This window comes from Dactylosporangium darangshiense (assembly GCF_039537565.1).
GTDB classification, from domain to species: domain Bacteria; phylum Actinomycetota; class Actinomycetes; order Mycobacteriales; family Micromonosporaceae; genus Dactylosporangium; species Dactylosporangium darangshiense.
This window is the reverse complement of sequence record NZ_BAABAT010000002.1, coordinates 454,412-565,437: the sequence shown is the minus strand read 5'-3', so window position 1 is coordinate 565,437 and position 111,026 is coordinate 454,412. Positions and strand designations below refer to the sequence as shown.

The following is a 111,026-nucleotide window of genomic DNA, read 5'->3' as shown; positions in this document are numbered from 1 at the left end:
CCGTCGAGCTTCGCGGCCACCAGCTCGACCGCACGGCGGCCGATCTCCTCGGCCGGGATGCCGACGGACGTCAGCCGCGGCTTGGAGCGCTCGGCCAGGTCGTCGGGGCCGATGGCGACCACCGAGACGTCGCCGGGGACCTGCCGGCCCAGCGCCGCGAAGGCGTCCAGCAGCAGCGGTACCGCGGGCTCGTTGTGCACGACCACGCCGGTCAGGCCCGGGTGGCGCGCCAGCAGCTGCTCGACGGTGGCCTGCACCGCCTCCGGCGACGGCTCGCACGGCACGGTCGAGCCGGTCAGGCCGCGCCGGCGCAGCGCCTCGTCGAAGCCGGCGGCGGTGCGGCGGGCGAAGCCCAGCTCCCGCTCGTACACCTCCGGCGGCGAGCCGACGAGCGCGATCTCCCGGTGGCCGAGGTCGGCGAGGTGGTCCACGCAGGCCGCGCCGGCCGCCGCGAAGTCCAGGTCGATGCAGGTCAGGCCGGAGCCGTCGGCCGGGAAGCCGATGAGCACCGACGGGCGGCCGAGGGTGCGCAGCCGGGGCAGGCGCGGGTCGTGCTCCTCGATGTCCATGACGATGAGGCCGTCGGCCAGGGAGCTGGCCGCCACCCGCTCCAGGCCCTTCTCCCCCTCGTCCTGGGTCAGCAGCAGCACGTCGTGGTCGAAGCGGCGGGCCGCGGTCACCACCGAGATCACGAACTGCATCAGGATCGGCACGTAGAGGCCGGTGTACAGCGGCATGATCAGCGCGATGACGTTGGAGCGGTTGCTTGCCAGGGCGCGGGCGCCGGCGTGCGGGTGGTAGCCGAGCACCTCGATAGCCGCGAGGACCCGCTGCCGGGTCTCCTCCGAGATCGTTCGCTTGCCGCTCAGGACATACGAGACGGTGCTCGGGGACACCCCCGCCTGCTTCGCCACGTCACCGATCGTCGCCATGGCGGACACGGTAGCCGGTCGCGTGCGCGCAACGCGGCCCGGGCGCGCCGCAAGATCGCCGGGCCGGGCGCGGATTTGCCGGCGTTTGGGCAGAGTACGCCGGGTCTCGGGAGTTCGGCGCGGTCATGCCCGATTCGCGAACGTTCCACCAGCCTGACCACCGCAGAATCGCTCCCGCACGACCGCTCCTCAGTGGCGGTAGTGCTCGCGGTGGTGGTCGTGGTCGTGGTCGTCGTGGTCGGAGCGGAACGCGCGGGCGAGCAGGGCGGCGATCGCCACCCCGACGACGGCGATGCCGACCTGGACGCCGATGACCAGCCAGTCGTACTGGTGCCCGCTCACCACCAGGTGCTTGCTGCTGTGCAGGTCCCACCGGTCGGCGGCCCACGTGCCGGCGACCGCCGCGCCCATGCCGATGAGCACGGTCAGGATCAGCCCGATCGGCTGCCGGCCGGGCAGGATGATCCGGGCCACGACGCCGATGACGGCCCCGAAGATGATCGCGGCCACGTAGTCCTGGATGTGCATCGGGTGCCTCCTGAAACCGGGGGTTGCCTCAAGCAGCATTGTTCCCCGCCCGCGCAAGCCCGCAACGTCAACTTGCGCCGACGTACGCCGCCAGGTGCTCGCCGGTCAACGTGGAGCGGGCGGCGACGAGGTCGGCGGGCGTGCCCTCGAAGACGATCGTGCCGCCGTCGTGTCCGGCTCCCGGGCCCAGGTCGATGATCCAGTCCGCGTGCGCCATCACCGACTGGTGGTGCTCGATGACGATGACCGACTTGCCGGCGTCGACGAGCCGGTCGAGCAGGCCCAGCAGCTGCTCCACGTCGGCCAGGTGCAGCCCGGCGGTGGGCTCGTCGAGCACGTAGATGCCGCCCTTGTCGGCCATGTGGGTGGCGAGCTTGAGCCGCTGGCGCTCGCCCCCGGACAGCGTCGTCAGCGGCTGGCCGATGCCGAGGTAGCCGAGGCCGACGTCGGCGAGCCGCCCGAGGATGGCGTGCGCGGCGGGCAGGCGGGCCTCGCCGGCGCCGAAGAACGCCTCCGCCTCGGTCACCGGCATGGCGAGGACCTCGCTGATGTCCTGCCCGCCGAGCTTGTACTGCAGGACCGAGGCCTCGAAGCGCTTGCCGTCGCACTCCTCGCACACGGACGCGACGCCCGCCATCATCGCCAGGTCGGTGTAGACGACCCCGGCGCCGTTGCAGGTGGGGCAGGCGCCCTCCGAGTTGGCGGAGAACAGGGCCGGCTTCACGCCGTTGGCCTTGGCGAAGGCCTTGCGGATCGGCTCGAGCAGCCCGGTGTAGGTGGCCGGGTTGCTGCGCCGGGAGCCGCGGATGGCGCCCTGGCCCACCGAGACCACGCCGGCGCCGGCCGGGATCGACCCGTGCAGCAGGGAGCTCTTGCCGGAGCCCGCGACGCCGGTGACGGCGACGAGCACGCCGAGCGGGATGTCGACGTCGACGTCGCGCAGGTTGTGCGTGCTCGCGCCGCGGATCGGCAGCTTCCCGGTGGGCCTGCGGACCGTGTCCTTGAGCGCGAACCGGTCGCCGAGGTGCCGGCCGGTGACCGTGTCGCCGCCGCGCAGCTGCTGCACGGTGCCCTCGAAGCAGACCTGCCCGCCCGCGGTGCCCGCGCCGGGGCCGAGGTCCACGACGTGGTCGGCGATCGCGATCGTCTCCGGCTTGTGCTCGATCACCAGCACGGTGTTGCCCTTGTCGCGCAGCTGCAGCAGCAGGTCGTTCATGCGCGCGATGTCGTGCGGGTGCAGGCCGATGGTGGGCTCGTCGAAGACGTACGTCACGTCGGTGAGCGACGAGCCGAGGTGGCGCACCAGCTTGACCCGCTGCGCCTCGCCGCCGGACAGGGTGCTCGCGGGCCGCTCGAGGGAGAGGTAGCCCAGGCCGATCTCCACGAACGAGCCCAGGGCGTGGCGCAGCCCCTCCAGCAGCGGCGCGACCGACGGCTCGTCGAGGCCGCGGACCCACTCCGCGAGGTCGCTGATCTGCATGGCGCACGCGTCGGCGATGTTCAGGCCCGCGATCCTCGAGGACCGGGCGGCCTCGGCCAGCCGCGTGCCGGCGCACTCGGGGCAGGTCGTGAAGGTGACGGCCCGCTCGACGAAGGCGCGCACGTGCGGCTGCATCGCGTCGACGTCCTTGGACAGCATGGTCTTCTGGATCTTCGGGATCAGCCCCTCGTACGTCAGGTTGATCCCGTCGACCTTGATCTTCGTCGGCTCCTTGTGCAGCAGGTCGTGCAGCTCGCGCTTGGTGAACTTCTTGATCGGCTTGTCCGCGTCGAAGAAGCCGCAGCCGAGGAAGATCCGGCCGTACCAGCCGTCCATGCTGTACCCGGGGATCGTCAGCGCGCCCTCGCTCAGCGACTTGCTCTCGTCGTAGAGCTGCGTCAGGTCCAGGTCGGTGACCGAGCCCCGGCCCTCGCAGCGCGGGCACATCCCGCCGAGGCGGCTGAACGTCTTCTTCTCGGCGACGGCGTTGCCGCGCTCGACGGTGAGGGAGCCGGCGCCGCGGACGGTGGGCACGTTGAAGGAGAAGGCGTTCGGCCCGCCGATGTGCGGCTTGCCGAGCCGGCTGAAGAGGATCCGCAGCATGGCCATGACGTCCGTGGCGGTGCCGACGGTCGAGCGCGGGTCGGTGCCGAGGCGCTGCTGGTCGACGACGATCGCGGTCGTGAGCCCCTCGAGGCGGTCGACCTCGGGCCGCGACAGGGTCGGCATGAAGCCCTGCACGAAGGCGCTGTACGTCTCGTTGATCATCCGCTGCGACTCGGCGGCGATCGTGCCGAACACCAGCGAGCTCTTGCCCGAGCCGGACACGCCGGTGAACACCGTGAGCCGGCGCTTGGGGATCTCGACGCTGACATCCTTGAGGTTGTTCTCGCGCGCGCCGTGCACGCGGATCATGTCGTGGGTGTCGGCCGGGTGCGCCTTGCTCATCGATTCTCCTGATCGTCGGCGGGGGGTAGCGGCGGCCGGAGTGTCCGTGCCCCGGCCGCCCGTCGCTCACACTGTGCTTACTGCGGGTCCTCGACCAGGCCGAGCACGTTACCGTCCGGATCGACGACCGTGGCCACCAGGCGGCCGCCGCCGACGTTGCGCGCGCTGTCCTTGACCGTCCCGCCCGCGGCGGTGACCTCGGCGATCTTCGCCTCGATGTCGGTGACGTGCCAATGCGCCACCGGGCTGGTCATGCCCTGCGGCCCGCCGCCGGGGACCAGGCCGATCTGCTGGCCCGCGACCTCGTAGCCGACGTAGTACTCGCTGTCGGTGGTCGGCTCCTGGCCGAGCAGGGCCGTGTACACCGCCTTCGCCTTCTCCAGGTCCGTCACCGGGTGCAGGATCGTCTGGACGCCCAGAACCTCGCTCATTGGTCACTCCTCGTATTCGTATCCGTATCATCTCGGGCCCGGCATTCACGCTAGCGGCGCCCGCGGGCGGGTGCTTCTCGAATCCTGATCGGTCCGCTCACCCGCGTCGCCCTTCCACCCGGGGCCCGGCGGCCGCGTACGGTACAAAAGCAACCACGCAGACCGTCAGGGGGATCAGTCATGCAGCAACGCAGCTTCGACGTCGTCGTGGTCGGGGCGGGGCCGGGCGGCGAGGTGGCGGCCGGCCGGCTCGCCGAGGCCGGGCTGGACGTGGCCGTCGTCGAGGACCGAAAGGTCGGCGGCGAGTGCTCGTTCTTCGCGTGCATCCCGTCGAAGGCGCTGCTGCGCCCCGGCGAGCTGCTCGCCGAGGCGCGGCGGGTGCCGGGCGCGACGGAGGCGATCAGCGGGCCGCTGGACGCGGCGGCGGTGCTGCGCCGCCGCGACGAGCTCATCAACAACCTCGACGACAGCTCCCAGGTGCCGTGGCTGGAGGAGCGCGGCATCGCCCTGTTCCGCGGCCGGGGCCGCCTCGACGGGGAGAAGCGGGTCGTCGTCGGCGACGACGTCCTCGAGGCGCGCCGGGCGGTGATCCTGGCCGGGGGCACGGCGCCCGCGCTGCCGCCGATCGAGGGCCTCGCCGCGTCCTCGCCGTGGACCAACCGCGAGGCGACGACCGCCAAGCAGCTGCCGGAGCGCCTCGTCGTGCTCGGCGGCGGGGTCGTCGGCTCGGAGCTCAGCCAGGCGTACGGGTCGCTGGGCACCCGGGTCATCCTCATCGAGGGCGAGCGGCGGCTGCTGCCCCGCGAGGAGGAGTTCGCCTGCGAGCAGGTGACGGCGTCGCTGACCGAGCTCGGCGTGGACATCCGGACCGCACAGAAGGCCACGTCGGTACACCGGGAGGGCGACACCGTCGTCGTCACGCTCGGCGACGGCTCCACCGCCGTCGGCGACGAGCTGCTGGTGGCGACCGGCCGGGTGCCGGAGACGCACGAGCTGGGCCTGGAGACCGTCGGCATCCCCGCCGGCGGCTACATCAAGGTCGACGAGAACACGCGGGTGCCGGGCAAGGACTGGCTGTACGTGATCGGCGACCTCAACGGCCGGGCGCTGTTCACGCACATGGCGAAGTACCAGGCCGCGCTCGCCTCGGGCCACATCCTCGGCCGCCCGATGGCCGCCACCCATCTCGCCGACGGCACCGGCGCCCCGCGGGTCATCTTCACCGACCCGCAGGTGGCCGCGGTCGGGCACACCACGGCGACGGCCGCCGCGGCCGGCATCACCGTGCGGGTCATCGACCTGCCGACGTCGGGCAACGCCGGCGGCTCGTACTACGGCAGCGGCGCCCGCGGCACCAGCCGCTTCCTCATCGACGAGGAGCGCCAGGTGATCGTCGGCGCCACCATCACCGGCTCGGAGGTCGCCGACTTCCTGCACGCCGCGACGATCGCCGTGGTGGGCGAGGTGCCCCTGGGCCGCCTGCGCCACGCGATCCCGGCGTTCCCGACGCGCAGCGAGATCTGGCTGTACCTCTTCAACGAGCTGGGCCTGTAACCAGGTGACCTCGCGCCGGGGCCGGGGTGAACCGGGGACCTTCCCCGGGGCGGGGACACCCCGGGGCGCGATCGTTGGCGCGTGGACATGAAACTCGAGGTAGTGGTGCTGCCCGTCGCCGACGTCGACCGGGCCAAGAGCTTCTACGCCGGGCTCGGCTTCCGGCTCGACGCCGACTTCGTCGCCCCCGACGGGCTGCGGGTGATCCAGCTCACCCCGCCCGGGTCGGAGTGCTCGATCATCTTCGGCGAGCGGCTCACCACGGCGGCGCCGGGCTCGCTGCAGGGGCTGCACCTCACCGTGTACGACATCGAGAAGGCCCGGGCCGACCTGGTCGCCCGCGGCACGGACGTGAGCGAGCCGTTCCACGACGCCGGCGGCGTGTTCCACCACGCGGGCACCGAGGGGCGGGTCGCCGGGCCGCATCCGGAGCGGCTCGACTACGGCTCGTTCGCCTCCTTCAGCGACCCCGACGGCAACGGCTGGGTGCTGCAGGAGATCAAGGTCCGGGCGCCGGGCCGGTGAGCGACCTCGTCTTCACCTCGGCGGCCGACCTGGCGAAGGCGCTGCGCCGCGCCGCCGAGGCGCACGGGCGGCACGAGAAGACCCTCGGGCACTACGACGAGGGCTGGCCGGAGTGGTACGCCGAGTTCATGATGCGCGACCGGCCGGGCGAACCCGCCGCCCAGTGACAGGCACCCGGGGGCGCGTGGTGGCGTGCTCCCCGGGCTACGCTGCCCCGATGGGCATGGACGATCTTGACCTCGCGATCGCCGCGGCCCGGGCCGGCGCGGCCGTCGTGCGCGCGCGGTTCGGCGCCGACCTCGACCGCGTCGACAAGGGCGGCGGGGACTTCGCCACCGCCGCGGACCTCGAGGCCGAGCGGGCGATCCTCGGCCTGCTGCGCGAGCACCGGCCCGGCGACGCCGTCACCGGCGAGGAGAGCGGCGCGAGCGGCCCGGCCGGCGCCGGGCGCACCTGGCTGGTCGACCCGCTGTGCGGAACCCTGAACTTCGCCGCCGGCACGATGATCGTGGCCGTGAACGTCGCCCTGCGCGACGGCGACCGGGTCACCGCCGCCGCCGTCGCCGACCCGTTCGCCGACGCGGTGTACAGCACCGGCGGCCCCCTCGCCCCCTCGGCCGCCACCACCCTCGTCGACCTCAACCTCGACCCGCCGCTGCCCAACGCCCCGGCGTTCCTGGCCGCCCGGCTGCTCGCCGAGCCCGGGTTCGCGGCCCGGTTCCGCCCGCGGGTCGCCACCAGCACCCTCGCCCTGGCCTGGGTCGCCGCCGGCCGCCGCGCCGCCTATGTCACCGACGGCGACCTGCGCGGCAGCGTCCACTTCGCCGCCGGCATCGCCCTGTGCGAGGCCGCCGGCTGCGTGGTGACCAACCTGCGCGGCGGGCCCGTGCACACCGGTGCCGGCGGGCTCGTCGCCGCCGCCGACGCGGCCACCCACGAGGCCCTGCTCGCCCTGGTCGCCCTCCAGTTCGACCGTTGAGTGAGCCGCCGGCTCCCGCGGGTCGGTACCGTATCGACGTGGAAACCTGGGAGGTCCGCCGCGCCGACGGCGAGCCGGCCGCGGGCAGCGCCTTCGACGACCGCGTCGCCGCGCTCGCGCACGCCCTGCGGCTGCGCGTGGAGACGGGCGCCGACCATCGCGTCGACGGCCCCGGCGAGCCGGCCTGCGCCACCAACCGCGACCTCTACCGGCGACTCGTCGCCGAGGGCGTGCGCATCCGCGGCTCCGGCCGGGACCTGGCCGCGTTCCTGCGCGGCTGGCGGCTGGCCGGGCGCGCCTTCGACGGCCGGGAGTGGCTGGAGGCCGACGAGGTCGCGGCCATGATCGTCGCGGCCGGCACCCTCGACCCCGGCGCGGACGACCCGGCGTGGCGGTCGGCGCAGTACGAGTACGTCGAGGAGCCGGCCACGTTCGCCGAGTGGGAGGCGATCGTGCTGTCGCAGCTGGCCGACCTCGCCGACTTCGCCGAGCAGGGCCCGCTCGACCCGATGGCGTCCTTCGGCACCGACGCGCCGCGGCCCGAGGGCTGCCGGCGGGCCACGATGCGGCGCTGGTACAACTTCGACCCGCGCACCTACCTCGAGTGCGGCGTCGCCGGCACCCTCGGGGGCTGGGACGAGGAGGACGGCCTGCGGATCCCGGTCCCCGGGCCGTACACGCTGCTGCGCCCCGAGCCCGAGCCCGGCCACCACCCCGTCGGCGTGCTCGGCTGGGACGTGCTGGCCGAGCTGGCCCGCTGCGGCCAGGAGTATGAGTGAGCGTCGCGGTCATCGGCCCGGCCGGCGCCCGGGCCGCACAGCCGGCGCCGTAACCAGCACGAGCACACCCCGGCCCGCGGCCGCGAACCGCGTGCCTTCACACCGCATCTGCACGAGACCTACCCGAGACCTACCCGATCGGCAGGGGCTCGTCGGTCACCGCCTCGATGTCGGCCGATGCGGTCATCAACAGCCGGTGGCCGAGGTCGGACAAGGCGCGGGCGGCGGCCAGCTCGTCGCCGATCTCCGGGATGTCCTCGTCGGCCGGGTTCAGGTGCGCGTCGCCGATGCCGGTGACGATCGTGTCGTCCTCGGTGTTCAGGCGCGCCTCCACGTGGGTCTGGCCGTTGTGCTCGCCGATCTCGATATCCACGCTCCAGTGCTTGGTCACCGTCATGACCGGCTCCTCCTTAACTCTCCGATCGCACTACTCTCCGATCGCAGTCAGATGGCCTGGGAGACCTTCAGGTCCTCCAGCGCCTCGGCGAGGTCGCGCCGCGAGGCCTCGGCGAGCTCGCCGAGGTCGGTCACGCCGGGCACGCGCGACACGCCCGGGCCGATCGCGGCGAGCATCTCCGCAGCGGCATGCGCCACGCGCCCCGCATGGGCCAGCGTGCGCTCGTCCCCGGCGAGCATCAGCTTGATCTCGCCGGCGAGGCACGCCAGCGTCGCCTCGTCGGTGGTCGGCGGCAGGCGATCGGCCAGCAGCGGCGGGAAGCGCCCGTCGGTGCGCAGCCCGTCCAGCGCGAAGACCACGGTGCGCTGGTCGCCGAAGCGGTCCAGCAGGCCGACGAGCTGCAGGATGCGCACCACCAGGCGCGGCCGTCCCGGGTACTGGTCCAGCCAGGCGATGAGCCCCTCGTCGCCGCCGGCGTGCTCCATGATCCGGGCCAGGGCACCGGCGATCGGCGTCGGCGGCGGCCCTGGCTGGCCGATCAGCCACGCGACCTGCCCGGCCAGGGCCGCCTGCCCGCCGGAGTCCAGGCGACCGGCCAGGTGCTCCTCCATCGCGCCGAGGTCGAGGCCGCTCGTGCGGTGCTCTTCCCCCCGGGTCAACCTCCTCATCGCGAGTCGCTACCCGCGCGCCGCCGCCGCAAACGGCCGCGCGTCGCGCGGGTGGCGGCGCAGACCTCAGGTGGCCGGGGCGGGAGCGGCGGCGCGCGCCGCACGGGCGCCGGCCAGGGCGACGGCGACGACATTGGTGCCGACGACGATCGCGATGCCGAGCCACACGTGCGCGGACGGCACCTGGCCGAGGATGGCCGCGCCGGCGAGCGCGGCGAAGACCGGATGGACGCTCTGCAGCAGGCCGAAGAACTGCGGCGGCACGCGGCGCAAGGCGATGAGGTCGGCGGCGTAGGGCACCACGGAGCTCAGCACCCCGGCGCCGACCGCCCATCCGATCGCGGCGGCGCCGAACCCGCCCCGGGCCACCATGACGGCGGCGACCGGCAGGTACATCGCGGCCGACACCGCCGTGGCCGCGGCCGGGGCCTGCAGGCCGGGCAGCCGCGCCCCGAGCAGCCGGTTGAGCAGGATGTACGCCGCCCAGCACACCGCCGCCAGCAGCCCGAGCCCCACGCCGGCGAAGTCGCTGCTCGGCCCGGGCAGCACCAGCACGTAGACGCCGGCACCGGCGACGACGGCGCAGGCCAGGTCGCCGCCGGTGCGGGAGCCGGCAAGGGCGACGGCGAGCGGGCCGAGGAACTCCAGCGTCACCGCGAGGCCGAGTCCGACGCGATCGACGGCGGTGTACAGGCTGAGGTTCATGGTGGCGAAGACCAGCCCCAGCAGCAGGGTCGGCCACCACTGCCCCCACGTGAAGCGGCGCAGGTTGGGCCGGGCCACCGGCAGCAGCACCGCCGCGGCGACGAACTGCCGCACGGCGACGACGCCGACCGGCCCGATGTCGGGAAACGCCCGCGCGCCGAGCGCGGCGCCCGCCTGGTTGCCCGCGGCGGCGGCGACCATCGTCGCCAGCGCCCCGCCCGTATCGAGATTCGGCCTGTTCACGAGGGCCAGTGTGGCGACGTCGAGGGGTCCCTGAGAAATACGCGGGGCGCGCTATTCATACGCTGGACGCATGGATCCGGAGGTGCGTCAGCTGCGCGCGTTCGTCGCCGTCGTCGACGCCGGCACGTTCACCGACGCGGCCACGGCGCTCGGGCTGTCGCAGGCGGCCGTGTCGCGCGCGGTCGCCGGGCTCGAGGCGGCGCTGGGCGTGCGGCTGCTGCACCGCACGACCCGGCAGGTGCGGCTCACCGCGGCCGGCACGCAGGCCGTCGCCCGGGCCCGCGCCGTGCTCGACGAGGTGGCGCACCTGCGCCGGGCGGTCGAGCGCTCGCGCACCGAGCTGCGCATCGGGTACGCGTGGGCGGCGATGGGCAAGCACACCCGCCGGCTGCAGCGGGCCTGGGCCGCCCGCCACCCCGGCCTGCCGCTGGTGTTCGTGTACTCCAACACGCCGGCCGCCGGCCTGGCCGACGGCAGCGCCGACGTGGCCGTGATCCGCCGCGCGCTGGACGACCCGCGCTTCGACACGGCCCTCGTCGGCGTGGAGTCCCGGCACGCGGCCGTGTCGACCGACAACGCCCTGGCGCGGCGGCGTTCGGTGCGGCTGGACGACCTCGTGCGGTACACGATGGCCATCGACGATCGCACGGGCACCACCACGATGGACCTGTGGCCGCCCGGTGGCGGCCCGGCGACCGTGCGCGCGACGCGCGGCGTCGACGAGTGGCTCACGCTCATCGCCGCCGGTCAGGCCGTCGGGCTCACCTCGGAGGCGACCGCGAACCAGAACCCGCGGCCGGGGGTGGCGTACCGCCGGGTCCGCGACGCCCCGCCGATCCACGTCTGGCTGGCGTGGTGGCGCGACGACCCGCCCGCCGGCCTCGACGACCTCGTCGGCCTGACACGCGCGGCGTACGGCCAGGGGCCGTCGGTAGACTCGCCGGCATGAGTCTGCCGCACCGGCTGGCGATCCTGCGCGCTATGCAGCGTGAGGCCGAGGTCGGGGAACAGACCCTGGCCCCGAACAGCTACCTCGTGCTCGTGGCGCCGGACGATCACCCCGGCCTGCTCCCGTTCGCCGAGTCGCTGGCCCTGGCGCACGCCGGCTGGCTCGACGAGCAGGGCTGGCAGGTGCGCGACAAGGTCGTCGTCGACATGCAGCCGGACGAGGACGTGCCGCCCGGCGAGGTCCGCGTCGTCGCCGACGTGCGCCGGGCGCGGACCCGCCGCGGCGAGGAGGCCGGGCGCGGCATCGGGCTCGTCGTCGGCGACGGGCGGCGGTACTCGCTGCAGGCCGGCACCACCGTCATCGGCCGCGGCCGCCAGGCGGACCTGCGGCTGCGCGACGAGGGGGTGTCCCGGCGGCACGCGAGCCTGCAGTACGACGGGCGCGCGCTGACGGTCACGGACCTCGGCTCGACGAACGGCACGACGCTCAACGACGAGCCGGTGCTCGCCCCGGCGCCGGTCACGCCCGGCGACACCATCGGCGTCGGCCCGGTCGTCCTCACCGTCGAGGGCTGACGCCCGGTCGTACGTCAGCGACCCGGCAGCACCACCGTCCGGGCCGTCGCGGCGCCGCCCACCTGGGCCGCCCACGCGGCCGGGACGTCGTCGAGCGGCACCGCGTCGTAGGCGACGGTGAGGCGGCCCGCGGCGGCGTGCGCCGCGACCGCGCGCAGCGTCTCGGCGCGCTCCGGCTTGGTCAGGGCGTTGTTGGTGTACCCGAGCAGCCGCAACGACCCGCTGCGCAGGGTCGCCGAGTCGATCGGCGCCGTCGGCGCGGCCGAGCCGCCGAGGTTGACCAGGCGCCCGCCGGGCCGCAGCGTGCGCAGCGCCGCGGCGGCCGGCACGCCGAACAGCGGGTCGAGCACGAGGTCGAGGGGGCCGTCCAGCGCCGGGCGCAACCGGGCGGCGGCAGCGACGACGTCGGCGGCATCCCCCCGCAGGTCCACGGCGTCGGCGCCGAGCCGCGCGGCCCGCTCCTGCGCCAGCGGCGAACGGCAGGCGGCCACGACCCGCCCGGCGCCCAGCAGCTTGGCGATCTGGATCGCCGCCTGGCCGACGATCCCGCCGCCGCCGAGGACGAGGACCTGCTCGCCGGGGCGCAGGCCGCCGCACGCGGTGAGCGACTGCCAGGCGGCGACGGCGGACAGGCCGAGCGCGGCGACGAGGCGGTGGTCGGCGCCGGCGGGCAGCTCGACGACGTCCTCGGCGGGCACCGACGCCCGCTGGGCGAGGCTGCCGTCGCCGGGGCGCATGCCGGCGTCGGTGGCGAACCACACCGGCGTGCCGTCGTCGAGGGTGCCGACGCCCTGCACGCCGGGCACGTACGGAACGGCGGGCGCGCCGAAGTACGAGGTGCCGCTGGCGCAGAGCACGTCCAGCGGCGTGATCGGGGCGGCGGTCACGGTGACCGCCCGCGTGTCCGGACCGTCCTGCGGCGCCTCGTATTCGGCGACGACCGGCGGCCGCCCGCACTGCACGATGAGGGCGGCGCGCATCAGGTCGCGATGTCCGGGTACGGCAGCGAGTAGTGGCGCAGCATCTCGCCGTAGCGCTTCTGGTACTGCAGCGGCTCGGTGTTGTCGCGCTCGAACATGGCGATGAACAGCGTCAGCGTCAGGAACGGGTGCGCGCCGAGGCCGAACAGGGCGATGTGGTCGTGTGCGGCGAGGGCGCCGCGCTCCTCGTCGGTGAACGCGAGCCACGTCGTCGCCTCGCCGGAGTGGCAGTTGAGCAGGGTGGCGCCGAGCGTCGACTCCCACCAGGCGACGGTGCCCGCCGGGTCGTCGCGGTAGCGCTCGACGAGGTCGGGGTCCCGGTCCACGGTGTACAGGAACTTGTTCAGCAAGTACTTGCTCATGCTGGTGCTCCGTTCGGGTACCAGGTGAAGTACGCCTCCATGGTGTGGAACAGGTCGTAGGTGTCGACGTAGTCGGCTTTGCGGCCGGCCCCGGCGACGCCCATCATCAGCATGAAGTCCATGAAGCCGTGGGTGGCGTTGCCCGGGGCGTGCAGGCTGTCGAGCGTCACCTCGGACAGGCAGCCGTCGAGGTCGCCGGTGGCGATCCACTCCACCGCTCGCCGGTCGAACTCGGGGTCGGGGCCGTGCGGGCCGAACTGGCGGGGCCCGCCCAGCTCCAGCGACAGGTGACCGGTGCCGATGACCGCCACCCGCAGGTCGCTCGGCCACGACTCGACCAGCTCGCGGATCGTCTGCCCGAGCTGCACGAACCGCTTCGGCTGCGGCAGCGGCGGCGCGAAGATGTTGGTGTAGATCGGCACGATCGGCAGGTCGGCCTCGGGCCGCAGCGTGATGATCGGGCACGTGATGCTGTGGTCGATGCGCAGCTCGTTGCTGAACGCCAGGTCGAAGCCCGCGTCGAGGCCCTCACGCAGAATGTACGCCGAAAGGTCCTCCTGCCCGCGCAGCAGCAGCCGCGGCAGCCCGAACTCGCGCTCCTCGTTGTACCAGTTCGCGTCATACATCGGCGCCTTGCCGACCAGGAACTGCGGCATGTTGTCCAGCCACAGCTGGTGGAAGTGGTCCGAGCCGACCATCACCAGCACGTCGGGCGCGGCCTTGGTCAGCGTCTCGCGGAAGCGCAGGATCTTGGCCACCCACTCGTCGGCGAACGGCGGGCGGTCCTCGCCGGTCGACGTGCTGGCCTTGTAGTAGAACGGATGGTGCGTCGACGCGATCACCGCGACGATGGTGGCCACGGCGTCTCCTCCCTGTAGACGGCATTCCTGTCGACGGTGCGGTAGATCTCCAGGCCGAGGTTGGTGCGGCGCTCCTCCGCGAGGTGCCCCAGCAGCCCGGCGGCGCGGGCGAGCAGGGCGAAGCCGCGCAGCATCTCCACCGGCAGGCCGAGGTCGGCCAGTGCGGCGCCGCAGACGCCGGCGCCGTTGAGCGGCAGGGTCTTGCCCAGGATCGCGGGGTGGACCCGGCCGATCGCCTCGAACAGCCTCAGGTGCGGGCCCCGGAGGCCTTCTTCCTCGGCGATTCGGATGAGCACCGGCGTGCGGGGATCTTGCACCTTGTGCACGGGGTGTCCAAGGCCCGGAATGCGCTTGGTTTCCGACACCGCCCGGGTGGCGATCTCGTCCCACTCGGCGTCCATTTCCGGATACTTATTGATTTGTCCGATATACGCGGACAAAAACCTGCCGACGTCTTCGGTCACGCCGAGGAACCGCGAACCTCCACCGAGCAGACCGGCGGCCAGGGCGCCCTGCAACGCCTCCGGGGCGGAGGCATAGGTCACCCGAGCGGCAATGGCAGTCGGCGTAAATCCGTGGTCGGCCAACGCGACCAGCACGGCCTCGAAGACCCGCGTCTCCCCGGGCGAAGGGCGACGGCCGGCGACAAGCCAGAACGCGAGCTCGCCGAAGCCGACCTTGCCCATCAGGTCCGCGGCCAGGTCCTGGCCCAGGAGCCGGATGTGGTCGGCGTCGGACGTGCCGATGCCGGTCGGGAAGCTCAGCTCTTCAGCCACTGCCGGATCTCCTCGCCGTGCTCGTCCAGGCCGGGCGGCGGCAGCTCGTACCGCGCCGGGGTGGCCGAGAACCTGATCGGGTTGCGCACGCCGGGCACCGCGCCCGACTCGACGACCGGGTCGAGCCCGAGCGACTCGGCGAAGGCGACCCCGCCGTCGATGGTGTTGATCGGCGCGCAGGGCACGCCGGCCGCGATCAGCTCGGCGAACCACTCGTCCTTGCCCTTGGCCGCCAGGGCCTCGACCAGCAGCGGCCGCAGCGCCTCGCGGTTGGCGGTGCGGTCCTGATTGCGCCCGAAACGCGGGTCGTCGAGGAGGTGCTCGACGCCGAGCACGGCGCACAGCTTGCGGAACTGCCCGTCGTTGCCCGCGATCACGATGAGCTCGCCGTCGGCGGTCGGCAGCGGCTCGTACGGGAACAGGCTCGGGTGGGCGTTGCCCATGCGGAACGGCACCGTGCCGCCGGCGACGTACCCGCTGCTGTGGTTGACCAGCCCGGACAGCGCCGAGGAGAGCAGGTTGACCTCGACGTGCTGGCCGCGGCCGGTGGCCGAGCGGTGGTGCAGCGCGGAGAGGATGCCGATGCTCGCGTGCATGCCGGCCATCACGTCGAAGACGGAGATGCCGGCCCGGTAGGGCGAGCCGTGCGGGTCGCCGGTGAGGCTCATCAGCCCCGAGATCGCCTGCACCATGAGGTCGTAGCCGGGCAGCGCCGCGCCGGCGCCCGAGCCGAAGCCGCTGATCGAGGCGTAGACGACGCCTTCGTTGCCGGCCGACACCGTGGCGTAGTCGAGCCCGAAGCGGGCCAGGCCGCCCGGCTTGAAGTTCTCGATGAACACGTCGGCGCGGGCCGCCAGCTCGCGGGCGGCGGCCAGGTCCTCCGGGTCGCGCAGGTCCAGGGCGATGGAGCGCTTGTTGCGGTTGATGCCGAGGTAGTACGTCGACACGCCGTCGCGCGTCGGCGGCATCCAGGTGCGGGTGTCGTCGCCGCCCGGCCCCTCGACCTTGATGACGTCGGCGCCGAGGTCGGCCAGCAGCATCGTCGCGTAGGGCCCCGCGAGAATCCGCGAAAAGTCGGCCACCAGCAGCCCGTCGAGTGGACCCACGACACCTCCTGACCGTCCAGCGGACATCCGTCCGCTAGTCGTTGACACGATACAACACCGGGAAGAGAATGCCAGCACCTGCCCAATCTGACCGCCTGACGGACTGTCGTCCGAGATTGGAGCCCTCCACATGAGCGCCGTGCTTCTGCGCAACGGCCTGGTCCTCACCATGGATGACTCGCACACCGTCCTTCCCGGCGCCGACGTGCTCGTCGTCGACGAGCGCATCGCCGAGATCGGCGTCGGCCTGACCGCCCCGGAGGGCGCCGTCGAGATCGACGCCACCGGCGGCATCGTCATGCCCGGCATGATCGACACCCACCGCCACATGTGGCAGACCGCCATGCGCGGCTACGGCGCCGACTGGACCCTCACACAGTACTTCGTCTGGTACTACCTCGAGTCGGGCAAGCACTTCCGCCCCGAGGACATCCACGCCGGCAACGTCCTGGCCGCCTGGGAGGCCCTCGACGCCGGCGTCACCACCACGGTCGACTGGTCGCACGGCCTGCAGACCACCCAGCACGCCGACGCCGCCGTGGATGCCCTCGAGAGCGTCCCCGGCCGGTTCGTGCTCGCCTACGGCAACATCCAGCAGGGCCCGTGGCAGTGGTCGGCCGCGCCGGAGTTCCGCGACTTCGTGTCCCGGCGCATCCGCGGCGGCGACATGCTGGGCTTCCAGATGGCCTTCGACGTCACCGGAGACCCGGCGTTCCCGGAGCGGGCGGCCTTCGAGGTGGCCCGCGAGCTCGGCGTGCCAGTCACCACGCACGCCGGCGTGTGGGGCGCGACCAACGACGACGGCATCCGCCTCATGCACGAGCACGGCTTCATGACCCCGCAGACCGTCTACGTGCACGCGGCGACGCTCACGCACGACTCGTACCACCGCATCGCCGCGACCGGCGGCTCGGTCTCCGTCTCCACGGAGAGCGAGCAGAGCGCCGGCCAGGGCTACCCGCCCACCTGGCAGCTGCGCGACCACGGCATCCCGGTCTCGCTGTCGATGGACACCAGCGTCTGGTGGAGCGGCGACCTGTTCTCCGCGATGCGCACCACCCTCGGCGCCGACCGCTCCCGCGAGCACATGGCCGCGCACGAGCGCGCCGAGACCGTCACCCAGCTGCACCTGCGCGCCGAGCAGGTCGTGGACTGGGCGACCCGGGGCGGCAGCCGGGCCCTCGGCCTCGACTCCGCCGTCGGCAGTCTCGAGAAGGGCAAGAAGGCGGATGTGGTACTGCTGAAGAACGACGCCTCGCCCGTGATGTTCCCGATCCTCAACCCGTACGGCCACGTCGCCTTCCAGGCCCAGCGCGCCGACGTGCACTCGGTCATCGTCAACGGCCGCCTCGTCAAGCACGAGCACCGCCTCGTCGGCGCCGACCTGGCCAAGGTCCGCGCGGACGTGGAGCGCACGATCGAGTACCTCGTCGACACCATGGGCCGCGACGCCTGGGCGAAGGGCATGAACCCGGACATTCCGGAGACGAAGGTGATGGACAATCCGTACACGTACACCGAGTGGAACGCCGGATCCGCCCAGTGGAAGCATGGTGCGGCCGACTGACGGCGTTTCTGTTGCTGTTTGAGCGCGAGCTTGTTTGTTGAGCGCGAGAGGACGTCGATGGCACGCGAGGCGGGACCGGACTTCATCGAGGCTCTCGCCCGCGGTCTCGACGTGCTGCGCTGCTTCCGGGCGGGCCGGCCGGTCATGACGCTGAGCGAGATCGCCGCGGAGACCGGCCTGGCCCGCCCCACCGTCCGGCGCATCCTGCTGACCCTCGAAGAACTGGGCTACGTCCGCACCGAGGACCGCGGGTTCGCGCTCACCCCGCGGGTCCTGGAACTCGGGATGGCGTACGTCAACGCCCTGAGCCTGTGGGACGTGGCCCGCCCGCACATGCGCCGCCTCGTCGAGCAGACCGGCGAGTCCACCTCCATGGCCCAGCTCGACGGCGGCGACATCGTCTACGTGGCCCGGGTCGCGGTACCGAAGCTCGTCACCCTGGCGGTGACCATCGGCACCCGCTTCCCGGCCCCCGCGACCTCCATGGGCAAGGTCCTGCTGGCCGCCCTCTCCCCCGCCGACCTCACCCGGGTCCTGGCCGAGCCGGGCCGCTCCGGCATCACCCCGCGCTGGCGCCCGTCCCGCGACGAGCTCGACGCCGCCCTGCGCGAGGTCCGCGCCAAGGGCTGGGCCCTGGCCGACCAGGACCTGGCCCACGGCATCCGTTCCGTTGCGACCGGCGTGCGCGACGGCGACGGCCGCGTGGTGGCCGCCATCAACGTGACGGTCCACGCCGCCGAGACGTCGGTCGAGCACCTGCTCGAGCACCACCTGCCGCTCCTGCTGCGAGCCGCGGCGGACATCGGCCACGACTGGTCGCTGCTCGGCGCGGTACCGCTGGAGGCCTGAGCGTGGACGTCCTGGTGGTGGGCGGCAGCGGCCTGCTCGGCCGGGAGGTGGTCCGGCAGGCCCGGTCGGCAGGCCGGCGGGTCGCCGCGACGTTCCACCGGCACCCGGCCGCGATCGAGGACGTCGACTGGCTGCCGCTGGACATTCGCGGCCGCGACGACGTCGCCGCCCTGGTCGCGCGCGTTCGCCCCGCGACGGTCGTCAACGCGGCGTACCGCCAGTCCGACTGGGCCACCACCGCCGACGGCGGCATGCACGTCGCCGCGGCCGCGGCGGCGACGGGCGCGCGGCTGGTCCACGTCTCCAGCGACGCCGTGTTCTCCGGCGGCGCCGCGCGCTACGACGAGTCCTGCCCGCCCGACCCCATCACCCCGTACGGCGCGGCGAAGGCCGCCGCCGAGACCGCCGCCCGGGGCCTCGACCCCTCGGCCGTCATCGCCCGCACGTCCCTCATCATCGGCGGCGGGGAGTCGCTGCACGAGCAGCGCGCCCACGCGTTGGCCGCCCACTTCACCGACGACGTACGCTGCCCCGTCCACGTCACCGACCTCGCCGCCGCCCTGCTCGAGCTGGCCGCGTCGGACCACTGCGGTGTGCACCACGTCGCCGGCCCGGACGCCGTGAGCCGCCACGAGCTCGCCACCCTGATCGCCCGCCGCGACGGCCTGGACGAGACCCGCCTGCCGCGCGCGCTGCGCGCCGAGACCGACCTGCCCGGCCCCCTGGACGTGCGCCTCGACTGCACCCTGACCCAGTCCCGCCTGACCACCCGCCTCCGCGGCGCCCGCGAGTTCCTCGCTCGTCCGGCAGCGCGCTGAGCGCCTCTGCGGCGCGGCCGGGGCCGGCCGGTCAGGTCGTCGCGTTGCGCCTGCCGTAGCGCATGCGCCGGCGGTCGGCGGCTGTCGCCACGGCCACGGACGCCACGATTGCGGCCACGCCGGCTACCCACAGGAGCGGGAGCCAGTGCCGCATCGACGCCAGGTCCAGGTGCAGTTTGTAGACGGTCCCCACGACCACCGCCAACGGCAGGACGGTGCCCAGGACACTGACACGGGTGTATCCGAAGCGGACGAGCAAGGGGAACTGGATCGCGATGTTGCCGGCGAACAACGCCCAGGACACCGTCAGCATCGTCGCGAGACTGCGACCGCCGAACGGCAAGGCCTGGATCCGGGCGAGGAGCAGGGCCAGCACAGTACCGACGGTGGCGGTGGCGGCAAAACACGCCGTGGCCCAGGCGTAGCGCCCGTACAGCACCGAGCGGCGGGACAGCGGCAGGACGGCGTACAGCGTCTCCAGGCCCGCTTTGTCGGAGACGTTGAACGGGTAGGGGGCGACCTGCGAGGTGAACAGCAGCACGAGCCCCGGCACGAACCAGATGGGCTTGTTGGCGAACACCAGCGCACCGAGGCCGAACACCGCGAGGCAGTAGTAACGGTATGGCCAGACGGTGCGCAGGTCCAGCACGGCCATGCGGGCAATCGTGGTCATGCGATCCCCCGGGTGGACATCGAAGTGCCGGAACGGCGCCGGCCGGCGCCCGGATCCGGATCCCGCCGGGGAACGCCGGCTCCGATATGGATGGCGATCTCCTCGAGGGTGGGCGCCTCGACGAGCACCTGCCCGCCGATCAGGTCGGCTTCCTCGGTGTGCACGAGCGCCTGTGCCCCGCTCTGCGTCCTCCGGGCGCCGATCAGCTGCACGCCGACGAGTTCGTCCAGGTCGTCCGGGCCGCCGCGCACGACCCGGTAGGCCTCCAGGATGTCGTCCTTGGTGCCGGTCCGGACGATGCGGCCGCCGTGGATGAGCGTCAGGTAGTCGCCGATGCGATCCAGATCGGCGGTGATGTGCGTGGAGAACAGGACACTGTGTCCCTCGTCGATGAGAAAGTCCCCGAGAATGCCGATGAGCTCGTCACGGCTGACCGGGTCCAGACCACTGGTCGGCTCGTCGAACACGAGCAGCCGTGCCTGGTGCGACAGCGCCACGGCGATCATGAGCTTCATCGCCATGCCACGGGACAGGTCCTTGACCTTGGCCCGCAGGTCGAGGCCGAACTCGTCGAGCAACCGGCGGTAGCGCACCCCGTCCCAGCGGTCGTAGAAGGGACGCAGCGTCCGTTCGACCTCGGCCAGCCGCCAGTCGCCGACGAGGTAGGTGTGGTCGAGCACCACCCCGACGTCCTCGCGCAGGGCGACAGGTCCGGGAACTCGGTGCCCCAGTAGCTCGATCTCGCCGGTGTCGATCGGGCGCATGCCCAGCAGGCAGCGGATCGTCGTTGTCTTGCCGGCACCGTTGGCGCCGATCAGGCCCATGACGTAGCCCGTCGGCAGTTCGAAACTCACATCGCGCAACGCGAAGGTGTCTCCCACCGCGGTACCCACGCCACGCAGGGCGAACGCGAGGTCTCTGCTCACTGATGGCTCCTTCGGATTTCAGGCGTTCCCCTGCTACCGGATCGCGTCCTGCTGCTCGGCATGGATCAGCCCGTCCAGGATCTGGATGAGACCGTCGCGCTGGAGGCCGGCCCGCCGGGCGGCATCCAGGGCGGCCTGCAGCCCGTCCTCCACCTGGCGCATTAGCTGCTCCCGCACGAGCGCCGAGTCCAGCGGCAGGACGTAGGCACCCTTGCCGGGAACCGTGGCGATGAAGCCCTCGGCGGCCAGCTCGGAGTAGGCGCGGGTGGTGGTGATGACACTGATCCGCAGGTCCCGTGCGAGGGCACGGACCGACGGCAGGGCGCTGCCCTCGGCGAGGTCACCCGACAGGATGGCCGTTCCTACCTGCTCTTTGATCTGCTGGTACAGCGGCACGCCTGCGCTGTTGGACAACACCACCCGCACGAAAGTCCCCACCATCGCCCGTTCCTGCCTTGCTGTACATGCACACTATATACAGATGGAACGGTAGTGACACAAGCGGCACCACCCGAGGCATGGGTGAGCGCTTCCCACCCGCGCCGGGCGAACCGTCCCGTGCCGCACGGCCCGATCCGCAACGGGTGCGATGTTGGAGACGGAGGGGCTCACGCCCTGCCAACCGAACGGAAGGAACACGGACCATGAGTCTCGTCGTCGTTGCCACGGCCCATCCCCTCCCCGAGCACCGCGCCGAAGCGATCGCGGCCTTCGAGACCGCGATCGCCGGGGCGCACGGTGAACCGGGCGTCGACCTCTACGCCCTCCACGAAGGACCCGACCGGCTCGTCATGATCGAAAAGTACGAGTCCGAGGCGGCAATGTCCGCACACGGCCAGGGTCCGGTCCTGGCCGGCCTACTCTCGGCGCTGCAGGGCAAGCTCCGTGGGACGCTCGACGTCCAGGTCCTCGAACCGCACCCGGCCGGAACCGCCGACAAGGGCGCGCTCTGACATCCAGTGGGCGGCCGGCGCCAAGTCCTGAACGACGTTGGTCTGCACGGGGCGCACGGCGCGTGTTAGGACTGGCCGGCCCGCCCCAGACCCGGGCTCTCGCCTCGGCCGGCGACGACGGCTGACCTACCGGGCCGCCGGACGGCGCCGCCGCGCGCGAACGCCCGGATGCGGTTGATGTCCGCGGGCCGTAGACCGCGGCGGGGATGCGGCCGGATCAGCAGAGCCCTCCCGCCGCGGGTCAGCTCGTCGAAAATCGGGCCGGATCGAGGCACGGCCGTGTCGTCCGTCCACACCAGGCGGCGGCCGGCGGCGAGGACACGCCGGGCGGCGGCGAGCTTCCGGGCGTCCGTCGCCTCGGTGCCGTCCAGGTCGTCGGCGCCGAGCGCCCGGCCGAGCGCCGGCAGCCCGAACAGTCGCTCCAGCTCGTCGGCGTCCGTGCACCACGTCGTGCACCAGCGCACCTCGACGACGCCGCTGCCGTGCAGGTGCCCGATCCGCGCGATCAGGGCGGGCGCCCACCGAATCGGCCAGTCGACGCCGTCGGAATGTGCGATCCCGCGGCACAGGTCCGGGCCCCACGTCGGGCGGCGCACGTTGACAACCCCGTCGACGTCGAGCAGCCAAACGGGCATCCGGCCCACAGCGACCCCTCCTACCCCGCGGGCCGGCGGCGGACCATCTCGGCGATCCAGATGGGCGGACATCCGGCCCACAGCGACCCCTCCTACCCGGGCTGGCGGCGGACCATCTCGGCGATCCAGATTGGGGCGAACGGGGACGTGCAGTTGGGCGGCGTCGGGTAGTCCTTGAGCACCTCCAGGCGCTCGCCGATGGCGATGGCGCGGGCGCGGTGGCCGGGATGGTCGATGCCGATCTGGGCCAGGCAGTGGTTCATCGCCCACTGGAGGCGCGACGGGGCGTCCTTCATGTCCGACTCGATGACGTCGAGCAGCCCGGGCAGGTCGAGGCCCTCGGGCTGCTTCGCGACGCGATCGGCGGTCAGGGCCCAGCCGGCGCTCGCGACCACCGGGTCCGCATCCGCGAACCAGGCCAGGCGTAGAGCCTCGCACTGCGGGTGCTTCTTCACCACGTAGCCGACCAGCCAGTCGTGCACCTTCGGCGTGCGAGCCTCGCGCAGCATCGTGTCGAGCTCGTCGCGCTCGAAGGCCTTCGGGCGGCAGATCAGCAGCGACAGCAGCCGCGCCGCGGTGTCGCCGGTCTGCCAGAGCCGTCGGGACAGGTCCTGCTGGGTCTTCAAGCGCTTCGCCACCGCGCGCAGGCTGCCCAGGTTGACGCCGTGGTCGTCGCCGTGTCTCTCGTTCACGGCGCGGGCCTTCGGGTCCTCCAGCGCGGCCAGTTCGGCCAGCACCTGCGCCACCGTCGTCTCGGGCACCTCGGGCTCCTGTCCGTCAGGTATGAGCGTCAGCGTTCCAGCAAACCAAGGTCTACGGCATAGCGGGTGGCCAGGTCGGATACCGACAGAGCCCGCCCGGTGAGGGACAGCAGGGACGGGTCCGCGTGCAGGGCGGCGACCACCCGGCCGATGCCCTCGGGGGACTGCGAATCCTTCAGGTCGAGGTGTTCGGCGAACTGCATGACGCCCTCGGTGCGGACCAGGCCGGGGTGCAGCGACACTACCGCCACGCCGTCGGCCCGCAGTTGTGTGGCCATCGCCTCCGTCAGGCGGTCGTCGGCGGCCTTGGCGGTGCTGTAGGCAACGCCGAACGCCGGCGTGTGTGCCGCCCCGGCCTCCATCGAGACCGTCACGATCGCGCTGGCGGGGGCGCTGCGGAGCAGGTCGGCGGACAGGGCCGAGGCCACGTAGTGTGCGCGCACGCCGCCGGTCAGCATCGCGTCCCACAGGGCGAGGGGCTGGCGCCAGAACGGGGCGTTCCACTCCTCCCATTCGCCGGCGTTGAGGCGCTCGTAGCCGGCCCACACGTTGTTGACCAGCAGGTCCAGGCGGCCGTGGGTGGTGGCGATGCGCTCCACAACGGCGCGGACCTGGTCGTCGTCGCGGTGGTCGCAGGGGGCTGGGATGCCGTGGCCGCCGGCCGCCGTGACCGCGGCGGCCGTCTCCTCGACGGTGCCGGGCAGGTGTGACGTCGTCGCCGACGCGGTCGAGCGGGCGCTCACGCAAACCGTCCAGCCCTGCTCGCCCAGGCCGATGGCGATGCCCCGGCCGATGCCGCGGCTCGCGCCGGTCACCCAAGCCACTCGTTGCCTCATGGGACGGAGATTAGACCTGGGGTACGACAAAAAATTGGGGTTGAGAAGAAGTCTTTGCAAAGATATCTTCTCATCATGCCGGACCCCCGCGTGATCACCGATGTCGATGCGCTCAAGGCGCTGGCGCACCCGCTAAGGCAGCGGATGCTCGCGCACTTACAACTGCACGGCGCGGCGACCTCGGCGATGCTGGCCGAGCGGCTCGGGGTCGATCGCGGTGCGGCCAGCTACCACCTGCGGCAGCTGCACCGGTACGGGTTCATCGCCGACGAACCCGAGCGGCACGGGCGGCGGCGGTTCTGGCGGTACGTGCCCCAGGATCTGCGGCTGCCGCCGCGCCAGGACGACGAGGAGCTCAACCTCGCCGCCGACGAAGTGCTGCGGCTGTGGCATGAGCGCGGGCAGCGGGCGATGGAGTACTTCGACGCGCACCGCGACGAGTTCGGGGAGTTCGCGCACGCGGCGACCGGGTCGTTCGGCGCCGCCGTGCTCACCCCCGACGAGCTGCGGCAGTTCGCCGAGGAGTACATCGCGCTGCTGAACCGCTGGCAGCGCGACCCGGCCGACGCCCCGCCCGGCGCCCGGCACGTCACCGCGCTGTTCTACATGTTCCCGACGCCCGAGGAGGGGGCGTGACGCGGGAGTCGCTGTGGCGCAACCGGGCGTTCCTCGCGCTGTGGGGCGGGCAGATCGTCTCCACCGTCGGCTCCCACCTCAGCGCGACGGCGATGGCCCTGCTGGTGCTCGCCACGACCGGGTCGCCGGGGCGCGCGGGGCTGGTCGCCGCCGCCGGCACGCTGCCGCACCTGCTGCTGAGCCTGCCGGCGGGCACGCTCGTCGACCGGTGGCCGCGGCGGCGGGTCATGCTGGCCGCGCAGATCGTCGCCGGGGTCGCGATGGGCAGCGTCGCCGTGGCGGTGTTCGCCGGGGCGATCAGCATCGCGCACCTCGCGGTGGCGGCGTTCGTCGACGGGACGTGCGCGGTGTGCTTCGGGGTGGCCGAGCGGGCCGCGCTGCCGCAGATCGTGCCCGGTTCGCTGCTGGCGGCGGCGCTCGCGCAGAACGAGGCGAAGATGCGCGGCGCGGCGCTGGCCGGGCCGCCGCTGGGCGGGGTGGCGTTCGGGCTCGGGCGAGCGGTGCCGTTCGTTGCCGACGCCGTGTCCTACGCGGTCGCGGCCGCCTGCCTGCTGCTGGTGCGCGACGAGCTGCGGCCGGTGCGCAACGGGCCGCCGACGTCGCCGTGGCAGGACACCGTGGCGGGGCTGCGGTACCTGCTCGGGCACGCGTTCGCGCGCACAGCCGTGGTGCTCGTCGCGGCCAGCAACCTCGTCTTCCAGGCGCTCATCCTCGTGCTCATCGTGCAGGCGACCCGCCACGGTGCGACCTCGGCGCAGGTCGGCCTGATGCTCGGGCTGTACAGCGGCGGCGGGCTGCTCGGGGCCATCGCGGCCACGCGGCTGTACCGCCACATCACGCCGCGGGCCGTGGTCGTCGGGGTGAACTGGGTCTGGGCGGCGCTGCTGCCGTTGTTCGCGCTGACCGGGCGGCCGGTGCTGCTGGGCGCGATCGGCGCGGCGTGCGCGTTCGTGGGGCCGTTGTGGAACGTGGTCATCGGCGCGTACACCCTGACGCACATCCCCGACGAGCTGCGCGGACGGGTCATGAGCGCGGCCCTGACCGTGTCCGCCGGGGTGCTGCCGCTGGGCTCGCTCGCCGGCGGCGCCCTGGTGCAGGCGGCCGGGCCGGTGCGCAGCCTGCTCGTGCTGTTCGCGGTGATGCTGGCCGTCGCGGTCGCGGGCAGCCTCGCGCGTTCCCTGCGCGAGCTGGACCGTCAGGACCCAGCCGGCTGATGTCAGGCCATGCGGGGGGTTCACCCCGGGCGGATGGCGCACCGCCACCGCGGCACCGATCAGGATCGGTGAATGCCGGACGCCCGGAAGATGGTCCTGCCCCTCGCCCTCGCGCAGTTCATCTGCAGCTACGCCGGCACGGCGATGAACGTCGCCATCACGCCGATCGCGCGGGACCTGCACACCAGCGTGTTCGGCGTACAGGCGACGATCACGCTCTTCACGCTCACGATGGCCGCGCTCATGATCCCCGGGAGCAAGCTCACCGACATCTGGGGCCGCAAGCGTTGCCTGGTGGCGGGCCTGCTGCTGTACGGCGTCGGGGCACTCCTGGCCGCCGTCGCGCCCGGCCTCGGCGTGATGATCCTCGGCAACGCGCTGCTGGAGGGCGTCGGCTCGGCGCTCATGATCCCGCCGATCTACATCCTCATCACCGTCGCGTTCGACGACCTCGCCACGCGCGCCAAGTACTTCGGCGTCGTCAGCGGGGCCGGCGGCCTCGGCGCGGCGACCGGCCCGCTGGTCGGCGGGCTCATCACGAGCCTCATCAGCTGGCGGGCCTCGTTCCTGCTGCAGGTGCTCGTCATCGCCTGGATCATCGTGCTCATCCGCCGCCTGCCCGACCCGGCCCGCCGCCCGGCGACCGGCCGCTTCGACGTCACCGGCGCCATCCTGTCCGCCGTCGGCCTGTTCCTCGTCGTGCTCGGCATCCTGCAGTCCTCGTCGTACGGCTGGGGCAGCGCCAAACACGACTTCGAGATCGCCGGCCACGTCATCATCCCCGCCGGCGGCATCTCCCCCGTCTGGCCGACCACGGCCCTGGGCGCCCTGACGCTCGCCGCGTTCTTCCTGCACCTGCGCCGATGCGAGCGCCGCGGCCGCGAGCCCCTGCTGCCCCTGCGCCTCTTCACCGACCGCACCGCCAACCTCGGCCTCGGCACGCAGACGGTCCAGTGGCTGGTCATGCAGGGTTCGTTCTTCGTCACCGCGGTGTACCTGCAGGACGCCCGCGGCTACGACGCCATCAGGACCGGCCTGCTCCTCACCCCGGCCACGCTCGGCATCCTGGTCTCGTCCGCGGCCGCCGAACGCTTCGCCCGCCGCCGCGCCCAGCGCACCCTCGTCGTCGCCGGCTTCGTCCTCACCGCCGCCGGGATGATCCTTCAGCTGACGCTGGTCGGCCAGTACTCCATGATCCTGGCCATCGCGCCCGGCCTCCTGCTCGCGGGCCTGGGCCTCGGCACGATGCTCACCTCGTCCGTGACGATCGTGCAGTCGGCCTTCCCCGACCGCGACCAGGGCGACATCTCGGGCCTGTCCCGTTCCGTGTCGAACCTGGGCTCGTCGCTCGGGACGGCCCTCGCGGGCTCGATCATCGTGGCGGCGGGCACGCGGCCCGGCAGCCACCCGTACGCGGCCTCGGTCACGATCCTGGTGTGCATCGCCCTCATCGGCCTGCTGCTGGCCTGGCTACTCCCCCGCGCTCGCTCAGGCTGATCGGGATCGGCGCCGCATCGCAGGTCAAGCCGCATGCGGGGCCTTTGCGACAAGTCGGGCACTCGTTGAGCCAAAATGCGCGGGACAAATCGGGCATCGCCGCGATGGTGGAGACATAACGTACAGGGGGATACGTTATGTCTCCACGACCGTGGCCGTGTCCGATTTGTCCCGCACGAAACGGCGTGAACGTGGAGAGAAAATGCCGGCGGTCACGAGTTGGCGAGGTGGCGGCGCTGCTCGGCCGACATCGGGGCGTCGGACGAGACCGGGACGCCGATGCGCATCGCGATGGCCGGGTTGCCGACGCCGCCGAGCAGGGCGCGCAGGGCCTGGCGCACCGGGACGACCTCGATGACCTCGCTGATCGGCGACGCCGCCAGGCCGCGGTCGGTCAGCGTCAGCCACACGTCGGACATCGCCTCGCCGGCGGCCAGCCAGTCGCGGGGCTCGTCGCCGTCGGTGACGAGCAGGGCGTAGACGGTGCCGCGGTCGGTGCCGGCGCCCGCGTCCACGAACGGCGGGGCGTCCATCTCGAAGTCGCGCGGCGCGATGGTACGCCGCCCGGCCGCCACGACGCTGTGTGCCGCGATGCCGTCGCCGTTGACACGCGGGCGGGTCGTCCAGGCGCGCACGTCGTCACGGAAGCGGGCGTCGGCGTGCTCGACCGCTCCGGCGCGTGCCACCGCGGCGGCGAAGGCCGTCAGCTGGTCCTCGCGGACGATGTGCAGGTGAACGCCGTGGCGCTCGGCGACGGCACGAAGCTCGTCGAGCACCTCGTCGGCGGGCCGCTCGTCGGCGAACGGGCGGCGGTCGGTGCGGCGGCGCTGTACCGCGGCGGCGAGCCGCCCTTCGGCGGGCCGCTCCGCGCCGCGGCGGACGCGGGCCACGAGGTCGGGCCGCTCGGGGTCGGGCAGACGGTCGACGTCGGCGTCGTACCCCTCGGAGTGCAGCGTCACGGCCGCATGGTGCAGCGCCGTGCCGCAGCTGAGCAGCAGCAGCCGCCCGTCCGGGTCGAGCCCCTCGAGCTGGCGCGACCGGTCGGCCCACAGCTCGGCGTGCGCACCGGCGAGCCGCCACCGCCACGGCTGCGTGTTGAGCACGGACGGCGCGCGCAGCGCCGCGATCGAGGCCTGGGCGACCAGGTCGATGTCGTCGCGCAGGTTCCTGGTCATGGCGGGCTCCCTAGTCGGTACTCGTTGTTGCCCTCCACAATCGGTCCACCCCGGCGCGCCGGGCAGGGCCGTTGGTCACGACCCGCCCGGGACCCTGGGGTCCGCCCGACCGTGACCCCGTTCTCGTCGCACCCGCGCCCGGGCGGGTCGTTTCGCCACGACGACACGCCGAGCGGGACCACCTCCTCGACGCAACGCACCCGGACCGGTCAACGCTCACGTCCACCCGACGAGGCCGTCTCCTCGGAACACCCTCACCCGCACCCGGGCGGGTCGTCGGTCACGTTGCGCTGAGGGTCACCACGTCAGGTCGTCGGTCGGGATGCGCCGAGGGTGACCACCTCGTCGACGTACCGCCGGACGTCCTCCCGGTGGCTGATGAGCAGCACGCTGCGCCCGCGGGCCGCGGCCATCAGGTCGCGCAACAGCTCCTCGGCGGTCTGCTCGTCGAGGTGCTCGGTCGGCTCGTCGAGCACGAGCACCGGAAAGTCGGCGAGGAGCGCCCGCGCGAGGGCGAGCCGCCGCCGCTGCCCGCCGGACACCGCGACCCCGTGCTCCCCAACGCACGTGCCGAGCCCGTCGGGCAGGCCGCGCACCCAGTCGCCGATGCGCGCCTCGTCCAGCGCCCCGTCGATCTCCGCCGCGGTGGCGCCGGGCCGCCCGATGCGCAGGTTCTCCCCGATGGTGGTGTCGAACAGGTACGCGTCGTCGCCCAGGTACCCGACCACGCGCCGCACGTCGTCCCCGCGCAGCGCGCGCAGGTCCACCCCGTCGAGCGTCACCCGCCCGGCACTCGGATCGAGCCAGCGCACCAGCAGCGCCGCGACGGTGCTCTTCCCCGCACCGCTGGGCCCGACGAGCGCGACCCGAGCACCCGGCCGCAGCGTGAACGAGACGCCCTCGACCACGTCCCGCCCGGCAACCCACCCGGCCGCCACCCCGTCGACCCGCAGCTCCGGCAGCCGCCGCAGCAGGCCGCCCTCCGCGGCGAGCGGCTCCGGCGGGCCCGAGGACGCCGGGCTGACCGACAACGAAAGGGCAGCCGCCCCCTTCCCCGCCGCGAGCGGCTCCGGAACGGCCGACGAGACGGTCGGCGGCGAGGACGGGGTGACGGGGTCGGGAGCCGGGTCGGGCATTGCGGCGATCTCGGCGAGGCGGCCGAGGCCGGAGCGGGCCGCGGCGAGGCTCTGGGCCGCCTGCGGTACCGCCCCGACGATCTCGAACACCGCAAGTGGTGTGAGCACGACGACCGCGAGCAGCTCCCCCGGCAGCGTCCCCGCGCGCACCGCGACCGCGCCGGCGACGAGGCCCGCGATGACGCTCAGGCCGGTGCACAGCGCCGTGACCGCGGCCGACACGCCCGTCGCCGCGCTCGACCGGCGGGTCGCGGCCACCAGCTCGCGGTCGATGCGGTCGAGCCGGTCGAGGGCGTCGCCGGCTGCCCCGTACGCGATGAGGTCCGGCAGGCCTTGCACCAGGTCGACGGTCCCGGCGGCGAGCGCGCCGCGCAACGGTGCGAGCCGCGCGTCGGCGCGGCGGACGAGGGCGGACTGCAGCAGCGGTACGCCGACGCCGACCACCAGCAGCCCCACCGCCAGCGCCAGGCCGGCGACCGGCAGGAGCGACCCGACGAGCAGCACCGTGGCAAGGCCGGTCACGGCGGCGACGGTGACGGGCAGCGCGACGCGTACGACGACGTCGACGACCGACTCGACGTCGTCGACGAGCCGGGTCGCGAGGTCGCCGCGGCGGAACCCGGCCAGACCGGCGGGCGCCAGGCGCTCCAGTCGCCGGTACGCCCGCACGCGCAACTCCCCCAGCACCCGCAGCGCGGCATCGTGTCCGGTGATGCGCTCCACGTATCGCAGCACGCCCCGCCCGATCCCGAACGCCCGCACGGCGACGATCGCGACCATGAGGTGCAGGACGGGCGGGTGCATCGCGGCCCGCGAGATGAGCCACGCCGAGGTGGCCATGAGCCCCACCGCGCACGCCGCCGCGGCGACGCCGGCCACGACGGACAACGCGAGCCGCCCGGCGGCAGGACGGCAGAGCCGCAGCGCGGCCCTGATTGGCGCATAACCGAAAAGTCGGAAATGTCCGGACACGAAGTGTTCGGACATTTCCGGTGCAACACCCGACACGAGCGCACCGGCGGGCACCGCCACGGCACCGGCCACATCCGCAGCCTTCGAACCCGCCGCAGCACCCGAGCCAGCCGCGGCACCTGAGACCGACGCGCCCGAGACAGACGCGGCACCCGAACCCGACACGGAACCGGAGACCGACGCGGCACCCGAAACCGACACGGCATCCGAAACCGGCGCGGAACCGGAGATCGGCGCGGCACCCGAGACGGGCGCGGCGTCCGAATACGGCGCGGCGTCCGAGAACGGCGCGGCGGCTGAAAGGGATGCGCTGGTGGGGGTCATGCGGGCACCGTCGCAGGCGTGAGAGCGATCGTCCGGTCCGCGATCGCGAGCAGTGACGGGCGGTGGGCGGCCATGATGACCGTCCGGCCCGCGGCATGGCTGCGAATCGCGGCCAGGATGTCGGCCTCGGTGGCGGCGTCCAGCCCCGCCGTGGGCTCGTCCAGCAGCACCAGGTCGGCGTCACGCAGGAAGACCCGGGCGAGGGCGATGCGCTGCCGCTGGCCGGCGGACAGCCCGGCCCCGTCGTCGCCCAGCGGAGTGTCCAGCCCGGCGGGCAGCGCGTCGATGAAGGGCAGAGCGCCGGCCGCGGCGGCCGCCCGGCGGATCGCTGCCGCATCGGCCCGCGGAGCGCCGAGGCGGATGTTGTCGGCGATGGTGCCGGCGCCCAGCCACGGCCGCTGCGGCAGCCACGCCACCCGGGCCCGCCACGCGTCCATGTCCGCGGTGGACAGCGCAACGCCGCCGGCGGTCACCCGGCCCGAGGAAGGAGCGGCGAAGCCCATGAGGACCGAGAGGATCGTGGACTTGCCGCAGCCGCTCGGCCCGGTCAGCGCGACCAGCTCGCCGGGCTCGATCGTGGCCGTGAAGGGCGGCAGCGCGGGCCGGCCCGGGTAGTGCACCACGACGTGGTCGAAGTCCAGTGGGGCCGCGCCGGCCGGCCGCGAGGCAGCGCGAGGGGGAACCGGGAGGGAGAGGACGGAGAAGACCTCCGTTGCGGCGGCCAGGCCCTCGGCGCTCGCGTGGTAGTTGGCGCCGACCTGGCGAAGGGGCAGGTATGCCTCCGGGGCCAGGATCAGGACCAGCAGGGCGGTCGACAGGGGCAGGGCGCCGTCCACCAGGCGCAGGCCGATGCCGACGGCGACCAGTGCGACCGAAAGCGTCGAGAGCAGCTCCAGGACGAGGGACGAGAGCAGTGCGACGCGCAGGGTGCGCATGGTGACGCGGCGCTGGCGGGTGCTGATCTCGGCGATGACGGCGGCCTGGCGCTTGGCGCGGCCGAAGACGCGCAAGGTGGGCAGGCCGGCGACGACGTCGAGGAAGTGCTGGGACAGGCGGGACAGCAGGCGGAACTGGCAGCGGTTGGCGGCCTCGGTGTGCAGGCCGACGAGCGCCATGAACAGCGGGATGAGCGGCAGGGTCAGCGCGATCGTGCCCGCCGCGACGACGTCGACGGAGACGATGCGGGCCAGGACGATGGCGGGGACCAGGGCGGCGAGGACGAGCTGCGGCAGGTACCGCGCGAAGTACGCGTCCAAAGCGTCCAGGCCCCGCGTGGCGAGGGTGGCGACGCGGGCGCTGGGCGGCGCGGCGGCCGGGCCGAGGCGGGCGGCGTGCGCGAGGAGCCGCGCGCGCAGCTCGCGCTTCACGGCGGCCGATGCGCGGGTCGCGCTGGCCTGCTGGGCCCAGGCGACGGCGGCGCGCAGGGCGACGACCGCGGTGAGCCAGCCCGCCGCCGGGGCGATGCCGGCGACGGTGGCGCCGTGCAGGTAGACGCCGGTGATGGCGTCGGCGAGCAGGGTCGCCTGTGCGACGACGAGGGCGGCCAGGGCCACGCCCAGGGCGACGGAGAGCACCAGGTAGGTGCGCGTCGCCCGGGCGTGGCGCAGCAGGCGCGGGTCGAGGGGCCTCACGGGTGGCCCACCGGGATGTGCTCGATCCGCAGGCGCTTGCGGAAGACCCAGTAGGTCCAGCCCTGGTACAGCAGCACGAGCGGCGTGAAGAACACGGCGACCCAGGTCATGACCTTCAGCGTGTAGGGCGTGGACGCGGCGTTGGTCACCGTGAGGCTCGCGCCGCCGGGCAGGGTGCTCGGCATGACGTCGGGGAAGAGCGTGACGAACAGCGCGGCGACGGCGAGCACGAGGGTGATGCCCGTGGCCAGGAACGCCCAGCCCTCGCGGCGGGCCCGGGCGGCGACGGCGCCGGCGACGAGTGCGACGGCGGCCGCGGCGGACAGGGCCCAGCCCCAGGCGTCGTGGTGGGTGAGCTGCGTCCAGAGCAGGAACGCGGCGGCGACGACGATCGCCGGGACGCTGAGGCGGGCGGCGAGCTTGCCGGCGCGCTCGCGCATCTCGCCGTCGGTCTTCAGGGCGAGGAACACGGCGCCGTGCAGGAGGAACAGCGTGAGCGTGGTCAGGCCGCCGAGCAGGGCGTAGGGGTTGAGCAGGTCGAAGAACGTCCCGGCATACTCGTGGTGCGCGTCGAGGCGCACGCCGCGCACGATGTTGCCGAACGCGACGCCCCACAGCACGGCGGGCACGAGGCTGCCGCCGATGATGGCGGCGTCCCAGCGGCGCCGCCACCGTGGGCTGTCGACCTTGCCCCTGTACTCAAAGGCGAGCCCGCGCAGGATCAGCGCGACGAGGATGATCAGCAGCGGCAGGTAGAAGCCGGAGAACAGCGTCGCATACCACTCCGGGAACGCGGCGAACGTGGCGCCGCCGGCGACGATGAGCCAGACCTCGTTGCCGTCCCAGACGGGGCCGATGGTGTTGATGAGCAGGCGTCGCTCGCGATCGTCGCGGCCGAGGTGACCCAGCAGCATGCCGACGCCGAAGTCGAAGCCCTCGAGGAGGAAGTATCCGGCCCAGAGCACGGCGATGAGTACGAACCAGACGGTGGTGAGTGCCATGACGGGTTCCTCCTTTCAGTACGCAAACGCGAGCGGGCGGTCGGGGTCATCTTCGTCGGGGGGTACGACGGTTTCGGGCGCCCCAGCGCGGGCGTAGCGCAGCATGAGCACGAGCTCGATGACCGCCAGCCCGCCGTACAACAGCGTCAGGACGATCACCGAGGTCGCCGCCTGGCTCGTCGCCACCGACGGCGAGACGCTCTGCGCGGTCTTGAACAGCCCGAAGACCGTCCACGGCTGTCGGCCGACCTCGGTGAAGATCCAGCCGAACGAGTTGGCCAGCAGCGGCATCGCGACCGCGGACACCGCGGCGATCCACAGCCAGCGGCCGCGGGGCAGGCGGTCCTTGCGGGTGCTCCACAGTGCGAGGGCGGCGATCGCCATGGCGAGCCCGCCGAAGCCGATCATCAGCCGGAACGACCAGTACGTGACCGGCACGTAGGGTACGTAGTCGCCCTCGCCGTACTGCTGGGAGTACCGCTGCTGGATGTCGTTGATCCCCTCGACCTCGCCGGACGGGCTGCCCGTCGCCAGGAGCGACAGCAGGGACGGGATGCGCACGCTGGCCAGTTCCTCCCGGCCGTTCAGCGAGCCGATCGTGAAGACGGAGAAGGACGCCGGCTGGCTGGTGTCGTAGAGGGCCTCGGCGGCGGCCATCTTCATCGGCTGCTGCTCGGTCATGATGCGGGCCTGCAGGTCGCCGGTGATGAAGACGCCGACGCCGGAGATGAGGACCACCCAGGCGCCGAGCTTGAGGCCGGGGCGGAACACCTCGACCTGGTTGCGCCGGCGCAGGTGCCAGGCGCTCACGGCGAGCAGCAGCGCGCCGGCGGTGAGGAAGCAGGCGGTGATCGTGTGCGGGAACGTCACCAGGGCCGTGCTGTTGGTGAGCACCGCGCCGATGTCGGTGAGCTCGGCGCGGCCGCGCTCGGCGTTGACGGTGTACCCGACCGGGTGCTGCATCCACGAGTTCGCGGCCAGGATGAAGTACGCCGACAGCATCGTGCCGAACGAGGCCAGCCAGATCGTGGCCAGGTGCACGCGCTTGGGCAGCCGGTCCCAGCCGAAGATCCACAGGCCGAGGAACGTCGACTCGAGGAAGAACGCGAGCAGCCCCTCGATGGCCAGCGGCGCACCGAAGATGTCACCGACGAAGCGCGAGTAGGCGCTCCAGTTCATGCCGAACTGGAACTCCTGCACGAGCCCGGTGACCACGCCCATCGCGAAGTTGATCAGGAACAGTTTGCCCCAGAACTTCGTCGCGCGCAGGTACTCCTCCCGGCCGGTGCGCACCCACGCGGTCTGCAGCCCGGCGACCAGCGCCGACAGGCCGATCGTGATCGGCACGAAGATGAAGTGGTACACGGTGGTGATCGCGAACTGCCACCGCGCCAGGTCGAGCGTGTCCATGGGGCGATTCTCGGCACCTGCGGGGTGACGGCGCAGGGCCAAAGGTCATGTCCGCGACGGGACCACCAGGCCCGTGCCCGCGTCATATCGCCGGTACGCCAGGTTCCCGCGCCCGCTGGCCCGGTCCGTGAAGAACAGGAACGGCAGCCAGCCCTCCGCCATGCGCTCGGCCGCCTCCTCGGGCGTGAGCACCGGCGGGCGGCGCGGGTTGACCGTCGGTTCGGGGACGCCGGGCACGGCGGCGGGGTGCATGCTGTGCTGCCGCGTGAGCTGCAGCCCGCTCGGCCCGGCGCGGTGCAGCACCGCGTCCTCGCCGGTCTCGGCGTCGGTGAACAGGAACGCGTCGTAGTCCATCGCGGCCAGGCGCGCCGCGGCCTGGCAGACCCGCCGCCGGTACAGCCGCACGACCTTGACCCGCGTCAGCCCGGTGCGCCCCGGCACGGCCAGGGCGCGGCGCTCCGGGTCGGGCCAGGGCCACGGCTCCCAGTCGCTGCGCAGCCGCCGGACCTGCCGGTCGAGGCGGGCGGCGCCGGCGGCGAGGGCCTCGGCGGCGTCGCGGCCGGCGACCTGGATGCGGGCCGGCGCGCCGTGCACCCGCAGGTTGGCCTGCACGAGCAACGGCCCGTCGGCGCAGGCGGCCCCGGTCAGGCGCAGCCGCAGCCCGCCGGGCAGCCCGTGCCGGGTCAGCACGGCCGAGAACAGCGCCTCGGCGCACGCGCGTTCGTGGGGCTGGACGCCCCGGGCGGCGAGTGTGATGCTCTGCACGTCGCCACGATCGGGCCTCGCCGAATTCGCCGGACAGGGCCGAAAGTCCCGAAGTCGGGGCCTTGTGCCCTGGCGTGGGGCGACAATCTCCAGGTAAGAAGGTATTCATGATCCGGGTGTTCCTGCTCGACGACCACGAGGTCGTCCGCTTCGGCCTGCGCGAGATGCTCGAGCGCGAGGGCGACATCGAGGTCGTCGGCGAGTCCGGCTCGGCGGTCGAGGCCGCGCACCGGATCCCGGCGCTGCGCCCGCACGTCGCCGTCCTCGACGGGCGGCTGCCCGACGGCAGCGGCATCGACGTGTGCCGCGAGGTGCGCTCCGTCGACCCGTCGATCAACGCGCTCATCCTGACGTCGTACGACGACGACGAGGCCCTGTTCGCCGCCATCATGGCGGGCGCGTCGGGGTACGTGCTCAAGCAGATCCACGGCACGGACCTCGTCGACGCGGTGCGCCGGGTCGCGGCCGGGCAGTCGCTGCTCGACCCGGCGGTGACCGCGCGGGTGCTCGAGCGCATCCGCAACGGCCCGCAGCAGCCCGACGAGTTCAAGGACCTCACCGAGCAGGAGCGCAAGATCCTGCTGCACGTCGCCGAGGGCCTGACCAACCGCGAGATCGCCGAGCGGATGTTCCTGGCCGAGAAGACCGTCAAGAACTACGTGTCGAGCCTGCTGGCCAAGCTCGGGCTCGAACGGCGCACGCAGGCGGCGGTGCTGGCGTCAAGGCTGTTACAAAAGAAGCCGTGACGTCGCCCCTGCCGCTGCCCGAGCTGTCCCGCGTCGACCTCGACGCGCTGCTGCAAGAGCTGCTCGCCCGCGTCGGCGAGGTGATGACGAGCCGCGAGCGGCTGCGCGCGCTGCTCGACGCCGTCGTCGGCATCGGCTCCGACCTCGACCTGCACAGCACCCTCGAGCGCATCGTGCAGGCGGCCTGCCAGCTGGCCGACGCGCGGTACGGCGCGCTGGGGGTCATCGGCCCCGACCGGATGCTGGTCGAGTTCATCAACCACGGCGTCACCGCCGAGGAGCGCGCCGCGATCGGTGACCTGCCGCGCGGCCACGGCGTGCTGGGCCTGCTCATCGACGAGCCGCGCCCGATCCGGCTGCACGACATCACCCGCCACCCGCGCGCGTACGGCTTCCCGCCCAACCATCCGCCGATGCACAGCTTCCTCGGCATGCCGGTGCGCATCCGCGACCAGGTGTTCGGCAACCTGTACCTGGCCGAGAAGCGCGGCGGGGAGCAGTTCACGCAGGACGACGAGAACCTGGTCGCGGCGCTGTCGGTGGCCGCCGGCGCGGCGATCGACAACGCCCGCCTCTACGCGCAGGCGGAGCGACGGCAGCGCTGGCTCGTCGCCGCCGCGGAGATCACGTCGGTACTGCTGGGCGAGGTCCGGCGCACCGAGGCCCTCGAGCTCGTGGCGACCCGCGCCCGCGACGTCGCCGGCGCCGAGCTGTCCATGTTCCTGCTGGCCGACGAGGACGCCGAGCGGCTCACGGTCGAGGTTGCCATCGGCGGCCCCCGCGACGCCGCCGGCTGGTCGATCCCCGTCGCCGGCAGCGAGTTCGCCGACGTCCTGGCCCGCCGCCACGTGGCCGTCATCACCGACCTCGGCGCGGCCGCGAACTGGCCGATCCTGCTGCCGACCGGCACGGCGCTGCTCGTACCCCTCGCCGTCGGCGGCGTGGCCCTCGGCGCCCTGGTCGTGGCGTTCGGCAAGGACGGCACCCCGATCACCGAGGGCATGGAGCTGGCGATGGTCGAGACGTTCGCCGGACAGGCCGCCCTCGCCCTCGAGCGGGCCCGCGCGCAGGACGAGCGGGAGATGCTCGCCGTCGTCGGCGACCGCGAGCGCATCGCCCGCGACCTGCACGACGTGGTCATCCAGCGGCTGTTCGCGGCCGGCATGCAGCTGCAGGGCGCCGCGCACCGCAGCGCCCAGGACGACGTGCGCGAGCGCATCGGCCGGGTCACCGACGACCTGGACACCACCATCCGCGAGATCCGCGGCGCCATCTTCGAGCTGCGCGGCGCCGACCGGCACAGCCTGCGCCGGCGGCTGCGCGAGCTCGTCGAGGAGGCCACGGAGGCGCTCGGCTTCCGGCCCGCCCTACGCGTCGACGGGCCGGTCGACACGGCGGTGCCCGATCCGGCGGGAACCGCGCTCCTGGCGGTACTGCGGGAGTCGCTGAGCAACGTCGCCAAGCACGCCCGCGCCACCTCCGCCCGCGTGACGATCGCGGCCGGCGGCGGGCGCCTCGACCTGTGCGTCGAGGACGACGGGGTCGGCCCGGCAGAGGCCGGCGAGACGACCGGCGGCCAGGCGGCGACCGGCCACGGCGTGCCGAACATGCGGGCACGCGCCGCCGACCTGGGCGGCGAGTGCACCGTCGCCGTCGTCGACCCGCACGGCACGCGGGTGACCTGGTCGGTGCCGATCTGAGCCGGCCTACCCCGTCGCCGGCGGGCGGACCCAGGGGCCGACGGTGATCTGCGCGGAGTTGCCCAGCTGATACGGGCTGAATCGGGTCAGCACGTGCGCCGGCTGGCCCTCGGCGGGCGCGACCTCGAGGTAGGTGCCCTGCACGACGCTCGCCCACGCCTCGACGATGTTGCGGTAGGCCACCCACGCGACCAGGCGCTCGCCGGGCTTGATCGTGAGCCGCTGCGGTGCGCCGCCGTAGCCCTCGGGCACGCTGTAGTACTGGCCGCCCTTGATGTCGAACGGCACCCGGGCGGCGTCGAGGACGCGCACGACCGGGGCGCCCTGCACCGTATACGGCTTGGTGCCGCAGTTGGTCAGCTCCAGCTCGATGTCGCGGCGCCCGCCGGCCGAGCCGTCGCCCTGGCTCTCCCGGATCGACACGCCCGGCGGCAGGCACTGCGGCGGCGCCTGGCTCGTGATCGGCGACGGCTCCCGGGTCCCCATCGGCCGGTCGTTGACGGTCGGATACACCACCGGCTCGTCCAGCTGCGGCCCGCACGCGAGCGAGGCCAGCGCCGCGGCTGCGAGCAGGGCGAGGACGCCCGCGCGGGGCGCGCTCACACCGCCGTCAGCAGGTGGTCGGTGGGGCCGTAGTCGGTGTCGATCGCCATGATCCGCATTCTGCCCCGTTTCGGATCGCCGCGCGTCCCCGGGTGAAGCGGCCTCACCCCGGCAGCGGAGAGTATTGCCGTCGTGACCGAGGCCGAGACTCCCGACTTCTGCGGGGCCTACCCGCGGCTGAGTGAGGAGCAGGTGCGCCGGCTGATCACCGTCGGCCGCCGCCGCCCCGCCGAGGCGGGCACCGTGCTGATCCGCGAGGGCCAGCGCGAGCGCGACTTCACCGTCGTGCTCGGCGGCACGGTCGGGGTCTACGAGCGGTACCACTCCCCGGACCGCCGCCTGCTGCGTGTCCACGGCCCGCGCCGCTTCCTCGACGAGATGGGCCTGCTCACCGAGAGCCCGTCGATCCTCACCGGCGTCGTGCTGGACGAGGGCGAGGTCCTCGAGGTTCCCCTCGAGCAGCTGCGCCGCGCCGCCGCACACGACCCGCTGCTCGCCGACTCGGTGGTGCGCGCCTGGGTCCGCCGCCGCGAGATGCTCATCGACGAGGTCAGCTCGATGCACATCATCGGCTCGCGGTACACCCCCGACACCCGCCGCCTGTGCGACTTCGCCGAGCGCCACCACCTGCCGTACCGCTGGACCGACCTCGAGGAGGACAGCGACACCGACCTCCTGCTGTCCTCCTTCGGCGTCGACCCCGAAGACACCCCGATGGTCCTGCGCTGCGACGACATCGTGCTGCGCAACCCGACCAACGCCCAGCTGTCCCTCGCGATCGGCCTCGTCCTGCCGGAGTTCCCCGACTGCCCGCCGCACGACGTCATCATCATCGGCGCCGGCCCGGCGGGCCTGGCCGCGGCGGTGTGCGCCGCGTCGGACGGCCTGGACACCGTGCTGCTGGATGCCCACCTCGCCGGCGGCCAGGCCGGCGCCACGCCGCTCATCGAGAACTACCCCGGCTTCCCCGCCGGCGTCTCGGGCGCGGACCTGATCGACCGGGCCCTGATCCAGGCCGAGCGCTTCGGCGTGACGCTGCACGTCCCGGCGAAGGCGGCGGCCCTGACCCGCCACACCGCCGGCCACGGCGTCATGCTCGACAACGGCACCGAGGTCTGCGCGCAGGCCGTCATCGTGGCGACCGGCGCGTGCTACCGGACCCTGGACCTCCCCGGCCAGGACACGTACGCCGGCACCTCACTGCACTACGCCGCGACGTTCGTCGAGGCACGCCGCTGCCAGGGCCGGCCGGTCGCCATCGTCGGCGGCGGCGACTCGGCCGGCCAGGCGGCACTGTTCCTGGCCGGGTCGGCCGCCGCGGTGACGCTGCTGCTACGCCACGACGATCTGCACCGGGACATGTCGCGGTACCTGGCCGAGCGCATCGAACGCCACCCGCGCATCAGGGTCCTGCCCGCGACGGAGATCCACGACGTGTCCGGCCTGGACCACTCGCTGCGCGCCGTGACAATCACCGCGATGGGCCAGGAGTGCCTGCTGCCGGCCGAGCACCTGTTCGTCTTCACCGGCGCGACGCCCTGCACCGACTGGCTGGCCGGCACCCTCGAGCTCGACGAGCACGGCTACGTCCGCACGGGCCCGGCCGCGCTGCAGCCCGTCCCCGGCGAACCGCAGCCGGCCCTGCTGGAGACCAGCCGGGCGGGCGTGTTCGCGGTCGGCGACGTGCGCAACGGTGCGGTACGCCGGGTCGCCTCGGCCGTCGGCGACGGCGCCATGGCGGCCCGCCTGGTACACGAGTACATCGCGGGCCGGGTTCCGGGCCGGCACGGCTGACCGCCACGCCGCCGGGCGCTAGGAGGCCGTCGGAGCCGGCGTGGCCTTGGTCGGCGTGGCGGCCGGCGGTGCGGGCGGGCGGTTGCGGTCGCGCGGGCCGAACCCGGGTCCGCGGCCGTCGCGGTCGAAGCGGTCCGGGCCGCGGCGCTCGTAGCGGACGTCGTGGCGGCCGTGGTCGCCGTGGTGGCCGAGCACGCCGACGACGGCCGCGCCGAGGGCGGTGGCGCCGGCGCCGAGCACGCACCCCAGCAGCAGGGCGACGGCGACGATCGCCGGGCCGCGGCGCCCGCCGCGCCAGCCGCGCCACTCGGCGCGCCAGGGGCCGGGGCCGGGATGCGGCGAGGGTGCCGCCGGCTGCGGTGAGGGCGGCGGCGGCGGTGAAGCCGGAGGCGGCGGTGAAGAGGGTTCGGGCGCGGGCTGTGCAGCCGCGGCGGATTCGGATACATCAGGCGAATCGTCCGCAGGGCGGGGCGCGGCGTCGTCGCTCATAGTGGGCTCCAAGGGGGAGGTACGGGCCACTGCAGGGTCCAGATTGGGAGCGAAGCCTAAGGGGACCGGGAGCGCAATCCTAAGAAAAGCGTGAGAGGGCCGCTCTTATCGAACTCTTATGCCACGCGCGGCACGGTTTTCAACTCCGTGGCCCGTGATAGACGTGTGAGCGTGCGGATTCTGGTGGTCGACGACGACGCGGCGGTGCGGGACTCGCTGGCGCGGACGTTGCGGTTCGAGGGCTACCAGGTCGAGACCGCCGCCGACGGGCGAGAGGCCCTGGAACAGCTGCACCGCAACGAACCCGACGCGGTCATCCTCGACGTCAGCATGCCGGTGCTCGACGGGCTGCAGGCGTGCCGGGAGCTGCGCGCCGGCGGTGCCCTCGTGCCGGTGCTCATGCTCACCGCCCGCGACAGCGTCGGTGACCGGGTCGCGGGTCTCGACGCGGGCGCCGACGACTACCTCGTCAAGCCGTTCGCGCTGCAGGAGCTGCTCGCGCGGATCCGGGCGCTGCTGCGGCGCTCCACCGCGAACGCCACGAAGAGCAACGGCGGCGAGGCCGGGCTCAGCTTCGCCGGGCTGCGGCTCGACCCACAGACCCGGGAAGTGTGGCGCGGCGGGCGCCCGCTGCGGCTCACCCGGACCGAGTTCGCCATCCTCGAGGTCTTCCTGCGCCATCCACGGCAGGTGCTCACGCGCGAGGTGCTGTTCGAGCACGTGTGGGGGTACGACTTCGGGGAGACCTCCAACAGCATCCACGTCTACCTCGGCTACCTGCGGCGCAAGCTCGAGGCCGACGGCGAGGCCCGGCTGCTGCACACCGTGCGCGGGGTCGGGTTCGTGCTGCGCGAGGAGCCGCTGTGACCGCGTGGTGGCACCGTCGCACGCTGCACGCCCGGCTGTCGCTGCTGGTCACCGGGGCGGTCGCGGTCGCCGTGCTGACCGTCGCGGTCGTCGCCTTCGCCGCCGTCGCCGAGATCCAGCACCGGCAGCTGCAGGCGCAGCTCAACGCCGACGCGCAGGCCATCGCCGCGCAGCCCGAGCAGTGGCGGGCCAGCACCACCGAACTGCCCGAGCTGCCGGGGCCGCCCGGGCCCGGCGGCGCGCACCACCGGCCGCGCGACCTCGGCACCCGGTGGCAGATCATCGACGCCGACGGAAAAGCGGTCAGCGACACCGCGTCGCTGCCGATCACGCCGGCGGTGCGGGCCGTGCTCGCCGGGCAGCGGCGTTCGGCGCAGGAGCAGATCGTCATCGCCGGCGACCGGTACCTCATGCTCACCGTCCCGGCCACCGGCGGCGGGGTCGCGCAGGTGGCGCTGAACCAGGACCCGGCCGCGCGGACCCTGGCCCAGCTGGGCGCGCTGCTCGTCGCCGCGTGCGCCATCGGGATCGCGGGAGCGGCGGTGCTCGGGCGGGCGGTGGCCGGGGCCGGGCTGCGGCCGGTGCAGCGGCTCACGCAGGCGGTGGAGGACGTCTCCGTCACCATGGATCTCACGCATCCGGTACCCGTACACGGCGCCGACGAGATCGCCCGCCTCGGCCGGTCGGTGAACACGATGCTCGGCGCCATCGACGCGTCCCGCCGGGCGCAGCGCACCCTGGTCGAGGACGCCGGGCACGAGCTGCGCACCCCGCTGACGAGCATCCGCACCAACGTCGAGCTGCTGCTCGCGGTCGAGCGGCGCCCGGAGCTGGCGCACCGGCTCCCGCCCGAGGAGCGCGCCCAGCTGCTGGCCGACCTCGAGGCGCAGGTCGGCGAGCTCGCGACGCTGACGACCGAGCTGGTGGAGCTCGCCCGGGAGGAGGCCGCCCGCGGGCGGCCCGAGCCGGTCGGGCTCGCCGAGGTGGTCGCGGCCGCGATCGAGCGGGTGCGCATCCGGGCGCCGGGGCTGACGTACACCGCCGACCTGGCGCCCGTGATCGTCGACGGGCGGCCCGGCGAGCTCGAGCGGATGGTCGTCAACGTGCTCGACAACGCGGCGAAGTGGAGCCCGCCGGGGGGTACCGTCGCGATCTCACTCGGCGAGGACGGCGTGCTCACCGTCGCCGACACCGGGCCGGGCATCGACGAGGCCGACCGGCCGCACGTCTTCGACCGGTTCTACCGCGCGGCCGCGGCCCGCTCGATGCCGGGCTCCGGCCTCGGCCTCGCCATCGTCGCGCAGGTCGCCGCGCAGCACGGCGGCAGCGTCGCCGCCGCGCCGAACACACCGCACGGCACCGTCATCACGATCTCACTCCCCGTGAGGAGCGCGCAGTGACCCGGCTGTTCTCGGCCCGCTGGTGGCGACCCATCGTCTTCGTCGCCGCGCTGGCGGCCGCGGCGTGGACGCTGCGCGGCCACCTGCCCTCCCCCGCCGACGCCTGGGACGCCCTGCGCGGCGCGTCGCCGGCCTGGCTGCTCGCCGCCGGCGGCCTGTCGATGCTGTCGATGGCGGCCTTCGCCGAGCAGCAGCGGCACCTGCTCTCGGCGTTCGGGGTGCGGATGACGGCGCGGGTGTCGCTCGCGCTGACCTACGCGCGCTCGGCGATGGCGGCCTCGCTGCCGGCCGGCTCGGCGATCTCGGCCGGCTACGCGTTCCGGCAGTTCCGGGCGCGCGGCGCCGGCCAGGCCACCGCCGGCGCGGTGATCGTGCTGTCCGGCGTGGCGTCGCTGGCGGGGCTGGCCCTGGTGTACATGGTGATCGAGTTCCGCTGGACGCTGTGGCTCCTCGCGGCGGTCGCGCTGCCGCTGGCCCGGATCTCGCGACCGGCCGTCGACGCGGAGATGCCGGAGCGGGCCGGCGGGCGGGTGCGGCACACGCTGCGGCTGGCCGCCGCCGTGCCGCCGCGGCGGTGGCTGGGCGTGCTGGCGATCGCCGCGCTGAACTGGCTCACCGACCTCGCCTGCCTGCTCGCGGCGATGGAGGCGGTCGGACTTCACGTGCCGTGGCAGAGCGCCGCGATCGGGTACCTCGTGGCCCAGCTCGTCCGCCAGATCCCCGCCACGCCCGGCGGGGTCGGCGTCATCGAGGCCGCCCTCATCGTCGCGCTCACCACCGCCGGGGCCGCGGCCGCGCCGGCCACCGCGGCGGTGCTCATCTACCGGGTGCTGTCCTGCTGGAGCGTGCTGCCGATCGGCCTGGCCTGCTGGAGCGCCCTGAAGTCGCGCCTCGCCGCGCCGGTGGTCGCCTAAAGGACGTCGAGGCGGTCGCGCAGCTCGTCGATCGTCGTGCCGAACGTCTCGGCCACCACGACGCCGTTCGGCGTGATGTGGAAGACGGCGTGCTCGGTGTACACCCGGCTGACGCAGGCGAGGCCGGTCAGCGGGTACGTGCACGACGGCACCAGCTTCGGCTCGCCCTCCCGCGTGAAGAGGGTCATCATGACGTACACCTGCTTCGCCCCGATGGCCAGGTCCATGGCCCCGCCGACCGCCGGGATCGCGCCCGGCTCGCCGGTGTGCCAGTTGGCGAGGTCGCCTGCGGCGGAGACCTGGAAGGCGCCGAGGACGCACACGTCGAGGTGGCCGCCGCGCATCATCGCGAACGAGTCGGCGTGGTGGAAGTAGGCCGCGCCGGGCAGCTCCGTGACCGGCTGCTTGCCGGCGTTGATGAGGTCCGGGTCGGCGAGGTCGGCGCTCGCCGGAGGCGGGCCCATGCCGAGCATCCCGTTCTCGGTGTGCAGCACGATGCCGCGCTCGGGCGCCAGGTGCGCCGCCACGGTCGTGGGCTGCCCGATGCCGAGGTTGACGTAGGAGCCGTCGGGGATGTCGCGGGCCACGATCCGGGCCATCTCGTCGCGGGTCAGGGTCATGCCGCCACCTCCACCAGGCGGTCCACGTAGATGCCCGGCGTCACGACCGCCTCCGGGTCCAGGCCCCCCGGCTCGACGACGCGGCCGACCTCCGCGATGGTCAGGGCCGCGGCCGTGGCCATGACCGGACCGAAGTTGCGAGCCGTCTTGCGGTACACCAGGTTGCCCGCCCGATCGCCCACATGCGCGCGGATGAGTGCGACGTCGCCGCGGATCGGATGCTCCAGCACGTAGTCGCGCCCGTCGATGCGGCGGGTCTCCTTGCCCTCGGCGAGCGGGGTGCCGACGCCGGTCGGGCAGTAGAAGGCGCCGATGCCGGCCCCGGCGGCGCGCATCCGCTCGGCGAGGGTGCCCTGCGGCACCACTTCGAGGTCGATGCGCCCGGCGCGGTAGAGGCCGTCGAAGACGTACGAGTCGGACTGGCGCGGGAACGAGCAGATGACCTTGCGCACGCGCCCGGCGGCCAGCAGCGCGGCGAGGCCGGTGTCGCCGTTGCCGGCGTTGTTCGACACGACGGTGAGCTCGCCGGCGCCGTGGTCGATGAGCGCGTCGATGAGCGCGAACGGCATGCCGGCCAGGCCGAAGCCGCCGACGAGCACGGTGTCGCCGTCGCGGACGGCGGTGACGGCCTCGGCCGCGCCGCACACCAGGACGCTCATCCGCCCCGCTCCCCGAGGTGCTCGGCGATGAGGGCGGCCACGGCGCCGGGCCGCTCGGCGGGCGCCTGGTGCGCGGCGCGGTCCAGCACGTGCAGCCGGCCCCGGCGCACGCCCCGGGCCAGCTGGGACAGCAGCTCGGGCGGGGTCACAGCGTCGTCGGCGCCGGCCACGGCGAGGACCGGCGCGCCGATGCCGGCCAGCCGGTGCCGCGCGTCGAAACCGGCGAGCGCCTCACACGCCTGAGCGTAGCTGCCGGGGTCGGCGGCGCGCAGGGCGGCGACGAGCGCTCCAGCCGTGCCCGGGTCGCGTTCGGCGAAGCCGGGCGAGAACCAGCGGGCGGCGGCGCCGTCGGCGAGCGGGCCGAGGCCCTCGGCGCGGACCGCGGCTGCGCGGGCGTGCCAGGCGGCGGGCTCGCCGATGCGCGCACCCGTGCACAGCAGGACCGCGGCGGGCACCCGGCCGGGTGCGTCGAGCAGCAGTTGCAGGCCGACGGCGCCGCCGATGGAGTCCCCGGCGTACCACACCGGCTCATCGGGACGGATCCGCTCGGCGAGGTCGAGCACGGCGGCGGCCAGCCCGGCGACGCCGAACCCGCGCGGTGCGGGGGCGCTGCGGCCGTGGCCGGGCAGGTCCCAGCCGACGATGTGGAAGCGGTCGCCGAGGCGCCGCGCGCACTCGCCCCACAGCGCCTCGGCGGTGGTGCCGAGCGACGGGCCGAGCAGCAGCAGCGGCCGGTCGGGCCGCCCGCCCAGCGGCGTGCCCGCGATCTCGAGCCGGCCCGGCGCTGCCGTCACGTCCACGGCTCCCGGTTGCGCGGGAAGGCGAGGAACACGGTCTCGCCGCCGCCCTGCAGCCGCACGTCGAAGCGCAGCCCGGCGCGCGACCCGCTGTCGTCGGGCGTGGCGAGCAGGGTGGCGCGGCGGTCCTCGGGCAGGCTCGCCAGCAGCGGGTCGGCGGCCAGGACGGCCGCGTCGGCGGGCGGGTAGGCGCGGGTGTACAGCCGGTCGGTGACGCCGCGGGCGAAGACGGTGAGCGCGAAGAACGGCGCCCGGCCCGGCTCGGCGGCGCCGGGCGCGACGGTGGAGAACCAGTAGTGGCCGGCGGCGTCGGTGCCGGCGCGGCCCCAGCCGGTGAACGTCCAGCCGTCGCGGCGCAGCGACCCGGGCTCGCGGCTCACCCGGCCCGCCGGGTCGGCCTGCCACAGCTCCAGCAGCGCGTCGGGGACGGGGTCGCCGGCGCCGTCGAGGACGCGCCCGTGCAGGCGCAGGACGCCGGGGTGGGTGGCCGGGACGAGCTCGTTCCCGCCGCGGTACGGCAGGCCGAGGTGGAAGAACGGCCCGACGGTCTGCCCGGGCGTGACCTCCCCGCTCATGCGGCGTCCCCTTCCTCGAACGGGGTGCGGTGGGAGCCGGTGAGCACGATGTCCCAGCGGAAGCCGAGGCTGAACTCCGGCGCGGTGAGGTCGTGGTCGTACGCCGCGATCAGCCGCTGCCGGGCGAGGGGGTCGGTGATCGACTGGTAGATCGGGTCGAGGCCGAACAGCGGGTCGCCCGGGAAGTACATCTGCGTGACCAGGCGCTGCGTGAACTCGGCGCCGAACAGCGAGAAGTGGATGTGCGCGGGCCGCCACGCGTTGTGGTGGTTGCGCCACGGATACGGCCCCGGCTTGATCGTGGTGAACCGGTAGCTGCCGTCGGCGCCGGTGCGGCAGCGGCCGACGCCGGTGAAGTTCGGGTCCAGCGGCGCCGGGTGCTGGTCGCGCTGGTGCCGGTAGCGGCCGGCGGCGTTGGCCTGCCAGACCTCGACGAGCTGGTGCGCGACGGGCCGCCCGTCACCGTCCAGGACGCGGCCGGTCACCGTGATGCGCTCGCCGATCGGCTCGCCGGAGTGCTGGATGGTGAGGTCGGCCTCGTCGTCGGCGACGTCCTGCGGGCCGAAGACCGGCGCCCACAGCTCGACCCCCTCGGGGTCCACCGGGTGCAGGGCGTGCTTCGGGTGGCGCCGGATCGTGCTGCGGTACGCCGGATAGTCCAGCCGCGGCTGCGCGCCACCGGCGCCGGCCTGCGCGGCGGCGATCTCGGCGGAGATGTCGGCCTGCGACGGCAAGTTGGTCACGTGCGAACGGTAGGCGCGGCGGGCCCTCGCCGCGACGGTTACCTTCCATTGGGTGGAAACGGCGGTGAGGGTTTCGTGGCGAGCGTGACGTCGCGGGCGCTGGCGGTGCTGGGTGCGTTCGACGCCGAGCACCGCCGGCTGACGCTGAGCGACCTGGCGCGGCGGGCCGGGCTGCCGCTGGCGACCGCGCACCGCCTCGCCGGCGAGCTGCAGCGGTGGGGCGCGCTGGAGCGGGTCGAGTCCGGGGAGTACGTCATCGGCCGGCGCCTGTGGGACCTCGGCCTGCTCGCGCCGGTGCAGACCGGGCTGCGGGAGGCGGCGGCGCCGTTCCTGCACGACCTCTACGCGGCGACCCTGGCCACGGTGCACCTGGCCGTGCGCGACGGCGGCGAGGTGCTGTACCTGGAGCGGCTGTCCGGGCACGCGTCGGTGCCGATCGTGAGCAAGGTCGGCAGCCGGCTGCCGATGCACGCGACCGGGGTCGGCAAGGTGCTCCTGGCCTACGCCCCGGAGGAGGTGCTGGCCGCGGCGCTGGGGGCCCTGACGCGCGTCACGCCGTACACGGTGACCCAGCCCGCCCGGCTGCTGGACCAGCTGCGCCGGGTGCGCGCCGACGGCTTCGCCACCACGGCCGAGGAGATGACGCTCGGCGCCTGCTCGGTGGCGGTGCCGGTGCGCTCACCCGACGGCGAGGTCATCGCGGCGCTCGGCCTGGTCGTGCCGGATCTGCGCCGCCAGCAACCCCGGCTGGTGTCGGCGCTGCGGGTCGCCGCGCAGGGCATCGGCCGGACGATCTTCCACTGAACGGGAGCCCGGTCTTGTCGGCGGCGGCGCGCACCCGGTTGGCTTAGGGCATGCGTACCGAGGTCGCCATCATCGGCGCCGGCCCCGCCGGGCTGCTGCTGTCCCACCTGCTTGCCCGCGCCGGGATCGAGTCGGTGGTGCTGGAGACGCGGTCGCAGGAGTACGTGGCCTCGCGCATCCGGGCCGGAATCCTCGAGCACTCCAGCGTCGAGCTGCTCACCGAGGCGGGGCTCGGCGGGCGGCTGCGCGCCGAGGGGCACGAGCACCGCGGCATCTACCTGCAGTGGCCGCACGAGCGGCACCACCTGGACTTCGTGGACCTGACCGGGCGCAGCGTGTGGGTGTACGGGCAGACGGAGGTGCAGAAGGACCTCGTGGCCGCGCGGGCCGCCGGCGGCCAGGCGGTCCTCTACGAGACCAGCGACACCCGGCTGCACGACCTGGAGACCGACCGGCCCTACGTGACCTACGTCGACGCCGGCGGCGTCGCCCGCCGCCTGGATGCGGCCGTCGTCGCCGGCTGCGACGGCTCGTTCGGCCCCAGCCGCGCCGCCGTCCCGCCGCAAGCCCATCAGACCTTCGAGCGCACCTACCCCTACTCGTGGCTGGGCATCCTCGCCGACGTCGCCCCGTCGACCGACGAGCTCATCTACGCATGGCACCCGGACGGCTTCGCGCTGCACTCGATGCGTTCGCCGACGGTCAGCCGCCTGTACCTCCAGGTGCCCAACGGCACGGACGTCGCCGGCTGGTCCGACGCGCGCATCTGGGACGAGCTGGCCGGGCGCCTCGGCCACGGCCAGGACGGCTGGACCCTGACGCCGGGCCCGATCACCGACAAGAGCGTGCTGCCGATGCGCAGCCTCGTGCAGTCGCCGATGCGCCACGGCCGGCTGTTCCTGGCCGGCGACGCCGCGCACATCGTGCCGCCCACCGGCGCGAAGGGCCTCAACCTGGCGATCGCCGACGTGGCCCTGCTCAGCCGGGCCCTGACCGCCCTGCTGCGCGACGGCGACGCCGGCCCCGCCGAGCGGTACTCCGACGACGCCCTGCGCCGCGTCTGGCGCTGCACCCACTTCTCGTGGTGGATGACCACCATGCTGCACGCCTCGGGCGACCCGTTCGACGCCCAGCTGCAGCTCTCGCAACTGCGCTGGGTCACCACGAGCCCGGCGGGCGCGGCGGGCCTGGCCGAGAACTACGCGGGGCTGCCCATCGCCGGCTGATCCCGGCCGTGTCGTCCTGTCGATTCGATCATCACCGATCGTGACGGGGGTCGCTCTCTCCGGCGGGACCACGTACCCTCTGCCGCATGCGCACCCGATGGCTGTCTCTGACCCGTTTCCGGGGGCGTGCGGCCTGAGCCGCCGAGCGGCCATGATCCAATCCGACAACACTGACCGTGCACAGACGTGGGGGCAATGAAGCGTGGACAACGACGCCAACGGCATGATGGGCGCGAGCGGCCCGCGCGATCCCGGCGGCCCCGCGGCAGGCCGGGCCCGGATTCCCGGGCCCGCTGACCCGCCGGACGGGGTTACGGGGCGTGCACGGCCACCGGTGCCCCAGCAGCCGACGGGCTCGTCGGGCCGCGCCTCCGTCGGCGGCTCTTCGGGCCGCGCGTCGGTGGGCGGTCCCGGCGCCGGCCGGGCATCGGTCTCCGGCAGCGCGTCAATCTCCGGCAGCGCATCTGTCTCCGGCAGCGCGTCGGTCTCCGGCAGCGCGTCCGTGTTCGGCGCTCCGCCACGGGCGTCGGCCTCCGTGCCGGCCGCCATGGGCGCCGCGGGCCGGGCCTCCGTGGGCCGCGCGTCGGTGGGCGGGCCGGACGGCGGCGAGCCCGGGGCCGACGGCGACCCGATCAAGCCGGGCAAGCAGTCCTCGGTCTCGAAGGCCAAGCGGCGCCGCCGGCGCAACATCATCATCGCCTCGATCGCCGCGTTCATCATGATCTTCGGCATCGGCATCGTCGCCGGCACGTATTATTTCGACACCGTCGCGCTGCCCGACGACCTCTCGCTCAACCAGTCCACGACGATCTACTACTCCGACGGCGTGACCCCGATGGCCCGCATCGGCGAGAACCGCACCGTGCTGCCGCTGGACAAGATCCCGAAGGACGTGCAGCACGCGGTCGTCGCGGCCGAGGACAACAGCTTCTACACCAACGACGGCGTCGACTACAAGGGCGTCGTCCGCGCGGCCTGGAACAACATCAGCGGCGGCGACCGGCAGGGCGCCTCGACGATCAGCCAGCAGTACGCGCGCCGCTGGGCGGACCTGGAGGGCGTCACCTACGCCCGCAAGCTGCGCGAGGCCGTGATCGCGCTGAAGCTCAACCAGCAGTACAGCAAGGACGAGATCATGGCGATGTACCTCAACGTCGTCTACTTCGGCCGGGGCGCGTACGGGATCGAGGCGGCGGCTCAGGCGTACTTCGGCAAGTCCGCCGACAAGCTCGAGATGAACGAGGGCATGGTCCTGGCCGGGCTGATCAAGAACCCCGAGGGCAGCGGCAAGGGCAGCCCGTTCGACCCCAACATCGACAAGAAGCAGGCCCAGGACCGGTTCGACTACATCAAGGGGCAGATGCTCAAGCTGAAGTTCTGCTCCGACGCCGACGCGCCGACGAAGATGAAGTACCCGGAGAAGGTCGTCACCCCCGCGGAGTGGCGGGCGAACTCCTCGCAGTCGCAGAACCTCAGCAAGCCCGAGGGCCTCATCGTCCACCACGTGCTCGGCGAGGTCGCGGCGCTGACCGACCCGAAGACGGGCTCGCTGCTCTACGAGGACATCGACGCCAAGGGCGACAAGAACTTCGACAAGATCCGCAACGGCGGCCTGAAGATCGTGACCACGATCGACAAGGACATGCAGCCGATCGCGGTGCGCGAGGCGAGCCGCAACAAGGACTCGAACATGAACAACCAGCCGCCCAACCTGCAGGCCGCGCTCGTCGCGGTCGAGCCCGGCACGGGCGGCGTGAAGGCGTATTACGGCGGCGACAACGGCAACGGCAACGACTACGCCGCCTACTACAACGACCCGGTCCTGGGCAACGGCAAGGACAGCTGCTGCGGCGGTCACCCACCGGGCTCGACGTTCAAGGTGTACACCCTGGCCACGGCGCTCATGGCCGGGTACAAGACCGACTCGATGTGGAACGGCGTGCCGCGCGACTTCCCGCCGGACCGCACCGCGAAGCTCGGCAACCAGGTCAAGAACGCCACCGAGGGCCCCGTGCCGAACTGCGATTCAGGCTCGGGCCAGTGGTGCACGCTCAAGGAGATCACCGTCCAGTCGCTCAACGTGCCGTTCTACGCGATGACCCGCGAGATCCTCGGCGCGCCGAAGGTCATCGACACGGCGCGCGCGGCGGGCATCACCGACATGTGGGCGACCGTGCAGGGTCAGGCGCTGCCGCAGCGCATCGACCTGAGGACGAAGACCGGCGCGGACGTGTCGCCGAAGTACTTCAGCAACGAGGTGGCGTTCGGGCAGTATCCGATCACGGTCCTCGAGCACGCCGGCGGCCTGGCGACCTTCGCCGCCAAGGGCGTCGCGGTCAAGACGCACTTCCTGAAGGAGGTGTGGAAGGACAACAAGAAGACCTACCAAGAGGTCATCAAGCCGCAGAAGATCCCCGGCTTCACCGACCAGATGGCCGACGACCTGGCGTACATCCTGCAGGACGTGCCGAAGCACTACGGCCTGACGAACAACCAAGGCGTGTCGCCGGGCGGCTACAACCTGGCCGGCAAGACCGGCACCTGGCAGCTGGGCAACACCACGTCGAAGGGCAACGCGCACGCCTGGATGGGCGGCTTCGTCCCGTACGACCCGTCGAAGAAGTCCAACGGCCTGGCCGCGGCGGTCTGGGTCGGCAACAAGGGCGACGAGCAGGCGATCAAGTTCACCAACGGCCAGCCCATCATCGGCGGCAAGCTCCCCGGCCCGATCTGGAGAGACTTCATGGACGCCGCCCTGAAGAAGATCAACACGCCGAAGCTCAAGTTCCCGCCGGCGCGCGGCACCGGCTCGAAGGACGTCGGCGACGGCATCTCGCCCCAGCCGAGCCTGCCCGTGGACCCGGGCTTCCCGAACCCGGGCCAGAGCCAGACCGGGCCCGGCATCCCGAACCCGAGCACGTCGCAGAGCCGCCGCCCGAGATAGCCCAGCGGTTCTCGTTCCGCAGGTGGCCGGCGCCCGACAGGGCCCGGCCACCTCGCGTTTCCGGCCCGCGGCGCGAGCCGACGCCGAGGGCCGACCGCCCTGTACAGCGCCGCGACAGCAACGCATGGGCCGCCGCGAACCCGCCCGACGGACACCGCCCGCGTTTACGCGGCACGCGCGGCGTTCGCGCGGCGTTCGCGCGGCGTGCGCGGCGTTCGCGCGGCGTGCGCGGCGTTCGCGCGGCGTGCGCGGCGTTCGCGCGGCGTGCGCGGCACGCGCGAGTCAGGGGGACGGGCGGGTCAGCCATTCGGCGAGCAGGGCACGCTCCGCCGCGGTGATCGTGGGCAGCGTCGGGGCGACGGCGAGGAACGCGTTCACCGCCGAGGCCGGGTCGGCGGCGGGCAGGGCCGGTGCGTCGCTGAGGATCGTGCGCATCACGGTGTCGTACATGGCGTCGGCCAGGCCCGGGTCGCGCTCGTGCGGGGGCGCGGCGAGCAGCGTGAGGACGGTACCGATGCCGGCGGCGTGGATGAGCTCCACCGCCCGCGCCTCCGGCACGCGCAGCCGCCCGGTCGCGGCCACGCGGTGCACGCGGGCGCGCAGCACCTCCAGCCCGGCGTCCGCGGCCGGCGAGCGCCCGCCGCGCGCCGGATCGGTGAGCAGCCCGAACAGCGCCGCGTTGGACAGCCCGAACGCGATGTGCGCGTCCCAGCCGGCGCGCAGGTCCTCGATCGGGTCGGCACCCTGTGCGGCGACCTCCTTCGCCGACACATAGGTGGCGAAGACGTGCTCGGCCACCGCGTCGAGCAGCGCGTCCTTGTCCTCGAAGAACCGGTAGATGGTCGGCGCCTGCATCCCGGCCGCCTGCGCGACCGCCCGGGTGGTGACGGCCGCCGCGCCCTGTTCGCGCAGCAGCTGCGCGGCCACCTCGACGATGTTCGCCCGCGTCCGCTCCCGCCTGACCTCCATCATGCTGCCAATGATAACGCCAGGTTGTAATCAACGTTGCTAACGCTGATATTATCGTCGTAACCACAACCGAGAGGTGCGACATGATCATCGTTACCGGCGCTACCGGCCAGCTCGGCCGCCAGATCGTCGAACGGCTCCTCGACCGCGTCCCGGCCGAGGGCATCGGCGTGAGCGTGCGCGACCCCGGCCGAGCCGCCGACCTGGCCGCCCGCGGCGTACGGGTGCGCCGCGGCGACTTCGCCGATCCCGAGACCCTCGCCGAGTCGTTCGCGGGCGCCGAGCAGGTGCTCGTGGTGTCCGTCGACCAGACCGGCCCGGCCGCGATCGCCCGGCACACCGCCGCGATCGACGCGGCCCGTGCCGCCGGCGCCAAGCGCATCCTGTACACGAGCCACCAGGCCGCCGCAGCGTCCTCGGCGTTCGCCCCGATGCCCGACCACGCCGCGACCGAGCACCACCTGGCGGGCACCGGCGTCCCGTACACGGCGCTGCGCAACGGCTTCTACGCCGGCACCATCGCCCACCTGCTGGGCCGCGCCCTGGAGACCGGCGAGCTGATCGCCCCCGCGGACGGCCCGGTGTCGTGGACCGCGCACGCCGACCTGGCCGAGGCGACGGCCGCCATCCTGGCCAACCCCCTCGACGCCGACGGCCCGACGCCGCCGTTGACCGCCCCGGAGGCCCTCGACCTGGCCGACGTGGCGGCGCTCCTCACCGACCTGACCGGCCGCACCGTGCGCCGCGTGGTCGCCGAGGACGAGGAGTGGACGGCGTCCCTGACGTCCCACGGCGTCCCGGCCGAGCAGGCATCGATGCTTCTCGGCATGTTCACGGCGTCGCGCCGCGGCGAGTTCGCCACCACGGACCCGACGCTGGAGCGGCTCCTGCGCCGCCGCCCCATCCCCGTCCGCTCCCTGCTGCAGGACCTGGCACGCAACGCTGGTGCGCAAGCGTCCGGCTGATCGGCCGGTCGGTGACGGCGACTTCGGCCCGGGTCATCGGGTGGCGATCCACCAGGCGCAGGCCGGGTGGATCGCCGACCACCCGGAGCAGTTCGGCGCCCGTCCTGGCCGCTGAGGCCGGCCTGCCCAAACCTCGCGGTCAGAGGTAGCCGATGCCGGTCAGCGCCGCGGCCGCGGCCCAGAGGCGCCTGCCGACGGCCGGGTCGGCCGCCTCACGGCTGAGCCGGGCCTCGGTGACCGGGCCCCGCGTCTCCCAGAGCCTGGACGGGCCGAAGAACTGCCCGCCGCGCACGCCGGGGTCGGTCGCGGCGCGCAGCTGCGGCAGCGCGCCCTGCTCCACCGGCTGGGTGGCCAGCAGGCCGAACCGCGCGATCAGCCGGCCGATGCGGCCGCGGTGCTCCCAGGCCCGGGGAGTCAGGTTGGTGCGCGTGAGGCCGGGGTGGGCCAGGACGCTGACGATCGGCGATCCGGCGGCGCGCAGGCGCCGGTCGAGCTCGACGCCGAAGATCGTGGTGGCGAGCTTGGACCGGCCGTAGGCGGGGGCGGCCCGGTAGTCGCGCTCGAACATCAGGTCGGCGAAGTCGAGGTGCGCCGTCTTGTGGGTGATCGAGCTGAGGCTGACGACCCGGGCCGCTCGCGCCGCGGTCAGATTGGCCAGCAGCGCGCCGGTCAGCGCGAAGTGGCCCAGCAAGTTGGTGGCGAGCTGCAGCTCGAAGCCGTCCGCGGAGGTCCGGCGCGGGCCGAGCAGGACCACGCCAGCGTTGTTGACCAGCAGGTCGATCGCGGGATGGTCCGCGGACAGCTTGGCGGCGAACGCGCGTACCGAGTCGAGGCAGGCCAGGTCCAGCTCGCGGACCTCGGCGCCGCCGCCGATCCGGCGGGCGGCCTCCGCGCCGGCGACGGTGTTGCGCACGGCGAGCACGACATGGGCGCCGCGGCGGGCCAGCTCGGTCGCGGTGACCAGGCCGAGGCCCGAGTTCGCGCCGGTCACGACGGCGATCCGGCCGTGCTGGTCGGGGATGCGGTCGGCGGTCCATCCGGTCATCTGCTGCTCCTGCGGGGGTTGTCGGTGCGGTCGACCGACGACGCTAGGCGCGACGCGAGCCGGTTCGGTCGTACGCGTCTGCCTAGGTCCGCGGGACCTACCTTGGGCGCCCGGTACGGCGGCACACTTGCGGCATGACCCATCCGTACGCCCGCGAGCTCGGCGACTTCCTGCGCGCCCGGCGCGGCCGGCTGCGTCCGCACGACGTCGGGCTGGAGCCCGGCGGCCGGCGTAAGGTCGCCGGGCTGCGGCGCGAGGAGCTGGCCCTGCTGGCCGGGCTGAGCACCGACTACTACCAGCGGATGGAACAAGGCCGGGAGGTACACCCGTCCGACGACATCCTGGAAGCCCTCGCCGGCGCGCTCGGCCTCGACGACGAGGAACGCCGGCACCTGTTCACCCTGGCGCGCGCCGCCCGCCGGCCGATGCCCGCCCGGGTGGACCACGGCCCGGAGCGGGTGCCGGACAGCACGCGGCGGTTGCTGCGGGTGCTGGACACCCCGGCGGTCGTGCTCGGCCGGCACCTCGACCTGCTCGCCTGGAACCCGATGGCGCAGGCGCTGCTCGGCGACCCGGCCGCGTACCCGCCCGACCGGCTCAACATGCTCCTGCTGATGTTCGACGACACGCTCACCAACCAGCGCAGCTGCCGCGACTGGGAGCGGCAGGCCCTGGACTACATCGGCATGATGCGCGCTGCCGTCGCCACCGACCCCACCCATCCGCGCGCCACCGCGGTCGTCGGCGAGCTGAGCATCCGCAGCGCCGAGTTCCGCAGGCTGTGGGCCCGGCACGACGTACGCGCGTCGGTCAGCGGCACCAAGACCTTCCGGATCCCCGAGGTCGGCGACATCGTCCTGGACTGGGACACCTATCCGCTGCCCGGCAGCCCCGGCCCGTTCATGCTGGTCTTCACCGCCGAGCCGGGCAGCCCCGACGCCGACCGGCTGCAGCTCCTGGCGTCGTTGCGGGCGGCTTCGTAGTACTCCAACGTCGGTTCGCGGCCGGAGACGCTTCGCACCGGGCGGCGCGGCTTGACAGAGGTGCCGCACCGGTATCTAATCCGTGTCATGACATGGATGTCACGACACGGATTTCACGACAACAGAGGGACCGGCCGCCTCGCTGCGGCACGCGGGACGATACGAGCGTGAGAACAGCTGAGCAGCTTCGTTACCTCATTCTCGCGGCGCAACGAGAAGGCAACCGTCAGCTCACCGCGTCGTTGTCCGAGCTCGGTGTCACGCCGGCGCAATCAGAGGCGTTGCGCATCATCGCCGATCACGGGCCGCTCGCTCTCGTAGAGCTCGGCGACATGCTCGTATGCGACACCGGCACGAGCCCGAGCCGAATCGTGGACCGCCTCGTTGCCGCCGGCTTCGTGCAGAAGACCGCCGGCGAGCACGACCGGCGACAGGTCAGGCTCACCCTCACCGCACAAGGTCATGACATGGCCCACCGTGTCGAGGAGATCGAGAACCGGTTCTACGACCTGCTCGACCGGGCCACCGATGGAACGGACACCGACGCTCTCATCACGTTCCTCCACGCATTCACCCGGCAGTCACCGGCCGGACTTGCCCTGGCGAACCGTCTCGCCGCCCAAGAAAAGAGAACAACATGACCTTTCAGCTGAACCTCGACGTCGCCGCACCGCCGGCCAGGGTGTTCGAGTTCGTCGCCGACTTCACGACCATGCCGAGGTGGTACTCCGCGGTGCAACGTGTGCAGCGCGTCGAAGGCTCCGGCGGGCTCGGAACGCGATACGAGGTGTATCGAGATCTGCCCGGCGGGCCTGCCCTCAATGAAGTGGCGATCACCGGCTATTCGGACGGCGAAGAGGTCACCTTCACGTCGCTGAGCGGGCCGACCCCGTTCGTCTATCAGTACCTCGTCCAGCCCGTGCGGGATGCGACGCGACTCATCCTCGACGGCACGATCAGCGGAGCCGGGCTTCGAGGCCCGGCCGCGTTCCTCGGGCCGCTGGCCGAGGGACTCTTCAAGCGCGGGATGCGGGACAATCTCGGCACGCTGAAAGGCATCCTCGAGCGGTAGCAGCCCCCAACCCCGGTAGTCCGGGCCCGTGCCGGCCAACCTACTCGTCCTCCGCGCGCGACGCTGCCGCCTTTGAGGGGGTTCGGGGGCGAGCGGAGCGAGCTAGCGCATCAGCCTTGCGGGCGCGATACGCCGCCGCGTTCGTGCGGTTGCCGCAGCCGTTCTCGCAGAAACGGCGGGAGCGGTTCTTCGACAGGTCGATGACGACGTCGTTGCAGTCGTCGGCGGCGCAGAAGCGCAGGCGGTCCAGCTCCTTCATGCGGATCACGTCCAGCATCGCCATCGCGAACTCGACCTGCATGCGCACGTGCAGGTCGGCGTCGGGCGTCGTGGCGTGCATGTGGTAGTCCCAGCCGTCGTGCTTCACCAGCTGCGGTAGCGCCGGGGACTCGCGCAGCATCGCGTTGACGAGGTCCACCGCCTCGTCCTCCCCCGCGCCCCACACCTGGCGCAGCTTCGGGCGCAGGGCCCGCACCGCCGAGACCTCCTCCTCGTCGTGCGTGCGCTTGCCGGTCCAGGTCCACGGGGCCAGGAAGGCGTCCAGGGCGGCGGGGTCGGGAAGGAGCTCCTCGCTGCCGCTGGTGTTGATCAAGGCGGCCGCCGCAACCAGGGAGACCTCGGTGTCATGAGCAAAAAGCATCTTGACTCCTTATTCGACGTCGCAGTAGCGTCTCTGTCATGAGCATAACGCGTTTTGGTGATGACGGGCGGCGGGGGTTGCTCGGGATCGGGCTGGCGCTGGTGTCCGCCGCCACGTTCGGCACGGCCGGGACGTTCGCGGGGTCGCTGATGGCGACCGGGTGGTCGCCCGGGGCCGTGGTCACGCTGCGGATCGGGATCGCCGCGCTGGTGCTCACCGTGCCGGCCATCCTGACCCTGCGCCGGCACAAGGTCTCGCTGCGGGCCGGGCTGGGCGAGATCCTCGCCTTCGGGCTCGTCGCCGTGGCCGGCGGACAGCTGACGTTCTTCAACGCCGTCAAGCGGCTGGACGTGGGCGTGGCGCTGCTGCTGGAGTACGGCGGCATCCTGCTCGTCGTGGGCTGGATGTGGCTGCGGCACGGGCATCGGCCCCGGCGGCTCACCGTCATCGGCGGCGTCGCGGCGCTCGCCGGGCTCGCGCTCGTGCTCGACCCGGCCGGCGGCGGGCTCGATCCCGTCGGCGTGCTGTGGGCCGGGCTCGCGGGGGTCGCCCTCGCCGTGTACTTCACGATGGCCGGCTCCGCCGAGAGCAGGGTGCCGCCGCTGGTGCTCGCGTGGGCGGGCATGGCGGTCGGCGCGGTCGCGCTCGGCATCGCCGCCGCCGTCGGCGTGCTGCCGTTCCACACCAGCACGGCGCCGGTCACGCTGCTGAACCGGCAGACGAGCTGGGTCGTGCCGATCGCGAGCCTCGCCCTCGTCGCCGCCGCCCTGGCCTACGCGGCCGGCATCGCCGCGTCCCGGCTGCTCGGCGCCAAGGTCGCATCGTTCGCCGGGCTGACCGAAGTGCTGTTCGCCGTGCTCATCGCCTGGGCGCTGCTGGGACAGGCCCCGGGCGCCTGGCAGCTAGCCGGCGGCCTCGTCGTCCTGGCCGGGATCGCCCTGGTCAGGGCCGACGAAAAGACGAGTGGAGCCGACGAGAAGGAAGGCGACGGTCTCGTCGACGAGAGCGTCGAGCTCCGCGGCGGGCAGGCCGGGGAACATGTGGGTGCCGCCGGGAACCTGCCGGACCCGCGCCGGGACGCCGTGCCCGTGTAGCGCGGCGGCGAGCCGCTCGCTCTGCCGCAGGGGTACCGCCACATCGGCAGTCCCGTGCACGAACAGGAACGGCGGCGCCTCGGCCCGGGCGTGCGTGACCGGGCTGGCCGCGGCGACGACATCCGAAGCAGCATCGAGCGCGCCGCCGACGAGCATGCCCTCGCGGGAGGTGGCGGTGCGGTCGCCGGAGCCGCCGGCCGCGTCGACGTCGCGGGACAGGGCGTCGAGGTCGGTCGGCGCGTACCAGCAGGCGACCGCGGCCAGGGAGCCGGGCGGCGTGGTCAGGGCGGCGAGCGCGGCGAGGTGGCCGCCGGCCGAGGCGCCCCAGGCGACCAGCCGCGGGACGCCGAGGCCGGCCAGGTACGCCAGCGCCGCCGTCACGTCGTCGAGCTGGGCCGGGAAGGTGGCCTCGGCGGTGAGGCGGTAGTCGGCGGTCGCCACGGCCAGGCCCTGCGCGGCGATGCGCTCGAAGGAGCCGCCGGGCGCGTCGCGGCGGCTGCCGACCCGCCAGCCGCCGCCGTGCAGGTAGAGGCACAGGGCGCGCGGGGCCGGCGGCAGGTACAGGTCCAGGGCGGGCGAGCCCGGGCCGGCGTAGGCGACGTCGCGGCGGACCTCGATCATGCGGTCAGGGCCGCGGGCGCCTTGTGGAACCGGCCGGCCTGCACGATGGCGAGGAGGTTGTCCTTGTTCTGCAGGATGCGCACGTCCTCGGCGGGGTTGCCGCGCACCATGAGCACGTCGGCGACCCAGCCGGGGCGCAGCATGCCGATGTCGCCGAGATCCATGAGCCGGCCGCCGTGCTGGGTGACGGCGGTGAGCGCCTCGAGTGCGGTGTAGCCGAGGACCTCGACGAACAGCTGCAGGTCCCGGGCGTTGCGGCCGATCGGGTTGTTCGGGAAGCCGTAGTCGCCGCCGGGCAGGGCGCGGATGCCGCGCCTGCGGATCTCGGGGTACACCGCGGCCATGCCCTCGAGCGCGGCGACCGAGCCCATCCGCTCGGCGACCTCGCGGGTGATGCCGTACTCCTCGCCCTCGTGGACGTTGGCGTAGATGATGCCGGGCGCGGGCGAGACGAACACGGTGTCCTTGACCGACTCGAGCAGGTCCAGGGCCTCCTCGTCGGCGTACGTGCAGTGGTAGATGGACCGGAAGCCGGCCCGCACGGCGAGCTTCACCGACTCGGCCGACTGGGCGTGGCAGTTGAGCCACACGCCGGACTCGCGCGCCTGTTCGCCCGCGGCCCGGGCCTCCTCCCAGGTGTACTGCGTGATGTGCGAACCGCCGGGAACGAACACGTCGTCGTTGCTGAGCAGGAACTTGACGGCGTCGAAGCCCATGGCCGCCTGCTCGCGCACGAACGCGCGGCACGCGTCGGGGCCCTGCCAGTCGGGCTCGACGTGGCCGTCGGGGCGCACCGGGTGGTTGTCGCGCTCCATGCTGGCCGCGCGCAGCCGCGGGCCGGGCACCGCTCCGGCGCGGATCTTGTCGCGCAGGATGACCTCGGTCGGCATCGGCAGGATGGAGCCGGCCGAGTACGCCGAGGTGAAGCCGTGGTCGAGCAGGATGGCGGCGTTGCGCTCGGCCCGGGCCAGCTCGGCGGGCAGGCCCTCGATGTGGTGGAAGAACGACACGTCCAGGGGCGGGTTGAACGACGGGTCGATGTGCCCGACCGCGGACGGGAAGGTCAGGTGGCAGTGCGACTCGACCATGCCGGGCATGATCGTGCAGCCGGTCGCGTCGACCACCTGATCGGCGTCGTGCTCGCCGTGCCAGCCGGTGCGCACCTCGGCGATGCGCTCGCCCTCGATGACGACCTCGCCCGGTGCGGGCGCGCCGCCGGAGCCGTCGAAGACCAACCCGTTGGTGAACACCGTCCGCGCCACGTCCACTCCCTCGACTTTCGCACAGTGAGAACCGCTTTCCCACACCGTGTTTCCCGAGTGTTTCGCGGCGGCCGACGTGTGTCAACCACCACACGATGCCGTTATTCTCGGACCATGAAAGCGACTTCCGAAGAACGGCTGGCCCGCGTGACGCCGGAGGGCCTCGACGAGGCGCAGCGGGCGCTGTACGACGCTATCGCCGGCGGGCGGCGGGCCGCGGGCGGATCACCGTTCCCGCTCACCGGCCCCGACGGCGCGCTCAACGGCCCGTTCAACGCGATGCTGCTGCAGCCCGCGCTCGGCACCGCGCTGCAGGCGCTCGGCGGCGCGGTGCGTTACGAGACCGCGCTGAGCGACCGCGCCCGGGAGCTGGCCATCCTGGTCGTGGCGCGGGCGCAGAACAGCGCGTTCGAGCGCAGCGCGCACGAGGCGGTCGGCCGCGCCGCTGGCCTGAGCGAGGACGAGCTGCGCACCCTCTACAGCGACGACCCGGCCGAGCGGCTCGTCGTGGACACCGCGGCCGCCCTGGCCGAGCACGAAGACCTCACCGACGCCGAGTTCGCACGGGCGCGCGACGGGCTCGGGCTGCCCGCCGTGTTCGAGCTGACCACGCTGGTCGGCTACTACGCCACCCTGGCATTGCAGCTGCGGGTCTTCCGCGCGGAGCCGGAAACGCCATAGACTCGGTGCGAAAGATACTTTCATACAGCGAAAGTGGTGGGACATGAGGCTGGTGACCTTCGACGCGGGGCGGGTCGGGCGGCTCGAGGACGACACCGTCGTCGAGCTGGCCTGCTCCTCGACGCGGGAGTACTTCGAGCGCGGCGGCGACGTCGGCGAGACCGGCGAGCGCCTGCCCCTGGCGTCGGTGCGGCTGCGGGCGCCGATCGTGCCGAAGAAGTTCTTCCACACCGCCGGCAACTTCGCGGTACACCATGAAGAGCTGCAGAAGGTGAACTGGTCGCACCCCGTGCACAAGGGCATCGTGTTCTTCCAGAACGTCGACGCGATCATCGGCCCCGACGACGCCGTCGTCTACCCGGAGGGCCTCACCCGGGAGCTCGACTACGAGCTGGAGCTCGCGGTCGTCATCGGCAGGTCGGGCCGGTGGTTCGGCCCCGACGAGGCGCCCGGCTACATCGCCGGCTACACCGTCTTCAACGACATCACCGCCCGCGACATCCAGCGCCGCGAGATGCAGTCCGGCGTCTTCTCCTTCTCCAAGGGCATCGACACGTTCTGCCCGATCGGGCCGTGGATCGTCACCGCCGACGAGATCCCCGACCCGCAGCGGCTGGCGATGCAGCTGCGCGTCAACGGCGAGGTCCGCCAGAGCGGCAACACCGACCAGATGGTCCTCACCATCCCGCAGCTCGTCGCGTTCCACTCGCCGCAGGGTTACTCCGCCGGCGACATCATCACCACCGGCACCATCTCCGGCGTCGCCGCCGTGCAGCCCGACCCGTTCGCGTTCTACCTCAAGCCCGGCGACGTCGTGGAGGCCGAGATCGAGGGCGTCGGGCTGCTGCGCAACCGCGTCGCCGCGTGGGCCGAGGCGCACGACACGCCGCCCTACACCGGCTCGTTGTACACCTGAGGCCGGCGATGCGATTCGGAACCCTCAACGGCCGGATGGTGCTCGTCCGCAACGACGCCGCGCTGGAGGTGCCCGGCGACGTCCTCGCGGCCCTGGCCCGCTGGCCGGAGCTGACCGCGTGGGCCGCGACCGCCGACTGGTCGAAGGCCCGGCCGGTGACCGACGCCGAGCTTGGCCCGCCGGTGCCCAACCCGCGGCAGGTGTTCGCGGTGGCGCTCAACTACCGCCCGCACGCCGCCGAGGCCGGCTTCACCGCACCGGAGGAGCCGCTCATCTTCACGAAGTTCCCGTCCTGCATCGCCGGGCCGGTCACCGAGGTGACGCTGCCCGGCGGCAAGCCGGACTGGGAGATCGAGGTGGTCGCCGTCATCGGCGCCGGCGGCCACCGCATCCCGCGCGAGCGCGCCTGGGACGCCGTCGCCGGGCTGACCGTGGGGCAGGACCTGTCGGAGCGGGCCGGGCAGCTGCGCGGCTCACCTGCCCAGTTCTCCCTCGCGAAGTCCCACCCCGGTTTCGGGCCGACCGGGCCGGTGTCGGTCTCACCCGACGAGTTCCCGGACCGCGCCGACATCGGGTTCGAGTGCCTGCTCGACGGCGAGGTCGTGCAGCGCGGGCGCACCAGCGAGATGATCTTCCCGGTCGACGACCTCGTCGCGCGGATCTCGGCCGTGTGCCCGCTGCTGCCCGGCGACCTGATCTTCACCGGCACTCCGGCGGGGGTCGGCAACCGCCGCAACCCGCCGCGGTACCTGCGCCCGGGCGAGACCCTGGTCAGCCGGGTCGAGCACATCGGCGAGATCCGCCAGACCTTCAGATGAGGTGCCGGCCCGGGCCCAGGACCCGGGCCGGCCCGCCAGGCGGGGTCGCCTCGGCCGTCGTGCCCGGCGGGACCGTGACGTGCAGGCCCTCGCTGTCCCACCGCACCTCGATCCGCCCGTACGGCGACTCGTGTGCGGCCTCGGCCCAGGCGAGCCCCCCGCCGCGCCGGGGCCGCACCCGGAAGCGGCGGTAGGCGGGCTCCACCGGCTCGATGCCGGCGACGTAGCGGTGCAGGAAGCCGACGACGGCGCCGCGGGCGTAGTGGTTGAGCGAGTCGTGCGCCACGCCGTCTGCGTCGACGCCGTCCCAGCGCTCCCACATCGTCGTCGCGCCGCGCTCGATCATGCCCAGCCACGACGGCTCCCCGGTGCGCAGCAGCAGCTCATAGGCGACGTCGGCGTGGCCGGCGTCGGCGAGGACCGGCAGCAGGTCTGCGGTGGACAGGAAGCCGGTCGCGGGCCGCGTGTCGGCGGCGCGGACGAGCTCGACCAGGCGCGCGGCGACGGCCGGGCGCAACGCCGCAGGGATGAGTCCGAACGCGAGGGAGCGGACGTGGTTGGCCTGGGTGTCGGGCGTCAGCCGGCCGTCCGGTTGGAGGAACTCGCGCCGCCAGGCGTCGGCGGCGCGGCCGGCCAGGGCCGAGTACCGGGCGGCGTCGGCGGGGCGGCGCAGCACCCGGGCGATGCGGGTGGCCAGGCCGGCGGAGTGCGCGAGGTACGCGGTGGCGACGTCGCTCTTGTCCGCCGCCGCGAACGCCGCGAAGTCGACGGGCTCCCCGCCCGGCTCGAGCCACTCCCCCCAGTGGAAGCCGGTGTTCCAAAGGCCGGTGCGGGCCATGCGCTCGGCGCGGGCGAGCCACGCGGTCATCGCCGGCCACAGCTCGGCCAGGACGCGTTCGTCGCCGTACGCGCGGTACAGCTGCCAGGGCACGATGACGACGGCGTCGCCCCAGCCGGCGGAGCCGTTGAGCGCGGCGACCGGCGAGTCCCGGCCCTCGGCCGGCGGGCACGGGCTCATGTTCGCGACCGTGCCGTCGGGCCACTGGTCGGCGGCGACGTCGCGCAGCCACTTGGTGGTGAACCCCGCGACGTCGTAGAGGAACGCGGCGGTGCGGGCGAAGACCTGCCAGTCGCCGGTCCAGCCGGCCCGCTCCCGCTGCGGGCAGTCGGTCGGGATGTCGCAGGCGTTGCCGCGCAGGCTCCACACCGCCGCCTCGTGCAGCGCGTTCAGCCGCGGGTCGCTGCACGCGAACCAGCCGGTGCGGCGCATGTCGGTGTGCACGACGACCCCGCGGACGTCCTGCGGCCCGAGCGGTTCGGGGTGGCCCTCGACGCGCACGTACCGGAAGCCGTGGGTGGTGCGGCGCGGCTCGAACGCCTCCCCGGGCCGGCCGGCGGCGACGACCTCGTCGACCATGCCCGCCGGCAGCGGCTCGGGCAGGAACGGCAGGTCGGGGCGGAGGTGGTCGGTGGTGACGTCCCCGTCGGCGCCGAGGTGCTCGCCGTGGGTGAGCGTGAGCCGGGTGCCGGCGGGGCCGAGGCGGGTCAGCCGCACCCAGCCGTTGACGTTGCGGCCGAGGTCGATGACCTGCCGGCCGGGCGCGGGCCGGGTGACGGCGACCGGAACGATCTCCTCGACCCGGCGCACCGGCGGGGCCGGCGAGTCGACAAGAGTGTCGTACCCGAAATCGGCAACGACGACGGGTGCCCACACCGAGGGCTCGGCCCGCAGGTCGACGCGCTCGCCGGCGATGAGGTCGGCGGCGCGGACCGGCCCGGTCGCCCACCGCCAGTCGGGGCCGGTGCCGGCGGTGACGACCGCGCCGCCGGCGAGCGTCACGCGCAGCTGTGCAAGGGCCGCGACGCGCGCGCCCCACTGGTCGACGGCGCGCACGGCGCCGACCTGGCCGCGGTACCACCCGTCGGCGACCACGATCGTGAGCTCGTCGGCGCCGGCCCGCACCAGCTCGGTCACGTCGTAGGCCTGCACCTGCAGCCGGGTGCGGTACTGCGTGAACCCCGGCGTCAGTTCCGCGTCGCCGACCCGGGCGCCGCCCAACCATGCCTCGTAGATGCCGTGTGCGGTCGCGTAGAGGCGGGCCCGCTCGACCGGCCCGTCGACCCGGATCTCCCCGCGCAGCAGGTACGCGGGCCGCTCCCCCGTCGTATCGTCCGGCTCGATCCACCGTGCGACCCAGTCAGACGGCGACAGCAGGCCCGTCTCGAACCAGCCGGGCGCCGACCAGTCGCTCTCGCCGAGGTCGGTCCAGACCTTGACCCGCCAGTCGACGCGCTCGGCGGAGCCCGGCGGCGGCCCTTCATAGGGCACGAGGAGGCTGTGCTCGCCCTCGACCCGGCCGGTGCTCCAGCCGTTGCCGGTTTCGATCCGGTATGCCACCTGTCTGGCCGCGCCGGCCGGCAGCCGCCACGACAGCCGGGGCGAGCGGACGTGGATGCCGAGGGCCTCGTCGAGGTGCTCGACGCGCAGCCCGTGCGGCGCGCTCACCTCGGCGCCAGGGGCGTGATCGGGGCGACGGCGGCGGCGAGTGCGTCGATGCGGTCCCGATCGGCGGCTTGCCGGCACGCGGTGTCCTGGATCTCGGCGGCGTGTGCCCGCTTCTCGGCCATCGACAGCACCGACGTGGACAGGTCGGTCCAGCGCACCGACAACTCCGGGGTCAGCTCGCCGGTCGCGCCGCAGGTGGCGCAGGCGACGGCGGGGCCGTCGAGGACCACGACGCTGAGATGGCACATCGGGCAGAGTCCGGATTCGCCGCGGTACTCCACGTCCTCGAACGCCTTCCCGAGCTGCCCCGCGACGTTGGCGCCGAGGCGCGCCGCCCGCGGGAGGGCACCGTCGTCGAGCACGATCGAGCGGGGCGTGCCGGCGCCGCCGAAGAGCGCCTGGTCGGCGACCGCGATGTGCATGGAGAACGCGACCGAGTGCAGCAGCGGCAGGGCGAGGGTCCGCCACTGCGGGGTGAGCGCGCCGCCGACGGCGAGGAACCCGGCCACGCGCGGGCGCAGGACGCGCTCGTCGACGCGGAACGGCACGGCGGGCTCGGTCCCGGCGCGGCGCTGGGCGGCGAGGCCCTCGATGATGGCGGCGTCGGCGTTGGGCCCGAGGAGGCGGTCGACGACGAGCTTGAGCCGGGCGGCGATCGTGCGGGTCATGATGGGGGTGGAGACGATGAGGCCGTCGCACTCGACGAGCCGCTCCCACAGCCACCACAGGTCGGCGTCGTCGCCGCCCGGCTCGGCGGGGATGCGCAGGCCGGCGAGGCGCACGAGCCCGACGTCGGCCGCGCCCTCGGCGGCGCGCAGGGCGGCGGTGAGCAGGAGTTCGGCGCTGCCGCCGGCCGCGCCGGCGCTGATGCCCAGGATCTTCATCTCGGCCTCCGGCAGAGCAGTTCGACGAGGTTGCCCTCGGGGTCGGCGACGAAGGCCATGCGCACGCCGGGCTCGGGCGAGTCGCCGGGCGGCATGACCGGGCGGGCGCCGTGCCCGACGAGGCGGGCGTAGGTGGCGTCGAGGTCGGCGACGTCAAAGGCGACGTGGCCGTAGCCGTGTGAGAGGGCGGCCTGCGCCGGGTCGGCGGGTCGCGGGCCCGGCGACGAGCCGGCGCGGTGCAGCAGCTCGAGCCGGTCGCCGTGCGCGGGGTGGATGAGCATGACGATGTCGAGGTCGATGGCGTCGACGCGCAGGGCGAGCTCGCGGTCGAAGCCGAGGGCTGCGCAGTACCACTCGGCGGCGCCCGCCAGGTCGCGCACGGAGAGGCCGGCGTGGTCCAGGCGCGGCTGGTCAGCCATGGGCGTTCAGCGCCTTCGGGTCGTGGCAGAGGTAGGAGGCGATCCGCCCGTCCGGGTCCCAGTGGTCGCGGACCCGTTGCAGGCGGGCGTAGGCGGCGTCGGAGAGGAACCGGTCCTGCCGGCGGGTGAAGTCGGTGTCGCCGAGGTACACGCCGGCGCCGTGCCGGGCGAGGGCGGCGGTGCGCTCGTGGACCCAGGTGCGGTAGCGCTCGTCGTCGGCCGGGTCGGTATAGATGGCGTAGGTGGCGAGGTAGACGTTGGCCTCGACCGTCAGCGCCATGTCGGGCAGCGGGCGGTGCGGCGCCCAGCCGTACCAGATGGAGAACGAGTGCGGCGTGTCCAGCTCCGACCACAGCCGCGACAGCTCGGGCGCGAGGACGGCGGCGGGGGCGTCGCTCCACGTGCAGTCCACGGCGTAGCGGTGGCCGTCGGGGTTCTGTTCGGCCTGCGCCCGGTTCTCCGCCTCGATGGTGGTGCGGCCGCGGGCGTGGCCGAGCGCGCGGGCGCCGGGCGGGCCGGCGTCGAAGGGGCCCAGCAGCCTGGCTGCTTCATCATCAGCCACAGCCATGACGGTGGTGTGCAGCAGCAGCGCGGTGCCCGGATGATCCTTTCCTTCATCCAGTGGTACCGCGGGCAGCCGCGTCGCCGCGAGGACCGGCTCGACGCGCCGGTCGAGGCCGGGCAGCAACTCGTGCAGCCAGGCGAGCACGGCGGCGGCGTCGCCGGGCGCGAACGTCCACGTGTCGTGCCACATCCGCCCGGCCGCCGGCTGGGTGTCCAGGTGGAAGCGGGTGACGACGGCGGGGAAGCCGGGACCGGCGCCGCGGGCGGCCCAGTACAGGTCGGCGTTGTGCTCGGCGTCGGCGCGCACGTGCTCGCCGCCGGCGGTGACGACGTCGACGGCGGCGACGCTCTCGCACGCCCAGCCGACGCTGCGGCCGTTCCAGCCCTGCCCGCCCTGCAGCAGGTAACCGCCGAGCCCGACGCGGGGGCAGTGCCCGCCGGGGAACGCACGGCCGAGCCCGGCGAGGAACGGCGCGAGGCGCAGCCCGCCGGGCACGGCCGGCCCGGCGGTCGCCACGCGGGTGTCCGGGTCGTAGCCAAGGCCGTCGAGCCGGCCGAGGTCGATGAGGAGGGCGTCGTCGTGCAGGCTCCAGGCCGCCCACGAGTGCCCGCCGGAGCGGACGGCGACCGTCCAGCCCCGCTCGGCGGCCAGGCGCACCCCGGCGGCGACGTCGCCGGCGTCGGCCGCGAGGAGCACCGCGGCCGGGTAGCGGTCCGGGCGGCGCGCATTGAACACGCGCCCGACCCGGGCGGCCTCGTAGCCGTCCTCGCCGCGCACGTACAGCCGCCCGTTCATCCGACCTCCGCTTCGCTCCGGCCGGCTGAACTTGAACCTGTTTCCATGATGAGCGGCCCCTCCGCTTCGCTCCGGACCGCTCATCCGACGGCCGCCGCGCCGCCGTCGACCGGGATGTTGGCGCCGGTCACGTGCGAGGCCTCGTCGCTGGCCAGGAACAGGATCGCGTTGGCGACGTCCTCGGGGCGGCCCCAGCGGCGCAGCGGGGTGCGCTCGCGGATCGCCGCGCCGGGCCCGTCGGGGTCGGCGAGCATCGGTGCGGTGTGCGGCGTCTCGGTCATCGCCGGGCTGACCGCGTTGACGCGGATGCCGGCCGGCCCGCCCTCGACCGCCAGCTGCCGGGTCAGGGCGAGCACGCCGCCCTTGGCCGCGCCGTGTGCGTTCTGCGGCATGAAGAACGCGCCGCGGGATCCGGAGATCGAGCCGACGTTCACGATCGCGCCCGCGGAGCGGGCCAGGTGCGGCCAGGCGGCGCGGGTGACGAGGAAGACGATGTCGAGCTCGTTGGTGACGGTGTACCGCCAGTCGGCGTACGACAGCCGGTCGATCGCGCCGAACCGGATCGCCGAGGCGTTGTTCACCAGCACGTCCACGCCGCCGGCGAGCCCGGCGGCGGCCTCGACCCACGCCGCCGCGCCGTCCTCGGTGGCCACGTCGAGCGGCGCGAGGGCGTCCATGCGCCCGCTGGCGGCGCGCACCAGGGCGACCGTCTCCGCCGACGCCGCCGCGTGCAGGTCGCAGCCGACGACGTGCGCGCCCTCCCGCGCGCACACCAGCGCGGTCGCCCGCCCGATCCCGCCGCCGGTGCCGGTGACGAGCACCGCCTTGCCGTCCAGCCGCCCCATCGCGACTCCTCTCACTGTGCGCAAGCCGTGTTCTCAAAACGAAAGTCGCTTATGCTGTCGGCCGTGAAGGTCACCCATCTCGGGCACGCGTGCCTGCTCGTGGAGACCGGGGCGCGGCTGCTCGTCGACCCCGGCACGCTGTCCGGCTTCGAGGCGGTGCGCGACCTCGACGCCGTCCTCGTCACGCACCAGCACCCCGACCACGTCGACGTCGCCCGGCTCGGCGCGCTGCTGGCCGCCAACCCGGGCGCGCGCCTGGTGGTGGACGCGGACACCGCGACCGCCCTCGGCGCGCGGCTGCCCGAGCACACCGTGGCCCGGCCCGGCGACCGCCTGCAGCTCGGCGGGGCGCGGGTCGACGTGCTCGGCGGCCTGCACGCCCCGGTCTACGGCGACGTGCCCGGCTGCACGAACGCGGCGTACCTCGTCGACGGCGGCGCGTTCCTGCATCCCGGCGACTCCTTCCTGGTGCCGGCCGCCGACGTCGACGTGCTCGCGGTGGCCGTGGACGGGCCGTGGCTCAAGCTCGCCGAGGCCGTCGACTACGTGCGTGCGGTGCGCCCGCGGGTGGCGGTGCCGATGCACGAGGCGGAGACGACGGACCCGGGGAAGTACTTCGGGATGCTGGCCGCGTTCGGCCCCGACGGCGTGGTGCGGCGCCTCACGGCGGGCGAAGCGACGCCGCTGTAGCGATCGCGGCGTAGACGCCGGCGCTGGGCTTCGCGATCCGCTCGAACGTGTCGCGGTCCACGGCGTGCAGGCCGAGGCGCATCGCGAAGCCGAACACCCACTCGAAGTTGTCGATCAGGCTCCAGTGGCAGTAGCCGAGCACGGGCACGCCGTCGTCGGCCGCGTCGAGCAGCCCGGCGAGGGACGGCTCGATGAACGCGGCCCGGTGCGCGTCGTCGTCGGTGGCCATCCCGTGCTCGGTGACGAGGATCGGCACGCCCGCCTCGGCGTGGGCGTAGCGCACGGCGCCGCCGAGCGAGGCCGGGTCGGCCGCGGAGCCCATGCCGTTGACGACCGCGCCCGGCGGCGGTGGCAGCGGCCCGTCGGGGCCGTAGTGCACCCGCTCGTAGTTCTGCACGCCGAGGAAGTCGTCGTCGCGGGCCAGGCGCAGCCAGCGTGCGTACACCTCGGCCCGTTTGCGGTCGCGCACCGCCGGGTCGCCGTCCGCGACGTCGTCGACGAGGGCGAGGCTGAGCCCGACCGGCAGGCCCGGGCGGCGGGCGCGCACGGCGGCGCGCGCCGCCGCGTGCGCGGCCGCATACCCGTCCTCGATCGCGTCGAGTTCCTCGGGCAGCACGACGTTGCCCAGCCGGTACCGCGCGACGCCCGCCGCCCGCGAGGCGGCCTCGAGGGTGGCGCGTTCGAGGTCGCGCACGAACGGCGGCAGGCCGGCCCACGTCAGCAGCCGCGGCAGGTTGGGCTCGTTGAGCGTGACCGCGTAGGCGATGCCGGCGCCGATCGCCGCGACCGCCTCGGCGCAGTAGGCCGCGAACCGCTCGGGCGCCTCGGGGTCGAGCCAGCCGCCGCGGGCGGCGAACCAGTGCGGGCAGGTGAAGTGGTTGAGCGTGACGATCGGCGCCAGCCCGCTGGACCGGCAGCGCTCGATCACGGCGCCGTAGTGCTCCAGGGCAGCCCGGTCGAAACGGCCCGGCTCGGGCTCGATGCGGGCCCACTCCAGGGAGAACCGGTACGCGTTGAGGCCCATGCCGGCGGCCAGGTCGACGTCGTCGCGCCAGCGCCGGTAGGAGTCGCAGGCCGGGCCGGACGGCTCGCGGAACACGCTCGGGCGCACCTGCTCGGCGAACCAGGTGTCGCTGTTGTCGTTGCCGCCCTCGGTCTGGTGGCCGGAAGTGGCGGCGCCGAACAGGAAGCCCGGCGGGAACGGGCGGCTCACGGCGCGAACATCGAGGCTCGGGCGCCGGTGATCCAGCCGACGAGCTCGTCGTTGCCGGTCTCGGCGGCGGGGACGTCGGCGACCTTGCGGCCGCGGTTGAGCACCGCGATCCGGTCGCAGACGGCGAGGGCGAGCGGCAGGTTGTGGGTGACGAGCACCAGCGCGATGCCGTCGGCGGCGAGGCGGCGGATGAGCTGCTGCACCTGCTCCGTCTGCTCGTAGCCGAGCGCCGCGGTCGGCTCGTCGAGCAGCAGCACGCCGCCCCGCTCGCCGGTGACGCGGGTGGCGCCGCGGGCCAGGGCCACGACCTGCCGCTGGCCGCCGGAGAGCATCTCGACGGGGCGGGTGACCGCGGCGGTGCGCACGCCGAGCCGGTCGAGCTCGGCGGCGGCGCGCCGCCGCTGTGCCTTGTGGTCGACGAAGCCGAGCCAGCCGAGGGGGCCGCGGCGCAGGATCTCCCGGCCCAGGCTCAGGTTGGTGGCGATGTCCTGCGCGTCGACGAGGGCGAGGTCCTGGTACACCATCTGGATCCCGGCGGCGGTGGAGTCCGCGGGCGACGTGAACTGCGCCGGCGCGCCGTGCACGAGGATCTCCCCGCCGGTCGGGCGGTGTACCCCGGACATCACCTTGAGCAGCGTGGACTTCCCGGCGCCGTTGTCGCCGAGCAGGCCGAGCACCTCGCCGCCGCGCACCTGCACGTCGATGCCGTCCAGCGCCCGCACGTAGCCGTAGTGCATGTCGATGCCGCGCAGCTCCAGCGCCGGCGGGTCGTTCGGGTTCGTCATCGCGGGGTTCACCTCGTTCCGGTGTGCGCGGAGGCCTGCGCGGTGGCGACCAGCCGGCGGGAGACCGTCGTGGACACCCACTTCTCCAGGCCGAGCGAGGCGAGCAGCAGCAGGCCAGTGACGGCGGTGCCCCAGTACGGCTGGATGCCCTTGATGGTCAGGGCGTTGGAGATGGTGGCCAGGATGAGCGCGCCGACCAGGACCCGCGGCAGCGAGCCTCGGCCGCCGCTGAGCGCCACGCCCGCGAGGGCCACGGCGGTGAGCGCGTTGAAGATGATGCCGGGGTTGGCGGCCGGGCTCGCCTCGGTGACCACTGCGGTGGTGACGAGGCCGCCGAGCGCGGCGCAGAAGCCGCTGATGACGAAGCCGAGCACCTTGTACCGCTCGGCGTGGATGCCGCAGCGGCGCACCGCCTCGGCGCTGCCGCCGACGGCCATGAGCCGGATGCCGTGGCGGGTGCGGGTGAGGAACAGTGTGCCGGCGGCGAAGAGGACGGCGACCATCCAGACCGGGCCGGGCACGCCGAGGAGCCGGTCGGTGCCCATGAACGACAGGGCGTCGAGGCCCGGGACGGTGTACCCGCCGGTGATGACGGCGGCGAGGCCCGTCATCACCGACAGGGTGCCGATCGTGACGACGATCGGGTTGAAGCCGCGCAGGGCGATGAGCCCGTTGGCCAGGCCGACGAGGGCGCCGATGACGAGCGCGGCCGCGATGCCCGCCCAGACCGGCGCGCCGTGGGTCATCAGCCATCCGCAGGCGCAGGCGGCGATCGCGGCGGTGCCCGGGATGGACAGGTCCAGGGCGCCGCAGACGATGCCGACGGCGACGCCGGCCGCGAAGATCGCGGTGAGCGCGGCGGCGTTGGCGATGAGGATGGCGTTGTCGAGGCTCGCGAAGTACGGGCTGGCCCAGAGGCTGAACGCGGCGAGCAGCACCACCCACAGCACGAAGATGCCGCGGTCGCGGGTGAAGATGAGCCAGCGGATGTGCGCCGGGTCGCGCTCGGCGACGGCCGGGGCGGGCAGGGCGGTCACGGTCACGGCCTTCCACTCATCCGTTCTTCGTGACGACCTTCTGGGGAACGATGAGGACCTCACCGTTCGCCTTCGGGTCGGCCTGCATCTTCACGAGGGTGTCGAACGACTGGGTCATGTCGGCCTGGAACTGCAGGGCGACCGAGGCGTAGATCTTGCCGTCGGTGACGTCCTTGAGCACCTCGTCGTTGCCGCCGAAGTCGGTGACGCAGGTGAGCGGCTTGCCGGCGGCGGAGAAGGCGCCGAGCGCGCCGAGGGCGCCCTCGTCGTTGGCGCCCATGACGGCGGCGAGGTCGGGGTTGCCCTGCAGGGCGTTGCCGATGTCGGTCTGCGCCTTGGTGCGGTCGGCGGCGATGACGTTCTGCACGAGGGTCGCGCCCGGCGCGGTGGCCTTCAGCGCGTCCAGCGCCGCCTTCTCGAACTCGGCCTTGCCGGCCTGGCCCTCGGTGCTGACGGCGAAGAGGACCTTGCCCTTGCCGCCGAGCTTCTCGTTCATGCATTTGCCGAGCTGCTCGCCGAGGGCCTTGCCGCCGGCGGTGTAGTCGATGTAGTCGAAGGTGATGCCGGGCTGGGGCCCGGAGTAGCCGTACTCGCCGGGCTGGCCGTTGACGAGCACCGGCACGCCCTTGGCCTGTGCGGTCTTGAGGATCTGCCCCATCGACTTCGGTGCGACGGCGATGATCCAGGCCGCGCCGGCGCGCCCGGAGCTGATCACCTCGTTGAGCTGCTGGGTCTGCTTGGTGGCGTCGAAGTTGGGGTCTTGGACGATGACCTCCCAGCCCTTCGACGAGGCGTAGCCCTTGACGCCCTCGGAGAGGCCCTTCAGCGCCGGCGGCGCGAGGGACAGCGGGGAGAACACCAGCGTCTTGGGCAGGGCGCCGCCGCCACCGCCGGCGGCCGGGGTGGCGGTGCCCTTGCTGCAGGCGGCCGCGGCGAGCAGGGCGAGGGCGATGGGGAGGACGGCGCGCCCGCGGCGCCACCGGGAAGGGTTCATGGGACGGACTCCTCTAGGCAAAGGGGGTGTTAGAGGGGATCACTTTCGTATGATGAAAGTTGTTTTCCGCTTGCTGTCGAACATAGGCGACCGGTGTCCGGATGTCCATGGGCCGTGCGGTCGGCCTAGCTGCCGGTCCAGGACCGTTCCAGGCCGCGGACCAGCGCGACCATGGCGTCGTGTGCGGGCGTGGGCACGCCGGCCCGGCGCCCTTCGGCCGCGATGCCGCCGTTGAGCACGCCGATCTCGGTGGGGCGGCGGGCGCGGACGTCCTGCAGCATGGAGGGTTTGTGGTGGTACGCCTCCCGGATCGCCTCGGCGACGCTCTCGCCCGGGTCGCGGGTGAGCGCGATGCCGGCCGCGGCGCAGACCGCGAGGGCCTCGGCGACGAGCCGGTCGACCTGCTCGCGCAGGCCGGCGTCGGTGCAGACCTGCCCGACGGTGAGCCCGGTGAGCGCGGCCAGGGGGCTGGTGGCCGCGTTGAACACGACTTTCGTCCACTGCGGCCCGCGGGCGTCGGCGACGGCGTGCGTGACGAGGCCGCCGTCGGTCAACAACCTGGCGAGCAGCGCGATCTCCCCGGCGCGGGCCGGCGCCGGCTCGAACGGGCCGATCCAGGAGTCGCCGGGCGCGTCGTAGCGCACCACGCCCGGCTCCGTGACGGTGCCGGCGGTGACGATGGTGCCGCGCATGACCCTCGGCAGCACCCCGGCGACGACCTCCTCGTTGCCGAGGCCGTTCTGCAGGCTGACCACGCCGGCGTCGCCGAGCGCCGCCCGGGCCGCCGCGACGGCGTCGGCGGTGTGTGCCGCCTTCGTCGCCACGATGCCCAGCTCGCACGGCGGCAGCCCGCCGGCGTCGGGCAGGGCTCGTACCGGGGCGACGAAATCCGCCCGGCCCGTGACCCGTAGACCGTGCTCGTTGACGGCGTCGACGTGCTCGCGCCACGGGTCGACGGCCCACACCTCGACGCCGGGCAGGCGGGCGAGGTGGGCGGCATACAGACTGCCGATCGCGCCGCACCCAAGGACCGCGACCCGCACCTGGCCGCTCATGGGCCCAGTGCCGCGTGGGCCAGCTCGAGGCAGCAGCGTGGCTCGGCGCCGCCGACGCCGAGGCCGGCGACGACCCGGCCGTCCGCCAGCACGGGCAGGCCGCCGGGGACCGCGAGGACCGGGGCGTGGTGCAGGCGGGCGGCGGCGGCCCCGTACCACTCGGCGAGCCGCTCGCTGGGCACGCCGAAGCGGGCCGCGGCACGGGCGGTGGCCTCGGCGACGTCGGCGCTCGCGGCCGGCGCGCCGTCCATGCGGTCGAGCTGGATCGGGTCTCCCCCGGCGTCGACGACGGCGACGGCGACCGACAGCCCGGCCTCCGCCGCGGCGGCGATGACCCGGTCGGCGAGCCCGACGGCCCAGTACAGCTCGGGCTGCGCGGCGGCCGGCGGGGCCGGGCGCGTGCCGAGGGCGTCCTCGGCCCGCACGAGCAGCTCGCCGAAGCGCACCCGCCAGCGGGCGATGTCGTCGCCGTGCTGCCCCGCGTAGGGCACGCCGAGGGCGTAGGCGATGAGCAGGTCCTCGGGGTTGGCCGGCTCGCCGGCGGCGCTGAGCGCTTCCGGCGGCACGCCGTCGGGCAGGAAAGGGCTGACGGTGGCGCCGGAGGCGGCGATGCCGGCGACGACCGCGCCGGCGGCGTCGCGCACCGGCATGCCGCCGGCGCCCGGGAACAGCGCCTCCGGGGAGGCGGCGACGAAGCCGGCCGAGATCGGGGCCGGCAGCGTGGTCATCCGGGCGAGGTGCTCGGCGCTGGGGATCTGCTGGGTCGCCGAGATCCAGGCCTTGGAGCGCGCCCGGGCCATGCCGCCCGGCCCGCCGCGGTCCATGCGCGAGGCGGTGACGATCGCGCCGCTCGCGCCGACGACGGCGACCGCGCCGCGCAGGCCCAGCTGCTCGGCCTTGTCCACGGCCCGGCCGGCGAGCCGCCGGGCCTCGGCCAGGGCCAGGTCGCGCGGGTGGGCGCCCATCAGGCGCCGACCATGTTGTACCCGCCGTCGGCCACCATGTACGAGCCGGTCATGTGCGCGGCGTCGTCAGTGGCGAGGAACAGCGCCGTGCCGGCGAGCTCCGCGGGGCCGGGGATGCGGCCCATCGGGGTCATCCGGCGCAGCTGGTCGCCGCGGCCGGACTTCCAGTCCTCGCGGCCGAGCGTCGCCTCGGTCTCGATGAACCCGGGCGCGAACACGTTGACCCGCACGGTGGGCGCGAACGCGTGCGCGTAGGACTTGGTGAGGCCGAGCAGCCCGTACTTCGCCGCGGCGTACTGCGGCGCCCGCGCGCTGCCGCGCACGATGACGGTGGAGCCGATGTTGACGATGCTGCCGTGGCCCTGCTCGAGCATCCGCTTGCCGAACTCGTGGACGCAGGCCATGGTGCCCTTGATGTCGACGGCGAGCACGTGGTCGACGGACTCCTCGGTGATGTCCCGCCACGACATCTGCTCGCGGGCGACGTCCCCGACGTTGTTCACGACGACGTCGACGCCCTGCAGCCGCTCGAAGGCCTCCTCGGCGAGCCCGGCGACCTTTGGCCATTCGGCGATGTCGGCCTGCAGCAGTACCACATCGGCACCCTCGGCACGGACCCGCTCGGCGGTGCGCTCGGCGCCGGCCTTCGAGGCGCGGTAGTGCACCCCCACGACCCGGGCGCCCTCCTGCGCGGCGCGCACGGCGATCTCGGCGCCGAAGCCGGTGCCGGCGCCGGTGACGACGACGCTGCGGCCCTCGAAGCGGCGGGGAATCGGAACTGGAGACAGAGGCACGTCATTGTCCTTTGCTTGATCGGTCGTTCTCAGACGAGCACGCGCCCGCCGTCCACGTAGAGAACCTGCCCGGTGATGAACCCGGCGCGGTCGGAGGCGAGGAAGGTGACCGCGTCGGCGACCTCCTCGGGCACGCCGAGGCGGCGCGCCGGGACGAGGCCGGCAAGGGTCTCCCGGTTGCCGTTGCGGTCCAGGTGGTCCTTGGTCAGGTCGGTCTCGATGTAGCCGGGCGCGACCGCGTTCACGGTGACCCCGCTGGCCGCCCACTCCCGGGCCATGACCCGCACCAGCTGGTTGAGCCCGCCCTTGGTCGCCGCGTAGGGCGCGTGGTCGGCGTGTGCGAGCAGGCCCGAGACCGAGGAGACGAAGACCATCCGGCCGTAGCCGGCGGCGACCATGAGCCGCCCGACCTGCTGGCCCAGCCAGTACGCGGTGGAGAGGTTGAGCTCCAGCAGGTCGGCCCAGTCGGCGTCGCCGAGGTCGAGCACCGGCCGGCGCACGTTGCGCCCGACCGCGTGCAGGAACACCTGCGGGGTGCCGACCAGGCGGACGGCCTCGTCCACGACGGCCCGGCAGCGCTCGGCGGAGCGGATGTCGCACGCGATCGGCTCGACAGTGCCTTCACCGCCGGCCTCCTTCGCCGCCCTGACCACCGCCTCGAGCCGGCGCTCGTCTACGTCGACGAGCGCGACGCGGGCGCCCTGTGCGGCGAGGCTGACGGCACTGGCGCCACCGAGGCCGCCGGCCCCGACGACGAGTGCCGGCCGATCGTGCAGCGCTAGCCAGTCCCGCATATGCCCACCGCCTGCTATTCTCACATCATGAAAGTGACTATCCGATACGGTAGTCCAGCGGCTGGGGAGTGTCCAGGCCCCGCTCGCGCCGTGGCCGTAGGCTGGCGCGTCGTTGCTTCTTTCGATTTCGCGGGTAGGTGACCGGATGCCACGCACGAGGCAGAGCGAGACGGCCGAGGCGCCGGCCGACAAGCCGGAGTACCGGGTGGAGGCCCTCGCCAAGGGCCTGCGCATCCTCAGCCTGTTCACCGAGCAGCGCCCCACGTGGCGGGTCACCGACCTGGCCACGGCCGCGGGCCTGCCGATGCCGACGGTGTACCGCGTGGTCATGACCCTCACCGCCGAGGGCTACCTGGACCACCTGCCCGGCGGCGAGTACCGCCCCGGCGTGCGCACCCTGACGCTGGGCGGCGCCGCGCTGCGCAGCCTCGACCTGGTCGCCCTGGCCACGCCGCGGCTGCAGCGCCTCGCCGAGGCGACGGGCGAGACGGTCAACCTGGCCGTGCTCAACGGCGACCGGGTGCTGTACCTGGTCCGGCTGCGCAACTCCGACCTGGTCACCGCCAACATCCAGGTCGGCTCGACGCTGCCGGCCGTGCACACCTCGATCGGCAAGCTGCTGCTGGCCCACCTCGACGAGGACGACCTGGCCGCCCGCATCACCGAGGCGTCGTTCCCGGCGCAGCACGGCCCCAACGCGAAGGTCTCCCTCGACGAGCTGCGCGGCGAGCTGGCGCAGATCCGGGAGCAGGGCTGGGCGATGCAGGACGAGGAGCTGGCGCACGGGCTGCGCTCGGTGGCCGGCCCGATCACGGGCGCCGGCGGGGGCGTGGTCGCGGGCGTCAACCTGGCCGTGCCGGCCCGGGACTGGTCGACGCAACGCATCGTGCGCGAGCTCAAGCCGGTCGTGCTGGCCGCCTGCGACGAGATCTCCCGCCTGTCGGCCTTCTGAAACCAACTTTCACGCTGCGGGCCGCAGTTGAGTCTATGCGGCCCATCTGCGGCGCAGGACGTCCTTCAGGAACGCCACGGTGAGGTGCTCGGCCGGGCAGCGGCGGTACCCGAACCCGAACGGCGCGTAGCCGGCGCTGTCGCAGACGGGGGCGCCGACCGGGTACACGGCGCCGAACACGCTGTTGGTCAGGGTCACCGGCCGCCCGTCCGGCACCGGGTAGGGCTGCGGCTCGAACGGGCACCGTGCCAGCCCCGCCCGCGCCGAGCGCCCGTCGTCGGCCGAGGTCGGCGCCGTGCTGTACCGCTCGGGGTCGAACGGCTCGGGCCGCGCCCAGTGCCGCGGGTCGGTGTTCGCCGCCAGGTGGTCGGTGACCGCGAACGCCACCGGGTCTTCGGCCGGCGCCTTGCGGGCGACCAGCGTCGAGAGGCTGCCCGGGTTGGGCGGAGCGGTCCGCAGCAGCTCCATGACGAAGCGGTCCAGTGGCGTGAACGGCCCGCCGTCGCGCCGGTCGGGCGCCTCGGCCATCGTGCGCTCGAACCAGCCCCGCACCGCGTCGTCGCCGTCCAGCCGCGCCTCGATCTGGCGCGCGGCGACGGGCCACTGCGCCATCGCGATGCGGTCGTGGAGGCACTCGACGGCGACGTCGCCCGGCCCGAAGTCCGCGGCCGCGCCGCCGAGCCCGCCGTTGCGCGCCCAGTAGTGCGCGAACGTCGCCTCCGGCGCCGGCGTCCTGCCGTCGAGCAGTTCCCGCAGTCGCCCGCCGATCCAGGCCTGCACTTCGCCGAGCCGCTCGTGTGCGGTCGCGTAGGCGTCGCGCACCCCGGGCTCGTCGGGCGACGCGTGGGCGAGCACCAGGTCGAACGCCGCGCCGAACTCCCGCACCTCGGCCGTTGCCTTCGCCCCGAGGTGCAGGTCCCAGAACAGGTCGTCGTAGTCCGTCTCGCCGTCGAGATACGCCTCGACCTTCGCGCGGTACCACCGGTCGTACAGGTCGGGCGTCATCGCCGACATGAGGATGCGCTTGCGCCGGTTGTCCGGCCCGCGATGCTCGTACGCCTGCGCGAACACCGTGGCGCCGGCCAGCACGGGCTCGGGCCGCCACCCGTCGTACAGCAACCCCCACAGGTGCGGCAGCAGCGCCCCTTCCTTGCTCAGCGCGAGGTCGATCATCGGCATCGTCGGCGTCTCCCCCGCGTACCGAGCCGTGCGCCGGTACGGTTCGAGGACCTCGGCGGCGTACCGCCGGTCAAACTCGGACGGCATCACGCCTCCCGAAGCTACCCGCGCGCCCGTCACCCCCTTTTCATTCGCGGCGGGCGGATACGCGCGCCCGCCAGGGCATCTGCTGATTTCGTCGAGGATCTTGGAGGCGTCATGCCGGTGTACGACCGCAACACCATCCCGCAGACCGTCGGCCGGGGCAAGCTCGACCCGGAGCTCGCCGCCTGGCTGCCGAAGGGCCCGACGCTCGGCGCCGACGTGCCGATCGCGCAGGGCCGCCGCGACCACGCCATGCTCGGCGAGGGCCCCTGGCCCCAGATCGGCGCCGTGGAGACCCTGGTCCTCCCCGGCCCGCACGGCTCCCTCACGGTCCGCCGCCACACCCCGACCCGCCCCGCGAGCACGCCGCTCGGCGCGCTGGTCTACATCCACGGCGGCGGCTTCACCTACGGCACCCTGGACGAGTTCGAGACCGCGATGCGCATCATCTCCGAGCGCGCCGGCATCGCCACGTACGTGGTCGACTACCAGCTGGCCCCGGAGGCGAAGTACCCGACCCAGATCGACGAGATCGAGTACGTCGTGCGCTGGCTCTTCGACAACGCGGCCGACCAGGGCGTGGACCCGACGAAGATCGGGCTGGGCGGCGACTCGGCCGGCGGCAACATGACCTGCGTGATCGCCCTCAAGCTGCGCGACAAGGGCGGCCCCGAGCTCGCCGTGCAGGTCCCGCTGTTCCCGGAGGCCGCCTTCCCCGGCGACACCTTGGCGGGCAGCGAGAACCGCAGCGGCCTGTACCTGGAGACGAACGGCATCTACGAGATGGTCCGCAACCTCCTGAACAACACCGACGACGGCCGCGACCCCTACGTCACGCCGATGAACGCGTCGTCACACGCGGACCTGCCCGACACCATCCTGGTGACGAACGGCTTCGACCCGCTGCGCGACGTCGGCCACGCGTATGCCCGCAAACTGGCCGCCGCCGGCAACAACATCACGTACGTCCACAACCCGGACCTGACGCACGGCTTCCCACAGTTCACCCGCTACTCGAAGGCCTGCCACCGCGCCACGGAGGAACTGGCCGACCTCATCAACGCCCGCATCGGCTGACTTTCTTCTTCTTGCTGCGGTCCTCGGCGGCCCACCCGTCGAGGACCGGGCAGCTTCTTACGCCGATGGTCGCGACTCCTCCGGCGATGCCGGCCGCGACGGCAGTTCCGCCTGGATGCGCCGCCAGTGGTACCCATAGACGGGACCGGCGATCAGCAGCAGCGCGCCGGAGCTGATCAAGCCGAGGACGGACTGGCGGTGCTGCGAATCCCGCAGTGCCCGCTGGAGGCGCTGCTGTTCCTCGGCACCTGTCGTCGGCTCCTTCGTGGGCACCTGGGCGTAGTACGCGGGGTCGGGGTAGAACAACTCGACCGCATTGCGGACGACGTTCACCACCGCGAAGATCGAGATCACCAACGTGATCAGGCAGACCAGATACAGATACAGGTTTCGCAGGCTGAAACGTTCCCGATCCGCCACGGCGTCTTCTCCCGGGGTGGTCACTCACACGACTGGCACCGCTACCCTGCCCAATCGCGGCGCTGCCAAAGCCGTGCCCGGCACGCAATCCCGGCCCGTCGGCGGCCACGTCAAGTCAGGCACCGGTGACCTTGCCGGCCACGAACTGGGCGGCCTGCTGGACCGAGCCGTCGGTCATGTACTGCAGGTGGGCCGCCGAGTTGGCGCCGTTGCCGCAGATCGGGTCGCCGAGGCTGCAGAACTCCCTGGTCTTGGGCCCGTAGACCGGGCTGCGCTGGCTGATGGTCTGGTGCATGATGCCGAGCGGGTTGCCGAAGACGACTACGGCCGCCACCCGCGCAGCGAGTCCGGCCGGGATCGCCTCGCCGGCGGATGCACCGAAAGGGATGCCGATCGCGATGTCGGTGACGGTCGCGCCCTGGGAGTACCCCCCGATCACGAACCTGGTGCCCGGGCACGCCGCCGCGACGGTGCGCACGTGCCGGCTCATGTCCGTGGCGCCGGGCCCGGCGCTGGCCTGCGACGCGTCGGCGGCGTAGTTCACGCCGTACGCGTTCACGGTGCGGCCGGGCAGCGCGGAGCGGATCGCGCTGACGAGCGGGGTGCCCAGCACACCGAGGCCGGGAAGGTCACCGGTGCCCCGCGCGAACACGACCTCCACATCAGCGCAGTTGCCGCCGCGGGCCGGGGCCCCGGTAGCCGGTGCCGTGGGCGCCGCCGATGTCGCGGCGATGCTGGGTGCCGTACCGATGCCGCTCACGCCCGGCTGGGCCGGCCATGCGGTCGGCCACGACGTCGGCAAGGATGCCGGCTCGGCGGCGGGCTGGGACGCATGGCCCGATCGGCCGCTGTACCAGGAGAACCACCGCTGGACGAGGCCGGCGCCGGACCCGTCGTCGCCCCTGACCGACGCGGAGGCGAACGGCGCGGTCAGTGCCCCACCGGCGAGCAGCGCGCACGTCAACACCGTGATCGCCGTCAACCGGCGGGACCGTACGTGCTTCGACCTTGCCACTGAACATCCTCCACGAACACCGATCACGTGCGCTAGCAGCACACAGCGTCGCGCCGTTCGGGCTGCTCAGGGAAGGTCAGCACGGGAACCTTAAGCCGGAAATCAAGGTCCCGAAAGAATCGGCACCCTGAGTGCAGCTTCACGCCGTCCGGCCCAACGAAACGTGGCGTTGCGCTTGCCGCTACCCACCTGGGCCGCGGACTCCGCTACCGCCGTCAAGCCCCTCGCCCGCTGCACCGCCGACCAGCGCGAGGCGGTCGCGAAGAGCGTCGACGCGAACTGCACGTCCGGCCGGGCCAGCAGGGCCGCGGCATCGGCCGGCGGCTGCTCGAAGCGGCGTTGCGCTACGGCCCCGACGCGCGCGGCCGTCTGCTGCACTCTTCGCTGGATCCGCAGGCGATGCGGTGCTACCAGCGGGCCGGGTTCGCGGAGAGCGGTGAACATGCCGTGACAGTGGAAATCCTACGTGCCGACCAGCAGCGGGCGATCGACGTGGCGCACCGCGCGGGGCTGAGGCTTGCGCCGATGGGGCCGCTATGCCGCCAGGGCAACACCGGCCCGCTCGCACCGTACCTGCCACACGCCGACATCCTGTGAACCAAGCCTGGCAGGGTCGACGCCAAGGCCGCAGCGATCCGTAAGAAGGGCCGGCTATCGCGTCTCAGCTGGTCAAGGCGCTGCCTGACGACTTTGCAATGGCCCTGGTACCTGATCCGTGGCAGCCTGCCGGTCAGCCGGCTCGGCTATGGCACCATGCAGCTAGGTGGAGCACGGAGAGGGCGACCGCGCCGACTCAGCCCGGGAGATCCTCGGGGCGCTTTGCGGCAAGCTCGCCCTGCCGCAGCCCAGTGGACTGGCCGACCTCGATGAGGTATCCGTCCGGGTCCCGCATGTAGCAGCGGATCTCAGCTCCGCGATCGATCGGCGGTGTCACGAACTCTGCGCCGTTCGCCCTCCACTCCTCGTAGCAGGCCTGGATGTCAGCGACCCGCAAGTTCAGGAAGATCGAGGTGGTGTTGTCGGGCTGGTAGTCGACCACCGAAATGCCAGGCTTGTCGGGAGTGGGTGGCCCGCCAGGGTTCATGATGATCCAAGAATTGGACAGCCTGACGATGCACGGGTTCTCATCCAGCACGACGGTGCCGCCCAGAATGCGCGAGTAGAAATCGCGGGACCGCGCTACATTGCGGACAGTGATGAACAACGTCATTAGCATGCCCTCGGCGGGCACGGGAAGGTTGGCGAAGTCGATGCGGGGCGCAGGTTCTGTCACGAGACTGCTCCACTCTGGCGGATTTGGAAGACGTCCTGATCACGTCCATACCACCCCGCGCGACCACTAAACGGGCATCACCCCGCGGGACGGTCGAGCGGGCAGACCGCAGGACTTTGCCGATGGCAGTGCGGCCTGCTCGGCTGCTGCGGGCTTCGACTGCCCCATGTCGGGGCTATTGAGTCTTGATGTTGCGGCCCCAACAGATGGCTGTTGCGAAGGCGAGGTCGAAGAAGTCCGGGAGGTCCAGGAGGCGTAGTGCCTCGTCGACCGCGGGCAGCGCCTGGGGCGTGTGTTCAGCGATTCGTGGGCGTAGTTGGGTGAGGGTGTGGGACCAGCAGCGAGCCGAGGCGTTCCTGCCACCGGTTGCCGGGATATGCACCGAGGCTGAGACCTGCGCGAGCCCATGTTGCTGCAAGGGCGCGGGGAAGGCGCGCGGCCATGCGGCGTCGGTGCCGATGGTCGCGGCCAGCGTTGATTCGATGGCATGCATGGCGTCGCGGAAGGCCGGTGTGGCGCAGGAGGCGATGGGGAAGCTGGCGATGGACTCGATCACCAGCAGGCCGCCGGGACGCAACGATCGGCACAGCTTGGCGATGACGGTGTCCCGTTCGGGCAGATGTTCCAGTACGAACCTGGCGTGGATGAGGTCGAACGTCGATACGGGCAGGGGGTCGAGGACGATGTCGTGCTTCGAGACCCGCAGGTTGGGTGCGGCGGCGGGTTCGAGCCATCGCGTGTCGATGTCGGTCGCGAGGACGCTGCCGTCCGGAACCTGTCCCGCCAGCCATGTCGCCACTGTGCCGGCGCCTGCGCCGACTTCCAGGCACTGCCAGTCAGGGCGAAGGCCGAGTTCGTGCAGGGTCCGCGTGGTCGTGCGGTCGGCGACCTCCGCCATCGCGATGAGCCGCTCTAGTTCTGCGTGCCAGTTGGGGCTCAGGACCGATTCACCGTAGCGCTCCGGGACTGTCATGGTGGTCATTCAACCTGATCAGTGCCGTAACAGATTGCAGCGAGCGCCCCAGCCACGATTACACGTAGCACCGATGTCGAGCCGGGTGCCGTCGCCGGCCGCCGCACAAACGTCGCTCAGGCGGGAATCGCGACCGGCGAAGGGTTGAGTCTGGCGAAGCCTTCCTGTCGCTGGTACGGGAAGTACGGGTAGGGCGCGGTACGGGTGCTCGCAGCGTCGAGCCGGGCCGTCTGTTCGGGTGTGAGTGACCAGCCGACAGCCTCGACGTTCTGCCGCAACTGTTCCTCGTTGCGGGCGCCGATGATGACGGTGGCCACGGTGGGTCGTTGGAGCAGCCAGTTGACCGCGATCTGCGGAACCGCTCGGCCGGTCTCGCGGGACAGTTCCTCGAGCACGTCCACGACGCGGAACAGGTGCTCGTCGTCGACCGGCGGGCCGTAGGCGGCGGTCGCGTGCAGCCGGCTCGTGGGCGGTGGCGGTGTGCCGCGGCGGATCTTGCCGGTGAGGCGTCCCCAGCCGAGCGGGCTCCACACCACGGCTCCGACGCCCTGGTCGAGGCCCAGGGGTAGCAGCTCCCACTCGTAGTCCCGGCCGATCAGGGAGTAGTAGACCTGGTGTGCCACGTACCGGCTGCGGTGGTCCCGGTCGGCGGCGGTGAGGGACTTCATGAGCTGCCAGCCGGCGAAGTTGGAGACGCCGAGGTAGCGGAGCTTCCCGTCCCGTACCAGGTCGTCGAGGGTCGAAACGACCTCTTCGACGGGCGTCGCGGCGTCGAAGGCATGCAGCTGGTACAGATCGATGTAGTCGGTGCCGAGCCGGCGCAGCGCCGCGTCGACCGATCGGATGAGCCGGGAGCGTGAGGTTCCCGCGTCGTTCGGTCCGTCGCCGGTCGGCAGGCCGCTCTTGGTCGAGATCAGGACGGCGTCGCGCCGGCCCTTGATCGCCTGGCCCAGTACCTCTTCGGACGCGCCGTCGGAGTACACGTCCGCGGTGTCGAACATGGTGATCCCGGCCTCCAGACAGATGTCCACGAGGCGTCTTGCCTCGCGGGCGTCCGTGTTGCCCCAGGCGCCGAACAGCGGTCCGGAGCCGCCGAAGGTGCCGGCGCCGAAGCTGAGCGCGGGCACGGTGAGTCCGGATGCCCCGAGTCGTCGGTACTCCACGATGACAGCCTCTCGTTAAAGGTTCTCTGGTTCCGTTAAGACATGGACTACGCTAGCACCCATCCGCAATTAAGGGAACTGGAGACCCGTTATGGCCGTTGGTGCGATCCGGCCCGGGGGGCGGACCGCCCGGGTCCGCGCCGCCGTGCTCCGAGCCGCCGGTGACGCGCTCGTCGAGCACGGCTTCGACCATCTCGACCTCGCCGACGTGGCGCGCCGCGCCGAGGTGGGCAAGACAACGGTCTACCGCCGCTGGGGCACGGTCGCCGGACTCGTCGCCGACCTGCTGACGGACATGGCGGAGCAGTCGCTGCCGCGAGCCGACACCGGATCGCTGATCGGGGACCTGCGTGCCAATGCGCGGCTCGTGCAGCGCACCCTGGTCGATCCGCGCCAGGGTGCACTGTTCCGGGCGGTCATCGTCGCCGCGACCTGCGACCCCCGTGCCGCGGAGGCCCTGCACCGCTTCTACGCCATCCGCATCGCCGAGTGGGCTCCCTGCGTGGAGCAGGCCGTGCGCCGGGCGGAACTGCCCCCGGGCACGGACGCCGCCGAGGTCATCCGCGCCGTCTCGGCGCCCCTCTACTACCGCATGCTCGTCAGCGGAGACCCCATCGACGAGGCCGCCGCGGACCGGGCCGCCGAAGCGGCCGCGGCAGCCGCGCACGCCGGCGTCTACACGCCCGCTACCTGACGGCGGTACGGCGCCGGGCCGGGGCCGAGGCGGTGCTGCCTCGCACGACCAGGCGGGTCGGGACGAGGTCGGTGCCGGGGCCGGCGGGCTCGTCGCGGATCTGCGCGAGCAGCGCCTGCACGCACCGGCGGCCGACCTCGGCGAAGTCCTGGTGGACCGTGGTCAACGGGGGGAGGTAGGAGCCGGCGTCCGGGATGTCGTCGAAGCCGACGACGCTGACCTCGGCCGGCACCGGGCGGCCGCGCTCGTGCAAGGCGCGCAGCACGCCCAGGGCCATCTGGTCGTTGGCGGCGAAGACGGCGGTGCAGCCGGGGTCGGCGGCCAGGCGCAGGCCCGCGTGGTAGCCGGACTCGGCCGACCAGTCGCCGCGCTCGATCGGCGGGACCGGGCGGCCGGCGGCCTCCAGGATCTCGCGCCAGGCGGCCGCCCGGCGCTCGGCGGCGTAGGACTCCGCGGGGCCGGCCACGTGAAAGACCGTGTCGTGGCCGAGGGACAGCAGGTGGCGGACGGCCTGGCGGGCGCCGTCGGCCTGGTCGGTGTCGACGACCGGGTAGCGGTCGCCGGCGTCGGAGTCCACGACGATGACGTGCACGCCCGGCGGCAGGGCCACGGTGCTGGCGTCCAGCAGGTGGACCTCGATGATCACCACGACGCCGTCGACGGCCAGCTCGCCCATGCGCGTGAAGGCGCCGAGCACGTTGTCCTGCGTCGGGACGCCGACCGGGATCAGGGTGATCGCGTAGCCCTCCGCCGCGGCCTGCGTGGCGATGGCCTCCACGGTGCGGCTGTTGCCCGTCGACGACAGGCCGAAGAGGATCACGCCGATGGTGTTGAACTGGCCGTAGCGCAAGGCGCGCGCGGCGCTGTTCGGGCGGTACCCGAGTTCGCGCATCGCGGACAGCACCTGGTGGCGGGTCGACTCCACCACGCCGGGGTGGCCGTTGGAGACGCGTGAGACGGTCTGGGACGACACGCCGGCCAGGCGCGCGACGTCGGCCATCGAGACGCGCTGCTTGCGGCGGTCGCCCGGCACGCCGGAGCCGCCGCGGTGGGCCGTTCGGGCGTCCAGATCCATCGTCGCTCCTTGACGGCCTTGGTGAGGAGTGCCACGATACCGCAACACATGTTTACGTAAACATCGCCACGCCCAGGTGGTCGATGTTTACGTAAACAAGGGAGGGGTGCGGGTGGCACGTCGAAGGAGGTCGTGGGGTGGCTGGCGGTTCGTCGGGCCGTTCATGGCCGTGTTCGCGCTCGTGTTCCTGGCGCCGATCGGGTACTCGATCTATCTCAGCCTGTTCCGCACCCGGCTCATCGGCGGGACGGCCTTCGTCGGCGCGCAGAACTACACCGACGCGCTGAGCGACGCGCAGTTCTGGTCGGCGTTCGGGCGGGTCGCGCTGTTCCTCGCCGTGCAGGTGCCGATCATGCTGTTCGTGGCGCTGCTGCTGGCGCTGGCCATCGACAGCGGGCGGCTCTACGGCGCCGGGTTCTTCCGCATCTCCGTCTTCCTGCCCTACGCGGTGCCGGCCGTCGTCGCCACGCTCATGTGGGGGTTCATGTACGGGACCCGCTTCGGGCTCGTCGGCAACCTGCAGGACCGGCTCGGGGTGACGCTGCCCGATCCGCTCAGCCCCAAGTACGTGCTCGCCGCCATCGGCAACGTCGTGACGTGGGAGTTCGTGGGGTACAACATGCTGATCCTCTACTCCGCGCTGCGCGTGGTGAACCCGGCGCTGTACGAGGCCGCCGCCATCGACGGTGCCGGGCAGTTGCGCATCATCCGAGCCATCAAGCTGCCGGCGCTGCGCGCGCCGCTGCTCATCGCCACGATCTTCTCGATCATCGGCAGCTTTCAGCTGTTCAACGAGCCGAGCATCGTCAAGACCCTGGCGCCCAACGCGATCACGACGTACTTCACGCCCAACCTGTACGCGTACTCGCTGTCCTTCTCCGGGCAGCAGTACAACTACGCCGCCACGGTGGCGATCATCATGGGGGTCCTGACGATGATCGTCGCGTACGCGGTGCAGCTGCGCGGCCTGCGCCGGGCGGCCTGACGTGCGCGCCCGCCGCAGCGTCACGCTGACCGCGCTCACCGGCCTCGTGCTGGTCTACGCCCTGCTGCCCTTGGTGTGGCTGGTCGTCAACGCGACCAAGACGCAGGAAGGGCTGTTCGACTCGTTCGGGCTGTGGTTCGCCGGGGACTTCCACCTGGGCGGCAACATCGCCGACACGTTCGCCTACGACCACGGGATCTTCGGGCGCTGGCTGCTCAACACCCTGCTGTACGTCGTCGCCGGCGCCGGCGGCGCCACGCTGCTCGCGGCGCTGGCCGGCTACGGGCTGGCGAAGTTCGACTTCCCGGGGCGCGGCGGCGTCTTCGCCGTCGTCATCGGGGCCGTCGCGGTGCCGGGCACGGCGCTCGCGGTACCGACCTTCCTGATGTTCTCGCAGCTCGGCCTCGCGAACACGCCGTGGGCGATCATCGTGCCGTCGCTAGTGTCGCCGTTCGGGCTGTATCTCATGTGGACCTTCGCCCGCGACGCCGTCCCCGACGAGCTGCTCGAGTCGGCGCGCGTCGACGGCGCGAGCGAGGCGCGCACGTTCTTCTCGGTCGCGCTGCCGCTGCTCGGCCCCGGCACCGTGACCGTGCTGCTGTTCAACGTCGTCGCCACCTGGAACAACTACTTCCTGCCGCTGATCATGCTCAAGGACCCCGACTGGTACCCGCTGACGCTCGGCCTGTCGACCTGGAACCAGCAGGCCATCACCGCGGGCGGCGACGTCGTGTTCAACCTCGTGATCACCGGTTCGCTGCTCACGATCGTGCCGCTGATCGCCGCGTTCCTGCTGCTGCAGCGGTACTGGCGGTCCGGACTCACCGCCGGAAGCGTCAAGGAATGACACCCCCCGACGAACGACACTCCCCACCGAAGGGAACACCCCGATGACGGCCATCAGTCGCCGCTCGCTCCTGCTCGGCGCCGCCTCCTCCGCCCTGCTCCTCGCCGCCGGGTGCGGCTCCGACGACGCCGCGTCCGGCGGAGGCGGCGGGGCACCCAAGGGCTCCGACGCCGACATCCAGGCCGCGCTCGACGCCGGCGGCACCATCACCGTGTGGGCCTGGGAGCCCACGCTCAAGCAGGTCGTCACCGACTTCCAGGCGAAGTACCCGAAGGTGAAGGTCAACCTCGTCAACGCCGGCACCGGCGACAAGCAGTACACCGCGCTGCAGAACGCCATCAAGGCCGGCAGCGGCGTGCCCGACGTCGCGCAGATCGAGTACTACGCGCTGCCGCAGTTCGCGCTCGCCAAGTCGCTCACCGACCTCGGCGGCTTCGGCTCCGCCAAGCTCGACGGCACCTTCACCCCGGGGCCGTGGAACGCGGTGCACGCCGGCGGCGCGCTCTACGGCCTGCCGATGGACTCCGGCCCGATGGCGCTGTTCTACAACAAGGAGGTCTTCGACAAGCACGGCGTCGCGGTCCCGGCGACCTGGGACGACTTCTACGCCGCCGCACAGAAGCTGCATGCCGCGGATCCCAAGGTGTACATCACGAGCGACACCGGCGACGCGGGCTTCACCACGAGCATGATCTGGCAGGCCGGCGGCCGCCCCTACAAGGTCGACGGCACCACGGTCGGCATCGACTTCACCGACGCCGGGACGAAGAAGTTCACGGCGCTGTGGCAGAAGCTCATCGACGGCAAGCTGCTGTCGCCGGTGAACGGCTGGAGCGACGGCTGGTACAAGGGCCTCGGCGACGGCACGATCGCCTCGCTGGTCATCGGCGCCTGGATGCCCGCCAACCTCGAGTCCGGCGTCAAGGCCGCCGACGGCAAGTGGCGCGTGGCGCCGATGCCGCAGTGGGAGGCCGGCGGCAAGGTCACCGCGGAGAACGGCGGCAGCTCCCTGGCCCTGCCCACCGCGGGCGGCAACAAGAACCTCGCGTGGGCGTTCACGAAGTACGCCACCGTCGACGCCGGCGCACAGTCCCGCGCCGACAACGGCGCGTTCCCGGCGACGATCGCGCAGCTCAACACGCCCGCGTTCCGGGACAAGGAGCTGTCGTACTTCGGCGGGCAGAAGGTCAACCAGGTGCTCGCCGACGCCGCCACCCAGGTCGCGACCGGCTGGTCGTACCTGCCGTTCCAGGTGTACGCCAACAGCATCTACGGCGACACGGCCGGCAAGGCGTACGTCAGCGCCACCCCGCTGCAGGACGCGCTCAAGGCCTGGCAGGACGCGTCGCTGAAGTACGGCAAGGACCAGGGCTTCACCGTCAAGTAAATGTTCACGTAACCATTACCGGGAGTAACCTCGTGCATCGATGGCTGCGCTGGCCGACGGACCCGCACCGCCCGCGGCTCGCGTTCGGCGCCGACTACAACCCCGAACAGTGGCCGCGCCACGTCTGGCGCGACGACGTGCGGGCGATGCGGACGGCCGGGGTCAACATCGTGTCGCTCGCGATCTTCTCGTGGGCCCGGCTGCAGCCGAGCGCCGACGCGTGGGACTTCGCGTGGCTCGACGAGGTGATGGACCTGCTGCACGCGCACGACATCGCGGTGGACCTGGCCACGGCGACGGCCTCGCCGCCGCCGTGGCTGACCGCCGCGCACCCGGAGATCCTGCCGGTGGACCGGGACGGGCGAACCGTGTGGCCCGGCGCGCGCCAGCACTGGCGGGCGACGTCGCCGGTGTTCCGCGAGCACGCGCTGCGCCTGGTCCGGGCCCTGGCCGCCCGCTACGGCGAGCACCCGGCGCTGGCGGCCTGGCACGTGAACAACGAGCTCGGGTGCCACAACGCGTACGACTACTCCGACGACGCCGCCGCGGCGTTCCGGGTGTGGCTGCGGGAGCGCTACGGCACGCTCGAGGAGCTCAACCGGGCGTGGGCGACGACGTTCTGGTCGCAGCAGTACAGCGACTGGCAGCAGCTGCTGCCGCCGCGGCTGGCCGCCTCGCACCCCAACCCCACGCAGCAGCTGGACTTCAAGCGCTTCTCGTCCGACGCGCTGCTGGCACACCTGCGCGCCGAGCGCGACGTGCTGCGGGAGGCGACACCCGAGGTACCGGTCACGACCAACTTCCTGCTCATGGGCGAGACCCGGGGCGTGGACTATGCCGGCTGGGCCGTGGAGCTGGACTTCCTGGCCAACGACCACTACGTCGAGCCCGGCCCGCAGGGCAGCGACGAGCTGTCCTTCTCCGCCAACCTGGTCGGCAACCTAGCCGGGGGCCGTCCGTGGTACCTCATGGAGCACTCCACCAGCGCGGTCAACTGGCAGCCGGTGAACGTGGCCAAGGCCCCCGGCGAGATGGCCCGCGACTCGCTCACCCACGTGGCGCACGGCGCCGACGCGGTGTGCTTCTTCCAGTGGCGGCAGTCGGCGGGCGGCGCCGAGAAGTACCACTCCGCGATGATCCCCCACGCCGGCGAGGACAGCGCCGTCTTCCGCGCCGTCGTCGAGCTCGGCGCGACCCTGCGCGGCCTCGCCGCCGTGGCCGGCACGCCCCGCACCCCGGCCCGCGCGGCGATCGTCTTCGACTGGGACTCGTGGTGGGCGTCGGAGCAGGACTCGCACCCCACCGACCGGCTGCGCTACCGGCAGGAGGCCCTCGACTGGTACTCGGCCTTCCTCGAGCTCGGCATCCGCGCCGACGTCGTGCCCGCCGGCGGCGTGTGGGAGGGCTACGAGCTCCTGATCGCCCCGATCCTGTACGTCGTGCCGTCCGCCCTCGCCGAACGGCTCTCCGGCTACGTGGCCGCCGGCGGCCACCTCGTCACCACGTACTTCTCCGGCATCGTCGACGAGCACGAACACGTGTGGCTGGGCGGCTACCCCGGCGCGCTGCGCGAGCTGCTCGGCATCCGCATCGAGGAGTTCGCGCCGCTGCTGGACGGCCAACGGGCCGAGCTCGACAACGGCGCCACCGGCACGCTGTGGACCGACCGCATCGACGTCACCGACCCGGCGACCGAGGTCCTGGCCCGGTACAAGACCGGCGAGCAGGCCGGCCGCGCGGCTGTCACGCGCCGGTCCGCCGGCGGTGGCTCGGCCGCCTACGTCTCCACCCGCCTCGGCGCCGCCGGCCTGACCCCCGTCCTCGCCGAACTGGCCGCCCGGGCCGGCGTGACCAGCGAGCTGCCGCCCGACCTGCGCGGCGCCGTCGAGCTGGCCGTGCGCGGCCCGCACCGCTTCCTCATCAACCGCACCGACCGGCCCGTCGACGTCCGCGCCGTCGCCGGCCCCGGCGCAATGCTGGCGCCGCGAGCGGTGATGGTCACCGATCAGGGAGGTACACCATGATCCAGGACCTTCCGGCATGATCCACGAACTGGCGGCCCAGCGCCGCCGCGCGATCCTCGACCTCGTCGCGACCCGCCAGTACGCCACCATCGGCGAGCTGCGCGACGCGACCGGCGCCTCCGCCTCGACGGTCCACCGCGACCTGGCCCAGCTGGCCCACGCCGGCGTCGTGCAGCGCGTCCGCGGCGGGGTGACCCGGGCCGCGGCCCCGTCGGACGAGGTCGTGGAGCTCCGCCACCGCCTGGCCCGGCTCCCCCGCGTCCTGGAGACCGGCGACCTGGCAACGGTCCAGCGCCTCCTGACCCAGGCGCTGCACACCTGTGAGCGCCTGCGCCGCCGCTGAACTGCCACCACGCGCCGCGGCCCCGATAGGATCGGGGGTGATGTCCTCCCGAGTGCGCATCGCCGGCATCGGCATCGCCGTCGCCGTTGTCGGTAACGGCCTGGCCGACCTCGTCGCCTATCTGGCGCTGCGGGCGGCCGGCGGGCCCCTCGGCTGCGGCGCGCAGACGAGCTCCGGCGAGCGGTTCGGGGTGTTCGTCGCGCTCGTCGTGTCCTACGCGGTCGCGCAGCTCGTCGTCGGCGGCGCCGCGGCCGGGATCTCGGCGCTGGCCAGGCCGAAGGAGCCGTACTGGGCGGCGCTCGGCGGCGCGTGGGCGGTGCTGGCGCTGCTGTCGATCCTGTCGGTGTGCTACCCGGGGTGCTGACGGCTACCGGGCGGAGCGCTCCTCGGCGAGGCGGCGCTGCTCGCGGCGCACCTCCGCGAACGACTCCCGCTCGCGCACCAGCCACTCCGGCGGATCGGCGACCAGGGCGGCGATCTGCTCGGTGGTCAGCGCCTCCGTGATGCCGCCGCGGGCCAGGCCGCTGTTGGAGACCCGCAGGCGGGCGGCGACCACGCTGCGCGGGTGCGGGCCGTCCCGGCGCAGGTCCGCCAGCCACTGCGGCGGGTTGCGCTGCAGCTCGTCGAGCTCGTCGCGCGACACCAGGCCGTCCTGGAACTCCCGCGGCGTGGCCGGCAGGTAGACGTCGAGCTTCTGCGCGGCCGTGGCGGGCTTCATCACCTGGGGCTTCTTCGACTTGCTCACCCGGTCAGCGTAGTCGGCGGGTCCTCGGTAGGCTGGCGCGGGAGGTGCGGTGTCCAGCAACGAGGATTCCCGCCCGGCGGCGTTCCGCCTGGCGGTGGTGCCCGGGGTCGTCATCGACCGGTGGGCCCGCACCTGGGCGGAGCGCCAGCCGCGCACCCGGCTCGAGCTCGTGCCCGCCGAGGCCGCCGACGCGCCCGGGCTGATGCCGGAGCATGCGGACGCCGGGCTGGTGCGCCTGCCCGTCGACCGCGACGTGCTGCACGCCATTCCGCTGTACACCGAAGCCTCCGTCGTCATCATCCCCCGCGACCACGTGCTCAACGCCGCCGACGAGCTCACCCTCGCCGAGGCCGTCGAGCTCGGCGACGCGCTGCTGCGCCCGCTCGACGACGTGCTGGCCTGGGACACGCCGCCGGCCGAGGGCGTCCAACGGCCGGAGACGACGGCCGCCGCGGTCGAGTGGGTGGCCGCCGGCGTCGGGCTGCTCGTCGTGCCGCAGTCGCTCGCGCGGCTGTACCACCGGCGGGACCTGAAGTACCGGACGGTCAGCGACGCCCCGGCCTCCGCGGTCGCCCTCGCCTGGCCGCGCGACGGCCACAGCGACCTCGTCGAGGAGATGATCGGCATCGTGCGCGGCCGGACCGCGAACAGCACCCGCGGCCGGCAGGGGCGCTGACCCGGGCCGGGTCACCCTCGGGTGGTGTGGGAGGCCCTACCGCGCCCGGACCACGATGGGAGGCTGACGGGCGGCGGAAGGGGTGTCGCCGAATGACGGTCCGCCGACTTGCGGGTGTCCTCGACGTGTCACACCTCGACCTGCCGCTGGATCCGGCGGCGACGGCCGTCGGCGTCGGGCTCGGCCTGCTCGCGGCCGCCGTCGCGGTCGCCTTGGTGGCCAGCTATCTCGTCCGCGTCGTCATCCAGCCGATGCGGCGCACCGCACTGATCGCCGACCAGCTGGCCGGCGGCAAGCTCGACCCGCGGCTGGTGCACACCGGCCTCGGCGAGATCAGCCGACTGGGCCGGTCGGTGAACATCCTCGGCACGTCGCTCGGGCGCAGCCTCGGCGGCCTTGCGCAGCTCGTCGAGGCGCAGACCGCCCTGCGGCGGGTGGCCATGCTCGTCGCCCGCGGCGCGGCGCCGAACGACGTGTTCGACGCGGTCACCGCCGAGCTCGGCCGGCTGGTGGCCGCCGACGGGGCGAACATCGTGCGGTACGAGGCGGACGGCTCCGGCATCATCGTCGCCATGTGGGGCTGGCCGGGCGAGCTGCTGCCGGTCGGCACGCGCCTGTCGCTGCAGGGCCCGAGCGTGTCGGCGTCGGTACGCCGGACGGGCCGGGCGGCGCGGATGGACAGCTACGACCACCACGTGGACCCGAGCCCCCTGGCGACGTTCCTGCGCGAGCACGGCATCCGCAGTGCGGTCGGCGCGCCGATCTACGTCGACGGGCGGCTGTGGGGCGTCGTCACCGCCTCGATGGTCCGCGACGAGCCGCTGCCGCCGGACGCCGAGGCGCGCCTGGCCGACTGCACCGACCTCGTCGCGATCGCGATCGCCAACGCGCAGGCCCGCACCGAGCTCGTCGCCTCCCGGGCCCGGGTGGTGCTCGCCACCGACCAGGTCCGCCGCCGCATCGAGCGCGACCTGCATGACGGCGTCCAGCAGCGGCTGCTGTCGCTGGGCCTGCAGCTGCGCGCGGCGCGGGACAGCGTCCCGGACGGTGCCGCCGGTCTGAGCGACCGGCTCACCACCGTCGCGGCGGGCCTGGCCGGCAGCATCGAGGACCTCCGCGAGATCTGCCGCGGCATCCACCCGACGATCCTCACCGACCGGGGCCTGGCCTCGGCCATCAAGGCGCTGGCCCGCCGGTCCGGCGTGCCCGTCGAGGTCGACGTCCGCCTGGACGAGCGCCTGCCGGAGCCCGTGGAGGCGGCCGCGTACTACGTGGTCGCCGAGACCCTGGCCAACGCCGTCAAGCACGCCCACGCCACGGTGGTGCACGTGTCCGTCGCCCGCGAAGGCGACCGCCTGCACCTGTCCCTGCGCGACGACGGAGTCGGCGGCGCGGACCCGGGCCGCGGCTCGGGCCTGGCCGGCATCCGCGACCGCGTCGAGGCACACGGCGGCCACCTCACCCTGACCAGCCCCGCGGGCGCCGGCACCAACGTGGACGTCGTGCTGCCGGTCTGGCGTTGACCCCGGTGGCGGCGACCGCGACACGCCGACACACGATCTGGTGTTTCGCTTTCTCGATGTCTCCCATATATGGTGTTGCCCGCAGCTGGTTCGCTCGTCCCGCCAGGACGGGCGTCGCAAGAGGGAACCCGGTGGAAGTCCGGGACTGCCCCGCAGCGGTGAGTGGGAACGAACGCCGTCAACGAAGCACTGGACCATCCGGTCTGGGAAGCGACGGCCGGTAGGCGACCTCGGTCACGCCCACGAGTCCGAAGACCTGCCAGCGCGCCGCACGCCCGTCCGGGTGCGCGGCGGTCGGAGGCCGCGCGGGACGGCCGACGCCACAGCCAGGTGCCGGCCCGACGCCGTGCCGCCCGGCGGCGTCCCCCTGCGCGCTCCTTCCGGCCTTCGTGAACGGTGCCGAGGGGGAACACACGATGCAGGTGCGCAAGCGCAACGGCGACCTGGAGCCGGTCGACGCCGAGCTCATCGTCAGGGCGGTCGAGCGGTGGGCCGGCGACCTCGACGAGGTCGACCCGCTGCGGGTGGCCACCAGGACGATCAGCGGCCTCTACGACGGGGCCACGACCGCCGAGCTGGACAAGCTGTCGATCCAGACGGCGGCGGAGCTCATCGGCGAGGAGCCGCAGTATTCCCGCCTCGCCGCCCGGCTGCTCGCCGCGTTCGTCGACGAGGAGGTTCGCGGGCAGGAGGTCGCCGGCTTCAGCCAGGCCATCCGCTACGGCCACCAGCTCGGCCTGATCGGCGACGAGACGGCCGCGTTCGTGGCCGCCAACGCGCGCGAGCTCGACGACGCCGTCGACACGGACGGGGACCTGCGCTTCGAGTACTTCGGGCTGCGCACCGTCGCCGACCGGTACCTGCTGCGCCACCCCGAGACCCGCCTCGTCGTCGAGACGCCGCAGTACTGGCTGCTGCGGGTGGCCTGCGGGCTGTCGCAGACGCCGGCCGAGGCGATCGGCTTCTACCGGCTCATGTCGTCGCTGGCGTACCTGCCGAGCTCGCCGACGCTGTTCAACTCCGGCACCCGGCACACCCAGATGTCCTCCTGCTTCCTCGTCGACTCCCCCACGGACGAGCTCGACTCCATCTACGAGCGCTACCACCAGGTGGCGAAGCTGTCGAAGTTCTCCGGCGGCATCGGCATCTCCTGGTCGCGCGTGCGGGGGCGGGGCGCGCTGATCCGCGGTACCAACGGGAAGTCGAACGGCATCGTGCCCTTCCTCAAGACCCTGGACGCCGGCGTCGCCGCGGTGAACCAGGGCGGGCGGCGCAAGGGCGCGGCGTGCGTGTACCTCGAGCCGTGGCACCCCGACGTCGAGGAGTTCCTCGAGCTGCGCGACAACACCGGCGAGGACGCCCGGCGCACCCACAACCTCAACCTGGCCAACTGGGTCCCGGACGAGTTCATGCGCCGCGTCGAGGCCGACGCCGACTGGTCGCTCATCGACCCCTCCGACGCCCCGGAGCTGCCCGACCTGCACGGCGCCGCCTTCGACGAGGCATACCGGGCCGCCGAGAAGCGGGCGGTGCGGACCGTCAGGGCCCGCGACCTGTACGGCCGGATGATGCGCACGCTGGCGCAGACCGGCAATGGCTGGATGACGTTCAAGGACCGGGCCAACGCGCTGTCCAACCAGACCGGCGCGCCCGGCAACGTCATCCACCTGTCCAACCTGTGCACCGAGATCCTCGAGGTCAACAGCGACGACGAGACCGCCGTGTGCAACCTCGGCTCGATCAACCTCGGCGCGCACGTCACCGCCGGCGGCGTCGACTGGGAGCGGCTGCGCGAAACGGTGCGCACCGCCGTCGTCTTCCTCGACCGGGTCATCGACATCAACTACTACCCGTCGGCGCAGGCGGCGGCGTCCAACCCGCGGTGGCGGCCGGTCGGGCTGGGCCTCATGGGGCTGCAGGACGCGTTCTTCACGCTGCGGCTGCCGTTCGACTCGCCCGAGGCGCGGGAGCTGTCGACTCGGGTGCAGGAGGAGATCCTGCTGACCGCGCTGGAGACCTCGGCCGGGCTCGCCGAGCGGTTCGGGCCGCATCCGGCGTTCGCCGAGACCCGCGCGGCCGCCGGCGCACTGCACCCCGACCTGTGGGGCGCCCCGGCCGGCGGCGAGCGCTGGGCCGCGCTGCGGGCCAGGATCGCCGCCACCGGCCTGCGCAACTCGCTGCTCGTCGCGATCGCCCCGACGGCGACGATCGCCTCGATCGCCGGCTGCTACGAGTGCATCGAGCCGCAGGTGTCCAACCTGTTCAAGCGCGAGACGATGTCCGGGGAGTTCCTGCAGGTCAACACCCACCTGGTCGGTGAGCTCAAGGCGCGCGGGCTGTGGACGGCGGCGATCCGGGACCGGATCAAGCGCGCGGAAGGCTCCGTGCAGGGCATCGCCGAACTGCCGGCGGAGATCCGGATGTTGTACCGCACCGCCTGGGAGCTGCCGCAACGCGCGCTCATCGACCTCGCCGCCGCGCGGGCGCCGTGGGTCGACCAGTCGCAGTCGCTGAACCTGTTCCTGAGCGCGCCGACGATCGGGAAGCTGTCCTCGATGTACCTGCACGCGTGGAAGGCCGGCCTGATGACCACCTACTACCTGCGCTCCCGCCCGGCCACCCGCATCCAGCAGGCCACGGTCGCGCTCGTGCAGCCGGCCGAGGCCGTCGCGTGCTCGCTGGAGAACCCCGAGTCGTGCGAGGCGTGCCAGTGAGCCTCCTCGACCCCGGACTCGACCTGACGCTGCGCCCCATGCGATACCCGCGGTTCTTCGACCGCTTCCGCGACGCCATCAGGAACACCTGGACCGTCGAGGAGGTCGACCTGCACTCCGACCTCGCCGACCTGCCCAACCTCTCCCCGGCCGAACGGCACCTCGTGTCGAGGCTGGTCGCGTTCTTCGCCACCGGCGACACGATCGTCGCCAACAACCTGGTGCTCAACCTCTACCAGCACGTCAACTCGCCCGAGGGCCGGCTCTACCTGTCACGGCAGCTGTTCGAGGAGGCCGTGCACGTCCAGTTCTACCTGAACCTCCTCGACACCTACGTCCCCGACGAGGCCGAGCGGTTCGCGGCGTTCGCGGCCGTGGAGAACATCCCGTCGATCCGCCGGAAGGCCGAGTTCTGCTTCCGCTGGATCGACTCGGTCTTCGCGCTGCGCCGGCTGGAGACGCGGGCGGACCGGCGGGCGTTCCTGCTCAACCTGATCTGCTTCGCCGCCTGCATCGAGGGCCTGTTCTTCTACGGCGCCTTCGCCTACGTCTACTACCTGCGCTCCCGCGGCCTCCTGCACGGCCTGGCGTCGGGCACCAACTGGGTGTTCCGCGACGAGTCCATGCACATGGCGTTCGCCTTCGACGTCGTCGACACCGTCCGGGCCGAGGAGCCGGACCTGTTCGACGCCGAGATGGAGCGGCAGGTCCGCGACATGCTCGCCGAGGCGGTCGAGTGCGAGGTCCAGTTCGCCGCCGACCTGCTCGAGCAGGGCATCTCCGGCCTGTCCCTGCCCGACATGCGCGAGTACCTGCAGCACGTCGCCGACCGGCGCCTCGCCCAGCTGGGCCTGACGCCGATGTTCGGCAGCCGCAACCCGTTCGCGTTCATGGAGCTGCAGGACGTCCAGGAGCTGTCGAACTTCTTCGAACGACGGGTATCGGCCTACCAGGTCGGCGTCACCGGCACGGTCACCTTCGACGACGACTTCTGAGCGGATGCGGGCTGGGCCGCCGGCCGCCGGAGCTGTACTACGCCGGCGGCCGGCACGGCACGTTCGTCAGGCAGTGCTGACCGCGAGGTCGGCGAGGACGGAACGCATGTAGGACAGGGCCGCCCGGTCGTCGAGCGGCTCTCCCGGGGGCTCCGGCCCCGCCGAGGCGGCGGCGATGCGGGCCGCGCCCGGTGCGGCCAGCGTGCGGGCGGCGAGGGCGCCGAAGTCGTTGGCGGACCCGAGGTATGCCAGGGCGCGGGCGGCCTCGGCGAGGCGGCCGGCCTCGGCGGTCATGTTGACGAACTCGACGGCGATGACGACGGCGGCGATGACGTTGCCGGCCTCGATCTGCTCGTCGACGTACGACAGCAGGGTCGCGAAGGCCGTGCGGCGCTCGCCGCGGCGGAACGCGGAGCGGGCCTCGGCGGTCTTGTTGGCCGACAGCGTGCCGGCGGGCAGCTCGATGCGGGCCGCCTCGTCGAAGTGGCACTCGGCCTCGGCGGTGCGGCCCTGGAACGACGCCGAGTACGCGAGGGTCTGCAGCGCCCAGTGCAGCAGCGTCGGCGGGCCGCCGGCGCGGAAGCGGTGCGCCAGGGCCGAGACGGCGGCGTCGACCTGCGCGAAGCCGCCGATGCCCAGCAGCGTGCCCGACGCGGCGAGGCCGAGGTAGGCGGCGGCGTGCGGCTCGCCCTGCGCGTGCAGCTCGGCGGCGGCGCCGGGCAGGCAGTCGCGCAGGGCCGCGCCGTCGCCGCGGGCGTACGCGGCGGCGTAGCGGCTCAGCGCCCGCCCGGAGTCGCCGTGGCGGTCGGCGACGCGGCGGTAGCCGTCGGGGTTCGCGTTCTGGGTGTACCGCTCCGCGACCCACAGCAGCCAGAACGCGCGCCGGTCGGGCTCGTCCGGCGGCGTCGCGTCGAGGATCCGCTCCGCCCACGCGCCGATCTCCTGCCGGCCCCGCAGCGGCAGCTCGGTGACGATCGGCCGGACGAGGGCGTCGGCGGCGCCCGGCTCGCCGTCGGTGAGGGCCCAGGCGACGGCGGCGCGCAGGTTGGGCCACAGCTCGCCGAGGCGTGCGACGCCGTCGACCTCGTCCGCGCCGGTGAGCCGCCGGTGGATTCGCTCGACCTCGCCCGTACACCAGCGGGCGTGGTCGGCGGCGGCGGGCTCGCGCAGGTGCTCGGCGGCGAACTGGCGGATCGGCTCCAGCAGCCGGAACCGCCGCCCGTGCGGGCCGGGCCCGGCGGTGACCATCGAGCGCTCGACGAGGCCGGCGAGGCGGTCGCCGGCGTCGGGGCCGCCGCCGACGGCCTCGGCGGCGGCGAGGTCGAACGGGCCGGCGAACACCGACAGGCGCTCCAGCAGCGTGCGCTCGGCCGGTGTGAGCAGGTCGTAGGACCACTGCACGGCGGCGCGCAGCGTGCGGTGGCGGGCGGCGCCGGTGCGGCGGGCGCCGGCCGCGTCGAGGCGGCCGTCGAGGCGGGCCGCGAGGTCGCCGGGCGGGTGGCTGCGCACGCGGGCGGCGGCGAGCTCGATCGCGAGCGGGATGCCGTCGAGGCGGCGGCAGATCTCCTCGACGGGGGCCGCGTGCGCGGCGGCGTCGTAGCCGCGGTCGGCGGCGAGGGCGCGGGCGTGGAACAGCTCGGCGGCGGCGCCGGGCTCGAGGGGCTCGACGACGAGGACCTGCTCGCCGGCGACGCCGAGCCGCTCCCGGGACGTGGCCAGCACGCGCACGGACGCGCAGCCGGCCGGGACGGCGGCGACGAGCTCCGCGGCGGCGTCCAGGACGTGCTCGCAGTTGTCGACGAGCAGCACGCCGGGCCGGGACCGCAGGGCGGCGACGATCGAGCCGGTCACGCCGAGGCCGGGGCGCTGGGCGACGCCGAGCGCGTCGGCAACCGCGCGGGGCACGTCCGCCGGTGCGGCGATCTCGGCCAGCTCGACGAGCCACGCGTCGCCGCCGTGCGCCTGGGCGCCGCGGTGGGCGGCGGCGAGCGCGAGCCGGGTCTTGCCGATGCCGCCTGTGCCGACGAGGGTCACGACCGGGGCGGCCGCGAGGGCGCCGGCGACGGCCCGCAGGTCGCGGTCGCGGCCGATGAGGGGCCCGATCCGCTCGGGCAGCCGGCCGCGGTGCTCGGCGCCGCCGTCGCCGAGCCGCTCGTCGTGGCCGAGGATCCGTGCCTCGAGGGCGCGCAGGGCGGGGCCGGGCTCGACGCCGAGCTGCGCGACGAGGTGGTGGCGGGCCCGGCGGTACGCGGCGAGGGCGTCGGCCTGGCGGCCCGCGCGGTACAGCGCCGTCATGAGCAGCGCCCACAGCCCTTCGCGCAGCGGGTGCCGCTCGACGATCTCGGCGAGGGGCCCCACGGCGGCCCGCGGGCCGGCGTCGGCGCGCCGCTCGAGGTCGGCCTCGACCGCGCCCAGCCACTGCTCGGTCAGGCCGACGACGACGGCGGCGAGGCCGTGCGCCTCCAGTCCAGCGAAGGGCGGGCCGCCCCAGGCACGGGTGACCGGCGCGCTCTTCCTCACCGCGACGGTCGCGGGCGTGATCAGCGTCCCCCTCATCGCCCCGGACAACGGACCCCACGCGCGGCAGGCCGGCGCCCTCATGGTGCTGATCATGGCGGGCGCCATCGCGCTGATCCCGACGACGCTGTTCCCGGTGCTGCGCCGCTACGGCGAGGCCCGGGCGCTCGGCTACGTCGCCGCCCGGCTGCTCGAGGTGGTGATGCTGCTGCCGGCCGCCGCCGGCCCGCTCATGGCGGTCGCGGCGCCCTCGCCGCCGGTCGAGGCGCTGGTGCGCACCGAGGAGCGCTGGGGCCAGCCGGCGAGCACCCTGTTCTTCTGCCTCGGCGCGGTGCTGTTCTACACGCTGCTGTGGCGGGCCCGCCTGGTGCCGCGCTGGCTGTCGGGGTGGGCGCTGGTCGCCATCGCACCGTACGTGGCCGGCGCCGTGATCGTGCTCTTCGGCGTCGTGGACCCGGCGTCGCCGGTCAACTCGGCCATGTACGCCCCGCTGGCGCTCAACGAGCTGGTGCTGGCCGTCTGGCTGCTCGCCAGGGGCTTCGCGGTGCGGGCCGCCGCGGAGGTGCCGCAGCGGCCCGCACCGGTGCCGCAGGGGGTGTAGCGCAGGGGGTGTAGCGCAGGGGGGTAGCGCTACACCCCGATGTCGGCCTGCGGGCCGGCGTAGGTCTTGACCAGGTTCGGCACGTCGGCGGCCGGGTCGAGGGTGTAGGAGTAGAAGCTGCTCGGGGTGAACGCGGAGCCGGACGTGTCCTGCCGCCCCGTGCAGCTGACCACGATGCTGCCCGACTGGCGCAGCTGCGCGCCGCTGTCCGGGTAGAACGGGTTGTTGACGTGGTCGAAGTAGCTGTTCTCGATGACCATCCTGGTCGCGCCGCGCGAGTAGTTGCCGTAGCTGCTGATGTTCTGCAGGTAGTTGTTGTACAGGTGCGCGTAGGCGAGGTTGTCGGCGCTGGGGTTGCGCTGGGTGGTGTCGTGGATCCAGTTGTGGTGGATCGTGGCGCGGGCGGTGACGTTGTCGGTCCAGCCGATGCCGAACGTCTTGTTGTGGTTGCCCAGCACGTTCCACGACACCGTGAGGTAGCTGGTGTCCTTGCGGGAGTCGATGTACCCGTCGTTGATGTTCGTGAACGTGTTGTGGTCGATCCAGACGTGGTCGGCGGTGTCCATCTGCACGCCGTCGTAGTCGAAGTCCTTGTCGTCCGGGTCGTCCGACGCCACCGCCGTGTCCCCGATCGTCAGGTTGCGGATGATGACGTTGTGCACGCCGGCGCCGAGGAAGAAGCCGCCGTTCTTGATCCGGCCGCTCTTGCCGACCCCGACGATCGTCTTGTTCGACGTCACCGGGATCTCGTACCCGTAGGTCGGCACGGTGATCGTGGCGTTGACCCGCACGACGTAGGCGGCGCTGCTGGTCGTGTACTTGAGCAGGTCGGCGTAGGTGGTCACGGTGACCGTGGTCCCGCCCGCGCCGCCCGTGGTCCCCTGGGCGAACCCGTCCGCGGTGTTCGACCAGGTGCGTCCGGTGCCCGCACCGGCGGCGTTGAAGGACCACTGCATGCGGGCCACGTCCGAGCAGGTCTCCTGCACGATCGGATTGTTGCCGGCCGTCGAGCCGTCCTTGTCGCTGATGCACAGGCCCGTGGCCACGCTCTTGACGAGGAACTTGCCGGAGGCGGCGGACGAGGCCGTGAAGGTCCACAGCTGGTTCGCCTTCGTGCCGTCGCCGCAGCCGTGCTGCTGCAGCTGCGTCCCGGAGACCGTCGTGGAGCTGGGGACGTCGATGCAGCGGCCGCTGTTGCCGTTGGCCAGGTTGAACTGGCCGTTGGAGCGGGCGGTGGCCGTCCACTGCTGGTCCTTCGCCGCGGTGTTGCAGGCGACCTGTACCAGCAGCGCGCTGTTGTCCATCGAGGCGCCAGTGACGTCGACGCACTTGCCGCTGGCGCCGGACGCGAGGGTGTAGACGCCGCCGCCGACCGGGGTCGTCGCCGCCGCCGAGGGCCAGACGGCGACCGCGAGCACGGTCACGGGTACCGTCGCCGCCGCCGCGGCGATTGCGAACCTCCGCCGGGCGCTCACAGCGGGTTCCAGCCGTCGGTGCCGGCCAGGTACTTCGCCGGGGTGTAGTTTGCCGCCTGCGCGTCGCTGAGCTGCGGGCGGTTGCTGTTGGTCCCGGCGCCGGCGCCGGTGTTGCGGTACTCCATGAATCGCGCGTTCTTCCATGAGTTGGTGGACATGTCGGTCCACGGCTGGGCGGTCCTGATGGTGTTGCTGAGGCTGGACTCGCGGTACAGCACCTGCGCGTCGGCGCGCCACGGCCGGCCGAGCGTGGTGGTGTTCGCCGTCGCGCCGGTGATCGCCGACTGGTAGAACAGGAATCCGTACATCCGGCTCGCCGGCGTGCTGGCCGCGGTGATCGGGCCGCCGGTGGAGCGCTTCTCGTAGATCGAGCAGCCCTGGAACACGGCCACGCCGCCGCCGTAGATGAAGTCCACGGTGCCCTCGACGTAGGAGTTCCTGACGTACACCCGGGCGGCGTCGTTGATCAGGAACGTGTCCTGGTCGGCGAGGAGCCGGACGTTGAGCAGCTGCTGCTTGTCGGCGTTGAGGTCCAGCGCCAGCGCCTGGGCGCCGGTCGTCGGCTGGTTCTCGTCGAAGTCGTTGCTGAACGTCAGGTTCGTCGCGATGAAGTCGTGCGACTGGACGTACACGGTGGCGCTGCCGTGCGTGCCGTAGGTCCCGGCGTCCTTGTTGCTGACGATCAGCACGTTGCCCGGGCCGGAGCCCAGGCCCTGCAGCGTGATGAAGGGCTTGTTCGACGGGATGATCACGTTCTCGCGGTACGTGCCGGCCTTGATGGTGATGGTCCGGCGCGCGGTGTTGCCGGCGGGCACCGCGTCGATCGCCGCCTGGACGGTGCGGTACGTCCCGCTGCCGTCGGCGGCGACGGTCGGCTTCGTTCCCGACGTGGGACCGGAGCCAGGGTTGAACGACCACTGCATCCGGGCGATGTCGGAGCAGGTCTCCTCAACGATCGGGTTGTTCCCGGCCGTCGAGCCGTCCTTGTCGCTGATGCACAGGCCGGTGGCGACGCTCTTGACCAGGTACTTGCCGGACGCGGCGGACGAGGCGCCGAACGTCCACAGCTGGTTGGTCTTGGAGCCGTCGCCGCAGCCGTACTGCTGCAGCTGCGTGCCGGACGTGGTGGACGCGCTCGGCACGTCGATGCAGCGGCCGCTGTTGCCGTTGGCCAGGTTGAACTGTCCACTGCTGCGCGCGACGGCCCTCCACTGCTGGTCGCCGGCGGACGCGTTGCACGCCACCTGGACCAGCAGAGCGCTGTTGTCCATCGACGCGCCGGCCGCGTCGATGCACTTGCCGCTGGCGCCGGAGGCCATCGTGTACACGCCGTCGCCGGTTGGCGTCGTGGCCGCCTGCGACGGCCAGACGGTCACCGCCAGCACGGCGACCGGCACCGCGGCGGTGACGGCCACCGCGGCGATGATGCGGGTTCTTCGTGAAGACATGTCGTCTCCTCTTCGGGGGCGGGGATGCGCACTCCCGTAGATGGCGACGCTGTCAGGGGCATAACGAAAACTTCCGGCATTCGCCGTCAGTCAGGTGGTACCGCTGAAAGTTTCACGACTCGGACATCGACGCGCCCATGCCGTTGCCGGTGGTCAGGAAGTCCGTGGCGGGCAGGGTGCCGTCCGCGCGGCGGGCGCCCTGCGCGGCGGTGGCGTCGGTGGAGCGGAACATCGAGGCGGTCCAGCTGCCCTCGTCCCACGTGTTGCGGCTGGTGTGCACGCCGGCGCTCATGGACACGGAGCTGTCGTTGCCGATGGCGACGTTGCTGCGCAGCGTCGCCGGTGTCGTCGGCATGCCGAAGCCGGTGGCGCCGTTGCGGTACGCGGTATTGTTCGTCAGCCGCAGCTCGGCCGGGTTGCCGCCGTCGGCGAAGCCGTTGTGGATGTTGTTCCAGGCGGCGTTGTGCCGCACGCTGTGGCTCGCGCTCGCGGGCGGGTTGCCGCCGCCGAACGTGAACCCGTTGCCGTTGCTGCGCCAGCCGGCGACGTTCCAGCGGTTGACGCCGTTGCCGTAGGCCCAGTTGTGCTGGATGTCGATGGCGCCGGCGAAGTCGCCGAAGTCGAAGCCGTCGTCGGCGTTGTCGTACGCGCGGCAGCCGCGCACCACGTTGTCGTCGCCGGAGCCGAACTTGATGGCCATGCCGATGCCGGACTGCCCCTGGTCGGCCGGGTTGTGGTTGTTGAAGAAGTCGCTGTCGAGCACCTGGTTGCCGGTCGTGCCGTCGCCGCGCAGGGTCAGCCCCGACTCGACGTTGTCGTGCATGGACAGGCGCTGGTAGATGTTCTGCCGGCAGGAAAGGCACACCAGCGCGTGGCTGCCGGAGTTCTTCACCTCGAGGCCCTGCACGGTCCAGAACGAGCCGCGCTGGGTGATCGCCCACTTGTCCGCCGGGATGCGGCTCGCGTCGATGACGGGGTGCTCGTCGCCGTACGCGCTCAGCGTGATCCGGTGCTCGGCGTCGCCGCTCGCGTCGAGGGCGATCGGGGCGGCGGGCCGGAAGGTGCCGCCCCGCAGCGCGATCGTCTGCCCCGGCCGGACCACGGCGGCGGCCTTGGTCAGCGTGGCGTAGGGCCGCTCCTTGCTCCCGTCGCCACCGTCGTCGCCGTTGGGCGCAACGAAGATGTCCGCGTTCGCGACGCGCGCCGGCGTCGGCACCGCGCTCGCCCCGGCCGCCGTCGGCGCGTTCTGCATCGGCGGGTCGGGCACCGCCGCCGCCCCACCCGACGGTGCGGCCGCGACCGTGGCGTCGCCGTCGTCGCCCGTCAGCGGGGACTCGTAGACGGCAATGGCGATCCCCCCGGCCGCCAGCGCCGCGACGGCGGCCACGGCGGTCTTCGTGATCAGTCCGGTCTTGGTGATCAGCGCGGGTGCGGCGGCCGACTTGAGCGCGTCGAGGGCGAAGATCGGCGCCGGCAGCGCGGCGATGCCGGGCAGCAGCTGCTCGGGCGCGAGCAGGTCCGCGGACAGCGGCCCGCACCGGTCGCAGCCGCGCACGTGCCGGGTGAGCCGCTTGCGCCAGAGCGCGTCGGTGGCGCCGTCCCACGGGCGCACCGCCTCGGCGAGCTCCGGGCACCGCGGCGTGGCGTGCAGCGCCCGCACCAGGCCTCGGGCGGCGTCCAGCTGGGCTCGCATGCGCTGTACGCGTACCGCTGCGTGGGTTTGCCGGAGACCGAGCGCCGCGGCCAGCTCCGCGCGGTTCAGCTCCCCCACCGCCTCCTGCCACCACAGCGCCAGCAGGTGCCGGTCGGCGTCGTCGAGCCAACGGGTCGCCTCGGCCAGCTCCCGTCGCTGCCCGGTGAGCATGAGCCCGGTGATGCTGCGCTCGACGAAGTCGCCACCCGGATCGGCGAGGTCCTCGGGCACCTCGTGCGCGGGCGGATGCCGCCGCGTCACACCGCGCCGATGCATCTGGACCTGTCGATAGGCGATGGCGACGACCCACGACCGGAACCGCGCCGGTTCCCGCAGCCCCGGCAGCCCGCGCACGACCTGGATCATCGTCTCCTGGACGAGGTCGTCGACGTCGGCGTGCCGGTTGAGCGCCCGCCCGATGACGTTGTACACCAGCGGCAGGTGCTCGGCGACCAGTTCCTCGAGGGCGCGCTCGTCCCCGCCCTGCGCGGCCCGCACGAGCGAACTCGTGTCGCGGGCCGGCACGGTCTCACCCTGCGTCACCGTCGCTCCCTTTCCAGGCCGCGTCGTCCGGGCCGCCCCGGCAGCGCGTCTGGCGGGTCGCGCTGCCGGGGCCGTATGTTGGCACAGCCCGTGGTTGCTGTAAAGCAGGTCGATATTTGTGTTATCGCCCCTGTCGCCGGTGCATCTACTTGGTGGGCACTCTCGCGCCTGTCGCGCAGCGTCATGCTTGGTAACGTTGGGTGTCGGCGATGATCCATGATTTGGTGGCGTCGGGTAGGGTTAGGTGAGCAAACCGGCCAGGACCGCCGCCACGTCCCGTGTCAGACCTTCGGGCCGGGCGGCGCGACGCCGAGCTTGCCGGCCGCGGACAGCAACTCGCCCCAGACCTTCGCCGCGACCGGCACGCCGTGCGTCGCGCGTTCGCGCGCGGTGTGGTCGCCACGCTCCCCCGGGTGCCGGACCCGAACGCGTCCGCTACGCCGGCGGCGACGACCTTGTCGACGTTGGCGTTCCAGGAGTACTGCGCATCCTGCGTGCCGGGCCGCCCTGAGCAGCGTCAGCTCGCGCAGGTGCGGCGGGAGGCTGGACGCGGTCGCGCAGCTCTGGGCTGTGCAGCCAGACCTGGACCGGCCCCCGCACCGCGGCTCTGCGCACGGCGATGCGGACGCCGATCTCTCCTGTTGCCGTTCGGTCATCTCGTCCGGCCCGATGACGGGAAGTCTCCTGCGCGACCTGCCTGCAGTTCGGAACCGGAGCGGCCCGGCTGATCGGCGGACCGGCGGCGCCGATCATCCGCTTCTGTGCCCCGGCGAGGCAGAAGGGTCGCGAACCGCTGACCGTGCGTGACGGCCCGGTGGGATGCTGAGCGGCGACCCAGCTCGCGGGAGGGCGCGCCGATGACGGACATCGCGGCACCGAGGATCATCCACACCGGACCGGACGGGACCCTGGCCTCCACCAGCGCCGAACAGGTCGCGGCCATCGCCGCCGAGGTGGCCCGGTCCGAGCGGGCCGTGCTGCACTTCCACGGCGGCCTCGTCAACGAGGCGTCCGGGATGGCGACCGCGAACGGCCTCGCGCCGGTCTACGCCGAGGCCGGCGCCGTGCCGGTCTTCTTCGTGTGGCGCAGCGGCTTCCTGGAGACGGTCACGGGCAACCTGCGCGAGATCCTCGCCGAGGACATCTTCGGCCGGATGCTCAAATGGGTGCTGCAGTTCGCGGTCGGCAAGGTGCGCGAGAGCGGCGGCGGGCGCGCGTTCGGCGGGATCGAGCCGGCGCCGGGCGACGAGGTCGACGCCGACCTGCACGCCCGCCACGCCGACCTGGTGCCGTTCGCCGGCGAGGGCGCCGCGGACATCAGCGGGGTCTCCCAGGCCGAGCGGGACGCGTTCGAGCGCGTCGTGTCCGCCGACCCGCAGCTGCGCGCCCAGGCGGCCGCCGTGCTCGCCGGCCGCGAGCCCGGCCCCCGCGAGCCCGGCGCCCGTGGGATCGAGGGCGCGGGCCCGCCCGTCGCCACCCGCATGGACCCAGGGGTCCTCGACGAGCTCGCCAGGGAGGAGGAGGTCGAGGGCGGCCGCGGGCTCATCGGCACCGCGCTGCTGGCCCGCAAGTGCGCCTCCGTCCTCGTGCACGTCGTCGCCCGGTTCCGCGCCGGCTCCGACCACGGCGTGTACTCCACCGTCGTCGAGGAACTGCTGCGCGAGTTCTACCTCGGCAGCATCGGCGCCGCGGTGTGGGCGGCGATGAAGGGCGAGACCGCCGACACCTTCGCCGCCGGCACCCAGCGCGGCGGCCGCCTCTTCCTTGACGGCCTGGCGGCGGCGCTGGCCACCGACCCGCACCGACCGCAGCTCACGCTCGTCGGCCACAGCACCGGCGCGGTGTTCATCGACAACCTCCTGACCGAGCTCGGCCGGATGCACGGCGCCGGCACCCTGCCCGACGGCGTGCTCGTGCGCAACGTCGCCTTCCTCGCCCCGGCGTGCACGAGCGCACACTTCGCCGCCGTGCTCGGCGGGCAGCCGCGGCTGTTCGAGCGGTTCCGGATGTTCACCATGAGCGACGAGGCCGAGTGCGCCGACCGCCTGCTCGGCGCCTTCTACCCGCGCTCGCTGCTGTACCTCGTGTCCGGCATCCTCGAGCGCGACGCCGCCGGCGCCTCGGCCTGCATGCCCCTCGCCGGCCTGGCCCGGTACCTGACCCTGCGCGCCGACGCCCCGACGGACCTCGTCGGCGTCCGCGACTTCCTGCTGGAGCTGGGCACCGACCGCCTCGTACGCTCGCCGTCGTCGCAGGACGCCCCGCTCGGGATGCGCTCGGGCGCACTCACCCACGCCGACTTCGACAACGACCCGCTGGTCCTCGCGAGCCTGCGTCACCTGGTGGCGACCGACCATGCATGACGCGCACTACGCGGTCGTCGTCGGCATCAACCGCTACCCCGGCCTGAGCGACCTGAACGGCCCGGTCCACGACGCGGCCGGCTTCGTCGAGTGGCTGGTCGACCCTTCCGGCGGCGCGGTGCCGCAGGAGAACGTGCGCCTGGTCCCGGCCTCGCCCGACGACGACGCCGACCTGACCACCGACGAGGCCCGCCCCGACCCCCGGAACATCAACAGCGCGTTGCATCAGCTCAACACGATCGTGCAGCGGCGCACGGCGGCCCAGCCCGACGTATGGCCCCGCACGCGGCTGTACTTCTTCGTCGCCGGCCACGGCCTGCTGCCCACCGACGGCGACGCGGCCCTGCTCGCCGCGAACGCGAGCAGCGAGGAGCCGGGCTACAACCTGGATCTGCGGC

General features: G+C 73.2%; 111 protein-coding genes, 1 pseudogene and 1 riboswitch (2 of these 113 running past the window's edge). Of the genes and pseudogenes, 50 read left to right on the top strand and 62 right to left on the bottom strand.

Annotated elements, in window-relative coordinates; genetic code table 11:
• From ABD901_RS06250 to ABD901_RS06235, 4 genes are all read right to left on the bottom strand, one after another.
• Positions 1-932 carry the 5' portion of a LacI family DNA-binding transcriptional regulator gene (locus ABD901_RS06250; RefSeq protein WP_345122192.1) on the bottom strand. The gene continues 70 nt to the left of window position 1, outside the view, so the window shows 932 of its 1,002 coding nt (coding positions 1-932); the start codon lies at positions 930-932; its stop codon lies off the left edge, out of view.
• A gap of 189 nt (positions 933-1,121) precedes the next feature.
• Positions 1,122-1,460, bottom strand: a complete 339-nt coding sequence (locus ABD901_RS06245) for a GlsB/YeaQ/YmgE family stress response membrane protein (RefSeq protein ID WP_345122190.1) — start codon at positions 1,458-1,460, stop codon at positions 1,122-1,124.
• 67 nt (positions 1,461-1,527) lie between these two features.
• On the bottom strand, positions 1,528-3,888 hold the full coding sequence (locus ABD901_RS06240) for an ATP-binding cassette domain-containing protein (RefSeq protein ID WP_345122188.1): 2,361 nt from the start codon (positions 3,886-3,888) through the stop codon (positions 1,528-1,530).
• A 77-nt stretch (positions 3,889-3,965) separates the two neighbouring features.
• Positions 3,966-4,319: a VOC family protein gene (locus ABD901_RS06235; protein ID WP_345122186.1), complete on the bottom strand. Its 354-nt coding sequence runs from the start codon at positions 4,317-4,319 to the stop codon at positions 3,966-3,968.
• 180 nt (positions 4,320-4,499) lie between these two features.
• Here ABD901_RS06235 and ABD901_RS06230 point away from each other — a divergent pair, with 180 nt between their 5' ends.
• The 5 genes from ABD901_RS06230 to ABD901_RS06210 all read left to right on the top strand — a co-directional run bounded on the left by ABD901_RS06230 (position 4,500) and on the right by ABD901_RS06210 (position 8,156).
• Positions 4,500-5,873 (top strand): dihydrolipoyl dehydrogenase family protein, encoded by a 1,374-nt coding sequence (locus ABD901_RS06230; protein WP_345122184.1) that lies wholly within the window; start codon positions 4,500-4,502, stop codon positions 5,871-5,873.
• A gap of 87 nt (positions 5,874-5,960) precedes the next feature.
• Positions 5,961-6,398: a VOC family protein gene (locus ABD901_RS06225; protein ID WP_380139464.1), complete on the top strand. Its 438-nt coding sequence runs from the start codon at positions 5,961-5,963 to the stop codon at positions 6,396-6,398.
• Complete coding sequence (locus ABD901_RS06220) at positions 6,395-6,565, top strand: hypothetical protein (protein ID WP_345122180.1); 171 nt, start codon at positions 6,395-6,397, stop codon at positions 6,563-6,565. The genes ABD901_RS06225 and ABD901_RS06220 overlap by 4 nt, the downstream gene beginning before the upstream one ends.
• Before the next feature lie 50 nt (positions 6,566-6,615).
• Positions 6,616-7,377 carry an inositol monophosphatase family protein gene (locus tag ABD901_RS06215; RefSeq protein WP_345122178.1) on the top strand — a complete coding sequence of 254 codons (762 nt, stop codon included), beginning with the start codon at positions 6,616-6,618 and terminating at the stop codon, positions 7,375-7,377.
• 38 nt (positions 7,378-7,415) lie between these two features.
• Positions 7,416-8,156, top strand: a complete 741-nt coding sequence (locus ABD901_RS06210; RefSeq protein ID WP_345122176.1) for a hypothetical protein — start codon at positions 7,416-7,418, stop codon at positions 8,154-8,156.
• A gap of 130 nt (positions 8,157-8,286) precedes the next feature.
• Here the strand turns inward: ABD901_RS06210 and ABD901_RS06205 are convergent, their stop codons facing one another.
• From ABD901_RS06205 to ABD901_RS06195, 3 genes are all read right to left on the bottom strand, one after another.
• Positions 8,287-8,553, bottom strand: a complete 267-nt coding sequence (locus ABD901_RS06205) for a DUF1876 domain-containing protein (protein WP_345122174.1) — start codon at positions 8,551-8,553, stop codon at positions 8,287-8,289.
• 47 nt (positions 8,554-8,600) lie between these two features.
• The gene (locus ABD901_RS06200; RefSeq protein ID WP_345122172.1) at positions 8,601-9,221 is read right to left on the bottom strand and encodes a hypothetical protein; all 621 of its coding nucleotides are present in this window, start codon (positions 9,219-9,221) and stop codon (positions 8,601-8,603) included.
• A gap of 66 nt (positions 9,222-9,287) precedes the next feature.
• Positions 9,288-10,169, bottom strand: a complete 882-nt coding sequence (locus tag ABD901_RS06195; protein WP_345122170.1) for an EamA family transporter — start codon at positions 10,167-10,169, stop codon at positions 9,288-9,290.
• 70 nt (positions 10,170-10,239) lie between these two features.
• Between ABD901_RS06195 and ABD901_RS06190 the strand changes: the two genes are divergently transcribed.
• Complete coding sequence (locus ABD901_RS06190) at positions 10,240-11,118, top strand: LysR family transcriptional regulator (protein WP_345122168.1); 879 nt, start codon at positions 10,240-10,242, stop codon at positions 11,116-11,118.
• The gene (locus ABD901_RS06185) at positions 11,115-11,693 is read left to right on the top strand and encodes an FhaA domain-containing protein (protein WP_345122166.1); all 579 of its coding nucleotides are present in this window, start codon (positions 11,115-11,117) and stop codon (positions 11,691-11,693) included. The genes ABD901_RS06190 and ABD901_RS06185 overlap by 4 nt, the downstream gene beginning before the upstream one ends.
• A gap of 14 nt (positions 11,694-11,707) precedes the next feature.
• Here the strand turns inward: ABD901_RS06185 and ABD901_RS06180 are convergent, their stop codons facing one another.
• From ABD901_RS06180 to ABD901_RS06160, 5 genes are read right to left on the bottom strand one after another with little or no spacing between them, the layout of a single operon-like run.
• Positions 11,708-12,673, bottom strand: coding sequence for a quinone oxidoreductase family protein (locus ABD901_RS06180; protein WP_345122164.1), 966 nt, complete (start codon positions 12,671-12,673; stop codon positions 11,708-11,710).
• Complete coding sequence (locus tag ABD901_RS06175) at positions 12,673-13,035, bottom strand: hypothetical protein (protein WP_345122162.1); 363 nt, start codon at positions 13,033-13,035, stop codon at positions 12,673-12,675. Before ABD901_RS06175 ends, ABD901_RS06180 begins: the two co-directional genes overlap by 1 nt.
• Positions 13,032-13,895 (bottom strand): DODA-type extradiol aromatic ring-opening family dioxygenase, encoded by an 864-nt coding sequence (locus ABD901_RS06170; RefSeq protein ID WP_345122160.1) that lies wholly within the window; start codon positions 13,893-13,895, stop codon positions 13,032-13,034. Before ABD901_RS06170 ends, ABD901_RS06175 begins: the two co-directional genes overlap by 4 nt.
• The gene (locus ABD901_RS06165; protein WP_345122158.1) at positions 13,874-14,671 is read right to left on the bottom strand and encodes a citryl-CoA lyase; all 798 of its coding nucleotides are present in this window, start codon (positions 14,669-14,671) and stop codon (positions 13,874-13,876) included. Before ABD901_RS06165 ends, ABD901_RS06170 begins: the two co-directional genes overlap by 22 nt.
• Complete coding sequence (locus ABD901_RS06160; protein ID WP_345122157.1) at positions 14,656-15,777, bottom strand: CaiB/BaiF CoA transferase family protein; 1,122 nt, start codon at positions 15,775-15,777, stop codon at positions 14,656-14,658. The genes ABD901_RS06165 and ABD901_RS06160 overlap by 16 nt, the downstream gene beginning before the upstream one ends.
• Positions 15,778-15,907: 130 nt before the next feature.
• Between ABD901_RS06160 and ABD901_RS06155 the strand changes: the two genes are divergently transcribed.
• From ABD901_RS06155 to ABD901_RS06145, 3 genes are read left to right on the top strand one after another with little or no spacing between them, the layout of a single operon-like run.
• Positions 15,908-17,344 (top strand): amidohydrolase family protein, encoded by a 1,437-nt coding sequence (locus ABD901_RS06155; RefSeq protein ID WP_345122155.1) that lies wholly within the window; start codon positions 15,908-15,910, stop codon positions 17,342-17,344.
• 57 nt (positions 17,345-17,401) lie between these two features.
• Complete coding sequence (locus ABD901_RS06150; protein ID WP_345122153.1) at positions 17,402-18,193, top strand: IclR family transcriptional regulator domain-containing protein; 792 nt, start codon at positions 17,402-17,404, stop codon at positions 18,191-18,193.
• A gap of 2 nt (positions 18,194-18,195) precedes the next feature.
• Entirely contained in the window at positions 18,196-19,011 is an 816-nt protein-coding gene (locus tag ABD901_RS06145) for an SDR family oxidoreductase (protein ID WP_345122151.1), read from the top strand.
• Between the two features lie 31 nt (positions 19,012-19,042).
• Here ABD901_RS06145 and ABD901_RS06140 read toward each other — a convergent pair whose 3' ends face one another.
• From ABD901_RS06140 to ABD901_RS06130, 3 genes are read right to left on the bottom strand one after another with little or no spacing between them, the layout of a single operon-like run.
• Positions 19,043-19,684: an ABC-2 transporter permease gene (locus ABD901_RS06140; protein ID WP_345122150.1), complete on the bottom strand. Its 642-nt coding sequence runs from the start codon at positions 19,682-19,684 to the stop codon at positions 19,043-19,045.
• Positions 19,681-20,610 carry an ABC transporter ATP-binding protein gene (locus ABD901_RS06135; RefSeq protein ID WP_345122149.1) on the bottom strand — a complete coding sequence of 310 codons (930 nt, stop codon included), beginning with the start codon at positions 20,608-20,610 and terminating at the stop codon, positions 19,681-19,683. The genes ABD901_RS06140 and ABD901_RS06135 overlap by 4 nt, the downstream gene beginning before the upstream one ends.
• 33 nt (positions 20,611-20,643) lie before the next feature.
• Positions 20,644-21,051 carry a GntR family transcriptional regulator gene (locus ABD901_RS06130; protein ID WP_345122147.1) on the bottom strand — a complete coding sequence of 136 codons (408 nt, stop codon included), beginning with the start codon at positions 21,049-21,051 and terminating at the stop codon, positions 20,644-20,646.
• A 203-nt stretch (positions 21,052-21,254) separates the two neighbouring features.
• On the opposite strand from ABD901_RS06130, the gene ABD901_RS06125 reads away from it, so the two are divergent.
• Positions 21,255-21,563 (top strand): putative quinol monooxygenase, encoded by a 309-nt coding sequence (locus tag ABD901_RS06125; protein ID WP_345122146.1) that lies wholly within the window; start codon positions 21,255-21,257, stop codon positions 21,561-21,563.
• 65 nt (positions 21,564-21,628) lie between these two features.
• Here the strand turns inward: ABD901_RS06125 and ABD901_RS06120 are convergent, their stop codons facing one another.
• The 3 genes from ABD901_RS06120 to ABD901_RS06110 form a co-directional block, all read right to left on the bottom strand.
• Positions 21,629-22,198, bottom strand: a complete 570-nt coding sequence (locus ABD901_RS06120) for a hypothetical protein (RefSeq protein ID WP_345122145.1) — start codon at positions 22,196-22,198, stop codon at positions 21,629-21,631.
• A 92-nt stretch (positions 22,199-22,290) separates the two neighbouring features.
• On the bottom strand, positions 22,291-22,959 hold the full coding sequence (locus ABD901_RS06115; protein WP_345122144.1) for a DNA alkylation repair protein: 669 nt from the start codon (positions 22,957-22,959) through the stop codon (positions 22,291-22,293).
• Positions 22,960-22,988: 29 nt separating this feature from the next.
• On the bottom strand, positions 22,989-23,795 hold the full coding sequence (locus tag ABD901_RS06110; protein ID WP_345122142.1) for an SDR family NAD(P)-dependent oxidoreductase: 807 nt from the start codon (positions 23,793-23,795) through the stop codon (positions 22,989-22,991).
• Between the two features lie 75 nt (positions 23,796-23,870).
• On the opposite strand from ABD901_RS06110, the gene ABD901_RS06105 reads away from it, so the two are divergent.
• The 3 genes from ABD901_RS06105 to ABD901_RS06095 all read left to right on the top strand — a co-directional run bounded on the left by ABD901_RS06105 (position 23,871) and on the right by ABD901_RS06095 (position 27,142).
• Entirely contained in the window at positions 23,871-24,431 is a 561-nt protein-coding gene (locus ABD901_RS06105; protein ID WP_345122140.1) for an ArsR/SmtB family transcription factor, read from the top strand.
• On the top strand, positions 24,428-25,645 hold the full coding sequence (locus tag ABD901_RS06100) for an MFS transporter (protein ID WP_345122138.1): 1,218 nt from the start codon (positions 24,428-24,430) through the stop codon (positions 25,643-25,645). The genes ABD901_RS06105 and ABD901_RS06100 overlap by 4 nt, the downstream gene beginning before the upstream one ends.
• A 72-nt stretch (positions 25,646-25,717) precedes the next feature.
• Positions 25,718-27,142 (top strand): MFS transporter, encoded by a 1,425-nt coding sequence (locus ABD901_RS06095; protein ID WP_345122136.1) that lies wholly within the window; start codon positions 25,718-25,720, stop codon positions 27,140-27,142.
• A gap of 212 nt (positions 27,143-27,354) precedes the next feature.
• Here the strand turns inward: ABD901_RS06095 and ABD901_RS06090 are convergent, their stop codons facing one another.
• From ABD901_RS06090 to ABD901_RS06065, 6 genes are all read right to left on the bottom strand, one after another.
• Positions 27,355-28,317 carry an Acg family FMN-binding oxidoreductase gene (locus ABD901_RS06090; protein WP_345122134.1) on the bottom strand — a complete coding sequence of 321 codons (963 nt, stop codon included), beginning with the start codon at positions 28,315-28,317 and terminating at the stop codon, positions 27,355-27,357.
• 305 nt (positions 28,318-28,622) lie between these two features.
• Complete coding sequence (gene cydC, locus ABD901_RS06085) at positions 28,623-30,440, bottom strand: thiol reductant ABC exporter subunit CydC (protein WP_425556660.1); 1,818 nt, start codon at positions 30,438-30,440, stop codon at positions 28,623-28,625.
• A 305-nt stretch (positions 30,441-30,745) separates the two neighbouring features.
• Positions 30,746-32,380, bottom strand: a complete 1,635-nt coding sequence (gene cydD, locus ABD901_RS06080) for a thiol reductant ABC exporter subunit CydD (protein ID WP_345122132.1) — start codon at positions 32,378-32,380, stop codon at positions 30,746-30,748.
• Positions 32,377-33,381: a cytochrome d ubiquinol oxidase subunit II gene (cydB, locus tag ABD901_RS06075; protein WP_345122130.1), complete on the bottom strand. Its 1,005-nt coding sequence runs from the start codon at positions 33,379-33,381 to the stop codon at positions 32,377-32,379. Before cydB ends, cydD begins: the two co-directional genes overlap by 4 nt.
• Before the next feature lie 15 nt (positions 33,382-33,396).
• Complete coding sequence (locus ABD901_RS06070) at positions 33,397-34,791, bottom strand: cytochrome ubiquinol oxidase subunit I (protein WP_345122128.1); 1,395 nt, start codon at positions 34,789-34,791, stop codon at positions 33,397-33,399.
• Between the two features lie 45 nt (positions 34,792-34,836).
• Entirely contained in the window at positions 34,837-35,556 is a 720-nt protein-coding gene (locus tag ABD901_RS06065; protein WP_345122126.1) for a sigma 54 modulation/S30EA ribosomal C-terminal domain-containing protein, read from the bottom strand.
• Between the two features lie 107 nt (positions 35,557-35,663).
• Here ABD901_RS06065 and ABD901_RS06060 point away from each other — a divergent pair, with 107 nt between their 5' ends.
• Together ABD901_RS06060 and ABD901_RS06055 are read left to right on the top strand one after the other, a co-directional pair.
• Positions 35,664-36,302, top strand: a complete 639-nt coding sequence (locus ABD901_RS06060) for a response regulator (RefSeq protein WP_345122124.1) — start codon at positions 35,664-35,666, stop codon at positions 36,300-36,302.
• A 14-nt stretch (positions 36,303-36,316) separates the two neighbouring features.
• Positions 36,317-38,002 carry a GAF domain-containing sensor histidine kinase gene (locus tag ABD901_RS06055; RefSeq protein ID WP_380139460.1) on the top strand — a complete coding sequence of 562 codons (1,686 nt, stop codon included), beginning with the start codon at positions 36,317-36,319 and terminating at the stop codon, positions 38,000-38,002.
• Between the two features lie 6 nt (positions 38,003-38,008).
• Here ABD901_RS06055 and ABD901_RS06050 read toward each other — a convergent pair whose 3' ends face one another.
• Positions 38,009-38,605 carry a DUF4232 domain-containing protein gene (locus ABD901_RS06050; RefSeq protein WP_345122122.1) on the bottom strand — a complete coding sequence of 199 codons (597 nt, stop codon included), beginning with the start codon at positions 38,603-38,605 and terminating at the stop codon, positions 38,009-38,011.
• Between the two features lie 132 nt (positions 38,606-38,737).
• Here ABD901_RS06050 and ABD901_RS06045 point away from each other — a divergent pair, with 132 nt between their 5' ends.
• On the top strand, positions 38,738-40,399 hold the full coding sequence (locus tag ABD901_RS06045) for an FAD-dependent oxidoreductase (protein ID WP_345122120.1): 1,662 nt from the start codon (positions 38,738-38,740) through the stop codon (positions 40,397-40,399).
• Positions 40,400-40,417: 18 nt separating this feature from the next.
• Here ABD901_RS06045 and ABD901_RS06040 read toward each other — a convergent pair whose 3' ends face one another.
• Positions 40,418-40,888 carry a hypothetical protein gene (locus ABD901_RS06040; protein WP_345122118.1) on the bottom strand — a complete coding sequence of 157 codons (471 nt, stop codon included), beginning with the start codon at positions 40,886-40,888 and terminating at the stop codon, positions 40,418-40,420.
• A 171-nt stretch (positions 40,889-41,059) separates the two neighbouring features.
• Here ABD901_RS06040 and ABD901_RS06035 point away from each other — a divergent pair, with 171 nt between their 5' ends.
• Genes ABD901_RS06035 through ABD901_RS06025 form a run of 3 tightly spaced genes read left to right on the top strand, consistent with a single transcriptional unit; the run spans position 41,060 to position 44,069 of the window.
• Positions 41,060-41,755 (top strand): response regulator transcription factor, encoded by a 696-nt coding sequence (locus tag ABD901_RS06035; RefSeq protein WP_345122116.1) that lies wholly within the window; start codon positions 41,060-41,062, stop codon positions 41,753-41,755.
• Positions 41,752-43,155, top strand: coding sequence for a sensor histidine kinase (locus tag ABD901_RS06030; RefSeq protein ID WP_345122114.1), 1,404 nt, complete (start codon positions 41,752-41,754; stop codon positions 43,153-43,155). The genes ABD901_RS06035 and ABD901_RS06030 overlap by 4 nt, the downstream gene beginning before the upstream one ends.
• A complete protein-coding gene (locus ABD901_RS06025) occupies positions 43,152-44,069 on the top strand; it encodes a lysylphosphatidylglycerol synthase transmembrane domain-containing protein (RefSeq protein WP_345122112.1) in 918 nt (305 codons plus the stop codon). The genes ABD901_RS06030 and ABD901_RS06025 overlap by 4 nt, the downstream gene beginning before the upstream one ends.
• Here the strand turns inward: ABD901_RS06025 and ABD901_RS06020 are convergent.
• The 5 genes from ABD901_RS06020 to pcaH are packed head-to-tail and all read right to left on the bottom strand — an operon-like array spanning position 44,066 to position 47,463.
• Positions 44,066-44,689, bottom strand: coding sequence for a 3-oxoacid CoA-transferase subunit B (locus tag ABD901_RS06020; RefSeq protein ID WP_345122110.1), 624 nt, complete (start codon positions 44,687-44,689; stop codon positions 44,066-44,068). The genes ABD901_RS06025 and ABD901_RS06020 overlap by 4 nt on opposite strands.
• Entirely contained in the window at positions 44,686-45,348 is a 663-nt protein-coding gene (locus ABD901_RS06015) for a 3-oxoacid CoA-transferase subunit A (RefSeq protein ID WP_345122108.1), read from the bottom strand. The genes ABD901_RS06020 and ABD901_RS06015 overlap by 4 nt, the downstream gene beginning before the upstream one ends.
• A complete protein-coding gene (locus ABD901_RS06010; RefSeq protein ID WP_345122106.1) occupies positions 45,345-46,142 on the bottom strand; it encodes an alpha/beta fold hydrolase in 798 nt (265 codons plus the stop codon). Before ABD901_RS06010 ends, ABD901_RS06015 begins: the two co-directional genes overlap by 4 nt.
• A complete protein-coding gene (gene pcaG / locus ABD901_RS06005; RefSeq protein WP_345122104.1) occupies positions 46,139-46,720 on the bottom strand; it encodes a protocatechuate 3,4-dioxygenase subunit alpha in 582 nt (193 codons plus the stop codon). Before pcaG ends, ABD901_RS06010 begins: the two co-directional genes overlap by 4 nt.
• Complete coding sequence (gene pcaH / locus ABD901_RS06000; protein WP_425556659.1) at positions 46,717-47,463, bottom strand: protocatechuate 3,4-dioxygenase subunit beta; 747 nt, start codon at positions 47,461-47,463, stop codon at positions 46,717-46,719. The genes pcaG and pcaH overlap by 4 nt, the downstream gene beginning before the upstream one ends.
• Positions 47,464-47,538: 75 nt before the next feature.
• On the opposite strand from pcaH, the gene ABD901_RS05995 reads away from it, so the two are divergent.
• The 3 genes from ABD901_RS05995 to ABD901_RS05985 all read left to right on the top strand — a co-directional run bounded on the left by ABD901_RS05995 (position 47,539) and on the right by ABD901_RS05985 (position 52,437).
• Positions 47,539-48,267 (top strand): IclR family transcriptional regulator, encoded by a 729-nt coding sequence (locus tag ABD901_RS05995; RefSeq protein ID WP_345122102.1) that lies wholly within the window; start codon positions 47,539-47,541, stop codon positions 48,265-48,267.
• Positions 48,268-48,317: 50 nt separating this feature from the next.
• Positions 48,318-49,493, top strand: coding sequence for a 4-hydroxybenzoate 3-monooxygenase (locus ABD901_RS05990; RefSeq protein ID WP_345122100.1), 1,176 nt, complete (start codon positions 48,318-48,320; stop codon positions 49,491-49,493).
• A 535-nt stretch (positions 49,494-50,028) separates the two neighbouring features.
• Positions 50,029-52,437, top strand: coding sequence for a transglycosylase domain-containing protein (locus tag ABD901_RS05985; protein WP_345122098.1), 2,409 nt, complete (start codon positions 50,029-50,031; stop codon positions 52,435-52,437).
• 282 nt (positions 52,438-52,719) lie between these two features.
• On the opposite strand, the gene ABD901_RS05980 is transcribed toward ABD901_RS05985, so the two are convergent.
• Entirely contained in the window at positions 52,720-53,409 is a 690-nt protein-coding gene (locus ABD901_RS05980) for a TetR/AcrR family transcriptional regulator (RefSeq protein WP_345122096.1), read from the bottom strand.
• A gap of 80 nt (positions 53,410-53,489) precedes the next feature.
• Between ABD901_RS05980 and ABD901_RS05975 the strand changes: the two genes are divergently transcribed.
• Together ABD901_RS05975 and ABD901_RS05970 are read left to right on the top strand one after the other, a co-directional pair.
• Positions 53,490-54,371 carry an NmrA family NAD(P)-binding protein gene (locus ABD901_RS05975; protein ID WP_345122094.1) on the top strand — a complete coding sequence of 294 codons (882 nt, stop codon included), beginning with the start codon at positions 53,490-53,492 and terminating at the stop codon, positions 54,369-54,371.
• Positions 54,352-54,486 carry a hypothetical protein gene (locus tag ABD901_RS05970; RefSeq protein ID WP_345122092.1) on the top strand — a complete coding sequence of 45 codons (135 nt, stop codon included), beginning with the start codon at positions 54,352-54,354 and terminating at the stop codon, positions 54,484-54,486. Before ABD901_RS05975 ends, ABD901_RS05970 begins: the two co-directional genes overlap by 20 nt.
• A gap of 24 nt (positions 54,487-54,510) precedes the next feature.
• Here the strand turns inward: ABD901_RS05970 and ABD901_RS05965 are convergent, their stop codons facing one another.
• Positions 54,511-55,416, bottom strand: a complete 906-nt coding sequence (locus tag ABD901_RS05965; RefSeq protein WP_345122090.1) for an oxidoreductase — start codon at positions 55,414-55,416, stop codon at positions 54,511-54,513.
• 134 nt (positions 55,417-55,550) lie between these two features.
• On the opposite strand from ABD901_RS05965, the gene ABD901_RS05960 reads away from it, so the two are divergent.
• From ABD901_RS05960 to ABD901_RS05950, 3 genes are all read left to right on the top strand, one after another.
• The gene (locus tag ABD901_RS05960) at positions 55,551-56,399 is read left to right on the top strand and encodes a helix-turn-helix transcriptional regulator (RefSeq protein WP_345122088.1); all 849 of its coding nucleotides are present in this window, start codon (positions 55,551-55,553) and stop codon (positions 56,397-56,399) included.
• A 167-nt stretch (positions 56,400-56,566) separates the two neighbouring features.
• Positions 56,567-57,040 carry a MarR family winged helix-turn-helix transcriptional regulator gene (locus ABD901_RS05955; protein WP_345122085.1) on the top strand — a complete coding sequence of 158 codons (474 nt, stop codon included), beginning with the start codon at positions 56,567-56,569 and terminating at the stop codon, positions 57,038-57,040.
• A complete protein-coding gene (locus ABD901_RS05950; protein ID WP_345122083.1) occupies positions 57,037-57,471 on the top strand; it encodes an SRPBCC family protein in 435 nt (144 codons plus the stop codon). The genes ABD901_RS05955 and ABD901_RS05950 overlap by 4 nt, the downstream gene beginning before the upstream one ends.
• 40 nt (positions 57,472-57,511) lie before the next feature.
• Here ABD901_RS05950 and ABD901_RS05945 read toward each other — a convergent pair whose 3' ends face one another.
• Positions 57,512-58,111, bottom strand: a complete 600-nt coding sequence (locus ABD901_RS05945; protein ID WP_345122080.1) for a CGNR zinc finger domain-containing protein — start codon at positions 58,109-58,111, stop codon at positions 57,512-57,514.
• Between the two features lie 38 nt (positions 58,112-58,149).
• On the opposite strand from ABD901_RS05945, the gene ABD901_RS05940 reads away from it, so the two are divergent.
• Complete coding sequence (locus ABD901_RS05940) at positions 58,150-59,205, top strand: EamA family transporter (protein WP_345122078.1); 1,056 nt, start codon at positions 58,150-58,152, stop codon at positions 59,203-59,205.
• Here ABD901_RS05940 and ABD901_RS05935 read toward each other — a convergent pair.
• Positions 59,203-59,826: pseudogene (locus ABD901_RS05935) on the bottom strand (alpha/beta hydrolase fold domain-containing protein); the annotation flags it as partial. The gene ABD901_RS05940 and the pseudogene ABD901_RS05935 sit on opposite strands and share 3 nt — an antisense overlap.
• On the bottom strand, positions 59,823-61,088 hold the full coding sequence (locus ABD901_RS05930; protein ID WP_345122076.1) for an amidohydrolase family protein: 1,266 nt from the start codon (positions 61,086-61,088) through the stop codon (positions 59,823-59,825). The pseudogene ABD901_RS05935 and the gene ABD901_RS05930, both read right to left, overlap by 4 nt.
• 114 nt (positions 61,089-61,202) lie before the next feature.
• Here ABD901_RS05930 and ABD901_RS05925 point away from each other — a divergent pair, with 114 nt between their 5' ends.
• From ABD901_RS05925 to ABD901_RS05915, 3 genes are read left to right on the top strand one after another with little or no spacing between them, the layout of a single operon-like run.
• The gene (locus tag ABD901_RS05925; protein ID WP_345122073.1) at positions 61,203-61,769 is read left to right on the top strand and encodes a carboxymuconolactone decarboxylase family protein; all 567 of its coding nucleotides are present in this window, start codon (positions 61,203-61,205) and stop codon (positions 61,767-61,769) included.
• A gap of 43 nt (positions 61,770-61,812) precedes the next feature.
• Entirely contained in the window at positions 61,813-62,685 is an 873-nt protein-coding gene (locus ABD901_RS05920) for a fumarylacetoacetate hydrolase family protein (protein ID WP_345122071.1), read from the top strand.
• An 8-nt stretch (positions 62,686-62,693) separates the two neighbouring features.
• Complete coding sequence (locus ABD901_RS05915; protein ID WP_345122068.1) at positions 62,694-63,503, top strand: fumarylacetoacetate hydrolase family protein; 810 nt, start codon at positions 62,694-62,696, stop codon at positions 63,501-63,503.
• On the opposite strand, the gene ABD901_RS05910 is transcribed toward ABD901_RS05915, so the two are convergent.
• From ABD901_RS05910 to ABD901_RS05890, 5 genes are all read right to left on the bottom strand, one after another.
• Positions 63,496-66,009: an alpha-L-rhamnosidase gene (locus ABD901_RS05910; protein WP_345122065.1), complete on the bottom strand. Its 2,514-nt coding sequence runs from the start codon at positions 66,007-66,009 to the stop codon at positions 63,496-63,498. The genes ABD901_RS05915 and ABD901_RS05910 overlap by 8 nt on opposite strands.
• Positions 66,006-66,893: an NAD(P)H-dependent oxidoreductase gene (locus ABD901_RS05905; protein ID WP_345122063.1), complete on the bottom strand. Its 888-nt coding sequence runs from the start codon at positions 66,891-66,893 to the stop codon at positions 66,006-66,008. The genes ABD901_RS05910 and ABD901_RS05905 overlap by 4 nt, the downstream gene beginning before the upstream one ends.
• Positions 66,890-67,312, bottom strand: a complete 423-nt coding sequence (locus tag ABD901_RS05900) for a VOC family protein (protein ID WP_345122061.1) — start codon at positions 67,310-67,312, stop codon at positions 66,890-66,892. Before ABD901_RS05900 ends, ABD901_RS05905 begins: the two co-directional genes overlap by 4 nt.
• Entirely contained in the window at positions 67,305-68,672 is a 1,368-nt protein-coding gene (locus ABD901_RS05895) for an FAD-binding oxidoreductase (RefSeq protein WP_345122059.1), read from the bottom strand. The genes ABD901_RS05900 and ABD901_RS05895 overlap by 8 nt, the downstream gene beginning before the upstream one ends.
• 80 nt (positions 68,673-68,752) lie before the next feature.
• Positions 68,753-69,517: an SDR family NAD(P)-dependent oxidoreductase gene (locus ABD901_RS05890; protein ID WP_345122057.1), complete on the bottom strand. Its 765-nt coding sequence runs from the start codon at positions 69,515-69,517 to the stop codon at positions 68,753-68,755.
• A gap of 63 nt (positions 69,518-69,580) precedes the next feature.
• Between ABD901_RS05890 and ABD901_RS05885 the strand changes: the two genes are divergently transcribed.
• The gene (locus ABD901_RS05885) at positions 69,581-70,207 is read left to right on the top strand and encodes an MBL fold metallo-hydrolase (RefSeq protein ID WP_345122054.1); all 627 of its coding nucleotides are present in this window, start codon (positions 69,581-69,583) and stop codon (positions 70,205-70,207) included.
• On the opposite strand, the gene ABD901_RS05880 is transcribed toward ABD901_RS05885, so the two are convergent.
• The 8 genes from ABD901_RS05880 to ABD901_RS05845 form a co-directional block, all read right to left on the bottom strand.
• Positions 70,179-71,420 carry a family 1 glycosylhydrolase gene (locus tag ABD901_RS05880; protein ID WP_345122052.1) on the bottom strand — a complete coding sequence of 414 codons (1,242 nt, stop codon included), beginning with the start codon at positions 71,418-71,420 and terminating at the stop codon, positions 70,179-70,181. The two genes, ABD901_RS05885 and ABD901_RS05880, sit on opposite strands and share 29 nt — an antisense overlap.
• Positions 71,417-72,205 (bottom strand): ATP-binding cassette domain-containing protein, encoded by a 789-nt coding sequence (locus ABD901_RS05875; RefSeq protein WP_345122050.1) that lies wholly within the window; start codon positions 72,203-72,205, stop codon positions 71,417-71,419. The genes ABD901_RS05880 and ABD901_RS05875 overlap by 4 nt, the downstream gene beginning before the upstream one ends.
• Positions 72,206-72,213: 8 nt before the next feature.
• Entirely contained in the window at positions 72,214-73,248 is a 1,035-nt protein-coding gene (locus ABD901_RS05870; protein ID WP_345122048.1) for an ABC transporter permease, read from the bottom strand.
• 10 nt (positions 73,249-73,258) lie between these two features.
• Positions 73,259-74,236: a sugar ABC transporter substrate-binding protein gene (locus ABD901_RS05865; protein ID WP_345122046.1), complete on the bottom strand. Its 978-nt coding sequence runs from the start codon at positions 74,234-74,236 to the stop codon at positions 73,259-73,261.
• Positions 74,237-74,361: 125 nt separating this feature from the next.
• Positions 74,362-75,291, bottom strand: coding sequence for a ketopantoate reductase family protein (locus ABD901_RS05860; RefSeq protein WP_345122044.1), 930 nt, complete (start codon positions 75,289-75,291; stop codon positions 74,362-74,364).
• The gene (locus ABD901_RS05855; protein WP_345122041.1) at positions 75,288-76,256 is read right to left on the bottom strand and encodes a GlcG/HbpS family heme-binding protein; all 969 of its coding nucleotides are present in this window, start codon (positions 76,254-76,256) and stop codon (positions 75,288-75,290) included. The genes ABD901_RS05860 and ABD901_RS05855 overlap by 4 nt, the downstream gene beginning before the upstream one ends.
• Entirely contained in the window at positions 76,256-77,050 is a 795-nt protein-coding gene (locus ABD901_RS05850; protein ID WP_345122039.1) for an SDR family NAD(P)-dependent oxidoreductase, read from the bottom strand. The genes ABD901_RS05855 and ABD901_RS05850 overlap by 1 nt, the downstream gene beginning before the upstream one ends.
• A 29-nt stretch (positions 77,051-77,079) precedes the next feature.
• A complete protein-coding gene (locus ABD901_RS05845; RefSeq protein ID WP_345122037.1) occupies positions 77,080-77,844 on the bottom strand; it encodes an SDR family NAD(P)-dependent oxidoreductase in 765 nt (254 codons plus the stop codon).
• 145 nt (positions 77,845-77,989) lie between these two features.
• Here ABD901_RS05845 and ABD901_RS05840 point away from each other — a divergent pair, with 145 nt between their 5' ends.
• Positions 77,990-78,796 (top strand): IclR family transcriptional regulator, encoded by an 807-nt coding sequence (locus tag ABD901_RS05840; RefSeq protein WP_345122035.1) that lies wholly within the window; start codon positions 77,990-77,992, stop codon positions 78,794-78,796.
• 33 nt (positions 78,797-78,829) lie between these two features.
• Here ABD901_RS05840 and ABD901_RS05835 read toward each other — a convergent pair whose 3' ends face one another.
• Entirely contained in the window at positions 78,830-80,062 is a 1,233-nt protein-coding gene (locus ABD901_RS05835) for a cytochrome P450 family protein (RefSeq protein ID WP_345122033.1), read from the bottom strand.
• Between the two features lie 111 nt (positions 80,063-80,173).
• On the opposite strand from ABD901_RS05835, the gene ABD901_RS05830 reads away from it, so the two are divergent.
• The gene (locus ABD901_RS05830) at positions 80,174-81,136 is read left to right on the top strand and encodes an alpha/beta hydrolase (protein WP_345122031.1); all 963 of its coding nucleotides are present in this window, start codon (positions 80,174-80,176) and stop codon (positions 81,134-81,136) included.
• A 57-nt stretch (positions 81,137-81,193) separates the two neighbouring features.
• On the opposite strand, the gene ABD901_RS05825 is transcribed toward ABD901_RS05830, so the two are convergent.
• The 3 genes from ABD901_RS05825 to ABD901_RS05815 form a co-directional block, all read right to left on the bottom strand.
• Positions 81,194-81,556, bottom strand: coding sequence for a hypothetical protein (locus tag ABD901_RS05825; RefSeq protein ID WP_345122029.1), 363 nt, complete (start codon positions 81,554-81,556; stop codon positions 81,194-81,196).
• 115 nt (positions 81,557-81,671) lie between these two features.
• Complete coding sequence (locus ABD901_RS05820; RefSeq protein WP_345122027.1) at positions 81,672-82,538, bottom strand: cutinase family protein; 867 nt, start codon at positions 82,536-82,538, stop codon at positions 81,672-81,674.
• A 135-nt stretch (positions 82,539-82,673) separates the two neighbouring features.
• Positions 82,674-83,015, bottom strand: a complete 342-nt coding sequence (locus ABD901_RS05815; RefSeq protein ID WP_345122025.1) for a hypothetical protein — start codon at positions 83,013-83,015, stop codon at positions 82,674-82,676.
• Between ABD901_RS05815 and ABD901_RS58970 the strand changes: the two genes are divergently transcribed.
• On the top strand, positions 82,896-83,168 hold the full coding sequence (locus ABD901_RS58970; protein ID WP_380139452.1) for a hypothetical protein: 273 nt from the start codon (positions 82,896-82,898) through the stop codon (positions 83,166-83,168). The genes ABD901_RS05815 and ABD901_RS58970 overlap by 120 nt on opposite strands.
• A gap of 196 nt (positions 83,169-83,364) precedes the next feature.
• On the opposite strand, the gene ABD901_RS05805 is transcribed toward ABD901_RS58970, so the two are convergent.
• From ABD901_RS05805 to ABD901_RS05795, 3 genes are all read right to left on the bottom strand, one after another.
• Positions 83,365-83,844 carry a VOC family protein gene (locus ABD901_RS05805; protein ID WP_345122021.1) on the bottom strand — a complete coding sequence of 160 codons (480 nt, stop codon included), beginning with the start codon at positions 83,842-83,844 and terminating at the stop codon, positions 83,365-83,367.
• A gap of 175 nt (positions 83,845-84,019) precedes the next feature.
• Positions 84,020-84,817, bottom strand: coding sequence for a class I SAM-dependent methyltransferase (locus ABD901_RS05800; protein ID WP_345122019.1), 798 nt, complete (start codon positions 84,815-84,817; stop codon positions 84,020-84,022).
• A 116-nt stretch (positions 84,818-84,933) separates the two neighbouring features.
• Positions 84,934-85,980 carry an aldo/keto reductase gene (locus tag ABD901_RS05795; RefSeq protein WP_345122017.1) on the bottom strand — a complete coding sequence of 349 codons (1,047 nt, stop codon included), beginning with the start codon at positions 85,978-85,980 and terminating at the stop codon, positions 84,934-84,936.
• 91 nt (positions 85,981-86,071) lie between these two features.
• Between ABD901_RS05795 and ABD901_RS05790 the strand changes: the two genes are divergently transcribed.
• The gene (locus ABD901_RS05790) at positions 86,072-86,674 is read left to right on the top strand and encodes a TetR/AcrR family transcriptional regulator (protein ID WP_345122015.1); all 603 of its coding nucleotides are present in this window, start codon (positions 86,072-86,074) and stop codon (positions 86,672-86,674) included.
• On the opposite strand, the gene ABD901_RS05785 is transcribed toward ABD901_RS05790, so the two are convergent.
• Positions 86,667-87,749, bottom strand: a complete 1,083-nt coding sequence (locus ABD901_RS05785) for a LacI family DNA-binding transcriptional regulator (RefSeq protein ID WP_345122013.1) — start codon at positions 87,747-87,749, stop codon at positions 86,667-86,669. The genes ABD901_RS05790 and ABD901_RS05785 overlap by 8 nt on opposite strands.
• A gap of 112 nt (positions 87,750-87,861) precedes the next feature.
• On the opposite strand from ABD901_RS05785, the gene ABD901_RS05780 reads away from it, so the two are divergent.
• The 6 genes from ABD901_RS05780 to ABD901_RS05755 are packed head-to-tail and all read left to right on the top strand — an operon-like array spanning position 87,862 to position 93,699.
• Positions 87,862-88,734, top strand: coding sequence for a carbohydrate ABC transporter permease (locus ABD901_RS05780; protein ID WP_345122010.1), 873 nt, complete (start codon positions 87,862-87,864; stop codon positions 88,732-88,734).
• 1 nt (position 88,735) lies between these two features.
• The gene (locus tag ABD901_RS05775) at positions 88,736-89,581 is read left to right on the top strand and encodes a carbohydrate ABC transporter permease (protein ID WP_345122008.1); all 846 of its coding nucleotides are present in this window, start codon (positions 88,736-88,738) and stop codon (positions 89,579-89,581) included.
• A 43-nt stretch (positions 89,582-89,624) separates the two neighbouring features.
• A complete protein-coding gene (locus ABD901_RS05770; RefSeq protein ID WP_345122006.1) occupies positions 89,625-90,968 on the top strand; it encodes an ABC transporter substrate-binding protein in 1,344 nt (447 codons plus the stop codon).
• A 32-nt stretch (positions 90,969-91,000) separates the two neighbouring features.
• On the top strand, positions 91,001-92,992 hold the full coding sequence (locus tag ABD901_RS05765) for a beta-galactosidase (RefSeq protein WP_345122004.1): 1,992 nt from the start codon (positions 91,001-91,003) through the stop codon (positions 92,990-92,992).
• 16 nt (positions 92,993-93,008) lie between these two features.
• On the top strand, positions 93,009-93,335 hold the full coding sequence (locus ABD901_RS05760) for a DeoR family transcriptional regulator (protein ID WP_345122001.1): 327 nt from the start codon (positions 93,009-93,011) through the stop codon (positions 93,333-93,335).
• A 40-nt stretch (positions 93,336-93,375) separates the two neighbouring features.
• Complete coding sequence (locus ABD901_RS05755; RefSeq protein ID WP_345121999.1) at positions 93,376-93,699, top strand: hypothetical protein; 324 nt, start codon at positions 93,376-93,378, stop codon at positions 93,697-93,699.
• 3 nt (positions 93,700-93,702) lie between these two features.
• Here the strand turns inward: ABD901_RS05755 and ABD901_RS05750 are convergent, their stop codons facing one another.
• Positions 93,703-94,080 carry a DUF5997 family protein gene (locus tag ABD901_RS05750; RefSeq protein ID WP_345121997.1) on the bottom strand — a complete coding sequence of 126 codons (378 nt, stop codon included), beginning with the start codon at positions 94,078-94,080 and terminating at the stop codon, positions 93,703-93,705.
• A gap of 49 nt (positions 94,081-94,129) precedes the next feature.
• Between ABD901_RS05750 and ABD901_RS05745 the strand changes: the two genes are divergently transcribed.
• From ABD901_RS05745 to ABD901_RS05730, 4 genes are all read left to right on the top strand, one after another.
• Entirely contained in the window at positions 94,130-94,756 is a 627-nt protein-coding gene (locus ABD901_RS05745; protein ID WP_345121995.1) for a LysR substrate-binding domain-containing protein, read from the top strand.
• 92 nt (positions 94,757-94,848) lie between these two features.
• A complete protein-coding gene (locus ABD901_RS05740; RefSeq protein WP_345121993.1) occupies positions 94,849-96,279 on the top strand; it encodes a histidine kinase in 1,431 nt (476 codons plus the stop codon).
• A gap of 69 nt (positions 96,280-96,348) precedes the next feature.
• A riboswitch (cobalamin riboswitch) is annotated at positions 96,349-96,557 on the top strand.
• Positions 96,558-96,668: 111 nt separating this feature from the next.
• Entirely contained in the window at positions 96,669-98,993 is a 2,325-nt protein-coding gene (locus ABD901_RS05735) for a ribonucleoside-diphosphate reductase subunit alpha (RefSeq protein ID WP_380133254.1), read from the top strand.
• Positions 98,984-99,988: a ribonucleotide-diphosphate reductase subunit beta gene (locus ABD901_RS05730; RefSeq protein ID WP_345121991.1), complete on the top strand. Its 1,005-nt coding sequence runs from the start codon at positions 98,984-98,986 to the stop codon at positions 99,986-99,988. The genes ABD901_RS05735 and ABD901_RS05730 overlap by 10 nt, the downstream gene beginning before the upstream one ends.
• Positions 99,989-100,054: 66 nt before the next feature.
• Here the strand turns inward: ABD901_RS05730 and ABD901_RS05725 are convergent, their stop codons facing one another.
• On the bottom strand, positions 100,055-102,544 hold the full coding sequence (locus ABD901_RS05725) for an ATP-binding protein (protein WP_345121989.1): 2,490 nt from the start codon (positions 102,542-102,544) through the stop codon (positions 100,055-100,057).
• On the opposite strand from ABD901_RS05725, the gene ABD901_RS05720 reads away from it, so the two are divergent.
• Entirely contained in the window at positions 102,525-103,106 is a 582-nt protein-coding gene (locus tag ABD901_RS05720; protein WP_345121987.1) for a DUF4386 domain-containing protein, read from the top strand. The two genes, ABD901_RS05725 and ABD901_RS05720, sit on opposite strands and share 20 nt — an antisense overlap.
• Before the next feature lie 29 nt (positions 103,107-103,135).
• Here ABD901_RS05720 and ABD901_RS05715 read toward each other — a convergent pair whose 3' ends face one another.
• From ABD901_RS05715 to ABD901_RS05705, 3 genes are all read right to left on the bottom strand, one after another.
• Positions 103,136-104,530: an RICIN domain-containing protein gene (locus tag ABD901_RS05715; protein ID WP_345121985.1), complete on the bottom strand. Its 1,395-nt coding sequence runs from the start codon at positions 104,528-104,530 to the stop codon at positions 103,136-103,138.
• Between the two features lie 47 nt (positions 104,531-104,577).
• The gene (locus ABD901_RS05710) at positions 104,578-106,029 is read right to left on the bottom strand and encodes a pectinesterase family protein (protein ID WP_345121984.1); all 1,452 of its coding nucleotides are present in this window, start codon (positions 106,027-106,029) and stop codon (positions 104,578-104,580) included.
• Positions 106,030-106,141: 112 nt separating this feature from the next.
• Positions 106,142-108,265 (bottom strand): sigma-70 family RNA polymerase sigma factor, encoded by a 2,124-nt coding sequence (locus ABD901_RS05705; RefSeq protein WP_345121982.1) that lies wholly within the window; start codon positions 108,263-108,265, stop codon positions 106,142-106,144.
• A gap of 857 nt (positions 108,266-109,122) precedes the next feature.
• Between ABD901_RS05705 and ABD901_RS05700 the strand changes: the two genes are divergently transcribed.
• Positions 109,123-110,628, top strand: a complete 1,506-nt coding sequence (locus ABD901_RS05700; protein ID WP_345121980.1) for a hypothetical protein — start codon at positions 109,123-109,125, stop codon at positions 110,626-110,628.
• Positions 110,621-111,026 carry the start of a caspase family protein gene (locus tag ABD901_RS05695; protein WP_345121978.1) on the top strand. It continues 635 nt past the right edge of the window, so the window shows 406 of its 1,041 coding nt (coding positions 1-406); its start codon is at positions 110,621-110,623; its stop codon lies off the right edge, out of view. Before ABD901_RS05700 ends, ABD901_RS05695 begins: the two co-directional genes overlap by 8 nt.

Excerpts from the sequence above, each read along its gene's own strand:
- ABD901_RS06090 (WP_345122134.1), bottom strand. The coding sequence starts at position 28,317 with ATGACCAGGAACCTGCGCGACGACATCGACCTGGTCGCCCAGGCCTCG.
- ABD901_RS05975 (WP_345122094.1), top strand. The coding sequence starts at position 53,490 with ATGATCATCGTTACCGGCGCTACCGGCCAGCTCGGCCGCCAGATCGTC.
- ABD901_RS06155 (WP_345122155.1), top strand. The coding sequence starts at position 15,908 with ATGAGCGCCGTGCTTCTGCGCAACGGCCTGGTCCTCACCATGGATGAC.
- ABD901_RS05900 (WP_345122061.1), bottom strand. The coding sequence starts at position 67,312 with ATGGCTGACCAGCCGCGCCTGGACCACGCCGGCCTCTCCGTGCGCGAC.
- ABD901_RS05785 (WP_345122013.1), bottom strand. The coding sequence starts at position 87,749 with ATGGATCTGGACGCCCGAACGGCCCACCGCGGCGGCTCCGGCGTGCCG.
- pcaG (WP_345122104.1), bottom strand. The coding sequence starts at position 46,720 with ATGAGCGGGGAGGTCACGCCCGGGCAGACCGTCGGGCCGTTCTTCCAC.
- cydB (WP_345122130.1), bottom strand. The coding sequence starts at position 33,381 with ATGGCACTCACCACCGTCTGGTTCGTACTCATCGCCGTGCTCTGGGCC.
- ABD901_RS06060 (WP_345122124.1), top strand. The coding sequence starts at position 35,664 with ATGATCCGGGTGTTCCTGCTCGACGACCACGAGGTCGTCCGCTTCGGC.
- ABD901_RS06245 (WP_345122190.1), bottom strand. The coding sequence starts at position 1,460 with ATGCACATCCAGGACTACGTGGCCGCGATCATCTTCGGGGCCGTCATC.
- ABD901_RS05835 (WP_345122033.1), bottom strand. The coding sequence starts at position 80,062 with ATGCCGTCCGAGTTTGACCGGCGGTACGCCGCCGAGGTCCTCGAACCG.
- ABD901_RS06205 (WP_345122174.1), bottom strand. The coding sequence starts at position 8,553 with ATGACGGTGACCAAGCACTGGAGCGTGGATATCGAGATCGGCGAGCAC.
- ABD901_RS05760 (WP_345122001.1), top strand. The coding sequence starts at position 93,009 with ATGATCCACGAACTGGCGGCCCAGCGCCGCCGCGCGATCCTCGACCTC.
- ABD901_RS05725 (WP_345121989.1), bottom strand. The coding sequence starts at position 102,544 with ATGAGGGGGACGCTGATCACGCCCGCGACCGTCGCGGTGAGGAAGAGC.
- ABD901_RS06175 (WP_345122162.1), bottom strand. The coding sequence starts at position 13,035 with ATGAGCAAGTACTTGCTGAACAAGTTCCTGTACACCGTGGACCGGGAC.
- ABD901_RS05755 (WP_345121999.1), top strand. The coding sequence starts at position 93,376 with ATGTCCTCCCGAGTGCGCATCGCCGGCATCGGCATCGCCGTCGCCGTT.
- ABD901_RS05770 (WP_345122006.1), top strand. The coding sequence starts at position 89,625 with ATGACGGCCATCAGTCGCCGCTCGCTCCTGCTCGGCGCCGCCTCCTCC.
- ABD901_RS06190 (WP_345122168.1), top strand. The coding sequence starts at position 10,240 with ATGGATCCGGAGGTGCGTCAGCTGCGCGCGTTCGTCGCCGTCGTCGAC.
- ABD901_RS05950 (WP_345122083.1), top strand. The coding sequence starts at position 57,037 with ATGACCTTTCAGCTGAACCTCGACGTCGCCGCACCGCCGGCCAGGGTG.
- ABD901_RS05895 (WP_345122059.1), bottom strand. The coding sequence starts at position 68,672 with ATGAACGGGCGGCTGTACGTGCGCGGCGAGGACGGCTACGAGGCCGCC.
- ABD901_RS06070 (WP_345122128.1), bottom strand. The coding sequence starts at position 34,791 with ATGGACACGCTCGACCTGGCGCGGTGGCAGTTCGCGATCACCACCGTG.
- ABD901_RS06125 (WP_345122146.1), top strand. The coding sequence starts at position 21,255 with ATGAGTCTCGTCGTCGTTGCCACGGCCCATCCCCTCCCCGAGCACCGC.
- ABD901_RS06020 (WP_345122110.1), bottom strand. The coding sequence starts at position 44,689 with ATGACCCTGACCCGCGACGAGATGGCCCGGATCGTGGCCCGCGACATC.
- ABD901_RS05980 (WP_345122096.1), bottom strand. The coding sequence starts at position 53,409 with ATGATGGAGGTCAGGCGGGAGCGGACGCGGGCGAACATCGTCGAGGTG.
- ABD901_RS06240 (WP_345122188.1), bottom strand. The coding sequence starts at position 3,888 with ATGAGCAAGGCGCACCCGGCCGACACCCACGACATGATCCGCGTGCAC.
- ABD901_RS05905 (WP_345122063.1), bottom strand. The coding sequence starts at position 66,893 with ATGAAGATCCTGGGCATCAGCGCCGGCGCGGCCGGCGGCAGCGCCGAA.
- ABD901_RS05800 (WP_345122019.1), bottom strand. The coding sequence starts at position 84,817 with ATGACAGTCCCGGAGCGCTACGGTGAATCGGTCCTGAGCCCCAACTGG.
- ABD901_RS05855 (WP_345122041.1), bottom strand. The coding sequence starts at position 76,256 with ATGGGCGCCCACCCGCGCGACCTGGCCCTGGCCGAGGCCCGGCGGCTC.
- ABD901_RS05845 (WP_345122037.1), bottom strand. The coding sequence starts at position 77,844 with ATGCGGGACTGGCTAGCGCTGCACGATCGGCCGGCACTCGTCGTCGGG.
- ABD901_RS06015 (WP_345122108.1), bottom strand. The coding sequence starts at position 45,348 with ATGAGCGTCCTGGTGTGCGGCGCGGCCGAGGCCGTCACCGCCGTCCGC.
- ABD901_RS05830 (WP_345122031.1), top strand. The coding sequence starts at position 80,174 with ATGCCGGTGTACGACCGCAACACCATCCCGCAGACCGTCGGCCGGGGC.
- ABD901_RS06225 (WP_380139464.1), top strand. The coding sequence starts at position 5,961 with ATGAAACTCGAGGTAGTGGTGCTGCCCGTCGCCGACGTCGACCGGGCC.
- ABD901_RS05965 (WP_345122090.1), bottom strand. The coding sequence starts at position 55,416 with ATGACCGGATGGACCGCCGACCGCATCCCCGACCAGCACGGCCGGATC.
- ABD901_RS06200 (WP_345122172.1), bottom strand. The coding sequence starts at position 9,221 with ATGAGGAGGTTGACCCGGGGGGAAGAGCACCGCACGAGCGGCCTCGAC.
- ABD901_RS05890 (WP_345122057.1), bottom strand. The coding sequence starts at position 69,517 with ATGGGGCGGCTGGACGGCAAGGCGGTGCTCGTCACCGGCACCGGCGGC.
- ABD901_RS05875 (WP_345122050.1), bottom strand. The coding sequence starts at position 72,205 with ATGACGAACCCGAACGACCCGCCGGCGCTGGAGCTGCGCGGCATCGAC.
- ABD901_RS06230 (WP_345122184.1), top strand. The coding sequence starts at position 4,500 with ATGCAGCAACGCAGCTTCGACGTCGTCGTGGTCGGGGCGGGGCCGGGC.
- ABD901_RS05700 (WP_345121980.1), top strand. The coding sequence starts at position 109,123 with ATGACGGACATCGCGGCACCGAGGATCATCCACACCGGACCGGACGGG.
- ABD901_RS05960 (WP_345122088.1), top strand. The coding sequence starts at position 55,551 with ATGACCCATCCGTACGCCCGCGAGCTCGGCGACTTCCTGCGCGCCCGG.
- ABD901_RS05920 (WP_345122071.1), top strand. The coding sequence starts at position 61,813 with ATGAGGCTGGTGACCTTCGACGCGGGGCGGGTCGGGCGGCTCGAGGAC.
- ABD901_RS06235 (WP_345122186.1), bottom strand. The coding sequence starts at position 4,319 with ATGAGCGAGGTTCTGGGCGTCCAGACGATCCTGCACCCGGTGACGGAC.
- ABD901_RS05860 (WP_345122044.1), bottom strand. The coding sequence starts at position 75,291 with ATGAGCGGCCAGGTGCGGGTCGCGGTCCTTGGGTGCGGCGCGATCGGC.
- ABD901_RS06215 (WP_345122178.1), top strand. The coding sequence starts at position 6,616 with ATGGGCATGGACGATCTTGACCTCGCGATCGCCGCGGCCCGGGCCGGC.
- ABD901_RS06095 (WP_345122136.1), top strand. The coding sequence starts at position 25,718 with ATGCCGGACGCCCGGAAGATGGTCCTGCCCCTCGCCCTCGCGCAGTTC.
- ABD901_RS05740 (WP_345121993.1), top strand. The coding sequence starts at position 94,849 with ATGACGGTCCGCCGACTTGCGGGTGTCCTCGACGTGTCACACCTCGAC.
- ABD901_RS05790 (WP_345122015.1), top strand. The coding sequence starts at position 86,072 with ATGGCCGTTGGTGCGATCCGGCCCGGGGGGCGGACCGCCCGGGTCCGC.
- ABD901_RS05710 (WP_345121984.1), bottom strand. The coding sequence starts at position 106,029 with ATGTCTTCACGAAGAACCCGCATCATCGCCGCGGTGGCCGTCACCGCC.
- ABD901_RS06150 (WP_345122153.1), top strand. The coding sequence starts at position 17,402 with ATGGCACGCGAGGCGGGACCGGACTTCATCGAGGCTCTCGCCCGCGGT.
- ABD901_RS06140 (WP_345122150.1), bottom strand. The coding sequence starts at position 19,684 with ATGACCACGATTGCCCGCATGGCCGTGCTGGACCTGCGCACCGTCTGG.
- ABD901_RS06120 (WP_345122145.1), bottom strand. The coding sequence starts at position 22,198 with ATGCCCGTTTGGCTGCTCGACGTCGACGGGGTTGTCAACGTGCGCCGC.
- ABD901_RS05865 (WP_345122046.1), bottom strand. The coding sequence starts at position 74,236 with ATGAACCCTTCCCGGTGGCGCCGCGGGCGCGCCGTCCTCCCCATCGCC.
- ABD901_RS05990 (WP_345122100.1), top strand. The coding sequence starts at position 48,318 with ATGCGTACCGAGGTCGCCATCATCGGCGCCGGCCCCGCCGGGCTGCTG.
- ABD901_RS06130 (WP_345122147.1), bottom strand. The coding sequence starts at position 21,051 with ATGGTGGGGACTTTCGTGCGGGTGGTGTTGTCCAACAGCGCAGGCGTG.
- ABD901_RS06180 (WP_345122164.1), bottom strand. The coding sequence starts at position 12,673 with ATGCGCGCCGCCCTCATCGTGCAGTGCGGGCGGCCGCCGGTCGTCGCC.
- ABD901_RS05925 (WP_345122073.1), top strand. The coding sequence starts at position 61,203 with ATGAAAGCGACTTCCGAAGAACGGCTGGCCCGCGTGACGCCGGAGGGC.
- ABD901_RS05940 (WP_345122078.1), top strand. The coding sequence starts at position 58,150 with ATGAGCATAACGCGTTTTGGTGATGACGGGCGGCGGGGGTTGCTCGGG.
- ABD901_RS05815 (WP_345122025.1), bottom strand. The coding sequence starts at position 83,015 with ATGTTCACCGCTCTCCGCGAACCCGGCCCGCTGGTAGCACCGCATCGC.
- ABD901_RS05840 (WP_345122035.1), top strand. The coding sequence starts at position 77,990 with ATGCCACGCACGAGGCAGAGCGAGACGGCCGAGGCGCCGGCCGACAAG.
- ABD901_RS05945 (WP_345122080.1), bottom strand. The coding sequence starts at position 58,111 with ATGCTTTTTGCTCATGACACCGAGGTCTCCCTGGTTGCGGCGGCCGCC.
- ABD901_RS06110 (WP_345122142.1), bottom strand. The coding sequence starts at position 23,795 with ATGAGGCAACGAGTGGCTTGGGTGACCGGCGCGAGCCGCGGCATCGGC.
- ABD901_RS06040 (WP_345122118.1), bottom strand. The coding sequence starts at position 40,888 with ATGAGCGACGACGCCGCGCCCCGCCCTGCGGACGATTCGCCTGATGTA.
- cydC (WP_425556660.1), bottom strand. The coding sequence starts at position 30,440 with ATGTCCGAACACTTCGTGTCCGGACATTTCCGACTTTTCGGTTATGCG.
- ABD901_RS06105 (WP_345122140.1), top strand. The coding sequence starts at position 23,871 with ATGCCGGACCCCCGCGTGATCACCGATGTCGATGCGCTCAAGGCGCTG.
- ABD901_RS06185 (WP_345122166.1), top strand. The coding sequence starts at position 11,115 with ATGAGTCTGCCGCACCGGCTGGCGATCCTGCGCGCTATGCAGCGTGAG.
- ABD901_RS05915 (WP_345122068.1), top strand. The coding sequence starts at position 62,694 with ATGCGATTCGGAACCCTCAACGGCCGGATGGTGCTCGTCCGCAACGAC.